Annotated in this window: 87 protein-coding genes (1 of these 87 running past the window's edge); 43 read left to right on the top strand and 44 right to left on the bottom strand. The window is 51.9% G+C overall.

The genetic code is table 11. The features are described 5' to 3' along the window. Positions 1 to 523 precede the first annotated feature (523 nt). Both ACFPMF_RS07345 and ACFPMF_RS07340 read left to right on the top strand, forming a co-directional pair. A complete protein-coding gene (locus tag ACFPMF_RS07345) occupies positions 524 to 1,759 on the top strand; it encodes a VapE domain-containing protein (RefSeq protein WP_379842729.1) in 1,236 nt (411 codons plus the stop codon). 293 nt (positions 1,760 to 2,052) lie between these two features. After that, the gene (locus tag ACFPMF_RS07340) at positions 2,053 to 2,925 is read left to right on the top strand and encodes a toprim domain-containing protein (RefSeq protein WP_379842728.1); all 873 of its coding nucleotides are present in this window, start codon (positions 2,053 to 2,055) and stop codon (positions 2,923 to 2,925) included. Positions 2,926 to 3,008: 83 nt separating this feature from the next. On the opposite strand, the gene ACFPMF_RS07335 is transcribed toward ACFPMF_RS07340, so the two are convergent. Beyond that, positions 3,009 to 4,367, bottom strand: a complete 1,359-nt coding sequence (locus tag ACFPMF_RS07335; protein WP_379842727.1) for an SIR2 family NAD-dependent protein deacylase — start codon at positions 4,365 to 4,367, stop codon at positions 3,009 to 3,011. A 460-nt stretch (positions 4,368 to 4,827) separates the two neighbouring features. On the opposite strand from ACFPMF_RS07335, the gene ACFPMF_RS07330 reads away from it, so the two are divergent. Then, entirely contained in the window at positions 4,828 to 6,006 is a 1,179-nt protein-coding gene (locus tag ACFPMF_RS07330; protein ID WP_379842726.1) for an ATP-grasp domain-containing protein, read from the top strand. 66 nt (positions 6,007 to 6,072) lie between these two features. Here the strand turns inward: ACFPMF_RS07330 and ACFPMF_RS07325 are convergent, their stop codons facing one another. The 4 genes from ACFPMF_RS07325 to ACFPMF_RS07310 form a co-directional block, all read right to left on the bottom strand. Further along, positions 6,073 to 6,369, bottom strand: coding sequence for a hypothetical protein (locus tag ACFPMF_RS07325; protein ID WP_379842725.1), 297 nt, complete (start codon positions 6,367 to 6,369; stop codon positions 6,073 to 6,075). 286 nt (positions 6,370 to 6,655) lie between these two features. Then, complete coding sequence (locus ACFPMF_RS07320; RefSeq protein WP_379842724.1) at positions 6,656 to 7,912, bottom strand: AAA family ATPase; 1,257 nt, start codon at positions 7,910 to 7,912, stop codon at positions 6,656 to 6,658. Positions 7,913 to 7,990: 78 nt separating this feature from the next. Next, a complete protein-coding gene (locus tag ACFPMF_RS07315; protein ID WP_379842723.1) occupies positions 7,991 to 9,418 on the bottom strand; it encodes a hypothetical protein in 1,428 nt (475 codons plus the stop codon). 350 nt (positions 9,419 to 9,768) lie between these two features. Next, on the bottom strand, positions 9,769 to 10,095 hold the full coding sequence (locus ACFPMF_RS07310) for a hypothetical protein (protein WP_379842722.1): 327 nt from the start codon (positions 10,093 to 10,095) through the stop codon (positions 9,769 to 9,771). A gap of 311 nt (positions 10,096 to 10,406) precedes the next feature. Between ACFPMF_RS07310 and ACFPMF_RS07305 the strand changes: the two genes are divergently transcribed. Then, positions 10,407 to 12,836 carry an ABC transporter permease gene (locus ACFPMF_RS07305; RefSeq protein ID WP_379842752.1) on the top strand — a complete coding sequence of 810 codons (2,430 nt, stop codon included), beginning with the start codon at positions 10,407 to 10,409 and terminating at the stop codon, positions 12,834 to 12,836. Positions 12,837 to 13,067: 231 nt separating this feature from the next. Here ACFPMF_RS07305 and ACFPMF_RS07300 read toward each other — a convergent pair whose 3' ends face one another. Further along, complete coding sequence (locus ACFPMF_RS07300) at positions 13,068 to 15,584, bottom strand: phosphocholine-specific phospholipase C (protein ID WP_379842721.1); 2,517 nt, start codon at positions 15,582 to 15,584, stop codon at positions 13,068 to 13,070. 575 nt (positions 15,585 to 16,159) lie between these two features. On the opposite strand from ACFPMF_RS07300, the gene ACFPMF_RS07295 reads away from it, so the two are divergent. Next, complete coding sequence (locus tag ACFPMF_RS07295) at positions 16,160 to 17,617, top strand: BNR-4 repeat-containing protein (RefSeq protein ID WP_379842720.1); 1,458 nt, start codon at positions 16,160 to 16,162, stop codon at positions 17,615 to 17,617. A 159-nt stretch (positions 17,618 to 17,776) separates the two neighbouring features. On the opposite strand, the gene ACFPMF_RS07290 is transcribed toward ACFPMF_RS07295, so the two are convergent. Both ACFPMF_RS07290 and ACFPMF_RS07285 read right to left on the bottom strand, forming a co-directional pair. Further along, positions 17,777 to 18,766 (bottom strand): aldo/keto reductase, encoded by a 990-nt coding sequence (locus ACFPMF_RS07290; RefSeq protein ID WP_379842719.1) that lies wholly within the window; start codon positions 18,764 to 18,766, stop codon positions 17,777 to 17,779. Between the two features lie 65 nt (positions 18,767 to 18,831). Next, entirely contained in the window at positions 18,832 to 19,689 is an 858-nt protein-coding gene (locus ACFPMF_RS07285; RefSeq protein ID WP_379842718.1) for a helix-turn-helix domain-containing protein, read from the bottom strand. Between the two features lie 415 nt (positions 19,690 to 20,104). Between ACFPMF_RS07285 and ACFPMF_RS07280 the strand changes: the two genes are divergently transcribed. Then, positions 20,105 to 21,721, top strand: a complete 1,617-nt coding sequence (locus ACFPMF_RS07280) for a carboxylesterase/lipase family protein (RefSeq protein WP_379842717.1) — start codon at positions 20,105 to 20,107, stop codon at positions 21,719 to 21,721. A 114-nt stretch (positions 21,722 to 21,835) separates the two neighbouring features. Then, positions 21,836 to 22,900 carry a carboxymuconolactone decarboxylase family protein gene (locus ACFPMF_RS07275; protein ID WP_379842715.1) on the top strand — a complete coding sequence of 355 codons (1,065 nt, stop codon included), beginning with the start codon at positions 21,836 to 21,838 and terminating at the stop codon, positions 22,898 to 22,900. 39 nt (positions 22,901 to 22,939) lie between these two features. On the opposite strand, the gene pfkA is transcribed toward ACFPMF_RS07275, so the two are convergent. Continuing rightward, complete coding sequence (pfkA, locus tag ACFPMF_RS07270) at positions 22,940 to 23,914, bottom strand: 6-phosphofructokinase (RefSeq protein WP_379842751.1); 975 nt, start codon at positions 23,912 to 23,914, stop codon at positions 22,940 to 22,942. A gap of 76 nt (positions 23,915 to 23,990) precedes the next feature. Then, positions 23,991 to 24,968, bottom strand: a complete 978-nt coding sequence (locus ACFPMF_RS07265; RefSeq protein ID WP_379842713.1) for a hypothetical protein — start codon at positions 24,966 to 24,968, stop codon at positions 23,991 to 23,993. A gap of 288 nt (positions 24,969 to 25,256) precedes the next feature. Here ACFPMF_RS07265 and ACFPMF_RS07260 point away from each other — a divergent pair, with 288 nt between their 5' ends. From ACFPMF_RS07260 to ACFPMF_RS07240, 5 genes are read left to right on the top strand one after another with little or no spacing between them, the layout of a single operon-like run. Further along, positions 25,257 to 25,616, top strand: a complete 360-nt coding sequence (locus ACFPMF_RS07260; protein WP_379842710.1) for a hypothetical protein — start codon at positions 25,257 to 25,259, stop codon at positions 25,614 to 25,616. Between the two features lie 21 nt (positions 25,617 to 25,637). Next, positions 25,638 to 25,988, top strand: coding sequence for a hypothetical protein (locus ACFPMF_RS07255; protein WP_379842754.1), 351 nt, complete (start codon positions 25,638 to 25,640; stop codon positions 25,986 to 25,988). Further along, the gene (locus ACFPMF_RS07250) at positions 25,891 to 26,568 is read left to right on the top strand and encodes an MCP four helix bundle domain-containing protein (protein WP_379842707.1); all 678 of its coding nucleotides are present in this window, start codon (positions 25,891 to 25,893) and stop codon (positions 26,566 to 26,568) included. Before ACFPMF_RS07255 ends, ACFPMF_RS07250 begins: the two co-directional genes overlap by 98 nt. Positions 26,569 to 26,620: 52 nt before the next feature. Beyond that, a complete protein-coding gene (locus ACFPMF_RS07245) occupies positions 26,621 to 27,031 on the top strand; it encodes a GreA/GreB family elongation factor (protein WP_379842704.1) in 411 nt (136 codons plus the stop codon). 57 nt (positions 27,032 to 27,088) lie between these two features. After that, on the top strand, positions 27,089 to 27,337 hold the full coding sequence (locus ACFPMF_RS07240) for a helix-turn-helix transcriptional regulator (protein WP_379842701.1): 249 nt from the start codon (positions 27,089 to 27,091) through the stop codon (positions 27,335 to 27,337). 140 nt (positions 27,338 to 27,477) lie between these two features. On the opposite strand, the gene ACFPMF_RS07235 is transcribed toward ACFPMF_RS07240, so the two are convergent. Beyond that, the gene (locus tag ACFPMF_RS07235) at positions 27,478 to 28,590 is read right to left on the bottom strand and encodes a hybrid sensor histidine kinase/response regulator (RefSeq protein WP_379842698.1); all 1,113 of its coding nucleotides are present in this window, start codon (positions 28,588 to 28,590) and stop codon (positions 27,478 to 27,480) included. A 52-nt stretch (positions 28,591 to 28,642) separates the two neighbouring features. Further along, positions 28,643 to 32,014: a PAS domain S-box protein gene (locus ACFPMF_RS07230; RefSeq protein ID WP_379842695.1), complete on the bottom strand. Its 3,372-nt coding sequence runs from the start codon at positions 32,012 to 32,014 to the stop codon at positions 28,643 to 28,645. A 781-nt stretch (positions 32,015 to 32,795) separates the two neighbouring features. Between ACFPMF_RS07230 and ACFPMF_RS07225 the strand changes: the two genes are divergently transcribed. Continuing rightward, positions 32,796 to 33,314, top strand: a complete 519-nt coding sequence (locus ACFPMF_RS07225; protein WP_379842692.1) for a helix-turn-helix transcriptional regulator — start codon at positions 32,796 to 32,798, stop codon at positions 33,312 to 33,314. A gap of 211 nt (positions 33,315 to 33,525) precedes the next feature. On the opposite strand, the gene ACFPMF_RS07220 is transcribed toward ACFPMF_RS07225, so the two are convergent. Further along, the gene (locus ACFPMF_RS07220; protein WP_379842690.1) at positions 33,526 to 34,554 is read right to left on the bottom strand and encodes a glycoside hydrolase family 130 protein; all 1,029 of its coding nucleotides are present in this window, start codon (positions 34,552 to 34,554) and stop codon (positions 33,526 to 33,528) included. Positions 34,555 to 34,556: 2 nt separating this feature from the next. Then, the gene (locus ACFPMF_RS07215; RefSeq protein ID WP_379842687.1) at positions 34,557 to 35,492 is read right to left on the bottom strand and encodes an alpha/beta fold hydrolase; all 936 of its coding nucleotides are present in this window, start codon (positions 35,490 to 35,492) and stop codon (positions 34,557 to 34,559) included. Positions 35,493 to 35,641: 149 nt separating this feature from the next. Between ACFPMF_RS07215 and ACFPMF_RS07210 the strand changes: the two genes are divergently transcribed. Then, positions 35,642 to 35,848 (top strand): hypothetical protein, encoded by a 207-nt coding sequence (locus ACFPMF_RS07210; protein ID WP_379842685.1) that lies wholly within the window; start codon positions 35,642 to 35,644, stop codon positions 35,846 to 35,848. Here the strand turns inward: ACFPMF_RS07210 and ACFPMF_RS07205 are convergent. From ACFPMF_RS07205 to ACFPMF_RS07195, 3 genes are all read right to left on the bottom strand, one after another. Next, positions 35,837 to 39,631, bottom strand: coding sequence for a family 78 glycoside hydrolase catalytic domain (locus tag ACFPMF_RS07205; protein WP_379842682.1), 3,795 nt, complete (start codon positions 39,629 to 39,631; stop codon positions 35,837 to 35,839). The two genes, ACFPMF_RS07210 and ACFPMF_RS07205, sit on opposite strands and share 12 nt — an antisense overlap. 66 nt (positions 39,632 to 39,697) lie before the next feature. Continuing rightward, positions 39,698 to 40,468: an alpha-L-rhamnosidase N-terminal domain-containing protein gene (locus tag ACFPMF_RS07200; protein WP_465262183.1), complete on the bottom strand. Its 771-nt coding sequence runs from the start codon at positions 40,466 to 40,468 to the stop codon at positions 39,698 to 39,700. Positions 40,469 to 40,478: 10 nt separating this feature from the next. Then, complete coding sequence (locus ACFPMF_RS07195; protein WP_379842677.1) at positions 40,479 to 40,706, bottom strand: glycoside hydrolase family 78 protein; 228 nt, start codon at positions 40,704 to 40,706, stop codon at positions 40,479 to 40,481. Between the two features lie 493 nt (positions 40,707 to 41,199). On the opposite strand from ACFPMF_RS07195, the gene ACFPMF_RS07190 reads away from it, so the two are divergent. The 4 genes from ACFPMF_RS07190 to ACFPMF_RS07175 all read left to right on the top strand — a co-directional run bounded on the left by ACFPMF_RS07190 (position 41,200) and on the right by ACFPMF_RS07175 (position 48,518). Beyond that, on the top strand, positions 41,200 to 43,056 hold the full coding sequence (locus ACFPMF_RS07190; protein ID WP_379842675.1) for a CHAT domain-containing protein: 1,857 nt from the start codon (positions 41,200 to 41,202) through the stop codon (positions 43,054 to 43,056). A gap of 3 nt (positions 43,057 to 43,059) precedes the next feature. Then, positions 43,060 to 46,716, top strand: a complete 3,657-nt coding sequence (locus tag ACFPMF_RS07185) for an NACHT and WD repeat domain-containing protein (RefSeq protein WP_379842672.1) — start codon at positions 43,060 to 43,062, stop codon at positions 46,714 to 46,716. Between the two features lie 84 nt (positions 46,717 to 46,800). Beyond that, entirely contained in the window at positions 46,801 to 48,096 is a 1,296-nt protein-coding gene (locus tag ACFPMF_RS07180) for a caspase family protein (protein ID WP_379842669.1), read from the top strand. After that, positions 48,093 to 48,518: a hypothetical protein gene (locus ACFPMF_RS07175; RefSeq protein ID WP_379842667.1), complete on the top strand. Its 426-nt coding sequence runs from the start codon at positions 48,093 to 48,095 to the stop codon at positions 48,516 to 48,518. The genes ACFPMF_RS07180 and ACFPMF_RS07175 overlap by 4 nt, the downstream gene beginning before the upstream one ends. 29 nt (positions 48,519 to 48,547) lie before the next feature. On the opposite strand, the gene ACFPMF_RS07170 is transcribed toward ACFPMF_RS07175, so the two are convergent. Together ACFPMF_RS07170 and ACFPMF_RS07165 are read right to left on the bottom strand one after the other, a co-directional pair. Further along, positions 48,548 to 49,189: an MBL fold metallo-hydrolase gene (locus ACFPMF_RS07170; protein WP_379842664.1), complete on the bottom strand. Its 642-nt coding sequence runs from the start codon at positions 49,187 to 49,189 to the stop codon at positions 48,548 to 48,550. Positions 49,190 to 49,202: 13 nt separating this feature from the next. Further along, entirely contained in the window at positions 49,203 to 49,904 is a 702-nt protein-coding gene (locus tag ACFPMF_RS07165) for an SAM-dependent methyltransferase (RefSeq protein WP_379842661.1), read from the bottom strand. A 194-nt stretch (positions 49,905 to 50,098) separates the two neighbouring features. Between ACFPMF_RS07165 and ACFPMF_RS07160 the strand changes: the two genes are divergently transcribed. Continuing rightward, positions 50,099 to 50,677 (top strand): nitroreductase family protein, encoded by a 579-nt coding sequence (locus ACFPMF_RS07160; RefSeq protein WP_379842659.1) that lies wholly within the window; start codon positions 50,099 to 50,101, stop codon positions 50,675 to 50,677. A 49-nt stretch (positions 50,678 to 50,726) separates the two neighbouring features. Here ACFPMF_RS07160 and ACFPMF_RS07155 read toward each other — a convergent pair whose 3' ends face one another. Both ACFPMF_RS07155 and selD read right to left on the bottom strand, forming a co-directional pair. Then, positions 50,727 to 51,506 (bottom strand): alpha/beta fold hydrolase, encoded by a 780-nt coding sequence (locus ACFPMF_RS07155; protein WP_379842656.1) that lies wholly within the window; start codon positions 51,504 to 51,506, stop codon positions 50,727 to 50,729. A 128-nt stretch (positions 51,507 to 51,634) separates the two neighbouring features. Continuing rightward, complete coding sequence (selD, locus tag ACFPMF_RS07150) at positions 51,635 to 52,654, bottom strand: selenide, water dikinase SelD (RefSeq protein ID WP_379842655.1); 1,020 nt, start codon at positions 52,652 to 52,654, stop codon at positions 51,635 to 51,637. 390 nt (positions 52,655 to 53,044) lie between these two features. Between selD and ACFPMF_RS07145 the strand changes: the two genes are divergently transcribed. The 4 genes from ACFPMF_RS07145 to ACFPMF_RS07130 all read left to right on the top strand — a co-directional run bounded on the left by ACFPMF_RS07145 (position 53,045) and on the right by ACFPMF_RS07130 (position 58,182). After that, the gene (locus tag ACFPMF_RS07145; RefSeq protein ID WP_379842654.1) at positions 53,045 to 56,437 is read left to right on the top strand and encodes a TonB-dependent receptor; all 3,393 of its coding nucleotides are present in this window, start codon (positions 53,045 to 53,047) and stop codon (positions 56,435 to 56,437) included. Between the two features lie 67 nt (positions 56,438 to 56,504). Further along, positions 56,505 to 57,368, top strand: coding sequence for a glycerophosphodiester phosphodiesterase family protein (locus tag ACFPMF_RS07140; RefSeq protein ID WP_379842653.1), 864 nt, complete (start codon positions 56,505 to 56,507; stop codon positions 57,366 to 57,368). A gap of 90 nt (positions 57,369 to 57,458) precedes the next feature. After that, a complete protein-coding gene (locus tag ACFPMF_RS07135; protein ID WP_379842652.1) occupies positions 57,459 to 57,842 on the top strand; it encodes a DUF4180 domain-containing protein in 384 nt (127 codons plus the stop codon). Beyond that, positions 57,814 to 58,182 (top strand): nuclear transport factor 2 family protein, encoded by a 369-nt coding sequence (locus ACFPMF_RS07130; protein ID WP_379842651.1) that lies wholly within the window; start codon positions 57,814 to 57,816, stop codon positions 58,180 to 58,182. The genes ACFPMF_RS07135 and ACFPMF_RS07130 overlap by 29 nt, the downstream gene beginning before the upstream one ends. Positions 58,183 to 58,210: 28 nt before the next feature. Here the strand turns inward: ACFPMF_RS07130 and ACFPMF_RS07125 are convergent, their stop codons facing one another. After that, positions 58,211 to 59,131 carry a patatin-like phospholipase family protein gene (locus ACFPMF_RS07125; RefSeq protein ID WP_379842650.1) on the bottom strand — a complete coding sequence of 307 codons (921 nt, stop codon included), beginning with the start codon at positions 59,129 to 59,131 and terminating at the stop codon, positions 58,211 to 58,213. A 178-nt stretch (positions 59,132 to 59,309) separates the two neighbouring features. Between ACFPMF_RS07125 and ACFPMF_RS07120 the strand changes: the two genes are divergently transcribed. After that, positions 59,310 to 60,284: a polyprenyl synthetase family protein gene (locus ACFPMF_RS07120; protein WP_379842649.1), complete on the top strand. Its 975-nt coding sequence runs from the start codon at positions 59,310 to 59,312 to the stop codon at positions 60,282 to 60,284. Between the two features lie 50 nt (positions 60,285 to 60,334). Here ACFPMF_RS07120 and ACFPMF_RS07115 read toward each other — a convergent pair whose 3' ends face one another. Continuing rightward, positions 60,335 to 61,075 carry a fatty acid desaturase gene (locus ACFPMF_RS07115; RefSeq protein WP_379842648.1) on the bottom strand — a complete coding sequence of 247 codons (741 nt, stop codon included), beginning with the start codon at positions 61,073 to 61,075 and terminating at the stop codon, positions 60,335 to 60,337. 91 nt (positions 61,076 to 61,166) lie between these two features. Between ACFPMF_RS07115 and pafA the strand changes: the two genes are divergently transcribed. Next, entirely contained in the window at positions 61,167 to 62,828 is a 1,662-nt protein-coding gene (gene pafA / locus ACFPMF_RS07110) for an alkaline phosphatase PafA (RefSeq protein ID WP_379842646.1), read from the top strand. Between the two features lie 24 nt (positions 62,829 to 62,852). On the opposite strand, the gene ACFPMF_RS07105 is transcribed toward pafA, so the two are convergent. From ACFPMF_RS07105 to ACFPMF_RS07080, 6 genes are all read right to left on the bottom strand, one after another. Further along, positions 62,853 to 63,626, bottom strand: a complete 774-nt coding sequence (locus ACFPMF_RS07105; protein ID WP_379842643.1) for a 3-hydroxybutyrate dehydrogenase — start codon at positions 63,624 to 63,626, stop codon at positions 62,853 to 62,855. Between the two features lie 88 nt (positions 63,627 to 63,714). Beyond that, the gene (malQ, locus tag ACFPMF_RS07100) at positions 63,715 to 65,247 is read right to left on the bottom strand and encodes a 4-alpha-glucanotransferase (protein ID WP_379842641.1); all 1,533 of its coding nucleotides are present in this window, start codon (positions 65,245 to 65,247) and stop codon (positions 63,715 to 63,717) included. A gap of 187 nt (positions 65,248 to 65,434) precedes the next feature. Further along, positions 65,435 to 65,890: an NfeD family protein gene (locus ACFPMF_RS07095; RefSeq protein ID WP_379842638.1), complete on the bottom strand. Its 456-nt coding sequence runs from the start codon at positions 65,888 to 65,890 to the stop codon at positions 65,435 to 65,437. A gap of 114 nt (positions 65,891 to 66,004) precedes the next feature. Next, complete coding sequence (locus ACFPMF_RS07090; protein ID WP_379842635.1) at positions 66,005 to 66,922, bottom strand: SPFH domain-containing protein; 918 nt, start codon at positions 66,920 to 66,922, stop codon at positions 66,005 to 66,007. Positions 66,923 to 67,279: 357 nt separating this feature from the next. Continuing rightward, positions 67,280 to 67,486, bottom strand: a complete 207-nt coding sequence (locus tag ACFPMF_RS07085) for a hypothetical protein (RefSeq protein ID WP_379842633.1) — start codon at positions 67,484 to 67,486, stop codon at positions 67,280 to 67,282. Continuing rightward, the gene (locus ACFPMF_RS07080) at positions 67,487 to 68,641 is read right to left on the bottom strand and encodes an acyl-CoA dehydrogenase family protein (RefSeq protein ID WP_379842630.1); all 1,155 of its coding nucleotides are present in this window, start codon (positions 68,639 to 68,641) and stop codon (positions 67,487 to 67,489) included. 318 nt (positions 68,642 to 68,959) lie between these two features. Between ACFPMF_RS07080 and ACFPMF_RS07075 the strand changes: the two genes are divergently transcribed. The 5 genes from ACFPMF_RS07075 to ACFPMF_RS07055 all read left to right on the top strand — a co-directional run bounded on the left by ACFPMF_RS07075 (position 68,960) and on the right by ACFPMF_RS07055 (position 76,677). Beyond that, positions 68,960 to 70,291, top strand: coding sequence for a UDP-glucose dehydrogenase family protein (locus tag ACFPMF_RS07075; protein ID WP_379842628.1), 1,332 nt, complete (start codon positions 68,960 to 68,962; stop codon positions 70,289 to 70,291). Positions 70,292 to 70,402: 111 nt separating this feature from the next. Next, complete coding sequence (locus ACFPMF_RS07070) at positions 70,403 to 71,383, top strand: UDP-glucuronic acid decarboxylase family protein (protein ID WP_379842626.1); 981 nt, start codon at positions 70,403 to 70,405, stop codon at positions 71,381 to 71,383. A gap of 335 nt (positions 71,384 to 71,718) precedes the next feature. Next, positions 71,719 to 74,463, top strand: coding sequence for a SusC/RagA family TonB-linked outer membrane protein (locus ACFPMF_RS07065; RefSeq protein ID WP_379842623.1), 2,745 nt, complete (start codon positions 71,719 to 71,721; stop codon positions 74,461 to 74,463). Between the two features lie 83 nt (positions 74,464 to 74,546). Then, entirely contained in the window at positions 74,547 to 76,046 is a 1,500-nt protein-coding gene (locus ACFPMF_RS07060; protein ID WP_379842620.1) for a RagB/SusD family nutrient uptake outer membrane protein, read from the top strand. A gap of 52 nt (positions 76,047 to 76,098) precedes the next feature. After that, a complete protein-coding gene (locus tag ACFPMF_RS07055) occupies positions 76,099 to 76,677 on the top strand; it encodes a hypothetical protein (RefSeq protein WP_379842617.1) in 579 nt (192 codons plus the stop codon). 191 nt (positions 76,678 to 76,868) lie between these two features. On the opposite strand, the gene frr is transcribed toward ACFPMF_RS07055, so the two are convergent. The 4 genes from frr to ACFPMF_RS07035 form a co-directional block, all read right to left on the bottom strand. Then, positions 76,869 to 77,429 (bottom strand): ribosome recycling factor, encoded by a 561-nt coding sequence (gene frr, locus ACFPMF_RS07050; RefSeq protein WP_379842614.1) that lies wholly within the window; start codon positions 77,427 to 77,429, stop codon positions 76,869 to 76,871. A gap of 89 nt (positions 77,430 to 77,518) precedes the next feature. Beyond that, the gene (pyrH, locus tag ACFPMF_RS07045) at positions 77,519 to 78,235 is read right to left on the bottom strand and encodes a UMP kinase (RefSeq protein WP_379842611.1); all 717 of its coding nucleotides are present in this window, start codon (positions 78,233 to 78,235) and stop codon (positions 77,519 to 77,521) included. Positions 78,236 to 78,385: 150 nt separating this feature from the next. Beyond that, on the bottom strand, positions 78,386 to 78,886 hold the full coding sequence (locus ACFPMF_RS07040; RefSeq protein ID WP_379842608.1) for an acyl-CoA carboxylase biotin carboxyl carrier protein subunit: 501 nt from the start codon (positions 78,884 to 78,886) through the stop codon (positions 78,386 to 78,388). 21 nt (positions 78,887 to 78,907) lie between these two features. After that, complete coding sequence (locus ACFPMF_RS07035) at positions 78,908 to 79,831, bottom strand: DMT family transporter (protein WP_379842606.1); 924 nt, start codon at positions 79,829 to 79,831, stop codon at positions 78,908 to 78,910. Between the two features lie 51 nt (positions 79,832 to 79,882). On the opposite strand from ACFPMF_RS07035, the gene ACFPMF_RS07030 reads away from it, so the two are divergent. The 3 genes from ACFPMF_RS07030 (at position 79,883) to ACFPMF_RS07020 (ending at position 81,955) form a co-directional block, all read left to right on the top strand. Further along, positions 79,883 to 80,035 (top strand): hypothetical protein, encoded by a 153-nt coding sequence (locus tag ACFPMF_RS07030; RefSeq protein ID WP_379842604.1) that lies wholly within the window; start codon positions 79,883 to 79,885, stop codon positions 80,033 to 80,035. Between the two features lie 121 nt (positions 80,036 to 80,156). Next, complete coding sequence (locus ACFPMF_RS07025; RefSeq protein WP_379842601.1) at positions 80,157 to 81,122, top strand: glycosyltransferase family 2 protein; 966 nt, start codon at positions 80,157 to 80,159, stop codon at positions 81,120 to 81,122. Further along, positions 81,119 to 81,955 carry a glycosyltransferase family 2 protein gene (locus ACFPMF_RS07020; protein ID WP_379842599.1) on the top strand — a complete coding sequence of 279 codons (837 nt, stop codon included), beginning with the start codon at positions 81,119 to 81,121 and terminating at the stop codon, positions 81,953 to 81,955. Before ACFPMF_RS07025 ends, ACFPMF_RS07020 begins: the two co-directional genes overlap by 4 nt. Here the strand turns inward: ACFPMF_RS07020 and dusB are convergent. Further along, entirely contained in the window at positions 81,952 to 82,941 is a 990-nt protein-coding gene (gene dusB / locus ACFPMF_RS07015; protein ID WP_379842597.1) for a tRNA dihydrouridine synthase DusB, read from the bottom strand. The genes ACFPMF_RS07020 and dusB overlap by 4 nt on opposite strands. A gap of 129 nt (positions 82,942 to 83,070) precedes the next feature. Between dusB and ACFPMF_RS07010 the strand changes: the two genes are divergently transcribed. Both ACFPMF_RS07010 and ACFPMF_RS07005 read left to right on the top strand, forming a co-directional pair. Continuing rightward, positions 83,071 to 84,027 (top strand): CPBP family intramembrane glutamic endopeptidase, encoded by a 957-nt coding sequence (locus ACFPMF_RS07010; RefSeq protein WP_379842594.1) that lies wholly within the window; start codon positions 83,071 to 83,073, stop codon positions 84,025 to 84,027. After that, entirely contained in the window at positions 84,020 to 84,229 is a 210-nt protein-coding gene (locus ACFPMF_RS07005) for a DUF2007 domain-containing protein (RefSeq protein WP_379842591.1), read from the top strand. Before ACFPMF_RS07010 ends, ACFPMF_RS07005 begins: the two co-directional genes overlap by 8 nt. Positions 84,230 to 84,259: 30 nt before the next feature. Here the strand turns inward: ACFPMF_RS07005 and ACFPMF_RS07000 are convergent, their stop codons facing one another. Then, complete coding sequence (locus tag ACFPMF_RS07000; RefSeq protein ID WP_379842588.1) at positions 84,260 to 84,790, bottom strand: hypothetical protein; 531 nt, start codon at positions 84,788 to 84,790, stop codon at positions 84,260 to 84,262. Between the two features lie 166 nt (positions 84,791 to 84,956). Here ACFPMF_RS07000 and ACFPMF_RS06995 point away from each other — a divergent pair, with 166 nt between their 5' ends. Further along, positions 84,957 to 85,790 carry a phosphatidate cytidylyltransferase gene (locus tag ACFPMF_RS06995; protein ID WP_379842586.1) on the top strand — a complete coding sequence of 278 codons (834 nt, stop codon included), beginning with the start codon at positions 84,957 to 84,959 and terminating at the stop codon, positions 85,788 to 85,790. An 86-nt stretch (positions 85,791 to 85,876) separates the two neighbouring features. Then, on the top strand, positions 85,877 to 86,608 hold the full coding sequence (locus ACFPMF_RS06990; RefSeq protein ID WP_379842583.1) for a carboxypeptidase-like regulatory domain-containing protein: 732 nt from the start codon (positions 85,877 to 85,879) through the stop codon (positions 86,606 to 86,608). A gap of 71 nt (positions 86,609 to 86,679) precedes the next feature. Here the strand turns inward: ACFPMF_RS06990 and ACFPMF_RS06985 are convergent, their stop codons facing one another. Then, on the bottom strand, positions 86,680 to 87,456 hold the full coding sequence (locus tag ACFPMF_RS06985) for a UDP-2,3-diacylglucosamine diphosphatase (protein WP_379842581.1): 777 nt from the start codon (positions 87,454 to 87,456) through the stop codon (positions 86,680 to 86,682). A gap of 113 nt (positions 87,457 to 87,569) precedes the next feature. Between ACFPMF_RS06985 and ACFPMF_RS06980 the strand changes: the two genes are divergently transcribed. After that, positions 87,570 to 88,340, top strand: a complete 771-nt coding sequence (locus tag ACFPMF_RS06980) for a hypothetical protein (RefSeq protein ID WP_379842579.1) — start codon at positions 87,570 to 87,572, stop codon at positions 88,338 to 88,340. 69 nt (positions 88,341 to 88,409) lie between these two features. Here the strand turns inward: ACFPMF_RS06980 and ftsH are convergent, their stop codons facing one another. Next, positions 88,410 to 90,440: an ATP-dependent zinc metalloprotease FtsH gene (gene ftsH, locus ACFPMF_RS06975; protein WP_379842576.1), complete on the bottom strand. Its 2,031-nt coding sequence runs from the start codon at positions 90,438 to 90,440 to the stop codon at positions 88,410 to 88,412. A gap of 189 nt (positions 90,441 to 90,629) precedes the next feature. Next, the gene (rsfS, locus tag ACFPMF_RS06970; protein ID WP_379842574.1) at positions 90,630 to 91,013 is read right to left on the bottom strand and encodes a ribosome silencing factor; all 384 of its coding nucleotides are present in this window, start codon (positions 91,011 to 91,013) and stop codon (positions 90,630 to 90,632) included. A gap of 103 nt (positions 91,014 to 91,116) precedes the next feature. Here rsfS and ACFPMF_RS06965 point away from each other — a divergent pair, with 103 nt between their 5' ends. Then, complete coding sequence (locus ACFPMF_RS06965; protein WP_379842571.1) at positions 91,117 to 91,884, top strand: biotin--[acetyl-CoA-carboxylase] ligase; 768 nt, start codon at positions 91,117 to 91,119, stop codon at positions 91,882 to 91,884. Between the two features lie 6 nt (positions 91,885 to 91,890). On the opposite strand, the gene ACFPMF_RS06960 is transcribed toward ACFPMF_RS06965, so the two are convergent. Further along, positions 91,891 to 92,148 (bottom strand): GlsB/YeaQ/YmgE family stress response membrane protein, encoded by a 258-nt coding sequence (locus tag ACFPMF_RS06960; protein WP_379842569.1) that lies wholly within the window; start codon positions 92,146 to 92,148, stop codon positions 91,891 to 91,893. Between the two features lie 98 nt (positions 92,149 to 92,246). Next, the gene (pgeF, locus tag ACFPMF_RS06955) at positions 92,247 to 93,020 is read right to left on the bottom strand and encodes a peptidoglycan editing factor PgeF (RefSeq protein WP_379842566.1); all 774 of its coding nucleotides are present in this window, start codon (positions 93,018 to 93,020) and stop codon (positions 92,247 to 92,249) included. Between the two features lie 311 nt (positions 93,021 to 93,331). Between pgeF and ACFPMF_RS06950 the strand changes: the two genes are divergently transcribed. Next, positions 93,332 to 93,718 carry a T9SS type A sorting domain-containing protein gene (locus tag ACFPMF_RS06950; protein WP_379842563.1) on the top strand — a complete coding sequence of 129 codons (387 nt, stop codon included), beginning with the start codon at positions 93,332 to 93,334 and terminating at the stop codon, positions 93,716 to 93,718. A 62-nt stretch (positions 93,719 to 93,780) separates the two neighbouring features. On the opposite strand, the gene ACFPMF_RS06945 is transcribed toward ACFPMF_RS06950, so the two are convergent. Continuing rightward, positions 93,781 to 94,629: a sugar phosphate isomerase/epimerase family protein gene (locus ACFPMF_RS06945; RefSeq protein WP_379842561.1), complete on the bottom strand. Its 849-nt coding sequence runs from the start codon at positions 94,627 to 94,629 to the stop codon at positions 93,781 to 93,783. A 172-nt stretch (positions 94,630 to 94,801) separates the two neighbouring features. Next, complete coding sequence (gene radA, locus ACFPMF_RS06940) at positions 94,802 to 96,175, bottom strand: DNA repair protein RadA (RefSeq protein WP_379842558.1); 1,374 nt, start codon at positions 96,173 to 96,175, stop codon at positions 94,802 to 94,804. A 197-nt stretch (positions 96,176 to 96,372) separates the two neighbouring features. Here radA and ACFPMF_RS06935 point away from each other — a divergent pair, with 197 nt between their 5' ends. Together ACFPMF_RS06935 and ACFPMF_RS06930 are read left to right on the top strand one after the other, a co-directional pair. After that, entirely contained in the window at positions 96,373 to 97,065 is a 693-nt protein-coding gene (locus ACFPMF_RS06935) for a porin family protein (protein ID WP_379842556.1), read from the top strand. A gap of 164 nt (positions 97,066 to 97,229) precedes the next feature. After that, the gene (locus ACFPMF_RS06930) at positions 97,230 to 97,919 is read left to right on the top strand and encodes a porin family protein (RefSeq protein WP_379842553.1); all 690 of its coding nucleotides are present in this window, start codon (positions 97,230 to 97,232) and stop codon (positions 97,917 to 97,919) included. Between the two features lie 105 nt (positions 97,920 to 98,024). Here ACFPMF_RS06930 and ACFPMF_RS06925 read toward each other — a convergent pair whose 3' ends face one another. Together ACFPMF_RS06925 and ACFPMF_RS06920 are read right to left on the bottom strand one after the other, a co-directional pair. After that, complete coding sequence (locus ACFPMF_RS06925) at positions 98,025 to 98,438, bottom strand: LytR/AlgR family response regulator transcription factor (protein WP_379842550.1); 414 nt, start codon at positions 98,436 to 98,438, stop codon at positions 98,025 to 98,027. 272 nt (positions 98,439 to 98,710) lie between these two features. Then, positions 98,711 to 99,136, bottom strand: a complete 426-nt coding sequence (locus ACFPMF_RS06920) for a LytR/AlgR family response regulator transcription factor (protein ID WP_379842547.1) — start codon at positions 99,134 to 99,136, stop codon at positions 98,711 to 98,713. A 218-nt stretch (positions 99,137 to 99,354) separates the two neighbouring features. Here ACFPMF_RS06920 and pheS point away from each other — a divergent pair, with 218 nt between their 5' ends. Further along, positions 99,355 to 99,504 carry the beginning of a phenylalanine--tRNA ligase subunit alpha gene (gene pheS, locus ACFPMF_RS06915; protein ID WP_379842544.1) on the top strand. 903 nt of this gene lie beyond the right edge of the window, so the window shows 150 of its 1,053 coding nt (coding positions 1–150); the start codon lies at positions 99,355 to 99,357; the stop codon falls past the right edge of the window.

Genomic DNA, 99,504 nt, shown 5'->3' with positions numbered 1-99,504 from the left:
CTTGGAAGAGCTAACCACAGCGGTTCTTAGTCAAATTAAACATTTGGCGGAAACCCCAGAACTGGTGCAGGCCTTCTTTCATAAAAAGGAGATAGGATTCATTACAAGTTAATTCACACCTCTATAAATACTCCGACTCAGAGAAAAACATCTAGCTTTTCAAGAAAAGAATTCTTTGAACCAACTAGACTATCTATTTGGATACAAGATCCTTACGGTAAACAATTCCTTAATGTTGAACCTTTATTCCGCTTCATTAATCAGCCACGCAACCCGTATGTTCAAAGCTATCCGACTGAGCGAGTTTGCGCAATATTGGATAATGTCCTCCTCCTCCTGAAGAATTATTGGGTGCTGAAAAATGAAGATGATTGCCCCTACTCCATCGAGCTTGGAAAGGATTTGGTAAGCCTGAAAAATGCCTTTGTGCAGATGGGCTTAAGAAAGAAAAGAGTTTAATATAAAAGCCGGTTACGATGGGACGTAACCGGCTTATTCTCATTTACTTAACAGCAACTTAACAATGACAAATTTACCAAAAGTAATGGACAATGGCAAGTGGAAAGGTCCTGAATCTGACGAAGAAAGCTTGCCTAAAATTACCCGCATCAAGAATTACCTTTCCGCTCGGTATGAATTCCGGTATAATAACGTAGCTAATGAAGTTGAATACAGAATCAAGGATAAAAATACCTTTATTCCTTTGAACCCCGATGATCTACATATAGAATTATACGAACATCGTTATTCTGGATTTGGCGATATGCTTCAATCTTTAATGAAATCCAAGTTTGTTCCAACTTATGATCCGTTTCAAACTTATTTTGAATCCTTACCATCTTGGACACCAGATCAGCCCGATTATATAACGGAACTAGCAAATTATGTACAAACAACAGATCAACCCCGGTTTATTCAACAGTTTAAAAAAGCCTTGGTTCGAACAGCCGCTTGCGCCTTAGGTTATTTACCTTTCAATAAACACTGTATAGTCCTAACGGGAGAACAACATGACGGAAAAACGTACTTTATTCGGTTTTTGGTCCCTCCTACCCTAAATGAATATATCAAAGAAAACCCCATCTTCGAAAGTAAAGATGCCTATATTGATTTGACCTGTAATTTCATAATTAACCTCGATGAGATGTCTAACTTTCCCAAAACGGACATCAATAAGATCAAGGCTTTTCTAACGGTTGATAAAGTCAAGATTCGTCGGCCCTATGATCGAAAAGACAGCGTAACCCAAAGGAGGGCTAGTTTCTTCGGTTCAACCAACCAACGCGAAATTCTGACCGATGATACGGGAAACGTGCGTTGGTTAGTCTTCCAGGTTCTAAGTGTCAACCATGACCAGGGAGGCCCTAACGGCTACCAGCAACGGATAAATATTGACCTTGTATGGGCGCAGGTATACTCCCTTTTAAAAAGCAAGTTTGACTGTCAATTAACCCGCGAAGAGATTGTCCAATCCGAGCGAAACAACAAACGTCATCAGAAGACCTTCGCTGAACTTGAATTGATTGAACGCTATTTCAGAGTCCCTACAGATGATCAAATCGAAGCCGAAGAACTAACAGCAACAGAGGTATTATTACGGCTACGGGAACTGACACAAGGTGGGTTGCGAATGAATGAAATAAACGTCGGTAAAGCACTACGCTTGCTGGGTTTTACACCATTCGATAAGCGTAAAGGCCAAGGCTATCCAGTACAAGTATACCGCATTATTCAGGCTGGAAAAGGTTATTTTATTTAAAACATCCTACTACCCTACTACACTGTCACATATTAGTCTGTTTATCAATATATTACACTGTAGTGAGATATTGTTTTCAGAACCTACTACAACCTACTACACTTACTACAGGAAGACCAAAATGGCCTTTTTAACCAACTACAACTTACTACAATCCTACTACACTTTTTATCTGTATACTATTGATAATAAGCATATTAATGAAGGGTGTAGTAGGATAGTAGGTTGTTTTCGAAAATTTAAAAGAGAGATTTTTTTGCCGCTAAGAGAAAAAGAAGAGACCGATTTTGACTATGATTTCTGCCCAACATCTCGATCAACTCAAGGCCATTTCAATAGCCGATTATTTAGCTAGCCAAGGTCATCAACCACTGTTCAGACGGGGATCAGAACTGTTATACCATTCGCCTTTGAGGGACGAAAAAACGCCTTCATTTTCGGTCAATGTCGCCAAGAATGTATTTGTCGATTTTGGTCAACCAGATTGCAATGGAGACGTTATACGATTGGTCCAACTACTTCATCTTTGCGGATTCACACAGGCAGTAGAGTATCTAGAACGCCTGAATGTTTGTCTTGTAAAAAACTCTTTTTCTCTTAGCGGCTTAACTCATTTTGAAGACAAGGCAGCCGAATTAATTGCCGTCAAACCACTGGCACATCCAGCCCTCATTCAATACGTCGAAAAGCGTGGGATTCCGTCAGCCGTAGCGGTTCGCTATTTGCAACAAGTGCATTACCAACACCAGAATAGACCGTTCTTTGCCCTAGGTTTTGCGAATGATGTAGGCGGTTTTGAATTACGGGCTAAAGTTGGACCAACGGAGGTTAAGCGGTCATTAGGCCGGAAATGGTTTACTACATTGGAAGTGCCGGGTTCAACTGTAGTAAATCTATTTGAAGGCTTCTTTGATTTCCTGTCGGCACTAGTATTTTATAGACAAACCGCACCTCGTTGTACAACGATAATACTAAATACCACTGCTAACTTGACAAAAGCATTACCGGCGTTGGCACAATACCGACAGATCAATGTTTATTTAGATCGCGACCATGCTGGGCAAAATACCTTAAATCTGCTAATCAAAGAAGGGTTACATACAATCGACCGTTCATCAATTTACCAAAATCATAAAGATTTCAATGAATTTCTAACCAAGCACTAATTGTTATTTGGCACCTATTTATTAATGAAGAGCTAGCTTTCTATATTACTAACCAGGCAAAATCCATAAAGACTAACGTAGTTTCATAGTACATTTCTAATACCTTCTATAATTGTGTCCATATCATTGCTATCAAGATCTTTACTTACTTTTATATGATGTTTGTTTTTCAGTTTCAGTGGAAGACTCACTTCACCAACAGTGACAATAATAACAGGGATATTAATTTCGATTTCTTTAAGTAGCAAAAAGTCTATATCACTTTCAAAATCCTTGAAAGACAAGCTTTGCTTCGTCAATAACAGCAATAACACATCTATATCATTATCATTTTTTAATTTACGTAGCTCCTCTAAATAATCATCGTCATTATCAGCATCACTATCAATAAATTCTTCATCGATATTAAATATTGAGTCCATACTTTGCCAAGAAACAAAGTTATAATTATTTGACTCCTTCAATACAGGCTCTATTTTATGTATTATTTCTATATCTTTATAAAGACTAACTAACATTATATTATATTTACTCTTTTTTCTGCTCTTCCTATATTGAAGCTTTTCTACAATTCTACTTAATCTTTGAACAAATAGATCAACTTCAGCATGATTATTTTCGGAGTTATATTCAATAACTTCAAGCCTTCTATCTAGAAGCAGTCTTCTTTTTTCCGTAAAATTAAATTTCTTTTCTGGCAATAAGATAAAATGTCTATTAAGTGTTTTAGAATATATAGTAGATAACCGATCTAACACAAAATCAAGATCGGGATCGCTCCCACCAAATCCCAAAAACAAAACTGTCTGAGTTGTAAATAATGTTTCAAGAAAGCCTAGATAACCGGGGTTATTATGCAGCAATTCATTATAACCTAAAGAACCAAGTACAACGGTCTTATGGCTATCTATATCTCCGTGCATTTTAAATATAAAATAGTCTTTTTTTCGCAGTAAATTAATTGCCGTATTTGTATCTAATTGCGTATATGTGTTCGGTATTATTCCTCCATTAGCTATTGCGTAGGCACCTTCCAAAAGGGCATCGTAATTAGTAGTCAATACTGCCCGGAAAGGTATCTTCGCTAGAGAGATGTGAGTTTGTGTTGGTTTTACATTTCTATCCCTAAAAATCGAATTCAGGAAACTAGTAAACTCTCCAGGGTTAATAATTTCCTGCAACTCCTGAGCAGCCATTAAAAAATTCCCTTTAGAAATCATATCTCCTATTTCATTTGGGTCGCTATTGAATACTGCACGGTTATCTTGGCACCAAGCTAATAGTTCTAACAAAAAGTTTTTCCAGCCTGGAATATTTTTGCCGTTTGTTCGAGTGATCATTGATGATAATCCAGATGCAACAAATAAAACACATTCTTGTTTCCTAATTGCTTCTATCAAATCTAATGGTATCAAGATATTTCTCTTTGACTTTGTTGACATATTAGTAAGGGATCGATTATTTGGAGTGTTTCAAAATTCGATTAACTGTTATTATTTAGAGTCCAAGAATAGTTACACCAAAATTGCTCTTATTGCCATCTATGAATTGAAAAACCTTCTGAATTTGGCCTTTTTTTGTCAAAAACAGTGCCTTTTCACATCTATTTTGATTGGTTTTGCAGTCTAAATTCTTATAACATACTGGAAAACAACGACTTAAGTTGTATTTTTTTCAAAAAAGTACTCATTCTGACACGCTAACGTAGCCCGCCCTTTACCGACAATGGCAATTGCCATTCTTTTTTAGGAATATAAATCCAGCGGTTGGCCTGAATCAGCATGTTTTTTTCTAGGCCTAATTGCCTAATCGATTGTAAAAAACAGTCCAAAAAACCTGTCCTACTCTGATAAAGGCCTCGGTTGTAGCATTGTGGCGTTTCACCAAACTCAATCAAACGCCATGAGTGACCAACTCAAGTTCCTTGTACTGGCAACGGGCCAGCCTAGTAAGCACCTTATTAAAGCCATTCAAAAGCGGGGCCATACGTATGAGCACCACCAACCCGACAACCTGTATATGTACGTCTCGGAGGTTGAGAGCGGGCATGACCGCATATACGACGGACGCATTGACTTAGAACAACCAGTTCGTTTAAAAGCTAAGACGTATGATGCTGTTATCAGCCGCCTTGGCAGTGGCTTAGATTACGGAGCTACAATCCTCCAACACTTGACTGAGAACCTAGACATTTACTGTCCGCAAACCGCCGATGGTTTACTGTTTGCGCGTAACAAGATGCGAACTAGCCAACGTCTAAGTAGTGAAGGTATTAAGGTCCCTTTAACTGTCTTTGCCAAGAATCCAGTTCACGTTCAATTCCTTATAGATAAGTTAGGAGGCTTGCCAGCGGTGGGTAAGTTACTATCTGGCTCTCAAGGCCAGGGAGTTATGATCTTTAAGGATGCCGAACAAACTAACACCAGTTTAGAAAGCTTCTGGAAACTACAGGTTGACATACTGCTGCAACGCTATATCGACAGCAACAAGACTGATGTACGGGCCATTGTGGTTGGTGATAAAATTTCTGTAGCGATGGAACGTACTGGCAATAAGGATTTTCGGGCCAACATTAGCCAAGGCGGTAGCGGTCGCAAGGTGACACTTTCAGACCAACAAAAAGACCTATGCATCCGGGCGGCAAAAGCACTAAGGCTTGAATTTGCCGGTGTTGATTTGATCAAAGACAAAGAAGGGAAAAGCTATATTGTTGAAGTAAATGGCAACCCAGGAACGAAGATAATTGACATTACAGGGCATAATTATTTTGACGACTTAGTTGCTCATATTGAAACAAAAGTTGGCCACCAAGACGAACAGAATGATGAGAAGCAGGAAGAAGCTAGTATAAAGCCTAAGCCATATCAATCTATGCAGGCACTAGAGCAGTCAATTAACGGCATAGCAACATCTCATCAAGTAGCTGAATTTAAAAGATTGCTTTCAAATCAAAATGGGAACAAGTTAGGTAATACCTCTAGCGAGGTGCACCAAGTTATCCAATTCATAAGTTCTTATAATAACCAACGCGCATTTCCTAAACTTGTATCTGTTTTAAATAAATGGAAATTTAAAAAATAATTATACCGGCATTTGGTAACTATCATGATAGTTACCAAATGCCGGTATAATTAAAAAACATCTAAACTAATTGTGCAATCCTTGCAATAAGTCTAAGATATCAACTGGAATTAAATTGGGCAGGTCATCAAACACTTTTTTAACTACCTCTTCTTTCAGCTTAGTATTAACGGATACTTCTTTTTCATCAATCATTATTAACTCGTCTTTACCCTTCATTTTGTACTTATTCAAAGCAGGGTAGGCCTTTATTACGGCTTCTTCAAGTTGATGGCCATGCATTTGTAAATACCAAGTTGGCAAATCGATTGAAAGACCATTTATGTAAAATACAGTCGTAATTGAGTTAACCGAAATATTCACAAAATTCGAAACATCGCTTATTAATTTATTTACTATAAATTGTATCTTCCCCAAATCAAAGCTACCAAATTGATAATAATGATCATCCTCTGATAGCCCAAAATAATCTCTTCCAACTATCTTCTCTCTTAAAAGGAAATTTGATAATATTATTGGATCATAAATATAGTTCTCTAAACTATATCGGACTGATAACCCCAGAATCGATATTTTTTCATTACCATAGTTCTTTCTATCCCAGTCAATAATCCCATATATAGTTTGATTACCGAAACTTGTTAAAGTATTAACAATTTTTTTTTTCTTGATCGCTATTCCCAGTATTACCTTTTATTAGACCGGATGATATAAAATACAAAGATTTATCACTTTGAATCCTCTTTTTTAATTTATCATATACTTTCGAATAAAAATATACATCGACGTCGCTTTCCACAAAAACTTGTCGTCTACTATCAGCATATACGCTAAAAGATGGAATACCTTCAGTTAATAGCTTCATTATTTGTTCCTTGGACTTTGGCAAAATCCTTGGCTCGCTTTTTTGCATAATATAAAGAGAGCCTTCTGGTGCCATTGCAACTGTTGAGGGGGAATGTGTTGTCATAATTACTTTTACCCCTTTTTCTTTAACAAAGACCTCTTCTATTACTCGTAAAAGTTGTTTTGCCATAGAAGGATGCAATGGAGCGTCAGGCTCGTCTAACATTAATACCTTTGGAAAGTCTATATCCATTTTAGAATTATAAATCGCTAATGTTAGCGACATCAAGACTTTTTCACCAGATGATAGGTCTTGAAAATTAACATATGCATTATTTGATTTATTTACAAGTTTAAAAAAGTATGGAAGGTCTCTTTCATCTTCAATCGGATCATTGATAGAATATCCAATATTGGCTTCTTCAAAAATCCTATTGACAAATTCCCAAGGAGGTGGACCATATTTAGCTAAAAATTCTTCTTCAGTTAAATATTTCTTCTTCTTCTTTTTAACTTTACTTAAATATTCATAATAAACGTTATCATCATATCTATCTGAGTACCGTTTAAATACAGCAGAAAAATTTTGATAAAATATATCCTGTACCAGATTCGAAAACAGAGGCATATGCTCTCTAATATCCTCTTGAGTAATTTCTTCTAATGGTTTTCCCGAACTAGTGACTAAATTTGGTATTACTCTTCCATACGCGGCATTATAACTATTAATAAATTTAAAGAAGTCAACATCAGGTTGGTTTCTTCTCTGGCCAATAAAAGCATTGATGGCATATTGTACATTATTGACCTCATTTATAAAGTGGTCCCTATTTACTTGAAATGAATCGTTTGGGGCTAGGGATGTAGAATTAACATATCTAATAGGATTCAACTCTTGCCCCGCTTCATCATATACTTTAGCAATCTTTTCTTCAATTGCTTTTAATAGATGACTTTTCCCTGCACCATTAACCCCAGATATTATTGTAAAGTCAGGCATAACAATATCTATTTGCCCCAATAAAGACTTATACTTCTCATTAAGAATAATTCTAACCATATTCAAAAGATGAGTTTAATATAAAATTTATAACAACTTATTATTCATCAAAACATATTATTTTTACTCTCTCCTAAATTATAGCTTTGAAGCACTTGGTTTTTCAGGAGTAGCATCTATTATTAAGGTTTTTATATCTATTTTAGCCTTTTCTTTAACATTTTCAACTACATTATTTATATCTGCAACCTTCTTCAAATCGTCATCGCTATAACATATCACAATAAAATATCCGTATTTAGCTTCTTCCGCTTCCATATACTTTGGGAGCTGCTTTTCTAACCCACTCCAAAATTTTGAATTCTTTGCTAACTTAAGCTCAATTATCACTTTATCGTGATAACCAGATGAAAATTTAAAGTCGACCGGTCCACGACCAATATTTGCTTCTCTAGTTAAATCAATATTATTTGCTCTACAGTATTGCTTCACTACACAAGTAAACATAATTTGTGCAGCTTCTTCTCTTTTTGGTTTATTATTATCATTCCATAATAGTTTATAACCACCATGATTTTCCATAAATGTGCTATATTGTTCAATAATAAAATCAACTACTTCATAAAACTCTTTTTCATCTTTTGCAGATAATGCTATTGGATTATCTTTTGCATATTTCGTTGACTCAAGCAATGGAATATAAACCCCTTGAGGGTCTTTTTGTAAATCATATGGAAAAAATCGAAGTTCTTCAATTATGTATTTCTCAAATTCTTCAACCCAGCCTCTTCTTTGCCTGGCGATTTGAATAATATCGCTTTTATTAATTTCTCCTTTTAACCAGAAGCTAAAAGAATCCGTTATCTCTTCGCCTTTCATTCTCCATATATAATCCAAAAAAGCGTCAGAGTTTATTGTATGAAAATAGACTAAGGAGTCTTTAGGAACTAAAATAATTGGCTTATTATTAATTGGGTTGATTGGTAAACTCGCAACTTCAGAATCCCATCTATTGCTATCAAAGTTGTATTTATAATTTCTGATTAAAACATTTTTGGTAGGTACATTATTTCTTATGCAAATGTCTTGAGTATAAGCGATTAAGTCTGCTTTTAAAATATTTGCGGTTGTATCACTTATTCTATCAGGGCCAATACCTTCATTGAAAATTCCTAATAATTCGAAATTGTCAATATTATCAATACCCATGTTGATCGAATCATAGATGGCTTGTGCAATCAGTCTTGAGAAGCCATTGGATGAACCCGACCCTTTAGTTCCGAAAGAAGCATAACCCAAACATATCTCTTCAACTTCTGGAAAAACTAACATTCTTAACAATATTCGGTATCTTATATCTCTAATATTTGGTTGCGACTCTGCAGCAATTTCAAATGCTTTTTTAAAAAAATGGGATATTTTTTCTTTAGCATCTTGTAAATGCACAACTCTGCTATTAGCTGCTAACAGTGGATCTATGAATAGCCTTGTATCCTGCTCTAAAATAGGATCGAACCAATCTTCATATCCTAACAATTGAATGTTAAAATGTTCAGCAAATGTCATTGGGGTATATAGATATTCCAGATTAATTTTTAGTAATAAATACTTATGGAAAGTAATCTAAATTAATACAAATATTTAGTGATTTTGATCAAATTTTGCTACAAAACTTAAAACTTCAAAATAAGTGACTGAATTTCAGCATATTAATTAATCCCTACGAGTGCACATTGATTAACAGCCACTTACATCACAGGTAGGTGGCTGTTTTGTATTTTATTGCAATGCATTTGGATCAGGTTCTGCGGGCCTGGGTTTGTGAAGCTGAAAGGCTTAATTAAATGGTTACTTGGAAATAGCCTTTTTCCAGGAGCTTGGCCCGGCCTGTAGCGTGTGTTGGCAACTATTCCCATTTACCACTTTATGTGGGCCTCCAGGAACCGGTCGCAAATGATCGAAATCTCTACCTGTTCCGTGGCCGAATAGGGTACGGCGCGCTTCGTCACTGGAAGGGACTGGTTATCAGTCTCAAACAGCCAGTTTAAATTGACGTCGTAGGCTTCCAGCCATTCGGCGAGCGTTTGCAGGTAGGTGTTCACCGACAATTCCCACTTTGGCGAGGGGTCAGAAGGGGTAGGGGTTCCATAGGTCGATTTCAGGTCGTTCAGACAACTGATTAAATGGGGTTGATAGGCGATCCACTCCCCGGGCTCCGTGAATACAGGAATCGGTTTTTTCATAAAAGGCTAGGGGCAAACTCCCTGTATGACGGAGCGCTCCTGCTGGAGTCACCCTTTTACATAGTATTTTTATTCAATTGGTTATATTTCCCAATCGTACCTGACACCTGGGAACGTCATCGTTTCTTCGTCCCATTTTTAGACCCATTCACCCCATTTTTTCATTTGGCTTGCGCTGATGCGGTATTCTTGGGGCAGGTTACTCGTCCATTCAACGCGAATGCGTGATGAGCTACCGGCTTGATGTCTTCAAGGCCATCAGCCGGTTTTTGGTACGAAACCCCAATTTTCTACCTTTTATCAACGGTGCTATGATCGGAAGCTACCTCAAAACAGCGCGACGTAATGTACTGCACAACAAGCTGTTCTCCTTCCTCAATGTGGCTGGCCTGGCCATTAGTATGTCCGTCGGGTTACTGCTGATTGCGTTCGTACTCGACCTGCGTTCGTACGACCGGTTCCACAAGCATGGCGACCGGATTTATCGTATCACTACCATCCTGACTTCCGGTCGTGAACAAACGAGCAAGTTTGCCTCCACCTCCATCAAAACCGGAAAGCTGATCCGGGAGAAAGTGACCGGTACGGAAGAAGTGGCCATTGTGCGCGACTTTTCACAGGATGCGCAGGTGGGAGACCATATTCTTCCCCTCAAGGGCTTCTGGGCGGAACCGTCGCTGCTGCGGATTTTCACCTTTCCGATGCAGGAAGGAAATCCCGACACAGCGCTGAAAGAACCTTACTCGGTCGTGCTCACGGAGACAGCTGCGAAAAAGCTGTTCGGCAACGAACCGGCGCTCGGCAAGGCCATCCGGTTCGATTCCCTTAATTACCGGGTCACCGGCATTATGAAGGATATTCCCTTCTTTTCGCACATCCATTTCGAAGCACTGGTATCACTTTCAACGGCCGAGCAGCTCAACCGGCACGATAAGGACTTCGAAAGCTGGACCAACATGTCCTTGAACTACGTGTACCTCCGGTTACCCGAAAAGGCTGAGAGGGCCGCCATCCAATCGCAGCTCGACGCCATTGCCCGGGAGGAAAACCGCGCCGAGGACAATTCGAAGATTCAACTCGAGCTTCTGCCGTTATACCAGATCGTGGTCGGCGAGAATCTCCGGGATATGCGTGGTTCGGTGGGCCCTCATATGCCTCCGGTGGTGCTGTGGATACTCGGCGGGCTGGCCTTCGTCGTGATTTTGTCGGCCTGCTTCAACTATACCAATCTATCGATGGCAAGAGCCATGCGTCGTTTTAAGGAAGTCGGTCTTCGCAAAGCAATCGGTGCCGGAAAGAGCCAGGTATGGCAGCAATTTCTGGTGGAAGCGATCCTGATCTCGCTGGCCGCCCTTTTTCTTTCCTTCGTCTTCTTTCTCGTCTTGCGGCCACAGCTGATCAACCTGGCTCCGGAGATGCAGCGCACGGTGAAGCTCGATCTTACCCCATACCGGGTCGTTGCCTTTATCGTCTTTTCGGTCACTGTCGGTGTAATAGCCGGTTTTATGCCGGCTCTGTTCTTTTCGCAAATCAGCGCGATTCGTGCGCTCAAGAATGGGGCGGCTCCGGCGTACCCGTCGGGAAACGGATTGAAAAACATACCCATCCGACGGGCGCTGGTGGTGATTCAATACACGTTCACCCTGATCTTTATCACCACTACCGCCATTGGCTATGTGCAGTATAAAAATATACTGGCCTTTGACCTGGGATTTAACACGGAAAATATCCTGAACATCCAGATGCAGGGGAACAAACCGGATGTGCTTCTCAAAGAACTGAGCGAGATGCCGGAAGTAACGGGACTGTCGCGGTCGTTCATCATCACCAGTGTGGGGAATGCCTGGGGCGGTTTTATGAAATACAACGATTCGCGCGACTCCGCGCTGGTGCTCACCAACCACGTCGACGAAAACTACCTGGAGCTGCATGAATACAAGCTCATTGCCGGGGGGAATTTCAGGGCACGACCCACGACCGCCAGCGCGGCCACCGAAGTGATCGTTAACCAGCAGGTCTTAAAACGATTGAACATTGCAGGCAATGATCCTCAGAAAGCCATCGGGGAGGAGGTTACATTCAGTAGTTTCCACGTAAACAGTCGCAGGATGACCATTGTTGGCGTCATGAAAGATTTTCACTATGGCAAGGTCGACAACCTCATCGAGCCGGTCGCCTTCATGCCGTGGACACCCGAAAACCGGGCTATCATCAATGTCAAACTACGAAGCAATGACATGCCGGCCACCCTGGCCAAGATCGAGTCGACCTGGAAAAAGATCGACCGGGCTCATCCCTTTCGGGCCCAATTCTATGACGAAGCCATCGAAGAGGCCTACAGCGAATTTTCCGTCCTGATCAGGATCATTGGCTTTCTTTCCTTCCTGGCCATTTCGATTGCATCGATGGGCTTGTTTGGTATGGTGGTGTTCACGACCGAAACCCGACGGAAGGAGATTGCCATCCGCAAAGTGATGGGCGCCAGCTCCGGCAACCTGGTCTACTTATTAAGCCGCGGTTTTCTTATCCTGCTGTCGATCTCGGCCCTCATCGCCCTCCCCATCACGTACTTGTTCTTCGAAAACGTGGTGCTCACCCGCTTCCCGTACCACACCCCCGTGCAGGTGGCCGAGTTGTTTGTTGGCCTGCTGGCGGTTTTGCTGATCGCCATCCTGCTGATCGGATCGCAGACGATCAAGGCCGCGCGGAGTAATCCGGCGAAAGTCCTGAAGAGCGAATAGAAGTTCCCGGCTCCCGGAGCTTGTTTCAGCATTACCCAAAACCGTAGCGTTGAATAAATCTGAAAAGGCGGTAATGTTATCCGTGCCCATCCTGACTCATTCAAGCGCAGCCGGTTTGTCAGACCCAAATTCCGTGATTGAGTTGATCAGAAAATACCCTTCCCGAATCCCTCAATAGGGTGAAACCAACGTGCCGTTCTCAGGTCCGGGAACGGCACGTTCGGTACGGGTTCAGGCGCGTCCCATAGCGGGATCAGTGGTGCTTTCTTTCCCGGTTTCGACATGACCGGCAAACCGTTTGACGGTTTGTGTTTGCCCAACTTTTACATTGAAATCATACCAGCCGTGACTGGGAGAAAGCCGGACTGTCGCCCGCGCCGATCCGTTGGCCGTCACCTTCAGTTCGATTGGTTTTTGCTGGTAAGCGTTGTCGATAATGTGTACGGTGTGAGCGGTTTTATCTCGGTTTTGAACCTCAACTTGCAAATCGCCGGTAGGTTTGCCGGTTTTATCCAGAACATAGGTACAGGCGGTCTGAATAGCCACATCGTTTCCGTCGCCGGCAAACTCCCTGAAAAAACCATTCGGTCCGTACACCCGGAGGTGGTATTTCCCTCCTTCAAAATCGGCCAGATCCCAGGTATCGGTCAGCTTGTCGCCCGCCCGCACCGCGTAATTCCGTACGTTCAACGGATCATTTTGGTAGGGATTCATCGCATAAATCAGGAAGGGCGAACCGGCGGCTTTTTTGCCAAATACCCGGTTGGCAGCCTTCAGACCGATAGTAAATGTCCGCCGATCTTCCGCCAATGCGCCTTCAACGTAGAGTTCATACGGAATCGCGCAGGACGGGCGGGAGCCCGGTTCCTGTTTGGGCAGGTTCGGAGAAGTGGCCGGATTTTGATTGATCGCTGTAATGTCGTTCGGACTAAGGGGTTTAAAATTGGCCGGGGCTTCTTTGAATTTCGCCTTGTGAATGGTGGTTACAATTTCGTCCCGGTTGACCGGTTTCGGTTTTTGGTAGGCAGAGGGGTCATACGGCTGAAAAACCGTACTGATATTCCCGCAAACCGTCCTCCGCCATTCGGTAATGTTGGTTTCTTTGATCGGCTTTTTAGCTTTGTGACTCGTAAATTCTTCCAAAAACTGAATGATGGAGGTATGGTCAAAAACCTGGGAATTCACTTTCCCCCCGCGCGACCAGGGCGAAGCCACGACCAGCGGCACCCGGAAACCAAGACCGATGGCCCCTTCCCGCGCATTAGCCTTCGGAACCTGGGATAAATCCTGTTCAAGCGTCACGTATTCGGCTTTGGTATCAATGCCAGCCGATACTTTTCCCGTATTTTCCTTCAAGGGATTGGGGATGGAAAACGGCGGAACGTGGTCGTAGTAGCCGTCGTTTTCGTCATAACAGAGGATAAAAATCGTCTTTTTCCAGACCTCCGGGTCCTTCGTCAGAATATCCAGAATCTCCGATACAAACCAGGCACCGTACCAGGGGGCGGAGGGGTGATCGGAAAAGTTCTGGGGCGCCGTCAGGTACGAAACCGTTGGCAGCTTGCCTTCGTTGACATCCTTCCGAAACTGGTAGAAAATATCACTTTTCGGCACATCGACCTTTTGCTGTTCCGCGCCATTCTGATAGGAAATGGTACTCAATTTGAGATAATCGGGATCTTTGACGTTGGTAACAAACGCCCGGTTATGAATGCCCTGCTCAATGGCGGACAACTTTTTAAAGTTCTCGGCACTATACTGAATCAGTTCGGCTTCGTATTTTTCCAGCATCGCCCGCTTACCCTCGTGCATTTTGGCGAGCTTCTCCTTCTCGTCGCCCGTGGCTGCGGCCAGTTGCTTCTCCGATTCAGGCAGTTGTTTTTTTAACTTTTCAATCTCAAGCTGAATAAAATGACGGTATTGCTGCGAGAATTTGACGTTATACTGGGCATGTCTTTCCAGCGGATTGCAGCCAAAATTTCCCAGCCAGGAACCCACGGCTGTATTAAACTGCATCACGGCGCTCACCTCATTCTGGTAAAAGGCCCAGGAAATACCGGCTTCTTCCAGCCGTTCCGGAAAGGTTTTCCACTTAACCGGCTTATTATACGAGAAATAGCTGTTGCGCACCACCGCCAGCGAATCCATGGTCGCCTGCTCCCGGATGGTGCCCGACCAGAGATAGTAGCGGTTCGGATGGGTGGGTGTCATGGAGGAGCAGAAATTCTGATCGCAAACCGTAAACGCATCCGCCAGGGCGTAATAGAACGGAATATCTTCCCGATCGTAGTGGCCGAGCGTCAGCGGCATGTCGGCATACTCCTTATGGCCAGACCGCTTCGAGGTGAGCCATTTATCGTATTTCCCGCCGTTATAGGCATCTACCTGCGACTCCCGGGAGTGCGGCAGATCGTGCATCCAGGTAGCCTTGGTGTCCTTGATATTCAACCGAAACGGCGCGTAAGTGTCCCCTTTGTTGTCGGTCTGTAACCAGACTTTATTTTTGTTCGGTAGTGAGATCGCCCGCGGATCGTTAAAACCGCGAACCCCTTGCAATTTTCCGTAGGTGTGGTCAAAAGAGCGGTTTTCCTGCATCAGAATTACCACGTGTTCCGCGTCCAGGTAGGTGGAATTAGCCGCCGGGTTGATGGCCATCGCCTTCTGGATCGATTCGGGGAACAAGCCCGCTATCCCAACCCCGCCCGACAATAAGGCCGCTTTTTTAAGAAACTCTCTTCTTGAATCCATTAGAATGAATGATTGTTTGGAACTGGTCGATCTCCTTCTTATAAGGCATTTTTTTTGAAACCTACTACTAAAAAATGCAATGAGTATGCACAGATCACCGCTCAGCCGTACCAGCGGGCGTCGGTGCGGTTTGAAAACACGGCCCGGGCTACACACCGAACCGTTTGCAAAGGCCGGTTTTACAAAGCTGACCCGGGCAGCAGGTCCGGGGGCATGACTTTGTCAGACGAGGTTTTATAAAAACTAGCTCATTGAATGTTAAAATTGATCAACTTCTGCCTTAAGGAAGATATTTGTCTGCCATGGCCGTTTTCAGAAGTACGCCCATTTCGTCGAAAGACAACCGCTCCTTCTCCCCACAGGCGATGGACCGGGAGGAATGGATCGCGGTGAAAAATGGCGCTAAGGATGCTTTTGCCCGGCTTATGCAGCAACATTACCGGCTTTTTTCTGCCTCACCAGAGAAACCATTCAGCCGTATCACGCTTTGTTTTCCATTCTGTTGACGGCCTTCGACGCCACGCCGGGCCTGAAACAGAATCCGAATGAGTAATCAGTTGGAATATTCCCCTTTTATGAAACAACGAATTTTCATCGGTCTGGCCGGCTGGTTGGGTCTGACGACGCTCATCCAGCCGGCGCATAGCCAAATCGGCCAGAAAGCCGACGGTTACAAGGGCATCTGGTACTACATCGGCCCCACGAAAAACGAATACGCTTACAAGTACAGTGGCGGTTTGGGGACGTATCCGGCCAATCACTATCCGTTTTCGGTGTATGCCCCGGCGGTTAACAGGACGTTTTTCTGCTACGGTGGGGTGACCGATTCGACTTCCCGCGAGCTTTGCCATATGGTTGGGGTGTTCGATCATAAAACCGGTATGGTTTCGAAACCGACGCTCTTGCTGAACAAGAAAACCGACGATGCCCACGACAATCCGGTCATTCAGATCGATGCACAGGGGTACATCTGGATTTTTTCGACCTCCCACGGCACCGAACGGCCGTCGTTCATTCACCGGAGCCGCCAGCCGTACAGCATCGATGCCTTCGAGAAAATCGAGGCCACGCGCCGGGACGAAAAAGGGCAGCAGGTGCCGTTCGACAACTTTTCCTATCTCCAGATCTATTACCAGAATGGCAGCGGTTTTCTGGGCCTGATGACCCATTACGACCGGGGGATGTTGCTCTACGGTGCCAAAAAGCCCCGGCGGACCACGGCGGCCATCACCAGTCCGGACGGCATTACGTGGTCGGCCTGGCAGGACATTGGCACCATCGAGGAAGGGCATTACCAGAGCAGTGCGCAGCGGGGGAACAAAATCGGCAGCGCCTTCAATTACCACCCGAACACGAAAGTGGGCGCGGGACTGGATTATCGCACGAATGTCTATTACGTTGAAACCGATGATTTTGGCAAAACCTGGCATACTGCCGATGGCAAAACCGTTCAGTTACCCTTTTCGGAAATCAGCAATCCGGCGCTGGTGAAAGAGTATAAAAGTCAGGGACTGAATGCGTACATCAGCGATGTGAATTACGACGAAGCCGGTCGCCCGGTTATTCTTTACGTCACCAGCAAAGGACCCGAGCCCGGCCCTAAAAACGGCCCGTACGTTTGGACTATCGCGCACTGGACCGGCAAAGAGTGGCGGGTTCAGCCGGTGACCGAATCGGATCACAATTACGACATGGGGTCGCTTTACCTGGAAGGAAATACCTGGCGCATTATTGGTCCGGCCGAAGCCGGGGCACAACCGTACGGAACCGGGGGCGATCTGGTGATGCTGGAAAGCCGCAATCAGGGCAAGAGCTGGAAGAAGGTGAAAGCCATTACGCACAACACGAACCGCAACCAGGCGTATCCGCGCCGTCCGGTGGCGGCCCATCCCGATTTTTACGCCTTCTGGGCGGATGGGAACGCCCGGCAGGCATCGGCTTCGTCCCTGTATTTCTGCAACCGGAAAGGACAGGTTTTCCAGTTGCCCACCCAGATGAAGGCCGATTTTGAGAAACCGGTTCCCGTGCGGTAACAGCGTAAAAACAGGCTTTAACGTAAACCGGTCGGGCTATTTCCTGGCGTTACGCTTTTGGCAAGTTGCTCGGGAGCCGACCAGTGGCCCGCTCATTCGGTGGCTTCCTGTCGCGGAGGGAAGGACACGCACTTCCCTCCGCGGCCGGGAAAGGATCGTTTACCGATTCAGGGCATTCATAAACCGTTCCGGGTAGCGGGCGCCCGAAACGATTCCGGCGGGCAGGATCGCTTCAATGCGTTGCAGGTCCTGCCGGGTGAGTTTCACCCGTTCGGCTGCCCGGTTTTCCTCCAGATACGTGATCCGTTTGGTACCGGGAATGGTAATGATATCATCCCCCTGCGCCAACACCCACGCAATCGCTAGCTGGGCGGGCGTACAGCCTTTTTCAGTGGCCAGCGTTTTAACGGCTTCGACCAGCGCCAGATTTTTGTAAAAATTCTCACCCTGGTAGCGGGGCATGTTGACGCGGCTGTCCTTGAGGTCGTCGGGCGTTTTGATTTCACCGCTTAGAAAACCCCGGCTTAGCGGAGCGTAGGCTACCAGCCCGATCCCCAGTTCGCGAATCGTTGGCAGTACTTCGGCTTCGATATCGCGGCTCCAGAGCGAATATTCGATCTGTAAGGCCGTGATGGGATGGACGGCAGCCGCCTTCCGGATCGAATCGGCCGATGCTTCCGAGAGGCCGATATACCGAATCACCCCTTTTTGCGCTAAGTCAGCCAGGGCACCGACCGTTTCTTCGATCGGAATGTTGGGATCAACCCGGGCCTGGGTGTAGAGGTCGATGTAGTCGGTTTTGAGACGGCGGAGGCTATACAAAACCGCATGGCGAAGGTAGTCAGGATGGCCGCTGACCGGGCCCGGTCCCACCGCTCCATTCGGGCCGGGGGCTACCAGCTGACCGGTTTTTACCGAAAGAAAAGCTTTGTCCCGTTTGCCTTTAATGGCCTGCGCAATGAGCTCCTCGTTATGGCCGATCCGGTAATAATCGGCCGTATCCAGAAAATTATGGCCCAGTTCGAGGGCTCTTTCGATGGTAGCGATGGATTCATTATCGTCGCTTTGCCCGTACGCCCCCGACATGCTCATGCAGCCTAATCCGATGGCCGATACCAGCGGGCCGTTTGTTCCTAGTTTCCTGTTCATCATCTTGTTTTTTAGTATGCGACAAAGGTCAGGAGAGCCGCCGGGAAGAAGCTGGACAAAACGGATTAGTTCCCGGACAAATCCTGAACGAAGGTGGCCACGGTTTGGCCCGTTACTTTTTTAAACAGACGGGAAAAGTAATCCGGGTCATTGAACCCCAGGTCGTAGGCCAGCTCCTTGATGGAACTTTCCGCATAGTAGAGACGGCGTTTGGCTTCCAGGATCAGCCGGTTGGTAATGAACGCTTTGGGAGAAAGACCGGAGTAGTGCTTTACGATGGCGTATAAACTATTGGTGTTGAGAGCCAGCGTATGGGCAATTTCTTGGATGGTCGTATGATCGGTCAGGTTGTCTTCGACGAAGAGTTTGAAGCGGATGTAGTGGGAGAGTTTGTCGTCGGCGGGACCTTTTTCGGTGGCAAAATAAGCCCGGTCGATTTCGGTTAACAGGCTATTGAGGTGGGCCAGGATCAGCTCCGGTTCCGTGTCGACGGTGCTTAATAAATTGAGCAGCAGTTCGAAGATCGCTTTGACCCGGGCTGCTGCCGATGCGGTAAATTGTATTTTTTGCTGGTTGAACGGGTTGACGAGGAAGGGGTATTGTTTGGGTAGGCGGGAAAGGCAGTCGGCATCAAAACCCAGCTTGAAATAGTCGGTTCCTTCTTTCGTGGCGGGAAGCCGGTGAATTTGGTGCGGCAGAATGAACAGGAGTTCATTGGCCCTGATGTCGAATTGCTGGAGATCGACGCCGTGCCGGGTGTGGCCAGCCAGCATAAAGAGAAAAAAATAGTGCGGTTTGCGGTGTGTAAGGCCAAACTGTTGGGCAATTGCAGGAGGGAGGTGCCCAAACGTAGGCGAAATAAGGCGGATGGAAAGTTTGTTGTTTTGCCGGTTGAGGTTGAGAAAGGATTCAAGGTTTTCCATAGTATAAAAGTAATGAAAAGCAGCTCACCAAGCCACGCTTTTGCGTTTCAGCCCGGTAGCGGATTTTTTTTCTCGGCTTTATCGTCTGTTCACTTTTTAGTCAGGGGGTCGTTGCCCAACCCAGACGAGTGCCCGTAGCGCCCGAATGAAGCCCGCTATCGAAAACCGACCGACAACACCTGGATGCCCATTTCGGAAAAGGGTTTCCGGGCCCGGAAGGGGAATTCAGAACGTGTGGGTAAGATCGGAATCGGACGGGTTATCCTGGGCATGATTTTGCAGCGCCCGTGGGAAAAGTGACCGGACCCGACTAGAGTATTTTTCTGGCTTTTTGCGCTTACGGTTATGCACAACTTCCTTACGTACATAAACGATGTCGCTGATTGGCAGACGGGATTTTTTAACCCAGTTATCATTGGCTACCGCAGCCGTTTCGGTGCCCGCTTATGCGTTTCCGTTCGGAGGCAGGCAGGATGAATTTGTCGAAACGGAAACGACGCACGGCCGAGTTCGAGGCCTCCGGAAAGACGGGGTAAATCTGTTTAAAGGCATTCCCTACGCGGGAAGGACGTCCGGCGACCGGCGGTTTCGGTGCCCGGCCCCGTTGGAGCCCTGGACCGGCACGCGGGATACCCTGCAAGTCGGCCCACCGGCGATTCAGCCCCCCCGCCGGAATGAGCCTGCGCCGTCGGAAGACTGTCTTTTTCTGAATGTCTGGACTCCGGCGAACGACAACCGCAAACGTCCGGTCATGTTTTACAGCCACGGGGGCGGTTTTGTCATTGGTTCGGGCGCTTCCGCCAGTCAGGACGGGTCCAACCTGGCCCGGAATTTTGATGTGGTGGTCGTGGAAACCAATCACCGCCTGGGTTTGCTGGGGTTTCTGTACCTGGATGAAATTGCCGGGCCTGAGTATGCCGGTTCTGGTAACATGGGGTTACTGGATATTGTGGCCGGTTTGAAATGGGTGAAGGAAAACATTGCCGGTTTTGGCGGGGATCCGGCCAATGTGATGATTTTTGGTGAATCGGGCGGAGGGGCCAAAACCTCCTGTTTGTATGCCATGCCGGAAGCGGCTCCGTATTTCAACAAGGCATCCATCGAAAGCGGCCCGGGGGTTCGGATGACGCCCCGGGAAACGGCCGCGCAGACCACGGCCATGCTGTTGAAAGAATTAGCCATTGCGCCGAAAGACTGGCGGAAATTGCTGGCGGTTCCAGCGGCTGATCTGTTGGCTATTCAAACCAAACTACCGTCGGTCGCTCCGTTTCTTGACAAAAACCGGAAAGCCGGTACCCAAGGGCGTATCGGCGGTTTTGGGCCAGTGGTCGATGGCAAGGTGCTGCCCCGGCACCCGTTTGATCCGGCGGCCCCGGACCTCTCCCGGAACAAACCGCTGCTGGTCGGCTGGAATGAGGATGAGTATACATTCTTCGCCTGGGAACGGAAAGATACGGAATCGTTTAAGCTTGATTTTGAGGGTCTTTTCAAAAAACTGGAGCCGCAGTACGGCAACGATACACCCCGCATTATCGCAGCCTACCGAAACGCCAATCCTACGGCTTCGGCCCCGGAGATTTTTGTCGCTATTTCCTCCATTACCATGATGGGCCTGGGATCGGTGGATATTGCGGAGAAAAAGGCACGCCAGGGGGGCGCCCCGGTTTACCTCTATAATTTTGGCTACAAGTCCGAGAAAAAAATCCCGGGTACCGATTATCCAATGGGTACTCCGCACGCCATGGATATTTCGTTCAAGTTTAATAATGAGATTCCGCCCCGCGACGGTTCCGAGCCGAAGGAGAGCTTTTTTGGCGGCAACCGGCCCGAACGGTTTGTGGCCTCTCATCATTTCGCCGAGTTATGGACGACCTTCGCCCGGACTGGCAAACCGGCAGCGAAAGACACCCCTACCTGGCCCGCCTACAACCTCAACGACCGGCCGACCCTGCGAATTGATACGCAATGCGAGGTCCTTAACAACCGGTTCAGCGAGGAACTAGCCATATGGCGAGCCATCGGCAAGTTATAACCCCCGGGTTCGGGTAGTCTGGTGAAGCTGTTGGCGCCCGGTTTGTTTCTTGCAAAACCAGTGCATGAATGACCGGCTTCGGGTCTGTCATCCGGCCCTAAACGAATACCCACGATGAGCAAAATCAAATGGCTGCCCGGAATACCGCTTGGGCTTCTCCTCCTGGCGACAACCGCCATGAATGCCCAGTCCGTGCCCGTTGCCCTTCCGGACTTAACCCCTCAACAGCAACGCCTGGTCGCCATTGCGGCCTTAACCGCCACCGGTGAGCTGGAAAGGTTGAACGGGCAATTGGGCGCAGGGCTTGATGCGGGGCTTACGGTCAACGAAATCAAGGAAGTCTTGGTGCACTTATACGCCTATTGCGGTTTTCCCCGAAGCCTGAACGGTATCAATACGTTTATGGCGGTATTGGAAGAACGCAAAGCGAAGGGCATTCAGGATCCAGCGGGCAGGGAAGCCCGCTGGAACGCCGACCGATCCGACCCTTACGAACGGGGAAGGAAAGTGCTGGAAGCCCTGACTAAAACGCCACAACCCAAACCGGCCCCCGGTTTTGGTGAATTTGCCCCGCGAATTGATGCCTTCTTAAAGGAACATCTTTTTGCCGACGTATTCGACAGCGATGTGCTGACCTACCAGCAGCGGGAGTTGGTCACCCTGTCCGCCTTAGCCGCCATGCCGGGCGTGGATTCCCAATTGCAGTCGCATCTGAAAATAGGACTGACGACCGGGCTTACCGAAAACCAGTTGGGGCAGGTGGCCGGGTTAATCGAACAGTTTGTCAGCCGCACCCAGGCAAATGCACTCCGGAAATTGCTGGGCCGGCCGATTGCCCCGCTCATCGAACCGGATATGATGGTGCGCATCGCTGAACTGGAGATTGCGCCCCAGCATTTGGAAGACTATAAAGCCATCCTTACCACGGAAGCGGCCGCATCGGTCAAACTGGAACCAGGGGTGCTTGCTATTTTTCCGATGTATCAGAAGGAAAATCCCACCCAAATCCGGCTGGTTGAAATTTACGCCAGCCAGGCTGCCTACCAGGCCCATTTAAAAACACCGCACTTTCAGGAGTACAAGACGTCGACCCTCAACATGGTCAAGTCATTAACGCTGATTGAAATGGCCAGCCTTGACCCTGAAACGATGCAGGAAATTTTTAAAAAACTACAATGATACCGCGTTCGTCGCCGGAAGCCGACCCTAAACGCTTGCCTATACCCTTAATATCTCGATCATTCGCAGCAAATCGCGGTGGATCGGTTTTTTCTGTTCAATCGCTTCCTTCAGCGGGGTATAGGTGAGCTGGTGGTTGACAAGGCCGACCATGACATTCTTTTTGCCCATCAGCAGGCCTTCCAGGGCACCTAAGCCCAACCGACTGCCCAGGAGTCGGTCTTGCGCACTGGGACTCCCACCGCGCTGGATATGGCCCAGCGTGGTGACGCGGATATCAAACTCAAAATCAATCTGATGACGAATCTGATCGGCCAGCCGGGCGGCCGTATTTTTCTGTTCGCCTTCCGCCACGATAATGATGGAAGAGGATTTGGACCCTGTTTTGCGCTGTTTCAGCGTCTGGATGATTTCGCTCGTGGACAGCATGATTTCGGGTACCATGATCATCTCGGCTCCTCCGGCCAGGCCCGATTGCAGGGCAATATAGCCTGAGTCGCGGCCCATCACCTCGATTAAAAAGATGCGCTCGTGCGAATCCGCCGTGTCGCGGATTTTATCAATGGCTTCCAGGGCGGTGTTGACGGCGGTATCGTAGCCAATGGTATAATCGGTTCCCGATAAATCATTGTCGATGGTGCCCGGTACGCCAATGACCGGAAACTGGTGTTCCTCGAAGAAGTGCAGAGCACCCTGGAAGGTTCCGTTGCCACCAATGACAATCAGGGCCTGGGCGCCGATCTCAATGAGTTGCTCATAGGCTTTTTTCCGGCCTTCCGCCGTTAAAAATTCCGGGCTGCGGGCCGATTTCAGCATCGTGCCACCGCGTTGAATGCTATTGCTCACCGAGTGCGAACTCAGGGAGAAAACATCGCCGGCAACCAGCCCGCTATAGCCCCGACGGACGCCGATAACCTCCAGGCCATGATAGATGCCTCCCCGGACAACCGCCCGAATGCAGGCATTCATTCCCGGTGCGTCTCCTCCGGAAGTCAGCACGGCAATTCGATTTATTTTAAAAGGATTCATACGGTAGAAAAATAAGCCCGGGCAAACGGTTGCCTGACCGGGCAGTTGGATCACAGCCTGGTCAGGCAAAAGCCCGGGCTGCCAGTTGATGAAAAACCCGCTCATCGAGCCGGTAACGATCATTGAGGGTCAGGCTGCTCCGGCTGGTAAACAGCGCGTAGTTGACCGCGTTATAGAGTAACCAGTACGTAGGATCGACGTCCAGCAGCTGTTCTTCCATCCGTAACCGCTCCCGGGCCTGTTTGGCCAGTTGGGCCGGGACCGACAACTGCCGCAGCAGATCCTGGTCACGGCGGCCCAGCTTAGCCTGCTGGAGCCGGCGGTAGATGGAAGGCGTCAGTGTCGGCTCCGGCTTGAGGTGTTCGCCCAGCAAATCGTGCAGGTGCTGGCGGAAGACCTCGATGGTCAGCTCGCTATGGTGAATGGTGCGAATGCCCGGACTGGGGCGGCTGGTTTTACCGGGGGTCGGGCGGTTTTTGGGAATACGCGGCTTTTGACTGGAAGCATCCCAGTCTTTCAGCCAGGACTGGTAAGCGGACATATCGTCAAAATGATCCGCCCATCCTAAGAGCCCATTCTGGCAAATGGTCCGGTACATGCTGCTGCGCAGCATTGCATCCGGATTGAGCAGCGTAATCAGCGACTGCCCCTGAATGCTGAAAGGGGTCTTGCCGTTATAACTATTCGTCAGAATCAGGCTACGGTGCAAGGCTTCCTGACCCACGCGGAATTCTTCCGGCAGCACAATATTAATACTAAACTCCCCGGTCGTCGTATATTGCACCAGCAGAGTATACTGAGGAATCAGCTCATCGACCACTTCCCGGATGACCGCATTGGGAATAATGGCATAATCGGCACTCTGAATACCAAAGATGGTATTCCGCCCTCCATTGATCTGCCCAACAATTAATTGCTGCCGATCCGTGGCCACAATATCATAGTCCGGTAATAAATCGGTCAGCCAGACGGACTGAACCGGATAACAAATATCGTCCCAGGAATCGGTTAGGCGCGGTTGAGCACTGATATACGTCATTTTATTTGCTTCTTTGATTTTACAGTTGTAAATTTACAATTGCAAAATCTAATAAACAACTTTTGCGATAAAAGAGCAGAAAGAAGTGCCCCTAACCCGCAAGCGAATGCCCGTAGTAGGCCGGGTGACTATCCCGCTGCTGGCCAGTGCTTTGGTGGGAACGGGCTATTGGTTCTATCAAAAATGGTTCTTAAAACAGGATCACGCTCTGATGCCCAATCGCCAGCCCCTGTGGTTAGGCATTTGAATAAGGAAGACGGTTCTTATAAACGAATAAATGGACTCGCTATGCAACCACAAATCTGGAAATTCGAGCCCTACCAACGGATTGGGCCCCTAATTGCCTTTTATTTTTTAGCCGCGCCCTGGCCGTTTGAACCTACCACCACGGACTACCGGGACTGGTTGGGGACCCGCCCGCCGGGCGAGCGGGAGTTTTACGAAGAACTGGGATTTGAGGCCTGTCGGGCGGTCAACGCCTTTCGACAATATTGGCTGGAAAAGCGCGATTATCGCCTGAAGGATTATTTGCGGATGCATTTACAACCTTCGGATTACGCGATGTATGAGCAAATGGCAACGTACGGAAGCGTATACCCCACTTGCGAAGAAAGACGTTTCGGCCTGCAGCTGGCCGATTCTCATTGATAAACCTAACCCTATGCAATCATGTCCTGGTTTGAATACAGTCAATTGGTTTTGGGAAAGGTCGGATTCGACCGTAAACTTTTCCGGAAGGAACTCCGCAAACTGCTGGGTTTTCTGTCCCGCCCTGAGCGGGTGCAACTCTTGCGATGGTGCCGGTTTCAAAAACCGTTTGCGGACGGTAATGCGGCCGCTCCCCCGCCAAAGCGGGTGCTTTCCGGGGTTCAATGTGATCAGTTATTAACCGCCGGTGGAAACCTGGCTAAACATTTTAACGATGAAACTATCAGGAATAGCTCAGCAAAAACTCAAAGCGGCTCTGCTGCTTTTGCCCGTTATGGTCGCGGTCATACTCACATCGCTGAGTATGCGTAGTACGATGCAGGAAGTGGATCAGGCGTTGGGATCGGTGTATACCGACCGGCTGGAACCCGCCGTCGAAATGGTGTATCTGAGTGAAAAATTTCACGCCAAGAGGCACCTCCTGGAAACCTGGCTGATGGCCCCCAATAAAAGCAGTGCGCGAATCACGGAAGCCCGGCTGAAAGAATATGATGCCGGGATTGAACAAAGCATCGGCCAATTCGAAAAAACGAAGCTGGTGGCGGAGGAGCAAAAAAGCCTGCTGGCGATCAAAACCGTCCTGGCCGACTATCGGAAACTGGAAAAAACCGTTTTACAGCAAGGAAGCTCCGACCAAATCGAAGCGGCCAGTCACACCTTCAAGGGACCCGGGGCGGTTCTCTTTCAGCAGGGCGTGACCCATCTTCATGATCTGGCCCGGATTCAGTCGGTGGTAGGAGAGGAGTTCCGGAAGAAATCGCATACGGACGCACTCCACTTTTATGCGAACTCTACCTTGCAGATTGCCATTGCGGTCATCATGGGCCTGATCATTCTGAATATTATTCATAACCTCAACCGAACGGAGGCTGAGGCCTTCCACCTTAATTAGCTGCGTGCTGAGAAAGGTCTGAAACACGTTCATCAATTTAAACCGCATGAAAATGACAAATTTAATCATTAATAAACTGGATTATCAACGACTTATCGATCGGGTGACGAAAGCCAAAGCCGATCCCAATGCCTCCTTCAAACACATCAGGACCTTACTGATGGGGGTGAGCCAGGCCACGCTGCTGGAGCCTACCGACATACCGGCGGATGTGGTGACGATGAATTCACTGGTGAAAATCCGGTATCTCGACGACCAGAAAACGCTGAATGTTCGCCTGGTCTATCCCGAGCAGGCGAACATTGCCCAGCGCCAGATTTCGATCTTCGCCCCCCTGGCTACGGCTTTACTGGGTTGTAAAAAGGGCGATCAGGTTAGTCTGAGCACCCCGGCCCGAACGGTGAAAATTCAGATTGATGCTATTCTGTATCAACCCGAGGCCGCCGGTGATCTAGCCCTTTAATGATCCGGGTAGTGGTGAAAGCTACCATAAAAATGACTGTCGAATTCAAACGATGCCATGGTTCATTCAACGTCCATTCTGGTAAAAGCATCCGACCCGGAGCTGTCGTTGCAACAAGTCGGTAACCTGATCCGCGAAGCCCGCTTAAAAGCCGATCTCACGCAGAAAGATCTGGCGCTGAAACTGGGCGTATCAACCCCAACCGTCAATAAATTCGAAAAGAATGGGCATCAGCTCACCATTGGCACCTTATCGAAGATTGCCCGGGTTCTGGAAGTGGATCTGGTGGTGGGCTTTCTGACCTGATTGGTCGATCCACCGGATTCCATTTGATGTCGTCTTGATGGAATGTGCCCATCTTAGTTCGTGCCGAGGCCGCGAAGCCACAGGCGATAAACGCTGCTGTTTCGCGGCCTCGGCACGATACGGTTTTTTCGGGCGGGCGATCAGGAGGCCTCCTGATCAATAAGGCGGTGAAAAAGCACCGTGACTTCCGTTAGGCCGTGCGGCCGACTTTCGATTGCCAGCGTCCCTTGATTCAGGTCCAGCAGTTTTTTGACGATTGCCAGCCCCAGTCCAAAACCTTGTTGTTCATACTGCTGGCGGTCGAACTGGATAAACGGGTTGATGCGGGCAATGTCGTCGTGTTTAAAGGGTTGCCCCTGGTTCAAAAAAGTCAGTTTGTACTTCGTTCCTTCCCGGCAACCGGTAATCTCAATGGGTCGGGATCCGTCCGAGAATTTATAGGCATTGTCGATGAGTTCTTCCAGAATGATCCCCAGGCTCCCGGTCGAAAGGGCCAGCTGGTCACTGGCCAACGCCAGTTGAACCCGCCCTTCCTGATCGTACCGCTCATTGATCTGGTCGAGACACTGTTTAACAAACGGGGCATCCAGTCGAGCCGTTCCGGATGTATAAAAAGAGCGCACGGAATGCCCGGGTTCCAGGTTGCGCAACGTGTCGATCAGCCGCAGGTTATCCAACGACCGTTTCAGGCGTAAACCGCTGGTTTTAATCAGCCTCAGCATGGCTAAACGGTCTTCCGGCTTATACTCGTCATAATGATCGATCAACAGCGTAGCGAACCCCAGAATCCCGTTGAGGGGGGTGTTGTATTCATGATTCGTGACCGTGGTGGCCGTCTGTCGAATCTCTTCCAGACGATTCTGCAAGTCGGTTTTTCGCTGGGCTTCCCGCTGCAACCGGCTCTTGATCGTTTGCAACAGGCTTTCTATGGCAAAAGGCTTTTTCAGGTAATCATCCGCCCCTGCGACCATGCCCCGGCGTATATCCAGTTCTTCCGTCCGGGCCGTCAGAAAAATAAAGGGAATCATGGTCAGTGACCGGTTCGAACGAATAGCTTCCAGCACCTGGTAACCATCCATTTCCGGCATGCGAATATCGCAGAGAATCAGATCCGGAGGGGTTATCATCGCCTGACGGATGCCTTCCTGGCCATTGGCGACCGTTGCTACCTCGTAACCGTATGCCCTTAAGATGTCTGCTATATTGTCCCGAATGTGGATCTCGTCCTCAATATATAAGATTTTGGGAGCCATACGATCAAATAGGAGTTGAATTGAATTTCAGAAAAGGGAAACCATCCTGTATTTAGTCCCGTAGATCACGGGCTAACGTGATGGTAAAAGTGGATCCTTGGTTTTCCTGGCTCTGCACCGTCAGCGTACCGCCGTGCAGCTCGACATACTGGCGGGCAATGGCCAGCCCCAACCCGGTACCTTGAATGGCGGTGGAATTGCGGGCCCGGAAAAACGGCTCAAACAAATCCGGAAGGTCACCGGCCGGTATGCCCATGCCCGTATCGATGACGTCAATGATCACCGTTTCCGGTTCAAACCGGATCGCCAGCCGGGGTTCTTCCTGGGCGAATTTAAAGGCATTCGCCAGCAGATTGACCAGTACCTGACCGATCAGCTTCTCGTCCAGGTAAGCGGAATAGGGCTGGCCCGCAAACGACGTCCGAACGGTTCGCCCATCGGGCTGGTGGCTGAAATGGTTGGCAATGATCTGTTGACACAGGGCCAGCACATCGACCCAGAGCGGCTGGAAAGCGACTTTCCCCGCTTCCAGGGCACCGATACTAAGCAGGTCCGAAAGTAGTTCGTTCACGTTCTGGGCCTGTTGGTCAATCAAATTCAGGTGCTTCTCCATCGTGGGGCGGGCTATTTCCGGCGGTTTTCCCAGATACAGCTTCATCAGGTAGACGCTGGTGACGATCGTCGTCAGGGGTGTCCGGAATTCGTGGGAAGCAATGGAAACGAATTGCGACTTGAGCTGATTCAATTCCTGTTCCCGTTGCAGCGATTGCTGCAACACCAATTCTTTTTCGATCTGGCTCGTAATATCACTGCTAATGCCAATACTACGGACCGGAATACCGGCACTATCTTTTAGGATAAAGGTCCGAACATTCAGCCAGCTGGTCCGACCATCGGCCTTCCGAACCCGGTATTGTATCGAAACGTCTTCGCCTTGCTGGTACCGCTGATAAGCCGCTATAACTGTTGCGTGGTCTTCCGGCCAGACCAAATCCAGGAATGAATACGGATCATCATAAATGCGTTGAGCCGAGAAACCGTAGATCCGTTCAAAGGCGGGGTTGACATAGAGCAACTCGAACGGGTCAATGGAATGAATCCAGAAAACTTCATCCACGTTTTCGGCCATCTGGCGAAACCGCTCCTCACTTTCCCGGAGTGCTTCTTCGGCCAGTTTTCGCGCCGTAACATCCCAGGCCACACCGATGACCCGAATCGGACGCCCCTGCTGGTTTCGGACCACCAGGGCCCGGTGTTCGACGTAGATGATCGTACCATCTGGTCGAATCACCCGGCTGACATTGGCAAGCCGATCATCTGGCGAGATCTGGTGCGTGTCGGCCAGAAAAGCCGCCCGATCGTCCGGATGAACCATTTTTAAATATTCCTGGAAGTTCCAGTTCTGCCCGCGGGGTTCGATGCCGTGCAATTCCCACAGCCGCTCGTCCCAGATCAATTCACCCTTCTCCAGATCATCCTCCCAGATTCCCTGCCCCACGGCCTGGGTGGCCAACTGGAACCGCTGATTCAGACTCCGTAGCTGGGTTTCAGCCGCTTTCAGCTCGGAAATGTCCGTACCGATGGCTACATACCCAATCAGCGTTCCACTGAGATCCTTCAGGGAACTGATGACCAGCAGAATCGGTACCTGCCGCCCCTCTTTACTGATGACCAGGCATTCCTGATTCCAATACGGCAGGTTGGCTAAGGCAAGGTCAAAAACCGCGGAAGGCAGGTTGTCGGAGCCAGGGTGTTCCAACGAAATGAAAGGCAGGGGCTGGTCGGAAGATCCCTGGTAAACCCCGGGAACGCGGCCGAGCAGTTCGTCGGTGCGGTAACCAAATAGTTTTTCAGCGGCCGGATTGGCGGTCTGGATGGCCCCGTGGATGTCGGTCGAAAGAATGGCCTGACCGGCATGCTCCAGAATGGCCTGGTGCAGGGCCAATAATTCCCCAATTTCCCGGGTACGGGCTTCCACGCGTCGCTCCAGAATCTCATTTTGTTGTTTCAGTTCCTGATTCTGCTGCTGCTGATTCAGGACAAAGGCCAGCTGGCTGGCCACTTCCTGGACAATCTGCAGGTGCTCCTCGGTAAAGAAATCAGGAACTTTGGACAGGAGGGTAAACGCGCCAATACACTCCTGCCAACGGTATAGCGGAATGATGACGAGCGAACGGAAGCCTTGGTCGAAAAGATTGGCTCCGGGCGGAAAATCAACAGTATCGGCTTTTAAATCAGACATGTACCGAGCCCGGTTGTCCGGTGGTAGCTGATCCGTCAGGTAGTGGGATGGAAAAGCCAGGCCGGGTTTTACCTCCAGGACGCCTTCGGCTAAGCGGTATTCGGCCGTTGCGATGTCCGTTCCTTCGTCGATCCGGAAGATCGTCAACCGGTTACAAGGCACCAGCGCATGAATGTGCCGCAAGGCGGTCAGCAGGGGTGAATGACCGCCTGAATGCGGGCTTAATAAAGCCTGATCGATGGTACGCAGACCCGCCAGGCGTTGGTTCGCCCGCTGGATGGCGGCCTGTTGCTGCTGGCGATACTGCGCACTGCTAATCAGGGTGCTAAAGGTCTGTAGCAGATATACGTCCTTTTCATCCCAGGCTTTAGGGCGGCCAATGGCATAAAATCCGATAAAGCCCTGGGGAAGGCCATTCCGAATCAGGGGGACCACAATGAGTGAGCGAACCGCAATGGAATCGAAAATGGCTTTTTCGGGGGCGGCCTCGGCAGGCATATTTTCGGTATCGAGCTGAATAAGCTGCTGTTTTCCGAGTTGCCGATTCAGCCAGGTGAAGAGGGTTGCCGGTAAATTTTGAAATTTATAACTGCTGGACGTAATGCCGGGTGCGCACCACTCGTGGGTGCAGCTACCCCGTTGCTGATCGTCCGAGTAGCTGAAAATGGCGGCCCGGTCAGCGCCGGTAAAGGCGCCGATCTGCGCGAGCGCTTCCCTGATACCCATATTCAATTCGCTGCTCTCCAGGGTCAGTAACCGGACGGAGAGGTTCGATACGATGGACTCCATCGCCAGCCGTCGCTGAAGCTGGTGGTCAGCGGTTTTTTGCTGGGTAATATCCTGAATTTCCACCAGTACCTGGTCGTCCATTGCGCTCAGACTCAGGTTAAACCAGGCGCCCTCGTGTCCGTGTTGATAGTGCTCCTCGATCTGCTGCGGTTTTCCGGTCTGTAGAACCGCAATGAGGGGCTCAATGACCCGCTGCAGATGCTCAGGCGGAACGAAGTCACTGAGGAGCTTTCCAGTAAGTTCATCAACGGTTTGGCGGATCATCCGGGCGCAGGCGGTATTGACCAGCTGGCAACGAAAATCGGTAACGTTATTCTGGGGATTACGGATCGGTTTTAAAAAGGCGACTCCTTGTCGCGAACGGTCAAACCAATTTTCTAAAAGCTTTACCATGTACGATAGGATTCATAGTTTCTCACGTTGCAAACAGTATAACCATCAAATAGTCTTTCGGCAATAATCGTATGGTAAAGTTAAGTGGGGAACGGCCCGCATTTGATAGTCACTTCCATAGAAAAGAGCTAGTTAACCAAACGGCCGGAGCAACCCGGTTTTCGCTATTCAAGTAAGTGGACAGGCTTCGATTGAAATTACACCGTTAAAGATAGTTTATTTTAAGAATTTATATAATTTTTTAAGACTGACCGGTCTTTGTCCAATAAAGTGAACCACAAGGCAGGATTAGGCCTGATGCCGGAAGAAATAGGCCGGGGAAAGGCCGGGTTGCGGCCGGCGGGCTACACGGAGACTGGTCTGGGGGACCCGATCGAAAAAAGCCGTCCTCAAAATGCATCCGCGTCCTTCATCATCCAGATGTGCCGTTCAAGTCCACAGACAGTGGTCTCCGGCCGGCAAAACTGTTTTTGTCGGCCGGAGGCCGGTCCGATGTCCCCAATTTAACGATCAATGTCCCCGATCTGACAGGGACTAAACGCATAAACAGGCATTTTTGGGCGGTTGAAACCGGTATCTGGTCGCATCATCCGCAAAGCCCGGTACAGATAAATTCAGAAGAAATTCGGCCCAACCCCCGGTTTGGGTTCCCCCTTCTGCACGCACTACCACCAGTCGGGCGAAGAAATAGGGCGGGTGTGCCCTGGATAAAACCGAAAACTAGAAATAAGTTAAAATACTCAGTTTATTTTTATAATTAGCATTAGTAAGTATTTATGGCATGACCGAGCAGCAGAAACTTTTACGCGTCTTTAAATTGATTCGTCTCCTCAAACAGCGGCCGGGTAAAACGGTCGATCAATTAGCCCAGTCGCTGGAAATTGATAAACGGACGGTTTACCGCTATTTCAAGCTTCTGGAGGAGGTTGGCTACGAAGTAGACCGAAAAGGAGAGCCTGTCCGGTATTTTCTGTTCGAGGATGAAACCCGTCAGCAACCACGGTTTACGGAGGAGGAAGCCCAACTGCTGCGGCACGCACTGGCGGGAGTTTCGCCAACGCATCCGTTGCTGACCAGCATCCGGCAGAAACTGTTTCTGTCGTCCACCCTGTTGCCGCTGGCCGACGGACTGGTCGATCTTCAACAGGGACAACTGATTGAGCGGCTGTCCGAAGCCCTGCGCGAGGGCCGGCAGGTTCGTTTGATCGGCTACCAGTCGCCCAACTCGAATACGGTTGCGGATCGGGTGGTGGAGCCGTTGTCATTTACAGAAGATTTCAGTGTGTTAAACAAGGGGTAGCTAACGCCTTGCTGAGCATCATCCAGTTGAAGAAGGATTGAAACTATCATAAAACTTGACATTGTGGTTACAGTTGTGCTACTTGCTGAGCATCATCCATTTGGAGAAGGATTGAAACAAGTCATTAAATTGGAAATAACAGAAGATCTCTGAAGGCTGAACGGGATCGATTGGCGGAAACGTTAAAAGCGGGCGGGGAATAACCCCGGCTTCATCCGCGCACCAGTTCCGCCACTCCCACGCAGTAATCAGCGGCTCCGTAATACACCAGGATCCGGCCATCCGGTAGCTGAACCCAACCGTTCGAGAAGACGACTTCGGGGAAAAATCCAACTTTTTCCCAGGGTAGTTCGGGCATCAACAGAGGTGTCGCTGACCGGTCGAGGACGCGGGTCGGATCGTCACGGTCCAGGAGGGCCAGCGCCAGCGAATATTCGTGATTGACGCTCGTGCCGTGGTAACATACCAGCCAGCCGTCGTCCGTTAGCAGCGGCTCCGGACCCGTGCCGATTTTCAAATGTTCCCAGACCGTTCCGGTCGCTCCGAACAAAAACCGGTGATCGCTCCAGTGAACACCGTCCGGTGAGCGAGCCAGCCAGACCGCCGGTTTGCCGATATCCGACACCATGGGCCGGTGCAACAGGTAATAAAAACCGTTGATTTTCTGCGGAAACAAACAGGCATCCTTGTTGGGAGGAGGAACGATCATCCCTTTCCGGTCGAAGTGGACGAAATCGGTCGTGGTGATTAAGCCAACGCCCGGCCCGTTTTCCGAAACCGCCGTATAGGTAATCCAGTAGTGCCCGTCCAGGTAGGTAATCCGGGCATCTTCCACACCAAATGACTCGTCGGCCCGATCGGGGAAGATGAACGGCTTCTCGTCAACGGTGAAGTGAAGGCCGTCGCGGCTCCGCGCCAGTCGCAGGTGACTCAGCGACGTCAGGTAGGCTTGATCACCAAGCTGGACGATCCGCGGGTCGTAAGGGCCTTCCGGTTCCGGGAATGTCTTGATAACGAGTTGAAAGTGACCGCCTAATTCCTGGACGATGGGAACCTGAATCGTGCCGGGCCTGGGCTCCACGGCCTCCGCCACGCGCAGCAACAACAGAATTTCGTCACCGAATCGGCAGGCCGCCGGGTTGAATGCCCCCAGCACCTGAAAGTGCGGATGTGACGGTTTTACATCCGTAGCCGTTACAATCGGTTGATCAGACAGTCGTCGGAGCTGGTAATTTTTCATGATCAATGGGTGGTGGTCAGGTACTCCGGCGTCGGACTATTCCGGGGGTTCACGGAATGAGCGTACGTATTCAGAATGTTGACAATAATTTCCGTCATGTATTCCCGCTTGTTGAAAACGATGTCGTGGCGGTTTTCGGGCAGCAAAAATTCCTTGGAATTGGCATTGACCAGGTGCGTGCGGCCAAAAGCCACGTTGGTCGGATAAACCAGCTCGTCGCGTTGACCGTGTAAAAACGTTACGGCGGCTTTGATTTTGGGCCAGTCGGGCAGGATTTCCGTCAGGGCACGGTGGTGGGCCAGCTTCTCGTCGTTGGCCAGACGCAGCAAGGGTGGGATGAGCCAGCGCAAAGGCGGCCGGTCGATCCAGTAACTAATCGGATACGTGTGCTCCAGCCCCGGCCCCAGGGCCGAAGAGACAAACACCACGTGGTCGACCAGATTCGGATTGTTCATGGCAATTCGGGCCGAAACCGAGCCGCCGTACGACGAGCCGACGATCATGAAAAACCGGGCTTTGCGATACCGGTCGATCAGCGGCTGGAGCAAGCGGGCCTGTTTGACAATCGAGGTTTCGACCCGGCCGTAGTCCGAATATCCGTAACCGGGCCGGTCCACCGCCACCAGCCGGGCCCGGCGGAGGAGGGTCGTATCCTTAAAAAACTTGGAAAAAAACGACGAAGAACTGGGAGCGCCGTGCACGAACAGCACCACCGGCAGCGTATCCTGACCCGGTTCGTCGGTTTCCATGTAGCGAATGGTCCGATCATTTACCCTGTATCGATGCACCACCGGACGAACCGGCGCGTCACGAAAATCTTCGGCAATTTCTTCGTCGCTATCCCGCGACTCAACCCAATGGGCTGCAACAAGCAACCCGGTGGCGACGACAACAATAACAACAATAGCCCAGCGGAGGATGCGCAAAAACAACTTCATACTGGTGATAACGACAAACGCCGGGCCGGGGTTTTGCCAGAACGGGATTCAAGCCGAATTGGAGGCATAAAAAACCGGAAAACGGCTGGAAATCAAAACCGGGTAAACAATCCGAAACGCCTGCGGTTAGACTGAAAACGCTCAGAACGATGAACCTACAACCAGAAACCGAGGAAGAAAGACACCAGGATGCGATTGGTCAGGAAACAAAACCCGAATGGCTGAATCCCCCCGATGCGCCCAGGGAAGATAAAGACGATTCGCTGGAACCCGACGAAGGCACCGATGGCGATAATACCGAACCCGGAACCGGCGTATCGATCGGGTACGCCGGTTCCCACGCTTCAGCGGTGTAAAAGCACCCGCCCACTCTGCGTTTGCTGGTCGGTTCGGAGGTGGATAAAGTGCAGGCCGTCCGCGCCCTGGCTGAGGTCGAGGGTTTCTTCCTGCGGCTGGCCTGTTCCCCAGATTTCCCGTTGCCGGAGGGTACGCCCGACCAGATCGGTGACGCTTAAGCGGGCTTTTTGGTTTTTGGCCAGCCGGAAACGAACGGTTACGCGGCCATTCGTTGGATTGGGTGTCAGTGAGAATTGGGCCGTCAGGTCGTCAGCCGGCGATGCGCCTACGCGTTGCTGTCCGGGAGCGCAGGTTACGGTTTTCGGCGACCACATCAGCACATAACTGTTGCCCAGCACCCGGCTCCAGATCGTTCGCGGTTGATTGTTTTTCAGGCTGGCCGGAACATTGAACTGATATCCGTGGGCCCCGTTCCCTTTCCCGGCGTTCAGCAAATCCTGCCGGAAAATATGGGCCGAAGTCGTGCCGACCGATTGAGCCGTCGCCAGGGTGGGGCCTTCCAGAAACTCGATGGTTACGGCCGCATTGGGCTGATTCCGGTCCCAGACCCAGCCGGAGAAAATGCCGCAGTTGACAACATCCAGAAATCCTTCATAATTACCAGCAATACCGATCGTCAATGAGAGCGAAAGGGTGGTTTTCGCGCCTTTGTTATCGGTGGCCGAATAGGTTAGGGTGTGGGTGCCGGCGGCCGTCGGTGTTCCGCTCAACACCCGGTTTCCGGCAGTAAAGCTCAGTCCGCTCGGAAGACCGCTCAGGGTGTGGGTCAACGGTCCGTTTTCGGGATCGGAGAAGGGGGGTAGGGTCGTGGAGAAGGCTTGTCCGATGGTGGCCGACAGGGGTAGAGTCGCCGGGGCCGTGGGCGGCTGGTTGACCGGCTCCGGATTGGATACCGTAATTGCAACCGGTGCCGGAACGGTTACTTTGCCATCGCTGGCGGCATACGTAAGGGTGAAGGAACCGGCCTGAGTGGGCGTTCCGCTTAAAACCCGGTTTAAGGTATTGAAGGACAAACCGGGAACCTCGCCGGTTATCGTGTAGGTCAAGGGATCAGCATCGGTGAAAACCGCCAGCGTGGTCGAGAAGGGCTGGCCGGTTGTTGCGGTCAGGGAAGTCATCGCCGGGGCCACCGGCGGCTGGTTGACAACCGGCGGTTCCGCTACGGTCAGGCTGATCACAATCGGAACCGAAACCGTACCGTCATGGGCCGCATACGTGAGGCTAAAGGTACCAGTGGTGGTTGGCGTACCGCTCAGAATGCGGGTATCGATGTTAAAATTTAATCCCGATACCGAACCGGTCAGGCTGTAAGTCAGTAGATCACTGGTATCCGGATCGGTAAAAACCGGCAGGGTGGTGGCGAAGGATTCACCGGAAATGGCAGTCAGCGAAGCGACTGCCGGGGCCACCGGCGGCTGGTTAACCGGCGCTGGCGTTCCCACACAGGTGAGGGTTTTCGGCGACCATTTCAGGACGAAGAGACCGTCGGCCCGTCCCCAGATGGTGTGCGTTTGGTTGTCCTTAATGCGCTCCGGTACCTTGAAACGATACCCGTGGGCACCGTTCCCTTTCCCGGCATTTTTCAGGTCCTGCCGGTAAATATCGGCCGAAGTCGTGCCGATCAGGCTGGCGGTTTCAAGGGTGGGGCCTGCCAGAAAGTCAACGGGAATGGCCAGATTGGGTTTGTCGCGGTTCCAGGCCCAACCCGTAATGCTGTCGCAGCGTACCTGGTCCAGGTAACCATCGTAAACACTCAGGTTATGGGTGATCACCACCGTCATGACCGCCGTGGTGGAAGCGCCCCCGGTATCGGTTCCGCGCACCACAAGCGGGTACGAGCCGGCCTGGGTAGGCGTACCACTCAGCACGCGGGTGGACGGATTGAAACTCAGACCGGCAATCGTGCCGCTGAGGGCATGCGCGACGGGGCTGCCTTCGGGGTCCGTAAAGGCCGGAATGGTGTAGGTATAGGCTTTGTTGACCAGGCCGGAAGGCGGGCTAAAACCGGGTGCGAGGGGCGGGCGGTTTCCGTAGGCCGTTGGCGTCGAAAGAAATTCGTAGGAACCTGATGCCACCTGAAAAAGGGCCCGTCCGTCTTCCATCCGCAGAAAGGTGACTCCAGTAGCTTCCTCGGCGGGTTGGTTGCTTTCCAGCACGGAGGCCAGGTTGTCCGCCGGAATTGCGACCAGTGCCGTCGTATTCCCCGGGATGGTCACGTTCCAGCGAAACTGCTGATTCTTAACCGCCCAATTGCTGGTGATGGGGCCATAGGCCGAAACGAAGGTCGAACTGAGGGTGTTCAGGTTGCCAACAGGGGTCGGTTTCATCACAATGGATTTAAAACCGGCCTCACCGGATTTGATACCCGCCAGATTTTCGTACAACCAGATGGGCATATCGCCCAGCAGCATCACGTGGTTGCCGGAGTTCATGAACGATGGGGCTTTGTTGCCGTTCCACAATTCCCAGGTGGTGGTGGCCCCGTTCTGGACCATGTACCCCCAGCTCGGATAGCCGGTGTTGGTCGCAATCCGGTACGCCAGATCGGCTCGTCCATGATCGGTTAACGTCCGCATCAGCCACTGGGTACCCACAACACCCGTGCTCAGGTGTCCGTTGTATTTCCCTTCGATGACGCTGGTGATCTGGCTAAAAACCGCATCCCGGCGGTCGTCGGGAACCAGCTCGCAAGCCAGGGCTACCAGGTTGGCGGTTACGGTATTATTGCTGTACTGGTTGGTGGCGGTATTGAGAAAACGCTGGTTGAAAGCTGATCGGACCAAAGCCGCCCGGCTGTTGAAAGCTGCCCGATCGGACTCGTTGCCGGTCAGGGTCGCAAACCGTTCCATCAGCTTCAGAACGTAGTGGTAATACGCCGTATTCAGCAGCTTCCCGTCGGTTTTTCGGGCAGGATCCTCCGATTTGGTCATTGTCATCGATTCCGGAGGAAGCGCCCAATCGGCGTATTCGTCTTCTTCCTGAATGTAATTGGTGCTGTATTTTTCAAGGGACGTTACCCATTTTTTCATGGATGCATAATGCTTCCGAATGGGTTCGTCTTCGCCGAACTGTTCGTACAACATATTTGCAATCAGGACGTAAGCCGACGGCCAGGTAACGCTCGGTGTCAGGTATTTCCAGTAAGAGGGAACAATGTCCGGGAGGCTGCCGTCCGGTTTCTGGGCACTTTCGATATCGTCCAGCCATTTGGCATACAGGCTCTGATTGCCGAACATGAAACTCTCTCCGGTCGAAACCATGGTCCGATCTCCGAGCCAGCCATGCCGTTCGTCGCGCTGCGGGCAGTCCGTCGGCATGCCCCGGTAATTACCCCGAACCGACCAGACCGCGTTGTGGTAGATCCGGTTTAGCAAGTCGTTGGAGGTTGTCAGCGAACCGGTCTGGGGCAAATCGTCGTGTACAATGCGGCCTTCCAGCGTCTGCGTTGTTGGCGTACCGGGAAAACCGGTTATTTCTACGTAGCGAAAGCCATGATAGGTAAACCGGGGTTCCCAGGTTTCTTCACTGCCGCCTTTCAGGGTATAGATGTCCTTGTTTTCAGCCGTGCGCAGGTTATCCGTAAGCAGCGAACCGTCGCTCTTGAGGTTTTCGGCGAACCGCAGGGTCACCTGGGTTCCGCGTGGTCCCTGCACCTTCAGCCGGGCCCAGCCCACGATGTTCTGGCCCAGGTCGAAAATGTATCTGCCCGCTTCCAGTTGCCGGACCGAAACCGGTGTCAGCGTCTGGGTGACCCGGATGGGGGGATTGGTTTGCGACTCCACGCGACTGGCCGGGGCACTCACCACCTGAGCCGGGAGCCAGCCGGATTCATCATAACCGGTTTTGTCTCAGTTGGTTAATTCGCGGGTGGCATCGTATTCTTCACCGTCGTATTCGTTATTAGTCCGGATGGGGCCATCGGCGGTCACTTTCCAGGTGTTGTCACTGACAATGCGTTCGGTGGTGCCGTCGGTATAGGTTACTTCGATCTGTAGCCGCATTTTCGGATAGCCGTAATGGGTCGTGGCCGGCACCTTCGGCTGGCCCACACGGACGGCAAAATACCGGCCATTGCCGAGCGTTACGCCAAAGGCATTGTTCCCGGTTTGCAGGTAATTTGTGACATCGTAGGTGTTGTACAGCACCCGTTTATCAAACTCCGTGGGGCCGGGAGCCAGCACGGCATCGCCCACTTTCTGCCCATTCAGCGATAATTCGTACAAACCGACCCCACTGATGTAAACCGTTGCCTGTTTAACCGTTTTCGAAAGACTGGCTTCTTTGCGGAAATACCGGGCTGATAACCGGGTGTTTACGGCTCGGGGTGCATCCCAGGCAAAGGCCTGTTCCAGCCCGATCCACTGCGCCGACCAGTCCGACGACTGGAGCAATCCCATCGTCCACCGGGCGGGTTCGCTCCAGCCCGATTCGGCGCCGTCCTTGCTCTTTACTTTCACTTTCCAGTAACAAACCTGGCGACTGGTCAGCGCCGGTCCGCCGTACGGAACCCACTGCGACCGGTCGCTGGTGACTTCCCCCGAATGCCACAGATCGCCCTGGTTCTGATTCAGTTTGTCGAGGGAGGAGGCCACCAGAACCTGGTAGGTATCCTGTTTCAGATTGCGCTGATTACTGGTCAGAACCCACCCTGCTCGAAGATGACGCCAAAATGCTCATTGAATCCTGTTTCAGATTGCGCTGATTACTGGTCAGAACCCAGCCTAACCGGGGCGTCGTCTTCGTAATCCCATCGGGATTGGTCAGATTTTCCGTGTGAAGATCACGAATCGTAATGCTTCGTTGCGCCAGCGAGGAAAAGGAAAGGCAGAGTGTTAAGCCGTAAAGAATCCAAGTCATAAGGGATCGGTTTGAGGTCGTAGCTGCGATTGAACAGGTAGGGGATAGGTCAGTAACGTGCCCTCTCAACTGGTGACGTTAGGATGGCTGGAATAATAATCAGACAAAGGGCTAAAAAGTTGATCCGTAAGGAGTTGCCGCAATAGTTATTCCAAATTCGGACGCCTGTCGGCAAGAAACCGAAAAATGACCGGAGAAGGCGTACTGGAAAGCGGTTTTTGATCCAAAAAACACAATTATATGCCGAAAAATAAATATACGAAATAAGGCAATCGTTGAGCGAAAAAAAGCGTGGGCGGTTATTTCTGCGTCTAAATTATCAGACGGTCAAAAAGAGGGATTTTCGGTTGGTAAACGGCTGGTTTTGAATCTATCCCTGAATTACCTACCTTCCAATTTCCGGAAACGGTTTCGGGCTTTGGTTTTATGCCGGTCTGGCCGGATTCGGCGCTATTCGCTCCCGATGGTGAGCCGCGCGTAGATGTAACCACCGATGGATACCCTGCTTTTTTGTTTTGCCAACGACCGTGATCATCCACTGCCATCCCTGCGTGACGAAGATGACGGCATCGACCGGTTGCTGGATTTACGGAGTAGTAAAGGTCATTTTCAGAAGGTCCGCGAATCGTTTGCTACGACCGATTCCGTGGCCGGTAAATTACTGACCTACCAGAATACGCTCAGTCTGTTTCATTTCAGCGGGCATGCGGGCCGTACGGTTTTGCAACTGGAAGACACGGTTGCCCGCGGAGCCGGGATGGCCCAACTGCTCGGCCGCTGCCCGAATCTGCGTCTGATTTTTCTGAACGGTTGTTCGACCTTGGAGCATATCCGTCTGCTGGCCGCCCAGAACGTTCGTGCCGCCATCATTGCCACCAGCACTCCCATTGAAGATAAGGCCGCATCGGCCTTTGCGCTTACGTTTTACCGGGCGCTGGTCAATCAGCATTCGGTGGAAGAAGCCCTGGAAATGGCCCGGCTGACGTTGCAGGTGAGCGAAGCGACCCGCATTCAGGTGATAGACCGCGCGATGGTTGACCTGGAAGCGGAAGAAGTCAGCCGGAACCTCTGGTATTTTCACCGGGCTTCCGACGAGATGGCCCGCTGGGAACTGCCGACCGCTGCCGAACCGACCGTCGCGGACTACAAGCCCAATACCCTGCTGCGGAATGCGCTGTTCAATGCCCTCCACAAAGTTGAACCCGGTTTACGGGAGAAATTCCTGCAGATCAGCAAGCAGGCCCCCGAGTCGCAGATTCTCTGGATCAACGATGCCATTCTGAGCCGCTTGCCGTACCCGCTTGCGGAACCCCTTCGTCGCTTATTTACCCCCCCCTTCACCCCCGAAGGCAAAAAACTGCCGATTCCGGCCACCCGTGAACGGCTGCTGAACTACAGTTCCTTGTTTGAATCGACGGTTGATTTACTGGTCATTACGATGCTGGCGCAGGTGTTCGACCGGCTGATTCAGTGCCGGAAGGAGGGAATCGATCCCAGGTTGTCGGCGGATACGCTGGCCTTGCTGCAACGCCTGCTGACCGAGGGATGGGCGAACCGGGCAGGCAGCCAGCTGGAGCAGGTCCTGAGAAGTCTGAATCAGTTTCTGGTCGGGAGTAACAGTTCGCTTTTTATTCCTGAAATGCAGGAACTGGCCCACCAATTCAGCGAACACGAGGCTTTTTACGAATGCGTGCTGTTTTTTGAGGACTTGCGTCGGCGGCTCAACGATCCGGCGGGCGTTCCCAACATTCCGTCGCTCTGCCAGGTTGGGGAAGATCAACTCGCCGAATTGTGTAAACGGCTGGGATTCTGGGCGAACTACCAACTCGAGTCGTACAAGAACATCCGGGTCGTGCGGTTTTTTTACCGGCCGGAAGAGTACAAACACGAAAAGGCGGTTTTGCGAACCACCCAGAATCCGTACGAAGACAAATCGTTTCAGGAAATTAACCTGTCGCATCCCTGGGCGTCGCAGTCGGTTTTGCTGGTCAGGGTACAGCGGGAAAGCCAGGTGCCGGAAACGGCTGATTTTCTGAATCTTTCGCCCCTGTTGATCGATCGAAACGTCTACATCAAAAGCAACGTCTTCGACCCCTACAGTTTTCATTCCGCACCAGTTGGAACCCTACAGTTCAAGCACATCGCCCGCCCCGAAGATGCACTGCTGAGTGTGCCGTTCAAACCCAATGAAACCGAACTGTTGCAGCAGCAGGACTTCACCGCCCTGCGGGAGCAGTTTAGGACGGTGCGATCACTCCTGTCGCTGCCGGACCCACTGGCCACCGCCGAAACCGAATTAAGGATCGAAAATACCGATACCAACATTGATCTGCTCTCTCTGTCTGATTAAACCATGATCGCCCAACCACCCGTCAGCAGTCCGTTTAAATTTCTTGACGCCTACACCGCCGCCGACCAAAGCCGGTTTTTCGGACGGAGTGCGGAACAGAAGCGATTGGTCGAACTCCTGTTCCGGTCGCGGCTGGTGCTGGTCTACGGGCCGTCGGGCACCGGGAAAACCAGCCTGGTGCAGTGTGGTTTGGCGCAGGCTATTCCGGCGTCTGACTATTTTGCAATTCCGATCCGTCGCCGGGGTGATTTGCGGCAAACGCTGGTAACGACCCTGACCAACATCCTGGAGGAAACCGCCCGGACCGAACCCATCGAACTCATTGTGGACTGCATTCGCTACACCCTTCGTCCAGTATACCTGATTTTCGACCAACTGGAGGAGTTGTTCATCAGCGGGTCGCCCGAGGAGCAGAACTGGCTGGCCGGTTTTCTGAAAACCGTCGCGCAGTCGTCGCTGGCCTGTAAAATCATTCTGGTGATTCGGGAAGACTTTCTGGCGTATCTCTACGGGTATGAAGACGCTTTACCCGGTTTGTTCGACTTTCGAATGCGGGTCGAACCGATGAGCGGGCGGAATTTGCAGGAAGTCATTATCGGGACGTTTAGCCAGATTGAAGACGTTCGGCTGGTGGATGAACCCAAAACCGTCGGGCTGATTATTGAAAATAACCGGAGTTCGACCAATACCTTTCAGTTGCCGTATTTGCAGGTATACCTCGACCGGTTGTGGCGGCTGGAAAACGAAAAAGCCCCGGAGCCGCCAGTCTGGATTACCCCGGAACTGGTGGAAGAAGTGGGCCGGATCGACGACGTGCTGGAGGTTTTTCTGGCGGAACAGAAGAAATTCATCACCGATCAGCTTCAACCGGATGAACAACCGGCGGTGGCCCGGGTGCTCGAAACCTTTGTGACCTACGAAGGCACCCGCCGGGAACACCGGCTGGGGTCGCTCGAAGAAGCAACCCGGCTGCCGGTTGCGCTGCTCGTCCGGATTCTGACGGAACTGGAGCGAACCCGGCTGGTCCGGCGGGAAGACGATACCTACGAACTGGCCCACGACAGCCTGGCCCGGGTGATCGACAAAGGGCGTTCGGCGGAACAGCGGCAGATCAATGAAATTATTCGGCAACTCAAAGACGCGTACCGGGAATACACCGAGAAAGGGCAGGCCGAGGATTTGCTGCTTTCGTTGCGCCGGCTGTCGGAAATTCAGTTGCACGAAAAAGCCGTCCGGGAAGAGCTGAACCGCAGCCTGAACCCGGCCGAGAGCCGGGCCAACTGGCAGTTTATCGAGGCTAGCCGGGCGTTTCATGAGCGCGAACAACGGCGCGAACTGGAAGAACAGCGGCAGAAAAATGCCCGGCTGAAACGCACGGTAGCGTTCGTGTCGGTTTTGCTGGCGGTGGCCCTGGGGGCGGTCTGGCTGGCGGTCAGCCAGTGGGACAAAACCAACCGGACCCGTATTGTTTTGCAGGCCGACCAGATGGACCCCCTGCAGGCGCTGGTGACGGTGGCCCTGGCCTATGAACAGGACCCGAACGACCTGAACCGGAAAGCCCTTTTCGAGCATTTTTATAACCACCGGCTTTATGCGTCCAAAATAGAACTGGACAGCACAACGATTCGGACAGTGGGTTTTTCCAACGATGGACGCCACATTCTGCTGGTGGCCGAAGACAACGGCGTTTATCGGTGGAACCCGGACCAGCCGGAGCCACCCCAAAAAGAATTTTATATTCCCGGGCGGTATTTATGGGTGGAGCTGTCCGATGACCAGCGGCATGTGGTTGCGCTGGTAGAACCGGGCAAGTTGTATTTTGGCGATCTGGAAACCCGGCAGATTAAACAGATTGGTACGGATTCGACCATCACTACGGTTTCGATTTCGCCGGACGGCCAATCCGTTCTGACGACGAACGAGGAAGGGCGCGTGGCAATCTGGAATGCGGCTGGCAGCAAGTCCGAACGACTGGAGGCTCTTTCACCCGTTGCGCTGGCCGGTTTTTCCCCCGATGGGCGTCTGTTGCTGACGGTTCCGGCCGGAGTGGAGAAAAAAATTACGATCTGGGACCAGCGCGGTAAAACGCAGCTGGACTCGCTGATGATGCCCGATGCGGTTCTGGCCGCCGAAATGAGTCCGGATGGCTCCATTCTGATCATTGCCACAAAAAACGGTCGGGTGTTTCGCTGGGATCGGAACACCCGGATTTTGCATCCCTTGCAGCTTCTGAACAAGAATTTTCTTTTTCCGGAAATGACCATTTCCAACGATGGGAAACGCATGGCCGCCGGCGTGGGAAAAGTGATCTATTGGTGGGATGCCACCGGAAAGCTGGTGGATACGATGGCCTATGAGCGCCGGATCAGGACGGTTGAACTGGCCCCGGATGGCCAGACAACCCTGGTATTGGTCGATATGGATGTCGAACTCTGGGATTCCCACAACCATTTTAAGGGGAAACTGTCGCATTCGGCTGCGGTTTCGTCGGCGGTTTTTTCGCCCGATGGCAAAGCCATTCTGACCCATACGGAGGACGGCAGAGGGTTTCTCTGGAAACTGGAGGACGAACGACTGGTGGAGCTGATCCACCCGGAAACGATCCGGGATTTCGACGTTTCGCCGGACGAAACATGGATGGCAACCCTCACGGATGCGAGTCGGGTATTGGTCTGGGACCGGGCTGGAAAACCGGTCGACTCCTTGAACGCTCCCCCCAATCTAAGTCGAATTCTGGTGGCCGATGGGGCACGCACGATCTTCCTGAGCGACTGGAAGCGGGCCGTGTCGGCCTGGGACCGGACGAACCGGAGGCTGGTGACGCTGGCGGGCGAATTCATGGCTTTTTCGGCGGATCGTCGAACCTTGCTGACCCGAACGGAAACCGGGGGCGGGATTTTCTGGGATGCCAACGGTCGGCGCATGGACAGTCTGCCAATTCATCTTACGGAGAAACGGGCCTTTTTATCGGACGATGGAAACGGCGTTCTGCTGTTCTCGCGGGATGGCCTGGTGTCGTTCTGGAGCCGGAAAGACCGAAAGGAAATCGAACTGCCGGGAAAACAGGCGGCAGCCGCTCTGGGGCCGGATGGAGCATCGATCATCGGTCTGACGGCGGGGGCCAACGACGTGTTGTCAGTCTGGAGCCAGCAGGGCCAGCCCGTGGCCTCCTATCCGTTAAAAACCGGTCGGTTATCCGAAGGATACCGCCTGTCGGCTTTTGGCGTTTCTCCCTCGGGCGATCAGGTTCTCATGGTGCAGGGCGGAGAAAACCAGGTGTTTGTCTGGAGCCGGAAAACCGGCACATTCCGTTTGCTCAATCACAATCGGCCCGTTGAACGGGCCGAGTTTGCGCCGGATGGTTCGTTCATCACCACCCTGCAATCCGAAGGGCAATCCATCTGGTGGAGCCCGGATGGGCAACGGTTGCTGGAGTGGATCGGGCCGGTTGGAAAGTACGCCGTCCTGAAGGATGGGTCGGCCTACTGCACCGTTCAGGGGAACCGGGTATCGATCTATCCGGGACCGAACGCCATTCTTGCGTGGCTGAACCGGCACATTCCGGCGGCCAGGCGTCGGCGTATTCTGGCCGAGGTGCGGCAGGAGTACGGCTTGCAAACGTCATTCTGGGAAGCGATCTGGCACCCTTTCCGGGAATAAGGAGCGAAACCGGCCCGTAATTGAAAAACTCTTTGTATCCGAAGGCGCGATTATGTACCTTAATTCACGAAAATCTGTTCTGCTATGAAACCGGCTTTTGGTTTGTTCCTGATGGGGTGCTGGTTAGGGAGTTGGCCCTTGTTCGGTCAGTCGGTGGTGGAACCGATTGTGCAGTTCAAAAGCGACTCGATTCCGGCGATGGCGTTCAGTGTGACGGGTTCCGGGCGGCATTTCAACCGGTTTTATCCACTCGACGCCGATCAGGTTAAACTCCGTATCGGTGATACCGTGCTGGTGAAGGTTACACCCATCCAGTCAAACCGGAACCTGATCATTTCGATCCGAAACTGTTACGGCGACTGCACGATTGACGAAAAAGCGTCGAGCGGGTCGAAAACGAACGCTTACTCGGTTTTGTCCGCCAACGTCGATACCCTCAGGGATTTAACCCTGAAAGTGCCCATTACGCCAACGGTAAGTTTTACCGACCCGACGGGCCGGAAACTCACCCTCGACAATTCGGGCCTGAAGTTCATGTTTGTCTATATTTCCAACCCGAACATGGCGTTGGCGCAGTATGACCTGCAATTGTCGGTCATTCGCCGAACGGCTGGGAATCAGGAGTATCCGCTACCGGCCAAACTCAAACGGCCGTCGATGGCGACGGCCCGCTACCATGCTGTGCTGATCGGTATCAACGACTACAGCGATACGCGTATTAAACTGAACCGCCCCCGCAGCGACATCGCCCGGCTGGACAGCGTGCTCCGGCAGCAGTACGATTTTGCGTCGATTATCCGCCTGCCGAATGCGACCAAAAAGATGGTGAAAGACACCCTGACGGCCTTATCATATCGTTTGCTGAGTGACGATAATCTCCTGATCTTTTTTGCCGGACACAGCGTCAGTACCGACGAAAATAACGGGTTCTGGGCGTTGCAGGATACCCGGCAGGAAGACCTCGACAGCTACCTTTCCAACGCGGCTCTGGTATCGATCCTGAACGAGATGCGCACACAGCACCTCCTGCTGGTGGTCGATGCCTGTTACGGCGCGACGATCGTGACCTACCAGGTGATGACCAACCAGAAGTTGCAGACCTGGGAGGAGAAATACAACCAGAAAAGCCGGAAAGCCATGAGTGGCAGTTCGCTGGAGGAAGTGCCCGACAACAGCGTGTTTCTGGAGTATTTTATCAAGAAGCTGGCGACCAATGACGAAGAATATCTTTCTTCGGAAGAACTCTTCGATAGCATCAAAAACGGGGTGCATAACAAAACGCAGATCCGCCAGAAACCGACGTACGGCCATATCAAGGGCGCCACGCCGGGGGCGGGGGATTTTCTGTTCAAACGAAAACCGGGTCTTGCCATCAAATGAAACTGCTGCTGATCGCTTTGCTGGGGTGGGGACTTCGGGCGCTGGGCAGTCCGGTGGTGGCGGATTCCAGCCGGGCGAAAGGAGATACGCTGGAGGTTAGTTACATCAAGGTATTTTTTATCGATGCGCCCGTGCCGGATTCGAGCCGGAAAGTGACGATCAGCTACAGCCAGAAAAGCGTTATTCTGGTGAATGACTTTAACAAAACCGCCCAGCTCGAGATCAGCAAGGACCTGAAGCAATGGACCAGATTCACCATTCAGGCCAGCAATGTAAGCATTTATCCCACCAATACTGCCCAGCTCTACCTTCGGCTGAAAACCGACCCCGTCCGGTACAACAAGTACACGGTGCGACGGGGCTCCCGCTACCGCATTTACCTCGGGGCCGACGGTAAACTCGCCCTCAATCCGGAAGACTAAGGGGAATCAGCAAATCCCGAAAAGCGGTTTTACATCCTCACAAATGGATTCGTTTTTTTCTCGCGGCCAATGGTGGTCGGGTCCATGTGACCGGCATACACAGTGTAATCGTCGGGAAGGGTGTAAAGTTGGGTTCGAATACTGTTCATGAGGGTGTTATGATCGGATAGGGGGAAGTCGGTACGGCCCACACTGCCCCGAAATAGCACATCGCCCCCGATCACGAAACGGTCGGCGTGGTTAACAAAAGCCACGTGTCCGGGGGCATGCCCCGGCACAAACCGAACCTCCAACTGCGCCTTTCCGAAGTCGATGATTTGCCCGGCTTCCAGCCAATGATCGACTTCGGCTTCTTCGTAGGCCCTAAAACCGTAGTGGGGAGCCAGAATCTGGTTCGATTTAAGCACGGGCAGATCGCTGGGGTGCAGGTACAGCTCGATGCCGTAGGTCCGCTTGACGAAGGCATTCCCCAGCACGTGGTCGATATGCGCGTGGGTGTTGAGCAGCTTGACCGGTTTCAGTTCATTTTGCCCGATAAAACCGGTCAGTGCCTCTTTTTCATGCGGTTCATAACAACCGGGGTCGATGATGACGGCTTCGCCAGTTTCGTCGTACAGAACGTACGTATTTTCCTGGAGTGGGCTAAAAACAAATGACTGGAGTTGAACCATGGGAAGATCGAAGTTAGAGAATCAGAAACAGGCTGGGTTTTTTGTGTAAATCCGGGCTTTGGGCTTTCCACTCGCGGATTGTCCGCGTCCGGACCAGTTCGTCGGGAGCTGTGAGGTTACAGGCGATGCACAGGCGGGTTTCGGGATGGCAGGTAGCCAGCAGATCGGCCAGCAGCTGGTTGTTGCGGTACGGGGTTTCCATGAAAATCTGCGTTTGCTGCCGTTTGCGGGCCTCCTGCTCCAACTGCCGGATCTCGTGGAGCCGGGCCGGTTTTTCGATGGGTAAATACCCGTGAAACGCAAACGACTGCCCGCTCATGCCCGACGCCATCAGGGCCAGCAGAATCGAGGAGGGACCGACCAGCGGCCGCACCTGCCAGCCCGACTGATGAGCCAGCCGCACCGCCACCGCGCCGGGATCCGCCACGCCGGGGCAACCCGCTTCGGACAAAATGCCAGCATCCCGGTTTTGTTGCTTCAGCGCCTGAAGCTGCTGCCGGGTGTCGGTTTCGGGCGTGTCTTTGTGGAGGTCATAAAACGTTAGTTCGTCGATGACGACCCCGGTTTTCAGGCTGCTGATGAATCGGCGGGCCGTGCGGACGTTCTCGACAAAAAATACCGTTGTCTGACTAATCACGTCGCGGATTTGCGGGGACAAAACCTGATCGGCCGTGTTTTCGGCCAGAATTGTGGGAATCAAGTATAAAACCGGCATGGTAAAGCAAAGAAACACCAACCGAAACAAACCAGAGGGCCTGTCGGTTTGCGAAGGATAGTTTCGCAAGTTAGTCGGGCGAGCGTTCCCGTAGCGAATCGGCGTGAAATATTCTCGGACCGGAGGGTAGAATACGGGCTTGCAAATACGGCCGATTGGTTAGTTTTGCGGTTTCATTTTAATCGTTTTTGATTATGCAGGATACTTTTGATACGATAAACGAGATCATTCGGACCCGGCGGAGCTATTTCCCGCCCGAATACATTGATAAAGAAATTCCCCGTGAGGTGGTGGAGACCATTGTGGCCAACGCCAATTTCGCGCCGACCCACCGCCTGACGCAGCCGTGGCGGTTTACGATTTTCCGGGGGAACGGCCTGACCAAACTGGCGGATTTTCTGGGCGAGCAATACCGGCAGAATACACCACCGGCGATGTATTCGGAAGCCAAGTTTGAGGTGACGCGCACCAAAATTCTGCGGGCGTCCTGCGTGCTGGCCATCAACATGCAGCTGCATTCCGACAAAGTGCCGGAATGGGAAGAACTGGCTTCGGTTGCCTGCGCGGTGCAAAACATGTGGCTGACGGCCACCGCCCTGAACGTCGGCGCCTACTGGAGTACACCGGGCAATCTGGACGCCCTGGGCGACTTCCTGAACCTGAGTCCGACCCAGAAGTGCGTCGGGCTTTTCTACATGGGCTACCACGACGACCGGGAAAAACCGGCGGTCCGGAAGCCCATCGAAGACAAACTGACGTGGGTGGAAGAATGATGAGTTAAGAGGTATGAGTTAATGCGTTAGCCAACTCTTAATTCTTAACTCATACCTCATCATTCTTCAGAAACCGCATCAGCACGTCGACAAACTCGGCGGGTTTTTCGGCCTGGACCCAGTGGCCGGCTCCTTCGATGGTTTCGAGCGTGCTGTTAGGGAAAAGGCGTTTGATTTCGGCCTGGTCTTCCTCCCGGATGTAGCGGGAGTCGCCCCCGCGGATAAACAGGGTCGGCTCGGTGACAATCCGGACGTTGCGCAATTCGCCCCCGATACCGTGTAGTTCCTGCTCGATGACGGGCAGGTTCAATCGCCAGTCGAACCGGCCCTCTTCAGTCCGGTACAGGTTTTTGAGCAAAAACTGCCGGACGTAGGTGAGCGGTTCGTAGCGACTTAAAATTTCATCGGCCTCGTTACGACTTTTGAGCGTGGCGAGGTCGATGGCTTTTAAGCCCCGGATGAGTTCGGCATGGTGAATGGGGTAAAACTTCGGTGCGATATCGACCACAACCAGTCGGCTGAACTGGCCCGGATAGTCCATGGCGAATTGCATGACGGTTTTTCCCCCCATCGAATGCCCTACCACAATGGGGCTTTCCAGTCCGTGGTCGGTGATAAATTCCTGCAAATCAGCGGCCATGGAGTCATAATCCAGCACCTCGCTGCGCGGGGATCGACCGTGGTTCCGCTGATCGACCAGAAACACGCGGTGGTTGTGTTCGGCAATGGATTTCGAAACCGTCAGCCAGTTATCGGACGAGCCGAAAATACCGTGCAGGATGATAATGGGTGTACCGGTTTCGCCGGTTTGGCGATAATATAGTTTCATACGGCGTACTCACGAGCTTAATGCCCGGGAACAAAAGTAGAAAAGATTCCGTACCCACGGACTTGATTCCGTGAAATCTGGCCACAAGTCGAGCCTGGGGTTCTCGGGTTTAAGCCCGTGGACATGGCTTAGCGTACATATACCACCTTCTCCTGCTGCTCGATCAACTGCCCGAACGCCTTCAGGTACAGTTTATGCTCGAACGCCACCTGTTCAAATTCTGTCGCACTCCGCGAATCGACGGCAATCAGCAACCCTCCGTTGGGTTGCGGATCGGCCAGAATCCGTTGCTGCTCGTCCGGTACCTCATTGATTTTAGTGGCCAGGCTATTCCAGGTGCTTTGCGCCCTGGACGAAAGGGCTGCCGGGGATAGATACGAATCCAGATCCGGCCAAACCGGAACGTTGTGAAAATCGATGTCGGCACTCAGGCCACTGCTTTCGGCAAGGTGGGTCAGCGCACCCAGTAAACCGGTGCTGCCGACCGGGGCAACGGCTTTGACGTAGGGTAATTTCCCCAGAAAAATACCAAAGGTATTTAGGTGTGTCAGGTGCTCCAGAGCCAGCTCCGTTTGTTCCGGGCTCAGTAAATCCTGCTGCATGGCTGTGGTCAGGATGCCAAGGCCCAGCGGTTTGGTCAGATACAGGCAACACCCTTCGGTAGCCGTGCTGGTCTGCTTCAGGTGATGGAGCCGTACTTTGCCCGTCACGGTTAGTCCGAAATAGATTTCGGGGCTTTTAATCCGGTGGATGCTGGCCAGCAGAACACCGGCTTCGGCGCAAAGCGAGCGACTACCTTCCGCGACCTGTTCGGCGGCTTCGGTGGGTAGCTGGTCGGACGGCCAGCCCAGGGTGGCGGTGGCCAAAACCGGCTCTCCGCCCAGCGCATAGATGCGATTGAGCGAGTGGGCCGAGGCAATCCGGCCATAGTTGAATGGCTCATCCACAAAGGGAGTGGCGAAATGCGTCACACTCAGGAGAGCTTCGCCATGACCCAGTTCCAGCACAACGGCATCGGTGGCGGCACCGGTCAGCAGATGAGGAAAGGCAAAACCGGGATGATGGCCCGTTTCAGGGCCCATTTTTTGAATAAAACCGGTAGATAGGCCCATCTGGGCCAGTTTGTATATTTCCGTTTGTTGAATCATGTCGATGAAAGGCTAAACCGTAAACTAAGTTTTCCAATTTGTATTACTTAAAGATAGCCGGAAAGGTTCTGGAAACCAGGTTCGAGGCCAAAGGAGAGGAGGGGATTATTTGTGTTAATTATCTGAATAATAGAATATTATATAGGATTTTTACAAAAAGGCAGAACACCCGGATGGTTTCTTAATAAAAAAATAATGGGCTGAAATTGAACGATAAAAACAGATTTGTGGAGTTTTTGTAGAATGCTTGTTGGTTAAACGGTTATTATAGTACTTTACTAAGAACGGGTACTTGAGTCACAAAAAAAAATGTCGTTTCTTTGTGAGGAACTGTACTTAAATAGTTAAGGATACGCTTCATAACCAAATTTAACCAAATCGAACATTTGTATGAACAGAAAATTACTGTCTGTCTGGCTTATTGCATTCGCATGGGGGCTGATGCTGACTGTCCTCAGTGGTAGTAAGGTTCAGGCACAGGTAACCTCCTCTTCCATTGCGGGGTTGGTCAAAGATCAGAAAGGCGATGGACTTCCCGGTGCTACGGTAATTGCAGTGCATACCCCGTCGGGGACGCGCTACGGAACTGTCACCAATAATGAAGGTCGGTATACCTTCCCGAATGTTCGCGTTGGGGGGCCGTATACGGTAACTACTACGTTTATCGGCTTTAAAGAACAAGCGAAACAAGGCATTGAAGCCAGCCTGGGTACGGCGGCCAACGTCGATTTTTCGATGGTGGACGAAAGCACCCAGTTATCAGAAATCGTGGTTTCTGGCAACCGGAGCGATATTTTTAGCTCCGACCGGACCGGGGCTGCCGCTTCGTTCGGACGGGAAACCATCAATTCCATCCCGACCATTGGCCGGACGCTGACGGACGTTACGAAATACAATGCGTACGGAAACGGGCAGTCTTTTGCCGGTCAGGATCCGCGTTTCAACAACTTCACTATTGATGGTTCGGTTTTTAACAACGGATTTGGTCTGGGGAGCTCGGCGCTGGCCGGCGGCCGGACCGGGACAACCGCCGTTTCGCTCGATGCCATTGACCAGCTTCAGGTAAACGTGGCGCCCTTCGATATTCGCCAATCCGGTTTTACGGGGGCAGGGATCAACGCCGTAACCCGCTCCGGGACCAACGAATTCCAGGGATCGGTTTACCACCTGTTCCGGAACAACAGCCTGGTGGGTAAAACGGCCGATGGCGATGAAATTACGCCGAAACCCAACATTAACGAGAAAACGTACGGTTTCCGGTTGGGTGGCCCGATCATCAAAAACAAACTGTTTTTCTTCGTCAACGGCGAGATGTATAAAAGCAGTACCCCGGCTATGCTCTGGAGCCTCGATCGTGGACAGGGTGCCAGTGGCCAGGTTTCCCGCGTAACGCTGGCCGATATGCAGGATCTGTCGCAGTTCATGCAAACCAACTTTGGCCGGAGCCTGGGGGCTCTCGACGGTTTCAACAACGATGTGAACAGCTTCAAAGGGTTGATTCGTCTGGACTATAACATCAACGACCAGCACAAACTGTCGGTCCGATATTCACACCACAATTCAGATTCCGGATCGCTCATCAGCAACAGCAACAGTAGCAACACCGCCGGAAATGGAAACCGGACGAACAGCGCCCTGGCGATTTCACCGGAAAACTCCGGGTATATCATTGCCGATAACACCCGTTCGCTGGCCGCCGAATTGACCTCGAACTTCGGGGGTAAATTCGCCAATAACCTGATTGTTACGTACAACAAACAGCTGGAAGACCGGACCTACAAGACGGGTATCTTCCCGTCTATCGATATTCTGAAAGACGGTAGTACCTACACCTCGATTGGGTTCGATCCGTTTACCCCGAATAACCAGCTGAATTATTCGACGATGAACGTCACGAATAACTTCAGTTATTTCGCCGGTAAGCACACCCTCACCGCTGGTGTGGTATACGAATATTATACCTCAGACAACGTATTTTTCCCGTCGTCGAACGGGGTTTATGTCTATAACTCCATCGACGATTTCAAGCAGGCGGCTTTAGCGTCGATCAACAATCCGAACGCAACGACTTCACCCGTACCGGTCGCTCGTTATAACCTGCGCTATTCGCTCATTCCGGGCGGGGGCGAACCGCTGCAAACGTTGAAACGGAGCCTGTACAGTGCCTACATTCAGGACGAGTTCCAGGCCACGCCGAACTTCAAGCTGACGCTGGGTCTGCGGGGTGATGTTTTTCACTACAACAACAGCACGGCTGAAAACTTCAACAACCCGATCGTGGCCGGTCTGACGTTCAAGAACGAAAATGGTGAGAATTACAAAATCACCACCGGATCGTTCCCGAAACCGCGCCTGCTGCTGTCACCGCGTGTGGGCTTCAACTGGGATGTGAAAGGGGATAAAACGACGCAAATCCGGGGTGGTAGCGGGATTTTCGTATCCCGTATTCCGGAAGTACTCGTGTCCAATCAGTTAGGCAATAACGGGGTGAATACGGCGGTCATCAACCTGACCAACACGACGGCTGTTCCGTTTGTGACGGACCCGAGCAAACTGCCGGAAGCCATTCGGCCCAATCCGGCCAACGTGGATATTTCCAAACTGGCTCCCTACGTGATCAACGCATCGGATCAGAATCTGAAATACCCGCAAATCTGGAAAACCAACGTAGCCATCGATCAGAAACTGCCCGGGGGCCTGATCGGAACGCTGGAGTTTGTGTATAACAAAAATATTCAGGCCCTGCGTTATATCGATGCGAACCTGAAAGCGCCCGAAGCCGGCAAAACCCTGAGCGGGCCGGACAACCGCCCGGTGTTTCCGGCCTATGGGGTGGCAAGCTCTGGTCTGGCAGCCGCCCGTTACTACAATCCGCAGATTGCCAACGCGTTTGTGTTGAGAAATACCAATAAGGGGAACTCGTATATTGTCACAGCGAAACTGGAAAAACCGGCCGTTCGGGGTTTCGGCGGGTCGCTGGCCTATACGTACGGCAAAGCCCGCGACCTGGCCGTTGTGGGTAGTACGGTGGTTGGAAACGTTCCGTCCGTGCTGGGACAGAACTACCTGACCACGGCGTATTCGGATCAGGATATGCGGCACCGGGTTGTTGGGTACGCAACGTACCGTCTGAACTACGGCGGTAAATTCGGTGGTTCGACGGCCATTACCCTGGGTCTCCTCGGCAACAGCGGGGGCAAAATCTCCTACGTTTACAACCAGGATGTCAACTTCGACGGTCAGAACTCGAATGACCTGCTTTACGTACCGAAAACGGCCTCTGAGCTGACGTTCACGCCGTTGACGGTTGGTTCGGGAGCAACGGCCGTGACCTACTCACCGGAACAACAGGCCGCTGCGTTCGAAGCGTATATCGAGAATAACAAGTACCTGAAAACCCGTCGCGGGCAGTATGCCGAACGGAACGGTGGAGAATACCCCTGGCTGACCCGGTTCGATCTGTCGTTGGTGCAGGAGTTTTACGTGGCGGTTGGCGTGAAAGGCAAACGGAATACGATCCAGCTCCGGGCCGACATTCTGAACTTCGCCAACCTGCTGAACGATAGCTGGGGCCTGGGGAACGCCCTGACGGCTTCGACGGGGACCTCTACGTCCAGCCCGCTGACGGCGACGGTCAACACCACGACGGGACAAACAACCTACCGGTTGGCGACCCAATCGTTCAAAGGTCAGACCACGCTGTTGAAAGACTCGTTCTTGCCGGCTCAAAACCTGAATGCGGTTTACCAGGCACAAATTGGTATTCGGTATATCTTTAACTAATTGATTGGAAAGTAAGGATTTGCCCCCGCCGGATTCGTTCGGCGGGGGCAATTTTTTGGGAATGGCAATGAAAAAACTACTGATTTGGAGTTTCGTGCTGCTGAAGTATTCGCTGTTGTACGCGCAGAGCGGTTCGGGGTTTTCGACCGCGCAGGCACTGGAACAGGTTCTGGCGTATCGGCCGGATCGGAACGTGCCGCTGATCCTGGCGCATCGGGGTGGGCCCACACCTTCTGAAACGGAAAATAGCCTGGAAACCTTCCGGCATCTGAATGAGCAGGTACCGGAGGCCATTCTCGAAATGGATGTCCGGATGACGCGGGATAGCGTGCTGGTCCTGCTGCACGACGACGAAATTGAGCGGACGACCACGGGCACCGGTTCGCTGAAAGCGCAGACCTGGGCCGACTTAAAGGCGGTTTTTCTGCGCGATTTGCGGGGCAACCCCACCCGCCAGCGTATCGCGCGGTTTGATGACGTCTTGCAGTGGGGCGCTGGCAGGGTCGTGATGGCGATCGATGCCAAACCGGGTGTCGATTTGGAAAAAGTCATGAAGACCATCGTCGATCGGGGTGCGTTGCACAGCGTTTTTATCATTTGTTATTCGGTGGACGATGCGGTTTTGCTGCGGAAAAACTACCCCAATCTCTGGATTGCCCTGGGGTTCAACCAGGCCGATCACGGCGATGCGCTGCGGAAAGCCGGGCTGTCGCTGCACCACCTGATTGCGCTGGCGTCGCGTCAGAAAAAGGAGTTCTATGAACGGGTTCACCAAGATGGGATTCCCTGTACCGCCGGAACGTATGGCCCGGGTAATCCGGACGAAAAACCGATTCGGGAGGTGGCCGGTGAATACCGGGCGATTTTTAAAACGGGTGCGGATATCCTGACAACGGATCGACCGGCAGACGTGAGGGCGCTGTTTAACTAATAACCGCATTGCCTGTATCCGGTTTGGGAAGGAAATGCGTTGGCCAACGTATACCTTTGTTGTTAGGAGCCTTTATTCAAAACGAGACCGATGGAAATACATCTCATGAACGTCAATGGCGTTGACCTGGCGGAGCTGAGATCCGATCAGTTTGTCATTCAGCAGGTGCAGGATGCCCTGGATTTGCTCGCCAACTGCGCGTATCAGGGGGCGGAGAAAATCATTGTTCAGGAGAAACACCTGACGCCTGGTTTCTTCGATCTGAAAACCGGGTTGGCAGGAGACATTCTTCAGAAATTCTCGACGTACCGGATTCAACTGGCGGTGGTTGGGGATTTTTCGAAGTTTACCAGTCAAAGTCTGCGCGATTTCATGTACGAAAGCAACCAGGTGGGTCGGATTAATTTTGTGGCGTCCGTGGACGAAGCAATCGCTAAACTAACGCATGGAAGACTTAATTCGGGCGTATCTTGAAGCCTACAACACCAAGAATGTTCCGGCCATGCTGGCGCTGGTCGATGAGCAGATCGTTTTCGAAAATGTTTCCAACGTTTCGGGCGTGATCCGAACCACCACCCGGCAGGCGTTCGAAGACCTGGCCAATCAGTCGTTGGCGTATTTCAGCGAGCGGCAGCAGACCATCCGGTTTTTGGTCATCAGCGCGGAATCAGCCGCGGTCGAGATCGATTACCGGGCAACCCTGGCCATCGACCTGCCCAACGGTTTGAAAGCCGGCGATACGATGGCGCTTCGGGGGGTCAGTATTTTTGAACAGAAAAACGGCAAATTGACGCGAATCAGCGATTATAGTTAGCCTCCCGGGCGAGCCGGTTTGTTCGGCATTAGTCGACTTGCCGCCCAATGCCTGCCGTCCGTAACACCTCGGTCGCGTTTTCATATCCCTGTACGATGAGCCGGCCAATATCTTCGGAGGAGAATTTCATCAGATTCAGGTAGAGGGGTTCCTGGGGCCGGACGAGCGTCAGGTGCATTTCCTTTCCCCGGAGCTTTTCCCGCTCGACCCAGCGTTCGGCCCAGGCAATGTCGTTGTTGACGATCTGATTGACCGTAATATCCTTCACCCGTTCGACCAGGTTCAGCAGGTTGCGGTAATTGAACTTCTCCGTAAAAATCCGTTTGGCATGACAGGCCACACAAACCAGCTCGTTAGCACCGTCGTCGATGGCTTCCCTGAGGGGCGCAACCTCCCGCAAACCGCCATCCAGAAACATTTTTTCGCGATCACCGCCGATGCAGACGGCGGGCATCAGAAAGGGTAGCGAACTGCTGGCAATGACATAATCCAGAATCGCTGGATCTTCGTTGTCCACATACACCATATCGCCATGAATGATGTCGACGGCGCCGACCTTCAGCCGGATCGGACTGTTGACGAGCGTCGGAAGTTTGATGGCCTCTTTAATCAGATTTTGCAGGGGGGTATTGTCCAGCAACCCGTCGAAGCGGCTCATTACCGTGTTATAGCCCATCAGCAACCGCGAGCGGATTTCGGCCACATCTTCGGGTCGGGTGATGTTGCGAATCCAGAATTCGATCAGGTGCCGACCGACTTTCGGCCAATTGATGGTCCCGTGTTCAGCGAATTGTTTACCGGCTTCGTGCACCAGAAAAACCGCATTGAGACTCCCGACCGATATTCCGTAAATAGCTTCCGGCTCAAAACCGGCTTCCAGAACCGCCTGAATGGCACCCGCCTGAAACGCCCCTTTGAGTGAACCGCCCCCTAAGACCAGTGCACGCATGAATCGAATGATAATGATGGATGATGAATGATGAATCCAACGCTTAATTAACAGCTTTCCGGGCATCGTTCATACTTCAGTATCCATAATTTTTTAAAGTTTTGCCCCGAAGTTCACGTTTGAGTGGTATACTTGCGCCCTGAATACGGTTCGTCTGACCAACGAACTGATCGTACTGATGCCACTATCGATCCGGAACATACAAGCGCCGATTGCTGCCGAAATGGAAACGTTTGAGCACAAATTCCGGCAGTTTATGAAAAGTGAAGTGATGTTGCTGGACCAGATCATGACCTATATTGTGCGCCGGAAAGGCAAGCAATTGCGGCCCATGTTTGTGTTTCTGACGGCGGGGGTATGCGGCACCATCAACGATTCGACCTACCGGGGAGCCGCCCTGATCGAGCTGGTTCATACGGCCACGCTGGTCCACGACGACGTGGTGGACGACTCCAACTACCGGCGCGGTTTCTTCTCCGTCAATGCGTTGTGGAAGAATAAGATTGCAGTTTTGGTGGGCGATTACTTGCTTTCCCGGAGTCTTTTTCTGGCCGTCGATCACGAAGATTTTGAGTTTCTCAAACTCATCAACCGGGCGGTTAAGGAAATTTCGGAAGGAGAACTGCTCCAGATCGAAAAAGCCCGGCGGCTCGACATTACCGAATCCATTTACTTCGAAATTATCCGGCAGAAAACCGCCACGCTGATTGCGGCCTGCTGCGCGGTAGGTGCCCGATCGGTGGGGGCCATACCGGAAGTGGTGGAAGCCGCCCGGCTGTTCGGCGAAAAAGTCGGAATTGCGTTCCAGATCAAAGACGATCTGTTCGATTACGGCGAAGTGGAAGTAGGCAAACCGCTCGGCATCGATATCAAGGAGAAGAAGATGACACTGCCGCTGATCTATGCGCTTAACAACGCTGGCTGGACCGAAAAACGGCGGATGATCAACATCGTCAAGAACGAAAGCGAGAACCCGAAACGGGTGGCCGAAGTGATCGATTTCGTGAAAAAGTCGGGCGGAATCGAATACGCCACAACGGTCATGGCCCGCTACGTCGATGAAGCGCAGGCACTGCTGGCCACCTTCCCCCAATCCCCCTACCGCACGTCCCTCGAACAACTGGTGCAGTATACCATCGAACGCAGCAAATAGAATTATGGGTTAAGAGTGATGAGTTAAGAGTTGGCTGATGCATTTAACTCTTAACTCATAATTCTTAACTCATCACTCCTAACACTCTCTCGTGCTTCCGGCAGTTTCCACCACGGCAGGTAGGGCCAGGCATGGTGTTCGGCGTGGTAGCCAAAAAAATAACAGCTCAGAAAAGCCCAGACGTGGTTGAGCGGCTGGCTCCGGGCGTTGTGGGGCGGGTTTTGGTGTTCTCCGCGGTGGGGTAAGTAGGTACCGAAGAAAAAAAGCTGGAACGTACTCAACACCGCCGGAACCATCCAGTACAGAATCAGATTCTCCATCGGGAGCCAGATTTTCAGGATGTTATAGGTTATGGCCATCAGCAGAATCTGTCCAATCGATATGTATTCCTTCAGAAAGCTGTAATACCAGGCCAGAAAGGCAGGATTGCCATCGTGGAAATCCGGGTCGTCGTGGGTGGCGGAGTGCCGGTGGTGGAGGTGGTGTTTGCGGCTCAGTCGGTTGAAATTATTGAAGGCAAACAAGGTGGCACACACAAAACCAACCCAGTAATTCAGTCGTCGGTTTTGAGGAACCACGACACCATGAATGGCATCGTGGGCGGTAATAAAAACGCCCGTATAGAGGTGCATTTGAACCAGCACAAAGAAGTAGGTCAGCGGATTTTGCCAGTTAATGGGATACCGGAGCAAAAACGCCAGCATACTGCCCCATCCCAATAGAATGGCTGCGGCAAAATACAGGCCCCGGTTGCCTATGTGGGAAGGCTTAAATGCAAGGGTTGATGGCATCTTTCACAATTCATTTACCGGCTAACGACTCGTGTACGGGAAATGTTCATTACTTTTGGAGTACAGTAACCCAATCCCTTTTTTATTTGGCATGAAATTACTTCGTTTTGCTTCCTTTTTATTGCTTCCCGTCCTGACTTTTGCGCAGTCGGCCCCGAAAAAACCGGCTACAACCTCGTCGACCCTGAGCCGCCCGAAACTGGTGGTTGGCATCATTGTGGATCAGATGCGTTACGACTACCTGTATCGGTATTACAACAAGTACAGTGAGGGCGGTTTTAAGCGGATGATGCGCGACGGTTTCAACGCCCGCAACAACCATTACCATTATGCCGCCACGATCACGGCACCCGGCCACGCCCACGTTTATACGGGTTCAGCACCGGCCATCTCCGGGATTGTCGGCAACGACTGGTACGACCGGCGGCTGGATCGGGATATGTATTGCGTGGAGGATTCGACGGTTACGGCGGTTACGGCGAGTGGGAACACCACCTCGGCCGGGAAAATGTCACCGCGTAATCTGCTGGTAAGCACCGTCACGGATCAGCTGAAAATAGCCACCCAGGGTCGCTCGAAAATCATTGGGGTGGCGATGAAGGATCGGGGGGCCATTCTGCCAGCCGGTCACGCGGCCAACGCGGCTTACTGGTACGATTCAAAAGACGGGAGCTGGATTTCGAGTACGTTTTATATGAAAGAACAACCGCAGTGGGCGAAAGATTTTAATGCCCGAAAACTGTCGGACAAATACCTGACCCAGGCCTGGGAAACCGTCCTGCCAATCAATCAGTACGTGGAAAGCACGGTCGATGATACCCCGTTTGAAAACCCGCTGGCGGGCGAACCGAAGGCGGTTTTTCCGCACCAGGCGGTGGCTTCGCTGGGGAGTAAATACGAAGCCCTGCGCACCAGCCCGTTCGGCGATATTCTGACGAAAGAAATGGCGGTTGCGGCCCTGAAAGGCGAGAACATGGGCAAAGGCCCGGAAACGGATTTTCTCTGCGTAAGTTTTTCTTCCCCCGACGCCATTGGGCACCGGTTTAGCCCGTCGTCCATTGAGGTGCAGGACGAGTACCTGCGGCTCGATAAAGTAATTGCGGAGTTGCTGACGACGCTGGACGAACAGGTCGGGAAGGGCAATTACTTCACCTTCCTGTCGGCCGACCACGGAGCCGCCGATAACCCGGCGTATTCGCAAAGCATGAACGTGCCGGGCGGTTTTCTGGATGGCAATAAAATCGGGGCGGCAACGACCAAGGCCATCACCGATGCCTTCGGTCCGGGTAAATGGATCGTGGGAGACGCAAACGGGCAGGTTTACCTGAACCACGATCTGCTGCGGGAGAAAAAAGTAAAAATTTCGGAGGTTGCGGAAGTGGTTAAAATCGCCCTGCTGAAAGAGCCGGGTATCCAAAATGTAATCAATCTGCACGATATCGGTAACACGTCGGTGCCGGAATACTGGATGCCCCTGCTGCGCAATGTGTATAACGCAAAACGGAGTGGTGACCTGTACATTGTAACGCAGCCTGGCTGGTTGCAGGGTTACCAGAAGGGCGGAACCTCCCACGGAACGCTTTTCAATTACGATACGCACGTTCCGCTGCTGTTCTACGGCTGGGGCATCAAACCGGGCGAAACGACCCGCCGGACGCACATTGCCGATATTGCCTCCACGGTTTCGGCCCTGCTGCACATTCTGGAACCGAGCGGAAACATCGGCAACCCGGTTTTTGAAGCGATCAAGTAAAACGTCAGGTGGCTGGTTTTCCGGTTATTGGGCCGACCAGCCCCCGTCGATGGAAAGGGCCGCACCCGTCAGGGTTGCGGCCTTTTCTGTTGCCAGAAACAGGCACATCGCTGCGATGGATTCGGTCGGAATAAATTGTTTAATGGCCTGTTTGGCCAGCAGAACTTTCTCGGCAACCTCGTCTTCCGAAAGATGGTGGGTCGCGGCCTGGTCGGCAAGTTGCTTATCAACCAGGGCGGTTCGGACGTAGCCGGGGCAAATTGCGTTGGCGGTGATGCCGTACGGCGCTCCTTCCAGGGCAATGGTTTTGGTAAAACCGACTACCCCATGTTTGGCCGCCACATAGGCGCTTTTAAACTCGGACGCCACCAGCCCGTGGGCGGAAGCAATGGTAATAATCCGGCCAAACCGTTGCTGCTTCATGGCGGGCCAGACGGCTTTGGTCAGGTGAAAGGCCGAGCTTAGATTGACGCCCAGAATCGCATCCCATTTTTCTTCCGGAAAATCCTCGATGGGCGAAACATGCTGAATCCCCGCGTTGTTGATCAGAATGTCGATGCAGCCAAAGCGTTGTTCGGCGCGCATCACCAGCGTCCGCAGAGCTTCGGGATGGAGCATATTGGCCGGATCGAACAGGTGCGCGATCTGGTATTCTTCCGCTACGGCCGCTGCGGTTTGGGCGCCGTCCGTTTCCAGCCCGTTGAAAATCAGGTTATAACCTTCCTGTGCAAATGCTTTGGCAATCGCCAGCCCGATGCCGCTGGTGCTGCCGGTAATCAATACGGTTCTTTTCTGCATAACCTGTACGCCTGGACTCTAGTCCGTGATATTTTTTACAAGATTCACGGACTAAAGTCGGTAGGTACGGAAACATACCGTTCCGGGTCTACCAGCGGTTGTATAACGTTACCCATTCCCGCAACTGATGGGCGGCATCCTCCGTCAATTGTTCCGGCAGTAACCGCCAGAGCCAGTTGTTTTGAGCAGCGGCCGGGGTGTTGATCCGGGCGGTTTCGTCGAGCCCAAGCACGTCCTGAACGGGCAGAATAACCGTCCGGGCCACCGAGGCATACACCAGTTGCGATAGCACCAGGTGGACATTGCGTTCGGAAACCGGTTTTCCGGCGTAGTGCCGGACTTTTTTGCGATCCGCAGGCGACAGGTCCTGGCGGAACCAGCCCCGCGTCGTGTTGTTGTCGTGCGTTCCCGTATAGGCGATGAAATTGGGCGTATAATTGTGCGGACTGTGCGGAGACTGGGGCAAATCGTTGTGAAAAGCAAACTGAATCACCTTCATGCCCGGTAAACCGTATGCGTCGCGGAGCTGATAGACCTCCTCGCTGATGTCGCCCAAATCTTCGGCAACGAACGGTAATTCGCCCAGTTCGTTGGCCAGAGTTCGGAAAAAATCATGCCCTGGCCCCGGTTTCCATTCGCCCCGGATCGCCGTCGTTTCTTCAGCCGGAATTTCCCAGTATTCGGATAAGGCCCGGAAATGGTCAATGCGAACCAGATCGAACAGCTTGGCATTTTTACGGATGCGCTGCACCCACCAGTCGTATTTTCGTTCCTTTAATCGGTTCCACCGAAAAACCGGCATGCCCCAGCGTTGTCCTTCGGCGTTGAAATAATCGGGCGGAACCCCGGCGACGGCGTTCAGTTGCCCGTTCGCGTCCAGGCCGAAAATGTCGGGATGAGCCCAAACGTCGGCGGAATCATAACTGACGTAAAATGGCAAATCGCCCAGCAACTGAATGCCCGATTGATGACAGTAGGTCCGCAGTTGCTGCCATTGGCGGTCGAAGAGAAACTGCAACCACTTGATTGGTTGCAGGTCATCGGCCTGCTGCACCGAAAACGCCTGGAGGGCTTCCGGTTTCCGTAACCGGAATTCGGTGGGCCATTGATGCCAGGGGGTATCGTTAAAAGTCCGTTTTAAACCACAGTAGAGCGCAAAATCGTCGAGCCAGGCCGCTTCCTGCTGGCAAAATTCCTGAAAATCAGCAGCGAGGGTGGGGTTTGGTTTTTGACAGAAGGATCGATAGGCCCGTTCAAAGCACTTCTCCCGGACCTGGGCCGCGCCCGAATAATCGACCTGGCTGGTCGCCGGAAGACGCCATTGGGCCAGCTCCGCAGCCTTCAGGAGGCCATCCTGCACCAGCAGTTCAGGACTCAGCAACCCCGTATTCCCCGCCATGCTGGAATACGTACTGTACGGCGAATAACCCGAGCCGGGTTCAATGGGGTTGAGCGGCAGGATTTGCCAGTATTTCTGGCGACTTCGGATCAGAAAATCCACAAAATTCCGGGCTTCCGGCCCCAGATCACCAATGCCGAAGGCCGATGGCAGGGAGGTGACCGGGAGTAATAAACCGGCACTACGTTCACTAACAGGTTGTTGTGATTTTGGAATCACCATGAGCAGATCGTTAGGTCATTGACATTAGGTTGCTGGTTAGGTTAATCCGGTTTTTAGAAAAAAGTTGGAAAATTTGCGGATGAGCGAGGGATCGGCCCGTACACAAATCGCTTCTTAGAGCTTCTAAAACAAAAAACCGGCTTTGCCGGGCCGGTTTTCAAAAGAAGAAGGAAATAGCCGCTGGCAATCAATCCGTCCGTTCAAGGACGGCGCTGGCGGAGGTTACAATCGCCCGGATGCCATCCATGCGTTTGATGACCACCGGCTTTCCGGCCAGAATCGATTCATCGGTGTCCGAAACCGCAATCCACTCGGTGCCCCGGTAGAAAATCCGGCCTTCCCCGTGCGCCGGAATCGTTTGGACAACGGTCGCGCGGTCGCCGACGTATTCGCGGTATTCCTGCTTTTTCGTCCGGGACTCAAACCAGCGCCGGAGCGGTTTTCGACCCGCTACCAGGGTAATGATCGTGACGACGGAAAAACAAAGCAACTGGGCGCTGATGTCAGGGGTCAGGCCCATCCAGGTACACAGCGCCGTTGTCAGGGCGCCAACACCCAGAAAGGCAAACACGAACGAAATGCTGACTAATTCAGCAACCAGAAACAAAAGGCCCAGAATGGCCCATATTTGCAGAAGTGTCATGGTGTTTACGGATTGAAGTGACCGTTTACGGGGTTGGGAATACGGTTTTGGGTGGGTTCACCGGAACAATCGGCGCGTCAGGTACCGAAAACGGAATACCCCAAACCGGAAACGTTAATGCGTTTTTTCCTGTTGCCTGACCACCGTCATCGCACTGGCAATGATGGAGGAGAGGTCGCCGAAATTGGCGGGTAGAATCAGCGTGTTGTTGGTGCGGGCCAGGTTGCCAAACTGGGCGACGACCTGTTCGGCCACCCGGAGCTGAACCGCACTCATGCCATTTTCTTCCTGCATGGCGATTGCAATTTTGCGGATGCTTTCGGCGGTCGCGTCGGCGATGGACTTGATGGCTTCGGCCTGCCCGGACGCTTCGTTGATCTGCCGCAGTCGCAAGCCTTCCGATTCCAGCACCACTTTTTGTTTCTGCCCTTCGGCGATGTTGATCGAGGATTGTTTCTGTCCTTCCGATTCCAGAATGACGGCCCGTTTTTCGCGCTCGGCCTGCATCTGTTTCTCCATCGCATTCAGCACGGTTTGCGGGGGCGTAATGTTCTTGATTTCGTAACGCAGGACCTTGACACCCCAGCCGATGGCGGCTTCGTCGATGGCGTGAACCACCGCCTGGTTGATCGTGGTGCGTTCCTCAAAGGTTTTATCGAGTTCGATTTTCCCCATTTCGCTCCGCATCGTGGTCTGCGACAACTGACTGACGGCAAACCGGTAGTCACTGATGCCGTACGAGGCCTTCATCGGATCGATGATCTGGATAAAAATAACGCCGTCGACGCGCACCTGCACGTTGTCGCGCGTGATGCAAATCTGCTCCGGAATATCCAGGGCGGTTTCTTTTAGACTGTGTTTATACGCAACGCGGTCAAAAAACGGAATGATAAAATTAACCCCCGGTTGCAGTACGGCGAAAAACTTCCCGAGCCGTTCAACGACGTAGGCGGTTTGTTGCGGAACCACTTTGACCGTGGCAAAGACTACGACCAGGGCAAGAAAAGCAAGCGTAAGAAAGACATATCCCATGAGTGGCGTACGGTTAAGATGATTTCAATATACGGTAAATCTCGGAGAATTTACTGGATACATCCAAGATCGATCAGGATAGGTAGAAAAAAACATCAATGAATGGTTAGAGCGCGGGATGGCCCTGCAAAGAGGAGGGCGCTCCTTGGCCGGAAAATGTTCAAGTATCGAAGCCGCAGAACGCTTACTGGCCGGAAGAAGAAACCGCCTTTACCGGTTTTTAGGAGCAATCAAGCAGCAGAACCGCCCTGCGAAAAGCTTTAATCTTCTTTTAAAGCCAGATTAATAGCATTTTAATTCAAAAAAAAGACCTTTCTGACTGAAAATCGAAATGGTTGGAAAAACGTTAAAAGCGGTTCAGATGATGAAAACGTTCGGGCTGGCTGCCGTATGCCCGGCAGCCATTGCGTAGAAAAAACCGGCTATATCCACTGCCACCACGACCGTCGTAGAAGGTAACACCAGGCGATGGTCAAAAAATGCGACAAGAAAGCGGAAAAGAAAAGTAGGTTGGTTGAACTGTGAAAAGGCAGAAAAAGCGGGAAGGCTTTCCCGCTTTTTCATTTAAGAGAGCAGCAATCGCGAAATCACCACCCGCTGAATTTCACTGGTTCCTTCGCCGATGGTGCAGAGTTTGGCGTCGCGGTAATATTTCTCAACCGGAAAATCTTTGGTGTAGCCGTAGCCACCGAAAATCTGCACGGCTTCGTCGGCGGTTTTGACGGCTACTTCCGACGCGTAGAGTTTGGCCATGGCCGACTCTTTGGTGACCGGTTTGCCGGCATCTTTCAAATCCGCAGCCTGGTAGGTGAGGAGTTTGGCCGCTTCGATGGTGGTGGCCATATCGGCCAGTTTAAAACCGATGGCCTGAAACCGGGCAATCGGCTGCCCGAATTGCTGGCGTTCCTGAGCGTATTTCAGCGCGTGTTCATACGCCCCCAGCGCAATGCCGAGGCTCAGGGCGGCAATCGAAATCCGGCCACCATCCAGAATTTTGAGCGCCTGCACAAAACCGTCGCCGACTTCGCCCAGCCGCTGGCTGTCGGGAATCCGGCAATCCTGAAACAGCATTTCGGTGGTTTCCGACGCCCGCATCCCCAGCTTGTCTTCTTTTCGGCCTCCCGAAAAACCGGCTGTGCCGCGTTCTACAATGAAGGCAGTAGCGTTGTGGGGTGTGTTGGGTTCGCCCGTTCGGGCAATGACCACGGCCACGTGGCCACTTTTTCCGTGGGTAATAAAATTCTTCGATCCGTTCAGCACCCAGTGATCACCGTCCCGGACGGCGACGGTCCGCATGTTGCCCGCGTCGGAACCGGTATTGGGTTCGGTCAGCCCCCAGGCCCCAATCCATTCGCCGGTAGCGAGCTGGGGGAGGTAGTGCTGCTTTTGAGCGGGCGATCCAAAGGTCAGAATATGATTCGTACAGAGGGAGTTATGGGCCGCCATCGACAGACCAATCGCGCCGTCGACTTTCGAGACTTCAACCAGTGCGCTGACGTAGGCTCGGTAATTGAGTCCGGCACCGCCGAATTCTTCGGGAACCAATACGCCCAACAGCCCCAGTTCGCCCAACTGGCGCATGGTTTCCAGCGGAAAGTGCTGCGTTTCGTCCCATTCCCGAACGTGAGGCAGAATCTGGCGCGCGGCAAAATCCCTGACGGTCTGGACAATGAGCTGACTTATATCCTCTACTTGGTTTTCTACAATTTCTGATGTCATAACAGTGTGGTAGTTTTGAGAATTTACAGGCTGATTTTAGGAATAATCTACGACATATTAACGTGAGCGCCAAGTGGATCGTCCAAATGGGGGAATCCGGTTTGGAGCAATTTATTTTACGGGACTTACGGGGTGTTGGTTCTGCGTTGGGCCGCTCGCTTTCCGGACGAACAGGACCTGTCACTCACAAATTCAGCAAGAAAGAGTCAGAATTAGGTAAAAAAAACTATTTTTGTTGGCTGCAAGCAACGTATATAAAAAGTACAAATCAGTTGCCTTCCAACCAACCATCTTCTCAAATAAATCTATCTTACTGCTATGAAATTAGCCGTTATTGGAACCGGATACGTCGGACTTGTGACGGGGACGTGTTTTGCCGAAACCGGAAACCAGGTTACCTGCGTTGATATCGACGAGCGAAAAGTTGAAAAGCTCAACAACGGCATTATTCCGATTTATGAACCGGGTCTGGACGTCTTGTTCAACCGCAATACCGCCGAAGGCCGTCTGAAATTTACGACCAACCTGGCCGAAGGGATTGAGGGTGCGGAAGTTATTTTTCTGGCCCTGCCGACTCCTCCGGGCGAAGACGGCTCGGCCGACTTGAAGTATATTTTGAAAGTAGCCGACGACCTGGGGCCGTTGCTGAAACAATACGCCGTCATCGTCGACAAGAGTACGGTGCCGGTTGGCACCGCCGAAAAAGTGTGGGTGCATATTTCGCGGGGTGCGAAAATCGACTTCGACGTGGTTTCGAACCCCGAATTCCTGCGGGAAGGCGTTGCCGTTGACGATTTCATGAAACCCGACCGCGTGGTGATCGGGACAAAATCGGAGAAGGCCAAGGCCGTCATGAACAAGCTGTATGCTCCGCTGGTTCGGCAGGGCAACCCGGTAATTTTCATGGATGAACGTTCGGCTGAAATGACTAAATATGCCGCCAACGCTTTCCTGGCCGTCAAAATTTCGTTCATGAACGAGATCGCGAACCTGTGCGAAAAAGCCGGGGCCAATGTCGACGACATTCGGCGGGGGATTGGAACCGACAGCCGGATTGGCAAGCGGTTTTTGTTCGCCGGCATCGGCTACGGCGGAAGCTGTTTCCCGAAGGATGTGCAGGCGCTGGCGAAAACTGCGCAGGAATATGAGTACGATTTCAAGATTCTGAAGTCGGTCATGGACGTGAACGCCCGACAGAAAGGCAAACTGCTGCCCATGATCAAAGCCCATTTCGACGGGGATCTGAAAGGGAAAATCATTGCGGTCTGGGGCCTGGCGTTCAAACCGTATACGGACGATATCCGGGAAGCCCCGGCGCTGGAGAACATCAGAGCGTTGCTGAATGAAGGAGCCAGGGTGACGGTGTATGATCCCGAAGCGATGGACAACGTCCGGAATGTGTTGGGCAACCAGATTACGTACGCCCACACCTCCTATGCGGCTCTGGACGACGCCGATGCGCTGGTGATCATGACCGAGTGGCCGCTGTTCCGGACGCCGGACTTCAACAAAATGAATCTGTTGCTGAAAAATAAACTGATTTTTGACGGTCGGAACGTTTACGAACTCGATCAGATGAAAGAAGTGGGATATACCTATTACAGCATTGGCCGCGAAACCGTTACGCCGGAAGTCGCCCAACAGGCCTAAATCAATCAGTTAACCAAAAACAAATCAGACCATCAGTTTGCCGTTCAGGGTTTATACCCGCCATGGGCGTTTTTACGTATAAACAAGGAACGAAAGACTGATCATTTATCTATGAAACGCGTACTCATCACGGGCGGAGCCGGTTTTCTGGGGTCACACCTTTGCGATCGCTTCATTAAGGAAGGCTATCATGTCATTGCGATGGATAACCTCATTACGGGCGATATCCGCAACATCGAACACCTGTTCCATCTCCCCAATTTCGAGTTCTACCACCACGACGTATCGAAATTCATTCACGTGCCGGGTGAACTGGATTACATTCTCCATTTTGCGTCGCCCGCCAGTCCGATCGATTACCTCAAAATCCCCATTCAAACGCTGAAAGTGGGGTCGCTGGGTATTCACAACTGCCTGGGTCTGGCGCGGGTCAAAAAGGCCCGGGTGCTGATTGCCTCGACGTCGGAAGTATACGGTGACCCGACGGTGCACCCGCAGAATGAAGATTACTGGGGAAATGTCAACCCGGTTGGCCCCCGCGGTGTATACGACGAAGCCAAGCGGTTCCAGGAGGCCATGACGATGGCCTACCACACCTACCACGGCCTGGAAACCCGGATTGTCCGGATTTTCAACACTTACGGCCCCCGGATGCGACTCAATGACGGACGGGTTTTGCCGGCTTTCATCGGGCAGGCGCTGCGCGGAGAAGACCTCACGGTTTTTGGCGACGGGAGCCAGACGCGCTCATTCTGCTACGTCGATGACCTGATTGAGGGCATTTATCGCCTGCTGCTGAGTGATTATCCGTATCCGGTCAACATCGGGAATCCCGGCGAAATCACGATCAAGGAATTTGGGGAAGAGATTATCAAGCTGACGGGTACGAAGCAGAAGCTGATTCTGAAACCATTGCCGACCGACGATCCAAAGCAACGCAAACCGGACATCACCCGGGCGCAGGAAATTCTGGGCTGGGAGCCGAAAGTGTCGCGGGAAGAAGGGCTGCGGATTACGTACGAATATTTCAAGAGTCTGCCGGAAGAAGAACTCTACAAAGCGGCTTACCACCGGGAGTTTGTAAAGAAATAACAGACACTGGTTCGTCAGCGAAAGCCCGGGCCTGTCCATAAAAAATCGGGTCATGGCAAAATGGTAACCCGCACGGACTAAAGTCCATACGTGTAAATAACCGGTTTAATCTTCTGGTAACAGAGATTAAACCGGTTATTTGCTTTTGATTGGTATTATTCTTGTTACAGTTCGGGTAGTTCTTTTTCGGGAAGTTCTTCCTCTAACCCGTTTCAGGTATGATAGAGTCACCGCCTTTTCGGTGTTACGCAACGTTATTGAAAATAACAAACCGGTTTATTACCACCCATTTAGCTGTTTTATTAACCACTCAAATCCCCCTTGTTGCGGCCATCTTGCCGCCATCCGATGATTCGCTTTCGCTCCGGTCGGGCCGCCTAACCGCCTTTCAGCACACCAGTGCAACCGACACCGTTTCCAGTAAGCGCCTGAACCGGATCAGTACCGCAAATACCATGCAGGCCCTGCAGGGACAGGTCGCGGGTTTACTGGTTCGGTCGAACTCCGGCGAACCCGGCGGGGCGGCTTTCGGGCAGATTCACGGCCCCGGCCGGTTGGGCGATTCCAGTCCGTTGGTGGTGGTGGATGGGCTGATTGTCGGACAAACGGATAACCTGAACTGGCTCGCACCGAATGCCATTGAAACCGTTGAAGTGCTGAAAGACGCCACCGCAACGGGCCTGTACGGCATGCGGGGTGCCAATGGTGTGCTGCTCATCACAACAAAAAAAGGCAGGACGGGTGGCCCACGGGTTTCGGCCGATTTTTATACGGGCGTCCAGCGTGTTACCCAGCGTCCGCAGTTGCTCAACACCCGGCAATACATCGATTTTATCAACGACAGCCGTTCGAACGGTGGGCTGATTCCGGCGTTCAAGCTGACAAATCAGTCCTCGCTCGATACGCTTCTGAAGACCAGTACCGACTGGTTGGGGGCCTTGCTGCGTCCGGCCCCCGTTCGGAGTGCCTATCTGTCGGTTTCGGGCGGAACCGAAGCGGCCCGGTATCTGGTAGCGGCTGATTATTTCAAGCAGGACGGGGTGATTCTAGCCTCTGATTTTGAGCGGCTGTCCCTGCGGCTGAATACGGAGTTTGATTTGTTGGACAATCTGAAAATTGGCCAGAATATGACGGTCGGCCAGACCGTTCAACACGCCAATGAGGGAAGCAGTGGCCGCAGCCCGATCGAACAGGCCCTGAAAAGTGCTCCGTATCTAACGATTACCAATCCGCGCCTGATCGGCGGCTATAACGGAACCACCTACCTCGATGCCGGTAACGACGCGCTTAACCCGATTGGAATGGCAATTCTGGGTAACGACCGGCGAAGTTCCTTGAACCTGATCGGAGATGTGTTCGGCGAATGGACGGTTTTCGATGGTCTGACCTACCGGGCCACGCTGGGGTTCGATCTGCGGAATTTCGACCGCGTGTATTCCCTGCCTGCCTATAACATGGGTGAATACAACATTAATCTCACGGCGTCGCTCGCCCGGGCCAAGCAAACCGCCTACAACACTCTGCTGCACCACCAGTTGAGTTACAACCGTTCGTTCGATGCGCATTCCCTGACGGTTTTGCTGGCGGGGAGCCGACAGACTTACCGGAACGACGATATCATGGCCTTTGCCGACGATTTGCCCGGCAATGGGATTTTGTCGCTTACGGCGGGGGAGTCTTCCCGAAACCGCCGGCTTGGCGGCCAGTACGGTTTTTACCGGATTGTTAGCCTGCTGGGCCAGTTGTCGTATGACTATGACAAGAAATATTGGCTGACTGCCACCATCCGGCGCGATGGATCGTCGCGGTTTGGGCCGGGGCACCGGTTCGGGGCTTTTCCGTCAGTGGGGGCGGCCTGGTATCTGAACAAGGAGTCGTTCATGGAGTCCGTGCCGTACCTGAATACGGTCAAACTACGGGCGAGCTGGGGCAAAACCGGAAACGATAATGTGGGCGATTTTCAGTATGCGTCCCTGATTGCCCAAAACTACAATTATCCCTTCGGCCCGACCAACTCATTTCTTGGGGTAGGGGCTTTTCCGAGTACGCTGCCGAACCCGGGCGTTCGTTGGGAAACCACGACGATGAGCAATGTGGGTCTGGACATCAGTGCGTTGGAAGATGTCGTCAGGCTTCGGGCTGACTATTTCCGGAAGCGGACGACGGATTTGCTCGTGGAAGTTCCGTTGCCCGCGTCGGTGGGCGCTGCGGCTCCCTATACCAACGCCGGGGTGGTTGATAATTCCGGGATCGATCTGAGTCTGACGGCGGAACAACGCCACGAATGGATTTCCTATAGTCTCAGCGGTTTTGCGAGCTGGCAGAAAAACAAGGTCGTCTCGCTCGGTGCCCGGCCGGGGCCGATTTTTGGCGATAAGGTGCATGACGAAGCCGTAACGGCTACGGCGGTGGGGCAGCCTGTGGGAAGTTACTACGGTTTTCAACGCGTGGGTATTTTCCAGAACCGGTCCGAAATCGTCAATAATCCCAGCCTGACGGGGACGGAACCGGGTGATATTCGGTACGCGGACCTGAATAAGGACGGTAAAATTACCGATGCCGATAAAACCTTTCTGGGGAGTCCCGTTCCGACGTTTTACTACGGTTTTTCGGCTTCCGTCAGCGTGATGGGGTTTGATGTGTCGGCTTTGTTGCAGGGCGCTTCGGGCTACCAGTTGTACAACGCGAATGCGTACTGGTTGTACGGGTATCTCGGTCGGTATAACGCCGGAACGCAGGTCCTGAATCGCTGGACGCGCGAAAAACCGTCGACGACCGAACCGCGCGTCGATGCCTCCGGTACGCGAAACTTTCGGGCCTCCGACCGTTTTGTGGAAGAGGGCGGTTATTTCCGTCTGAAATCCCTGCAAATCGGGTATACGTTGCCCGAATCGCTGACGTCGGGTTTTGGGGCAAGCCGGTTGCGGATTTATGTCGGAGGGCAAAATCTGTTTACGAGGACCCGGTATTCCGGTTTCGACCCGGAGTTGGCCACCAACCAGGCCCTGACCGAAGGCATTGACCTGGCGCAGCAGCCCCAGTCGCGGATGTTTCTGGGGGGCATTCAGCTTTATTTTTAAAACCGTTTTCGGAGACTGGTCGGAATTTCGGTAGACCGTTCCCGATCAGCTGCCGAAAACCGCATACCGAATACAATTCACGTATGAAAAAGATACTTCCCTTTCTGCTCGTGGGGGCCCTGGTGATGGGGTGTAGCGAAAAAGCACTGGATGCGCAGAACGTCAATGAACTGACGACGGATAATTACTATAAAACCGAAGAGGACGCGCTCAAAGCGGTCAACGCAGCCTACGCGACGCTGGCATCGCCGGACCTGTATTCACAGATTATTCACCTGACGCAGGAACTGATGTCGGACGAGACGGACGCAACGGTTTCGACCAGCCCGAGTCTGATTGCCATGCGGGAGGCCGAAGCCGATGCATCGAATGAGGTGTTTAACTTTCTCTGGTCGGGCTGTTACCAGGGCGTTTACCGGGCCAATCTCGCGATCACCCGTATTCCGGGTGTCCCGATGAATGAAGCCAAAAAGAGCCGTTTGCTGGGAGAAGCGTATTTCCTGCGGGCGATGTATTACTTCATTCTGGTGACGAATTTCGGCGATGTGCCGCTGATCCTGAAAGTGGTGGACGTAAGTAATCCGGCGGAGAAACAGCCCGCGCGCAGCCCGGTCGCGAGTGTATATGCAGCCATCCTGAAAGACTTTGAAGAAGCCGAAAAACGGCTGCCGGTTTCGTACGGAGACGATGACATTGGCCGGGTAACGCACGGGGCTGCCAAGGGATTTCGGGCCAAAGCGCTTTTGTATCGAGCCAACCTGACCAACAGCCAGGCTGATTATACGGCTTCGGCCAAACTCTTCAAGGAGATCATCGACTCGAACGTCTACGATCTGGTAGCGAATTACCGGGATAACCACACGAATACCAACGAAAATAACCGCGAATCGCTGTTTGAAGTCCAGTTTTCGACCACGGTCAATCCCGGGGCGTCTTGTGACGAATGCGGCACGGGCGGTTTGCGTCCCCTTGAAATGGGCGTCCGGGGCCGGGCCTACAACAACGTGATTCCGTCGGAATGGTACGTCAAGCAGTTTGAGCCCGGTGACGAGCGTTTGCTGGCGTCGGTTTTTGGACCACAGGGCAGCCGGTTTGACGGGCTGGAGTACTACAAAATCCTCGAATACAAGGCCTGGTCCGACATTCTGCCGGTCGATTATGCCGTGCGGAAGTATCAGAAAGATGCCGGAAACGAGTTCGACTGGACGACCGGTTCGGACGTAAACATCCGGTTGCTGCGGTTTGCGGATGTGTTGCTCATGTACGCCGAAGCCATCAATTCGGCGCAGGGGCCAACGGCCGATGCCTATGCGGCCGTTAACCGGGTCCGGGCGCGGGCCGGACTGGACCCCCTGCCCACCGGTTTGTCAAAAACCGGCTTCATGGACTGGCTTATGCACGAGCGGGTGGTTGAGTTGGGGCTGGAAGGCCACCGCTGGCGGGATCTGGTGCGGTGGAAAAAAGCGTACATGGAACTTACGTCCAAAGGTCGCCCGTTTGACGAAAAGAAGCATTACCTGTTCCCGATTCCGGCCAAGGAACGCCAACTGAACCCGAACCTGACCCAGAATCCGGGGTGGTAAAACGGGGTATGAAAGCTAACACGGCCTGTCGGGTTGCATATTGTTAGAAACGATGAAACGGTTTTGGGCAATACTTGGGTTTTGGGTGATGGGTGTTTCGGCTGCGCTGGCACAGAAAATCGATTACAAAAACGCCATCCGTGTGGGTGTTGACTACCTGAGTCTGGATGCACCCGACAGCGGAGGTAATCGGTATCTGGTTCGCTATGCTCGTCACCTTGGAAATGATAGGATTGTATTGGAAGCTAGTTTGGGATACCTCAAAGTGTCGAATAGCCAACTGTTACCCAGTCAGTTCGTATTTGAAGGTCGCCCCCGTAAACGCATCACCACGGATGTCATGGCCTCGTTTGATTTTGTCCGGAATCCGCAGCACGCGTTACGGCTGGGGATCGGGCCTTCGGTCTGGTATCGGGAAGATGATGTTGTCCGAAGTGCCCGGTATGAAGGCACTACAGTGACAATCGAAAACCGGAAGATTGATGAAGTCAATATCGGCGGAAACGTCGCCGTTGAATACGAAATTGTGGTTTTTGACCGAATCAATCTCGGAGTTCGTGCCGGTTTAACGAATTTCAAAACCGCCGGAATCAGCTCGATGGTTGGTTTGAATGGCGGCTTTACATTCTGATGGATTCTGTAATAGGAGGAATCCAGGAGCGTGCTGGCCAAAGTCAACGTGCGCAACATCCGCGAATACCAAAAAGCTGGGAGCCGAACGGGTAAGTGCCGGTTCTAATAGCATGAAAATTGCCGCCTGATTGGACCATCGGGCGGCAATTTTCGGCTGTAAAGCGGGGCCGTTTGGCGGGATACCGGCGTTTAAACCGCCATAATATCCTGTTCCTTCGCGGCAAAAATGCTGTCGATTTTAGCCACAAAACCGTCCGTTAATTTCTGAACACGCTCTTCCCCTTTTTTCACTTCGTCTTCCGAAACACCTTCTTTGGTCAGCTTCCGGATGCCGTCGTTGGTATCTTTGCGGATGTTGCGCACGTTGACTTTTGCCACCTCGATTTCCTGTTTCACCTTTTTCACCAGTTCCCGACGGCGTTCTTCGGTCAGGGGCGGAATGTTCAACCGGATGTTTTCGCCATCATTCGTCGGTGACAGGCCCAGGTTGCTGTTGCGGATGGCCTTCTCGATTTCACCGATCATTTTCTTTTCAAAGGGCTTGATGGCGATAGTCCGGGCGTCGGGTGTCGTGATCGAAGCCACGTTGTTGATGGGCGAATTCATCCCGTAGTATTCCACCTGAAGCCCGTCCAGCATGCCGGCTGAGGCTTTCCCGGCCCGGATCTTCGATAGTTCAATGTTGAGGTGTTTTAACGCCTTTTCCATCGTATCCCGGGCGTCCTCCAGGTATAGCTCAATTTCTTCCATAGTCGTTAAATAAAGGATGAATCAGGAACGAGGGTCGATCGTCGCCCCATCGCCCTGCTTCATCGTTTATCATTCATCGTTAATAAAAATTATCCTGCGATCAGCGTCCCGATGTCTTCGCCTTCGACCAGTCGGACCAGGTTATTGGGCCGATTCATGTCGAAAACGATGATCGGGAGGTTATTTTCCTTGCATAAGGTAAAGGCCGTCAGGTCCATCACGTTCAATTTCTTTTCGTAAACGTCCTGAAAGGAAATGGTGGTATACCGGGTAGCGGTTTTATCCTTGAACGGATCGGCGGTATAAACACCATCGACTTTGGTGCCTTTCAGCACCACATCGGCTTCCACCTCGATGGCGCGCAGGCTGGCTGTGGTGTCGGTCGTGAAATAAGGGTTCCCGGTTCCGGCGCCGAAAATCACCACCCGGCCTTTTTCCAGATGACGAACGGCCCGACGGCGGACGTACGGTTCGCAAACCTGCTCCATTTTAATGGCCGACATCACCCGCGTGTATAAACCGTGCTGTTCGAGGGAACTTTGGATGGCCATCGCGTTGATCACCGTGGCCAGCATGCCCATGTAATCCCCCTGAACGCGGTCCATACCGCTGCGTTCGCCCTGGATGCCCCGGAAAATGTTGCCTCCGCCGATGACGATGGCAACCTCGACACCCATTTCGACGACCTGCTTGATTTCCAGACTATACTGCTCTAAAATCGTCGGATCGATACCGTACCCTTTTTCTCCGCTTAAAGCTTCTCCGCTTAGCTTAAGCAGAATGCGTTTATATTTTAGTTGAGTCATGAAGGAAAGTTTGGCGACAAATATAGTAAAAGTGCGGAGTTAAGAATGAAGAGTTGGGAATGAAGCGTTAAGAATTAAGGGGTATGCGTTAAAAAGCCCGGCCAGGCTAGCGTGCGTCCGCTACTTCAAAACTGTCCTTCTAGCCTTTTTTTACATGAATTCGACCAGCACCTGGTTCTTTTCGACGGTCTGACCGCGGCTGATCCGAACGGTTTTGATCGTGCCGTCGGCGGGGGATTTGATGACATTTTCCATTTTCATCGCTTCCAGAATTAAAACCGTATCGCCTTTTTGGACCGTATCACCTGCCTGAACGCTGAGACTCAGGATTAAACCGGGCATGGGCGCTTTGATGTCATTGACCCGGGTTCGGCTGGCCGCACTCATCCCCATTTGTTCCAGCAGCAGATCGAACCGATCTTTCAAGGCCACGCGGTGAATAGTCTGGTTGATTTTGAGGATTGCGGTTTTTTCCGCAGCATCCAGCGCCAGAATTTCGGCGGTATACGACCGGTTCTGGTGCAGGATATGAAACATCCGGTCGTTGAGCCGAACCAGATCCCACGCCAGTGGCTGGCCGTTTAAAACCGGCTGATCGCCGGAAAAGTCGATTTCAAACGATTCCTGATCGTTGACGGAAGCACGAAACATGAAGACGGGATTTGGGTGTTGTTATTTTTTGTTGATCAAATATACACCCAGCAGACAAATTCCCATACCGGCTACCTGCGGCCAGTGCAGCGGCTCCCCGTCGAACAGCCCCCAGAGCACGGCTACAACCGGAATCAGGTAGGTTACGGTGGAGGCAAAAACACCGGAGGTTAGCTGAATAATCCGATTGAACAGAATGGTGGCAAAACCGGAACCGATCATGCCGAGCGTAAGGAGCATCAACAGGGCGGGCGTCGAACCGGGGGCGGTGATGCGGGCCGGTAAGTCGCCGGGAATCAGGCCAAGTAGCGCAATGGGGCCGACCAGCGCAAAGGTCGATGCGGTGGATAACAGGGCGGGGAGGTCGGAGAGATACCGGGCAACAATGTTGATGTTGAAACCGTAGCAAAGCGTGGCCAGAACCACCAGAAAGGCGTAGCCGTTGAATTCGAAGGAACCGGTTGCGCTGAAAAAAACGAGAAAAACCGATCCGAAGAAGCCGAGCAGAATGCCGCCGACCTGGAGAACCCGGGCTTTTCGGCCGAACAGCACAAGGCCGATCAGAAAGGTAAACAACGGACTGAGGGCGTTTAATGTGCCGGCCAGCGAACTGTTCAGGTGCTGCCCGGCCGTGGCAAACAATACCGCCGGAATCAGGTAGCCAAGCAGGCCCGACCCCAGCAACGGTAACCAGCGACGGCGGGGCAGTTGTTTCCAGCTCAGCAACAAATAGGGCAGGAAAAACACGAAGGCCAGAAAAATCCGGCCGGTGCCGACCTGCATCGCCGTGAAAGACGTCAGGCTGTGTTTAATGAGAATGAAGGAAGTACCCCAGATCAGGGCAACCAGAATGAGCAACAACCAGGCCTGAAGCAGCCGCTTCGACGGCGTAGTCGAAACCGGATCGGACGTTGGGATGGAATTTTCGGTAAATGGTTTCGCCATGACACAAAAACCATAAATAAACAAAAGTTGGTTCTGCCGGTTACTAAAAAGTTGCCAGGTAACTCTGGAGCACCCAACGAACCCGTTTACGTGGCCGGTTTTTTAACCGCTTGTGTAACGGTTTTTACGGGTGATTCGACGTTCCGGGTGGGCCTTTCCGGCTACCCGATTCGGTTTCTGCTCTTCCACGCAACGCTGGGGTGAGAATTCACGTACTTACGTGCAACGGTACTGGTTCGATTCCTGTCTTGGTAGTTAGCGTTCCATCATTTAATGCCTTGAAATAGATTGCCTTACTCCACACGTCACCTGCTATCGATTAGGTATGAAACTGTCGATTATTATTCTGAATTATAACTCCAGCGGTTTTACGCTGGACTGTGTGGAATCCATTCGAAAACAAACCCAGCGGATCGATTACGAGGTGGTGGTAGTGGATAACGGTTCGCGGCCGGATGATTTTGAGCGCCTGCTGATTTTAACCGAACTGCCGTGTTTGAATGTGGTCCGGAGCCAGGTAAACCTCGGTTTTGCCGGAGGCAACATGCTCGGGTTACAGGTCGCCGATCCGGCCTCGGACTATTACTTTTTCCTGAACAACGATTGTGTCCTGCTCGACGATGTGGGCAGTCGGTTAGTGGCGTTTATGGAAGATAATCGTTCCGTGGGCGTTTGTACGGGGCAGGCCGTAAACCGGGATGGCCAGCACGAACCCTCTTTCAATTACTACCCGACCCTGAGCGGAAAATGGCTGGGCCACGGCTTGAAACGGTGGTTTAACCCCACGGATTACCGCCCCCGCTGGCAACCCTATTCGGAACCGGTTGAGGTGCCGGTGGTGACCGGCAGCGCTCTTTTTGTGCGGGCGACGGCTTTTTGGCAGGTGGGCGGTTTTGATCCGGCTTTTTTTCTGTATTGTGAAGAAGAAGACCTGTGTCGGCGGCTGCGGGAACGTGGCTGGAAAGCCATGCTGGTCCCGGATGTGCGGTTTCGGCACCTGGGCGGTGGCAGCACCCGGCGAAGTCTCCAGACCGAAAAGGAATATTACATCTCGCTGTTTTACTATTTCCGGAAGAACGAGAATGGCTTTAAACTGCTTTTACTCCAACTGTTTTACACCCTGAAAGTGGGCCGCAAGGCATTCACCAGCCGGCATTTTGCGCACCTGGCCTGGTTCATCTTACGGGGTGCCCCCGGACGTGAAAGCCTGCGGTATTGGCAGGGGCTGCCAGTCATCGCCCGGCCCTTAGGCGCTCGTTTTCAATCCACTCACTCTTTCCAGACCCTATGAAACAACCTGTAAAAATACCGGTTTCCGTTGTGATGATTACGCTGAATGCCGAGCGAACGCTGAAACAGGTGCTGGAATCGGTGGTGGACTGGGCGGATGAGATTGTCATAGTCGATTCGGGGAGCGCCGACCAGACCGTGGCGATTGCTGAGCGGTTCGACTGCCGGATTTTCGACCGGAAGTTTACCGGATTTGGGGCGCAGAAGCAGTTTGCCATCGACCAGGCGCACAACCCGTGGGTGCTGATCCTCGATGCCGACGAACTGGTAACGGAGCCGCTGGCCGACGAAATCGTAACCCTCTTTTCCAACGGTTTGCCGGACTGCTCCGGCTATACACTACCCCGCAACCTCATCTTTCTGGGGCGGGTGCTGCGCCATAGTGGCCAAAACCGGCAACCGGTTTTGCGGTTGTTCGACCGGCGGCAGGGGGGGATGACGCTCGTGCCGGTTCACGAATCCGTGCGGGTGGAAGGAGCCGTCGGACACCTTTCGGGCATTCTGGTTCACTACAGCTACGGATCGCTGCACGATTATGTTCTGAAAATGAATCAGTACACCACCCTGAGTGCGGAGGAAATGGCCCAGCGGCACAAAAAGGCCACGGTTGCCCTCCAGGGGGTACGGTTTTTATTTACGTTTGCTAAAATTTACGTTCTGAAAGGCGGTTTTCTGGATGGGTATCCCGGTTTTGTATGGGCTTTATTGTCAGCGGTTTATCCGGTTATTAAATACTCAAAACTCCAGGAGATCCAGGACGGGGCGGAAAAGCCGCAAACCCAACCGCTCCTGGTTGTTGAAAAGGGCGTACATTCTTTAAACGGTACCCACTAGAGTAGGGCTTCTTCGTAGACTTCCGTAATTTCGTTGAGAATGCCGGCGATTTCGGGAAAGGTATCCGCCTGAACCAGGCGTAACCGGAACGGTTTAAAGTTCTCCAGCCCTTTAAAATAATTGGTATAGTGCCGACGCATTTCAAAAATACCGGTTTTTTCGCCTTTCCAGCGAATGGAGAACTCCAGGTGCTGCTGGCAGACTGCCACCCGATCGGCAAGCGTCGGAGCCGCCAGGTATTCGCCCGTGCGTAAAAAATGCTTGATTTCGTTAAAAATCCAGGGATAGCCGATGCTGGCACGGCCAATCATGATGCCATCGACTCCGAAGCGGTTTTTATATTCCAGCGCTTTTTCGGGACTTTCGATATCCCCGTTGCCAAAAATAGGAATCCGGATGCGCGGATTTTCTTTCACCCGACCGATGAGTGTCCAGTCGGCCTCGCCTTTGTACATCTGCACCCGCGTCCGTCCGTGAACCGTTAGCGCCTGAATGCCGATGTCCTGCAAACGCTCGGCTACTTCCAGAATATTTTTGGTGCTTTCGTCCCAACCCAGCCGGGTTTTGACCGTCACGGGCAAATGGGTGGCTTTCACGACAGCTTCTGTCATTTTCACCATTTTCGGAATATCCTGCAACAAAGCCGCCCCGGCACCCCGACAGGCCACATTTTTCACTGGACAACCGTAGTTGATATCGATCAAATCCGGATTCACGCGGGTGGCAATTTCAGCGCAGGACCGCATCGTTTCGATATCCGAACCAAACAGTTGAATGCCAATCGGGCGTTCATACTCAAAAATATCCAATTTCTGGACGCTTTTGGCCGCGTCGCGAATGAGTCCTTCCGACGAAATAAATTCGGTATACATCAAATCCGCCCCGTTGGCTTTGCAAACCGCCCGAAACGGCGGATCACTCACATCCTCCATTGGCGCCAGCAATAGCGGGAAATCGCCCAGTTCAATTGTTCCAATTTTAACCATATATCGCTAACAATACGATTTCCAAAGATGTTCGGAAGCCGCCCGGTTTTGAAAGTCTCCCGGTTTTTGTGCCGAAAAAAACAGCGCGGTTTTTTAATCGCCCGGTTTGGGCGTAAATTTACATCAATTATGGAAGACTTCCGCTCTACATCGCCCCCGGCGAATTCGTTGCATCCTTTTCGTAGCCTGCTGGTCCTGTTGGGGTTTGTGTTATTGGGCATGTCCCTGGGCGGTTTGCTGGCCGGTTTATTCGTGGCTGGCTGGCTGGGGGTGGGCGGGAGTCGCGATATGGGCAATATCACCGACATCCTGACCAATCCGGCCGGTTATCCGGGTAGCTGGTATCTGCTGATGCTGATTCAGGCGGTAAGTCATTTGTGTACGTTTTTGATACCCAGTATATTATACCTCCGCTGGGTCGAGCACCGGGGCTGGTCCGATTTCAACAGCCGCCCGCTGACCATGGTTCGTTCGGTGGGGCTGGTGGCACTGCTGACCATTACGTTCATGCCAGTCAATGGACTGATTATTGAATGGAATCAGCAGCTTACTTTGCCCGACTCCCTCCGGGACCTGGAAGAATGGATGAAAGCGAAGGAGGAGCAAATGAGCGGTTTAACGACCTTCCTGACCACGTTTACCTCACCCCTTGATTTGCTGATTGCCCTGCTGGTCATCGGACTTATTCCGGGGATCGGGGAGGAGGTTCTGTTCCGGGGGCTTTTGCAACGGAAACTGACGCAATGGACGGGCAGCGTACACGTCGCCATCTGGGTATCGGCGTTGATTTTTAGTGCGATTCACGTCCAGTTCTACGGTTTTGTTCCGAGAGCGTTGCTCGGGGCGCTGTTTGGGTATCTCTATGTGTGGTCCGGTAACTTGTGGGTGCCCATTCTGGCGCACGCCGTCAACAACGGTTTTACGGTTTTGATGGTGTGGCTGTATCACCGGAAACTGATTACGGTCGATATCGAAAATACGGAATCGGTTCCTTGGACCGGCGCGGTAATTTCCTTACTTTTAACGATAGGTTTTTTAACCTTTTTCCGAAAATCGAATCAATTACCGTCCCAGCCGTATGTCTGATCAGTGGGAGAAAGTCCTGGTGACGCCTGCCATCCACCGCGCCGAACTGGCCAAATCGCTGTTAGCCGAACACAAAATCAATGCGGTCGTCGTTAACAAAAAAGATAGCAATTATCTTTTAGGAAACTGTGAAGTATACGTCCAGGCCGAAGACGCAGCGCTGGCCAAAATTCATTTAATTTCGGCAGATCTGGAATACTGAGCGGTGAAAACCGGGTCAGGTACGTCGGCGTTATTTTTTCTCACCGGGCTTTTTTGCGTACGAAATAACCGTGTAAATGCCTTCCAACGGTTTGCCGGACATTTCCAGCGTGATCACCGTGCGGGCGGTTTCCCAGACGCTCGACCGGCTCAGGTGACTCAGCAGAACGGCATCACCGTAGTGATCGGGGCGCTCTTTGTACAGCGGCACGTTCCAGGTCCAGTAATCGCCGGATGGCGGGCCATACCGCTCCGACAAGAGTTTGACCAGGCTCTGGTAGTCATCCCAATGCTGCTGGGCGCGGATGTGCCGGTCGGTGAAAATATAAAGGGCTCCGGCCAGCTGGTCTTTCACAAACGCAAATTTCACGGAAGCCGGGAAGTTATAAAACCAGCGCTGGCGGTACAAAAGTGTCGAATCGGTGGTTTGGTAGGGCGAAGACTGTTCGGTGGCCTGAACCTCCTTGCGGCTCATTCCCCAGCGAAGTGACCGGAGGTCGTTCTCCGGTTGCTGGCAGGTTCCAATAAAATGGAAAAACAGACCGACCAGCATGAACAGCATACGGGTCAGGGAAGGTGAGTAGATCGCTGACAAATAGAACTCTATTAATTATGAACCGTAAATAAAGTTAAAAATAAACGGAAAGTGAAGTCAACTTATGAATGTCATGTTCGTATTTTGTTATTTTCGCCGGATTAACGACCGTGATTGGTAGTAGCCTTCCTGCATGAAAGAACGTTTAGATCGAATGACGAACCTGCAACAGCGCGTGATTACGGCGGTGTTTGGTGTCTTCATTATCTTATTTGGAATCTGGTATAGTGACTGGACCTTTGCCTTATTATTTTGCATCATCAGCGCGCTGACCCAGCTGGAGTTTTATAAGCTGCTCGGTCTGGATGGGAACCAACCGCTGACCTATTACGGTACGGCTGTCGGTTGTTTAATTTGTTTGCTGACGTATCTGATTGAAAAGCAGCTTGTTGATTACGATAGTTATTTTCTGATCTGTCCGGCAGCGTCCATGATTTTTTTAATCAAGCTGTACAAAAAAAGAGATTTAAAACCTTTTACGAATATCGGGTTTACCTTTTTAGGACTGATTTATGTCGCCGTGCCGTTTGCGCTGTTAAATGTGCTGGCGTTACGGGGAGGGACCTATCACCCCGGTTTGATGTTGGGTTGTCTGGTCCTGCTTTGGGCGAGTGATATCGGGGCCTATTTTGCCGGGACCAAATTTGGCCGGCGGAAATTATTTGAACGGGTTTCGCCCAAAAAATCCTGGGAAGGAGCCGTCGGTGGGGCGCTGGCCGCGTCGCTGATTGCCTTTTTTCTGACTATTTTTGTAGATGATCTGCGGCCCTGGGAATGGTATTGTGTGGGCGCGATCATCGTCGTAACCGGCACCTATGGCGATCTGGTCGAATCGCTTTTCAAGCGGAGTATTGCCATCAAGGATTCCGGATCGACCATACCGGGGCATGGCGGTTTTCTGGACCGTTTCGACGGTTTGTTGCTGGCCGCTCCGTTTATTATAACGTTTTTAAAATTATTCGCCTGACTGGGCGAAACCGCCCCAACGGCGGGATTTACGGACAGCCGGACTGAAACAATACCCTGTTGAGTCGGGCGTTTTTAAGGGAAGAGATGATGAATGCATTGATAAAAATCGTAACGGTGCTGGCCCTGGCTTTGGGATTGCTGCTGGCGGTTAATCGAACTGCTCAGGCGCAGGGACAGGAGAAACTGATCATGTTTACCGGGATTATCACCGCCGGGAAAACCTCAGAACCGCTGCCGGAAGCTTATATTTCAATTCCGAGAGCTGGACGCGGGGTGTTGTCCAATACGATCGGGTATTTCGCCATTCCGGTTTTACCCGGCGATAGCGTGGTGTTCAGTTATGTCGGGTTTAAGAAACAATACCACATCATTCCGCGCCGGTTGACCGAAACGTCCTATTCGGCGGTGGTCGCCATGCAGGAAGATGTGCAGATGCTGACGGAAGTCAAGGTGTATCCGTACCCGACGGAGGAGCTTTTCAAACAGGCGTTTGTCAATATGAAACTTCCCGACGAGAGAGAGCGGGCGAATCTGGCCCGCAACACTAGCGCCGAATCCATGCAGCGTTTAGCCGCCCTGACACCCATGAGTGCGGCCGCCAACTACCGGTATTACCTCAATCAGCAATGGTTCGGCCGCGAATCCATGACGGGCCGTTCGCAAATGACGACCATTCCGTTCCTGAACCCGTTTGCCTGGGCGAGCTTTATCAAGTCCGTTAAAAACGGTGATCTAAAAAAGAAAGACTTCCGGCAGGAGCTGAATGCGGCCCCCAAAGAAGGGTTATCAAGGCAGGATATTCTCAAAAACAACTGACGGCTTACAGTGGCTGATCAGGATTTCAAATCCTGATCAGCCACTGTAAGCCGTCTACTGAAAACGAACTTTTACCCCTCAAACGTCAGTAACTGGGTTGTCTGGCCATCAAACCGGGCGTAGGTAGTGTGGTTCATCCATTCGCCCAGGTTGATGTAGCGACTGTTTTCGGACACTTTCAAATCCAGCGGCAGATGCCGATGTCCGAAAATGTAATAATCGTGGTGCTGGTGGGCTTCGACTTCCCGGCAGTACTGGAAAATCCATTCGTTTTCCTCCCCCTTGAATTCCTCCGGTTTATATTGTTCCGACGCCTTCCGCTGCTGGGACCATTGGTTGCCAAACCAGACGCCAATGTCGGGATGGAGCCAGCGAAACAGCCAGCGGGCCGGGCGGTTTTCGAAAAGTTTTTTGAGTTGTTTATAGGTGAAATCGCCCGGCCCCAAACCGTCACCGTGACCAATGAGAAATCGTTTGCTGCCAATTTCGTACGTACGCGGTAATCGGTAAACCGGAATCCCCATCTCTTCGGTGAAATAATCCGCCATCCACATGTCGTGGTTGCCGGCAAAGAGGACTATTTTCAAACCGAAATCTGCCAGCTCCGCTAATTTTCCCTGTAAGCGGCTGAAGCCTTTCGGAATGACCTGCCGGTATTCAAACCAGAAATCAAAGACATCGCCGACCAGAAAGATGGCCTCCGCGTCGTTTTTAACGGCGTCGAGCCAACGGATCACCCGGCGTTCCCGTTCGCGGCTGCTGGCGGGATTGGGCATACCTAAATGAAAATCGGAGGCAAAGTAGACGGCGCGATTGGGCGGGAGAGGGAGTCGGTCGGTGGAATGCATGAAACTTTTTTCAGGAATACAAAGGTAATATATTGCTTCATTACCTCCGAAACTCGCATATTGCATTCTCAAAATCGAACACTTTTACTTATAAACTTGTACACTGCGGGATTATGAAAAAACGGTTTATTGCCTTGGTTGGCCTGGTGGGTTGGATGGGTTTAGCGAGCGGGGAGCAACCAGTGTGGGCACAGTCGCCGTTGGCAATGGTCACCAAAAAAACAGCAGCACCGGCCGAAAAACTGGTTTTTGACCGGATACTCGCCTACGAGCAAACGGATTATAACGGCTCTGTGGTACGGTATCAGGTGTTGTTAAATTCCAAAACCGGTCAATTTGGCTTCGATCGGAAACTGGCCAATCTGAGTTTCCCGGGCGTCGTGGGGGGGTATACGTTTGTCACCGGCGAGCCGGATGGGACGTACCGGGTTTACGTCGCCGACAAGTACGAAGGCAAGGTGATCATGCGCTATAGCGTCGGAAAATCGTACTACGCAGCCAACCGGGCGGAAGCCTGCCACAGTCGTTTTCAGAAACGATACCGTCCTACCGGGCGGGAGGGGAGCCAGTACGGTTTAACGGCCACCGAGTACCAGGCCAGCCTGGGCCGAAACGATACCGAATGGTTGTGGGTGGCCGAGGTCCCTTTCAACTCGTATCCGCTTTATCTATTCAACGAAATCGCGCTGGAGGCCAAACTACCCGACGCACACAGCATCAATTTCTCTTCGTCGCTGGGGCCCAACGAATTGCTGGTGCAATCCAAAAAAGAATATTATTCCGAAAAGGTAAATGGAAAACCGGCAACAAGTACGCTGAGACTGGTCTATTTTGGGCCGACCAATCATACGTTTGATGTTTCGGGGTATCGCTTTCGGCAATAAATGGATGGACGCAGCTTAAAATCAAAAAAGCCGACACAGTGTCGGCTTTTTTGATAAAGATAGTCCACTTTACGACAGGGCCGGTAAATCCGGCGTCGGCAGTGGTTTGGTTTGCTCCGGTTTGCTTTCGGGGCCAATTTCTTCCTCAACCACCTCGCCGGAATTTTTGTAGGCCTGGTACGTCGTTTCTTTCTGGAACGGACGTTTGCCAAGAATCCGGACGAGGTCTTTCTGGAACAGAATTTCCTTTTCGAGCAACTCTTTGGCTACGGCTTCCAGTCCTTCCCGGTTTTTCTCCAGCAGATCCCGGGTCCGGCTGTAGGCGGCCTCGATGATCTTCCGAACTTCATCGTCGATGGCTTCCGCGGTGGCTTCCGAATACGGTTTGTTGAACTGGTATTCGCTCTGTTTCGAGTCGTAGAACGACACGTTACCAATCTTGTCGTTCATGCCGTACATCGTAACCATGCTGTAGGCCAGTTTGGTAATCCGTTCGAGATCACTCAGGGCACCGGTCGAAATCTTGCCGAATACATTTTCTTCGGCCGCCCGGCCACCCAGCGTCATGCACATTTCGTCAAGCAGTTGCTCCGTCCGGTACAGATACTGTTCCCGGGGCAGGTATTGGGCGTACCCCAGAGCTGCCACCCCGCGCGGTACGATCGTTACTTTGACCAGCGGGTCGGCATGTTCGAGGAACCAGCCCGTAACGGCATGACCCGCTTCGTGGTAGGCCACGATTTCTTTTTCTTCCGGCGAAATGAGCTTGTTTTTCTTCTCCAAACCACCAATTACGCGGTCCATCGCGTACTGGAAGTCCTGCATATCGACCGATTCCTTGTTCCGACGGGCGGCAATCAGGGCGGCTTCGTTACAGACGTTGGCAATATCGGCCCCGGCAAAACCGGGCGTTTGGGCCGCCAGTTCTTTCGGATCCACATCGAGCGCCAGTTTGATCGGTTTCAGGTGAACCCGGAAAATGGCTTCCCGACCCACAATATCCGGTTTGTCAATGCTGATCTGACGGTCGAACCGGCCGGGGCGCAGCAGCGCCGAATCCAGTACATCCGGGCGGTTGGTAGCGGCCAGAATAATAATACCGGAGTCGGTGGCAAAACCGTCCATTTCGACCAGCAATGAATTCAGGGTATTCTCCCGTTCGTCGTTGGCACCGGGCATCGAACCACGGCCCCGTGAGCGGCCGACGGCGTCGATTTCATCGATAAAGATGATACAGGGTGCTTTTTCTTTGGCTTGTTTGAAGAGGTCACGAACGCGCGCAGCCCCTACACCCACAAACATTTCCACAAAGTCGGAACCCGACAGCGAGAAGAACGGGACGCCGGCTTCTCCCGCAACGGCTTTTGCCAGCAGGGTTTTACCCGTACCCGGAGGGCCGACCAGCAGGGCACCTTTCGGGATTTTTGCCCCGAGTTTGGTGAACTTCGTTGGATTTTTCAGGTAATCAACGATTTCCTTGATTTCCTCCTTGGCTTCGTCCAGACCGGCTACATCGTTAAACGTGATCTTGACCCGGTTTTCGGCGTCGAAAAGAGCGGCTTTGGATTTACCAATGTTGAAAATCTGGCCTCCCGGACCGGCTCCGCCCGACATCCGGCCGAGCAGAAAGTACATGGCGAGAATCATGACAATGAAGAAACCCCAGGTGGACAGAAAACCGGTCCAGTCGCTGCGTTGTTCAATTTTATAGTCAATTCTCTCGTTATCCGGAACGCCTTCCTGAATCCGGTCCAAATCCTTTTTAAACGATTCAGCCGAGGAAACCCGGAAGTGAAAATGCGGACCGGACTCGGAATTGAAGTAGGATTTATCCTGAAACTGCGTACGGTATTTTTGTTGTAATGCCTGCTGCGTCAGGGTTATTTCAACGTCGTCGTTATTGACAATGACAACTTTTTCAACTTCCTTATTTTTAACCATTTTTTCAAACCCGCGGATGGTCGTCTCGCGAACGGCACTACTGCGGTTGAAAAAGGTTATCCCGAGGATCGCTGCAATCAGGATCGCTACAATCCAGCCCTGGAAGTTTGGCCGTCGGGGCGTTCTGGATGAAAGTGGATTTCTATTATTATCAGGCATTTTGGCAATAGAATTACGGCTTAATAGACAAAAAAGGAAACACCAATTACAAATGGATTGTTTCTGTTGGGTTAGAGTTTCGACAAACGGAGAGGAGCCGGGTTAGGTGGTCGTATGAGCGGATAAACACTCGTTCAATTGCCAGTTTCCGGGTCAGCCGGGTTGACTGACCAGCTTCCGTTTCAATGCTCAGGCAAATGTTTCCTCCACCGTGTGGATTTCGGCATCTCCCCAAAGTTGCTCGAGGTCATAAAAAACCCGGCGATCTTTTTTGAAGATATGGACCACAACGTCCACATAATCAAGTAAAATCCACTCCCGATTCATTTTGCCTTCTTCGTGCCAGGGATTGCTTTGGCTGGCTTTGAATACTTCCTCCTCTACGGAGTCGGCAATGGCGTCGATCTGCGTATCGGAATTTCCGGAACAGATGACAAAATAGTCAGAAATGGCGTTCTTAACGTCGCGAAGGTCCATGACAACAATGTCAACGGCTTTTTTCTCCTGCATCCCCTTCACGACAAGTTTGCACAATTCTTCGGATGATAACTCTTTCGATTTGTTAATTCTCATGCTACTGGTTTAAATTGCAACGGGCCGAAATCAGCGGGTACAGGCTACAAATCTAGGTTTTGTACCATAATTCGGCATTCATCCAACTAAATGTATTAAAATTTTGTACAAGTTTCGACCCAAAACCTTATTTCTTGGTCAAAAAATTAATTATCTGCCATCTTGTCAGTCTACTAACGACGTTGCCGCCAACCTCATTGCCACCGACAACGCGCTGGATGGAACGGTCGTCTATACGGAACATCAAACGGCGGGCCGGGGCCAGCGTGGCAATCAATGGGAGGCACAACCGGGTCAAAATTTTACCTTCTCGGTCATTCTGCAACCCTCGTTTCTGCAGGCCAATGAGCAGTTCTGGCTCAACATTGCGGTTTCGCTGGGCATTAGCGACTGGTTATCCACCCAGGTCGGTGACCGACTGAAAATCAAATGGCCGAACGATCTTTATGTTCAGGAACGTAAAATTGGGGGTATTCTGATCGAAAACACGCTGTATGGGTATTCACTGGCCTGGTCAATCGTCGGAATTGGTTTAAATATTAATCAGACCCGCTTTCAAACACCAACCGCAACCTCACTTAGCAATGAAACACCAAATGACCACGATTTTGTTCTGTCCGATCTTTTTCCGGCTCTTTTAGAGTCGCTCGAACGGCGGTATCTTGCCCTCAGGGCCGGTCAACGCGATGTTTTGAAAACGAATTACTTGCAGAAATTATTCCGTTACCAGGAAGAAAACGAGTTTATCGCCGATGGCGAACGCTTTTGGGGGACCATTATCGGTGTGGAAGAAACCGGTCGACTGGCCATTCAGGTAGGAGACCGGTTACGCACTTTTGCGTTTAAAGAGGTTGAGTTCGTCCTGAACTGACCCCGATCAAGTGGTTTTTCGGGAGCCTTTGATCAGAGCCGCAAGGCCCAGAATAAGAACCGCCCCCACAAAAGCCGTTAGAATCCGGTCGAGCAATCCCCCCGCACCTGTCGCAAAGGTGTTGCCAAAAATCCAGCCGCCGACGAAGGCCCCGGCAATTCCCAGCAGGATTTCCATAAACAGGGAAAACGAAAAGCGTTTAAACACAATATCGGCCAGCCACCCGGCGATGGCACCCACGAGAATTGTCATCAAGAGTTCCATGTCTTGCTAGTTTTGGAGTACTAGCAGTAGAACCCGGAAAGGGCTGCTTTGTTTTGGCCGGACGGACCGGCGGAAAGGCGGGCAGATAAACGGTTTGGTTACCTGGCTGTGCCGGGGGAGCGAATACCGATCAGGGCCAGCATGCGGCCTGTCTTGCCGTTCTCGATGCGGTACGAAAAATAATCCTGATTGTGCAAAACCGTCGAATAGGGGGAAACGCCGATCTGGTGGCCTGGAATCCCGGCAGCGGCCAGTTGGGCCGCGTTGGCGGTTTTTAAATTGATGAAGTACTTCTGACGACCGGCGTCAAATCGTTTATCGGCATCGCCAAACTGGTCGGCCACTTCGGGCCCTACTTCAAATGAACATTCATCAATACACGTTCCCACGTAGGCAAAGCAGTCGGCGGGCCGGGTGCCAAATTCGGCCTGCATGGCCCGTACGGTTTTTTCCACAATCCGGGCGACGGTGCCGCGCCAGCCCGCATGAATGGCGGCTACCGCCTGTTGGCCGCTATCGTAAAGCAAAATGGGCGTACAATCGGCCACCGTCACCGTCAGAAACTGATCGGGCCGGTTGGTTATCAGGGCATCAAAACCGTCAAACCGCCCCGGGTTGGTAACCGTCAGAATCCGGTCGCCATGCACCTGGTATGACGAGGCCACCCGTGCCGGGTCAATGCGGAGGCTGGAAAAAAAGCGCCGTCGGTTTTCTTCCACGTGTTCGGGAAGGTCGTCGGTATTGATCCCCACATTTAATGAAGTAAACGGAAACGGACTGACACCGCCGTGGCGGGTGCTTTCTGCCGCTACCAGCGCCGGAAATGATTCAAAAACCGTTGGAGTCCGGTAAAGCGATAGGGATTCTGTCATTTTAGAATTTTATTCTGCCTTCTTTGAATTTAGTTTCATTCCCTTTGGTGCTGCTGCCGTGAGGACGCACTGAATTCAGGTAAAACATTGAAACTGTAAAATTTGCTTTTGTATAAATGTGTGATAATCTGTTAGTTGGGAAAGATTTTTTACTAGTTACCGTTTAATTGCTCATCAAGAGTACAAACCGTTCGGCCAGGCCCTTTGACCACTGGCGTACTATCCCTCGTTTGCTGCTGAAAAGGGCTGCTATCTTTGAATCGTCAATCACGACAAACACAACAACAAATCAGAACAACTTTAAACACACCATGAAAACATTCATTTCATCCGTACTCGTTGCGCTGGCTGTCAGCGCGTCTACTGTAACGTTTGCTAACGCTGACAAAGAAAAAAAAGCCGCTACCTACCAGGTTGGCATGTATCCTTCGGCCGAAGCGGCTAAAGTAAATGTAATGGTTGCCAAAGAAAAAGGCACAGCCCTCGATGTGTTACTGATCGACACTAACGGCACGATTCTGGCCACACAACGTCTGGGCAAAAACGAAACGACGACCCGCACTCGCTTCGATCTGAGCGATTTGCAGGACGGTAGCTATAAAGTAGTGGTAAGCGACGGGGCTTCTAAAATTGTGAAAGAAGTTAACCTGCAAACCAAAAAACCGGTACAGGCTGAGCGTTCCATATCACTGCGCTGATACTCCGGCATTTCCACACCTGAAAAAAGGCCCCGATCATTCGACCGGGGCCTTTTCAGTTTTTACTGTACTTTGTTGTAGGCACTTCGGAAGTATTTGACACTCTCGGCAATTTCAGGGCCGTTGTTCTCCCAGTGGTATTCATATTCCACCGAAATCGGGCCTTTGAACTTCTGGCGTTTCAATTCGGCAATCACCGCATCGACTTTGCAATCGCCGGTTCCCCAGATTACGTCGTGGTATTTGCCATCGGGCGTATCTTTCTTCACGTCCTTGAAGTGCATGCCCAGGATGTGACCTTGGAGTTTCTTCAGGCAATCGACCGGGTCCAGACCGGAGCGGACCCAGTGACCGATGTCGGCGCAGGAACCGACATATTTGCTGGTACCGATTACGGCCAGGACCGAATCCGGGTGCCAGTAATGCGACGGTTTCGGGTGGTTGTGCAGGGCGACATTGATTTTGTATTCGTCGGCCAGCCGGGCGATATACGGGATCTGTTCCACCTTCGGCTCCGTATTGATGTTCCGGATGCCCATGTCCTTGGCAAATTCAAAGAGGGCTTTCCAGTCTCCTTCGCTGGGTGCGTTCACAACCCCGAACGCCACAAGCGTTAAGCCTTTGTCTTTCAGTAGCTTCTTGACGGCCTGCCGGGTTGCTGCGTCCATTTTGAAATCCATTTTGCCTTCGATGCCGCCACCAAGGGTTTGGCCCGGGAACGCTTCGACATATTTCAGGCCGCAACTGTCAATTTTGCGAATTGCTTCGGCGAACGTAAACAGGCGAAAGGAGTACGACTGTGAACCCAGTTTCCAGCCGGCTTTGTCTTCCGGATTGCGCTGGGCAACCGATGGGAGGGTGCTGAAAGCCCATAAACCGGCCATCAGTAGAAGATATTTTATACGTTTCATTGGTAAGAATTTAGTAAACCGTGGCAAAAGTAAACAATAATTACCGGATGGTTTAGATGGTTAGAAGGTGGATTGGCGTACAGGGCAGGCTGGCTTTATGGGTTAGATGGCCCGCCAGCCTCCAACCCTTTAAACCACCCCGCCTTTTAACCAGGTAGCCGTTTTAGTCGGGTTACATCAGAACGCCCTGAAAGACTTCATCCAGTTTGCTGACGGGACGGATTTTGATTTTGTAGGCATCCAGATCCAGCCCTTTGGTGTTGTATTTCGAAATAAAGATCTGCTTGAAGCCTAGTTTTTCGGCCTCCGAAATCCGGGAGTCGACGCGGTGAACCGCCCGCACTTCGCCCCCCAGGCCCACTTCGGCCGCAAAGGCCACCGACGACGGAATGGCAATGTCTTCGTAGCTCGACACAATGGCCGCACAAACCGATAAATCGATGGCCGGATCTTCCACTTTCAGGCCACCCGCCACGTTGAGGAAAACGTCCTGCTGACCCAGCCGAAAACCGCCCCTTTTTTCAAGGACCGCCAGTAACATCTGCAGGCGTTTGGCATCGAAACCCGTGCTGCTGCGTTGCGGAGTTCCATAATTGGCGACGCTGACCAGCGCCTGAATTTCAATCAGTAAGGGCCGGTTTCCCTCCAGCATGGAGCCAATGGAAATACCGCTGAGAGCCTCGTCGCGCTGCGAAATCAGAATTTCCGATGGGTTGGTAACCTGCCGCAAACCGGTGCCCTGCATCTCGTAGATACCCAGTTCGGACGTACTGCCGAAGCGGTTTTTGGTCGTTCGCAGAATCCGGTAGGTGGTGTGCCGATCGCCCTCAAAAGTCAGCACCGTATCGACCATGTGCTCGAGCACTTTGGGGCCGGCCAGCGAACCGTCTTTCGTAATATGACCGACAATAAAAACCGGAACCCCGCTCTCTTTGGCGTATTTCATAAATTCCGCCGTGCATTCGCGCACCTGCGAAACACTGCCCGCACCCGATTCCACCAGCGACGAATGCATGGTCTGGATGGAGTCGATGATCAGGATTTCGGGCTCAAAATGTTCCACCGTTCGGAAAATGTTCTGCGTGGAGGTTTCGGCCATGATGTAACACTCGCTGATCGGAGCAGGCAGTCGTTCGGCCCGCATCTTGATCTGCTGTTCGCTTTCCTCACCCGTGACGTACAAAACCCGCATATCTTTCAGCCCCAGCGCAATCTGGAGCAAGAGGGTGGATTTGCCAATGCCGGGTTCGCCCCCAATCAGCACCAGGGAGCCCGGCACGATGCCCCCGCCCAGCACCCGGTTTAGCTCCGTATCGGGCGTGACGACCCGCTCCTGGGCTTCGTACTGGATGGCGTGAATGGCTTTGGGTTTGGCTGCGGTTTTGGTCGCCGATGCCGGACGCCAGTTACCGGCCACGGGTTCTTCTTTCACGATGACTTCTTCGACGAAGGTATTCCATTCACCGCAAGCCGGGCAGCGACCCAGCCATTTGGGGGCCTGGTGGCCACAATTCTGACAGAAATAAGTTGTTTTTGTTTTTGCCATTAAACCTTTGGTTACAATCGCGCTTCTAAGCAGGGTGCATTGACCGGATAGGGGTAAGTCGTCCGTTGCGGGTCTTCCCGGAAACGCGTCGCTGCACGGTACGTCATGCGCTGGTAAATGAACAATATACTAAAAAAAACCGGTTTGGCATAGCACATTCGTTCTCATTCCCGTTATTCATTCAAACTTCTCTTCAAATGAAAAAAATCCTGTTTTTGGGTCTGGTGATGATGCTCCCCGGCCTGACGTACGCCCAATTCAGTATTGGTATCAAGGGTGGGGTGAACCTGTCGAAATTTTCGATGGGCGACTTCGTGACGACCCGCCTGAATGCCAACGGCACCCCCCAGGTCAATGTCAGCGGGCAGGTGGTTCGGGATAATCTAAAAGAAAGTTTCGACAGCAAGACCGGCTGGGCCTACGGGATTTACACCCGGTTCGGTAAAAATATTTATATCCAGCCGGAGCTGCTGGTGTCCTCCAAAACGGGTTCTTTCGAGATTGTGCGCGACATCAACGGGCAGTCCTCAACCGAGACGGTTTCCATCAAAACGACCAATTTTGATGTACCAATTTTGCTCGGCCTGAAAGGGGGGCCGATCCGGGTCGTTGCCGGACCGATTGTTTCCTTCCGGATCAGCGATGATCAGAGCATGCGGGATGCCTTACGGGACTATACTTCCGGCAGTCTGAATAACGCCCTGGCCAAAGCAACCTACGGATATCAACTGGGTGTGGGGCTGGATCTGGGGCGGTTTGGCATTGATGTCCGGCGGGAAGGCGGGTTATCAGACGTGTCGGCGGTCAACCTCGGCACGGATGGCAAATCGGATAAATTCAGCCAGCGGCTGAAGTCCTGGCAGGTGACGCTGGCCATGCGGTTATTCTAAGGCGGCATTCATAACGGGTTAAAAATCCCTCCGGTTTCCAGACAGGAAAACCGGAGGGATTTTTTATGATGATCGCTGCGGTTGCCGTTTGCTCAGTCGATGGAAAAAAAACGGGGGCTTTCTGCTAACTTACTCCCGGTCTTTCACCTTCAAACGCAACGCTAATGAAACGGTTTCTATGGATTCTGCTCTTTTTGCCTGCGCTTTCGCACGCCCAGTTCGGGGGCGGTAAATTTCTGACGTTTGGGCTTAAAATCGGGGCGAACTTCTCCCAACTGAAAACGCTTGAGCTGAAAACGCCCCGGCTGACGGCGGGCGGGGTGCCGGTTACATCCGGGGGCGCCATTGTGTACGATTTTTTTCGGAACAACGACGACCGAACGACGGGGATCGTCGGGGGCGCCTTTTTCCGGTTTGGCCGGAAGTTGTTTCTGCAGCCCGAACTGCTCGTGTCGTCGAAAGGCGGAAAATTTGATCTGGTGCAAACCGGTTTGGCAACGCAGACGGTGAACGTCACGTTCACGACCTTCGACGTGCCGGTTTTGGTCGGCTTCAAGCTGGGGCCGTTGCGACTGAATGCCGGGCCCATCCTGTCGCTGACGATTTCGGAGGATAAGAACCTGAAAGAGTCCTTCAGGCAATACACGACGCAATCCCTGGACGAGACGTTTAAAAAGGCAGTTTTTGGGTATCAGGCCGGAGCCGGCCTGACGGTGGGCGGTTTTGACCTGGATGTACGGTACGAAGGCAATCTGTCGGATTTATCCCGGATCGGGATTAAAACACCCAGCAACGATGACCGGTTCACGACGAAAGCGGCTCTCTGGCAGCTAACGGCCGGTTTTGGGTTCTGAGCCTGATAAAAAAAACATGCCGTCGTCACGTCCCGAGGGAGCCGACAACGGCTGTTCTGCTCAACTAACCCAAAATAAACCGTATAAGTAGTGTATGACAGGCAATCAGTTAAAGAGCGATTGCATAAAATAGTTCAACCGTTGATTGATTTCTTTCATCCGGCGCCGGGAGATGGTCACTTCCTGGCCGTCGGTCAGGCGAACGATCCGCTCCGTCGCAAAAACGCTGAACTGAACATACGCCAGGTTAATGATCGTCGATTTGTGAATCCGCAGGAACATCGACTGATCCAGCATGTGTTCGAACGCTTTCAGCGTTTTGGAAACCAGGTAACGTTTTTTGTCGCGCGTCGTAATGAACGTATAGTTCCCTTCGCCGTGCAGACTAACTACGTCATCGACCGAGATCATGATGTTGCGATTCAGATAGGGCAGCGCGATTCGGTTGGCGTTGCGCTGGTGCATCCGGGGAAACAACGGCTGTAATGTCGAAGAAGAGGGGAATACTAACGTTTCCATAGTGATGTGCGATTAAAGTTTATGTTTCTGCCTTGTTGTTACTGACATGACAAAACTACTTTAATTCGCCGTTCCCTAAGAAAGAAGGCTTGATATTTAGCGGTTGTCCTTTCGGGGTAAACGGCTAAATATCAAGCCTTTATGCTGGTAATTGCAAAAATAGTTTCCGTAAATCTCCTTGACCGATTACGTATTTCTACGTATCACTTGCGTACGTATACTTCACGTCACATTACGGGCAAAAAACGGTTACAAAATGGGTGAAAAAGCCATTACAGTTTCGGCAGGAAGTTCCGGATCCGGTCCACGAAGTTTTGGGCCCGACGGCGTGAGATTTTCACTTGCTGACCATCATTCAGTTCCAGTTCGCCTTCTTTCTTAACGTAAAACCGGCGGACGTAACCAAGGTTTACGATGCAGGATTTATGAACCCGGACAAAGGCTTCGCCTTCCAGCAGTTCCTCGTATTCTTTTAAGGTGCGGGACACCAGCATCCGGGTGCCATCTTTGAGAAAAAAATTCGTGTAATTTCCTGAGCCTTCCAGCCGGACAATTTCTTCCAGCGAGATGGTGCGTTTCCGGTCGTAAAAGGGGATGAGCAGTTTCTGAGCAATTGAGGAGGTGGACTTTTTTTCCACACTTTTGGGGAATTTTGTGGACACTTGGTCGAAAAGATTTTCTTTCAGGATTGATTCCATAATAGATCGAGTAAGAGAGTGTAACAATGGATTCGTACTGATTATGAACAGGTTACCTCTGAATAAATGGATGTTTCAGCCGTTTTCCCCAGTTACCTGTTGTCATTTCAATGCCCAACAACCGTACCGGGACTTTCAGCGACCGGCCGATTGGCTTTTTTAATGGAGCCGAGATTTTTGGTTATCTTTGCCAGAACCGGATTGAATACGATTTGTATATGCTGGATAGAGTTAAAGAAATATATCAGGAGATTGAACAAGGCCAGATTCAATCCAAAGAGGAGTTGGAACAGTTCCGACTGCGGTACATCGGGCGGAAAGGCGTCATAACGGATCTGTTCGAACAGTTGAAACAGGTGCCGCAGGAA

The sequence above is a fragment of the Larkinella bovis genome, assembly GCF_042655385.1.
Taxonomy (GTDB): domain Bacteria; phylum Bacteroidota; class Bacteroidia; order Cytophagales; family Spirosomataceae; genus Larkinella; species Larkinella bovis.
The sequence above is the reverse complement of the archived record's forward strand: the minus strand, read 5'-3'. Positions and strand labels throughout refer to the sequence as shown.

What these genes read in the sequence shown, in the direction of transcription:
- ACFPMF_RS07345 (WP_379842729.1), top strand. Translation starts at nt 524, where the DNA reads ATGACAAATTTACCAAAAGTAATGGACAATGGCAAGTGGAAAGGTCCT.
- ACFPMF_RS07340 (WP_379842728.1), top strand. Translation starts at nt 2,053, where the DNA reads ATGATTTCTGCCCAACATCTCGATCAACTCAAGGCCATTTCAATAGCC.
- ACFPMF_RS07335 (WP_379842727.1), bottom strand. Translation starts at nt 4,367, where the DNA reads ATGTCAACAAAGTCAAAGAGAAATATCTTGATACCATTAGATTTGATA.
- ACFPMF_RS07330 (WP_379842726.1), top strand. Translation starts at nt 4,828, where the DNA reads ATGAGTGACCAACTCAAGTTCCTTGTACTGGCAACGGGCCAGCCTAGT.
- ACFPMF_RS07320 (WP_379842724.1), bottom strand. Translation starts at nt 7,912, where the DNA reads ATGGTTAGAATTATTCTTAATGAGAAGTATAAGTCTTTATTGGGGCAA.
- ACFPMF_RS07315 (WP_379842723.1), bottom strand. Translation starts at nt 9,418, where the DNA reads ATGACATTTGCTGAACATTTTAACATTCAATTGTTAGGATATGAAGAT.
- ACFPMF_RS07310 (WP_379842722.1), bottom strand. Translation starts at nt 10,095, where the DNA reads ATGAAAAAACCGATTCCTGTATTCACGGAGCCCGGGGAGTGGATCGCC.
- ACFPMF_RS07305 (WP_379842752.1), top strand. Translation starts at nt 10,407, where the DNA reads ATGATCGGAAGCTACCTCAAAACAGCGCGACGTAATGTACTGCACAAC.
- ACFPMF_RS07300 (WP_379842721.1), bottom strand. Translation starts at nt 15,584, where the DNA reads ATGGATTCAAGAAGAGAGTTTCTTAAAAAAGCGGCCTTATTGTCGGGC.
- ACFPMF_RS07295 (WP_379842720.1), top strand. Translation starts at nt 16,160, where the DNA reads ATGAAACAACGAATTTTCATCGGTCTGGCCGGCTGGTTGGGTCTGACG.
- ACFPMF_RS07290 (WP_379842719.1), bottom strand. Translation starts at nt 18,766, where the DNA reads ATGAACAGGAAACTAGGAACAAACGGCCCGCTGGTATCGGCCATCGGA.
- ACFPMF_RS07285 (WP_379842718.1), bottom strand. Translation starts at nt 19,689, where the DNA reads ATGGAAAACCTTGAATCCTTTCTCAACCTCAACCGGCAAAACAACAAA.
- ACFPMF_RS07275 (WP_379842715.1), top strand. Translation starts at nt 21,836, where the DNA reads ATGAGCAAAATCAAATGGCTGCCCGGAATACCGCTTGGGCTTCTCCTC.
- ACFPMF_RS07265 (WP_379842713.1), bottom strand. Translation starts at nt 24,968, where the DNA reads ATGACGTATATCAGTGCTCAACCGCGCCTAACCGATTCCTGGGACGAT.
- ACFPMF_RS07260 (WP_379842710.1), top strand. Translation starts at nt 25,257, where the DNA reads ATGCAACCACAAATCTGGAAATTCGAGCCCTACCAACGGATTGGGCCC.
- ACFPMF_RS07255 (WP_379842754.1), top strand. Translation starts at nt 25,638, where the DNA reads ATGTCCTGGTTTGAATACAGTCAATTGGTTTTGGGAAAGGTCGGATTC.
- ACFPMF_RS07250 (WP_379842707.1), top strand. Translation starts at nt 25,891, where the DNA reads ATGAAACTATCAGGAATAGCTCAGCAAAAACTCAAAGCGGCTCTGCTG.
- ACFPMF_RS07245 (WP_379842704.1), top strand. Translation starts at nt 26,621, where the DNA reads ATGACAAATTTAATCATTAATAAACTGGATTATCAACGACTTATCGAT.
- ACFPMF_RS07240 (WP_379842701.1), top strand. Translation starts at nt 27,089, where the DNA reads ATGGTTCATTCAACGTCCATTCTGGTAAAAGCATCCGACCCGGAGCTG.
- ACFPMF_RS07235 (WP_379842698.1), bottom strand. Translation starts at nt 28,590, where the DNA reads ATGGCTCCCAAAATCTTATATATTGAGGACGAGATCCACATTCGGGAC.
- ACFPMF_RS07230 (WP_379842695.1), bottom strand. Translation starts at nt 32,014, where the DNA reads ATGGTAAAGCTTTTAGAAAATTGGTTTGACCGTTCGCGACAAGGAGTC.
- ACFPMF_RS07225 (WP_379842692.1), top strand. Translation starts at nt 32,796, where the DNA reads ATGACCGAGCAGCAGAAACTTTTACGCGTCTTTAAATTGATTCGTCTC.
- ACFPMF_RS07220 (WP_379842690.1), bottom strand. Translation starts at nt 34,554, where the DNA reads ATGAAAAATTACCAGCTCCGACGACTGTCTGATCAACCGATTGTAACG.
- ACFPMF_RS07215 (WP_379842687.1), bottom strand. Translation starts at nt 35,492, where the DNA reads ATGAAGTTGTTTTTGCGCATCCTCCGCTGGGCTATTGTTGTTATTGTT.
- ACFPMF_RS07210 (WP_379842685.1), top strand. Translation starts at nt 35,642, where the DNA reads ATGAACCTACAACCAGAAACCGAGGAAGAAAGACACCAGGATGCGATT.
- ACFPMF_RS07195 (WP_379842677.1), bottom strand. Translation starts at nt 40,706, where the DNA reads ATGACTTGGATTCTTTACGGCTTAACACTCTGCCTTTCCTTTTCCTCG.
- ACFPMF_RS07190 (WP_379842675.1), top strand. Translation starts at nt 41,200, where the DNA reads ATGGATACCCTGCTTTTTTGTTTTGCCAACGACCGTGATCATCCACTG.
- ACFPMF_RS07185 (WP_379842672.1), top strand. Translation starts at nt 43,060, where the DNA reads ATGATCGCCCAACCACCCGTCAGCAGTCCGTTTAAATTTCTTGACGCC.
- ACFPMF_RS07180 (WP_379842669.1), top strand. Translation starts at nt 46,801, where the DNA reads ATGAAACCGGCTTTTGGTTTGTTCCTGATGGGGTGCTGGTTAGGGAGT.
- ACFPMF_RS07175 (WP_379842667.1), top strand. Translation starts at nt 48,093, where the DNA reads ATGAAACTGCTGCTGATCGCTTTGCTGGGGTGGGGACTTCGGGCGCTG.
- ACFPMF_RS07170 (WP_379842664.1), bottom strand. Translation starts at nt 49,189, where the DNA reads ATGGTTCAACTCCAGTCATTTGTTTTTAGCCCACTCCAGGAAAATACG.
- ACFPMF_RS07165 (WP_379842661.1), bottom strand. Translation starts at nt 49,904, where the DNA reads ATGCCGGTTTTATACTTGATTCCCACAATTCTGGCCGAAAACACGGCC.
- ACFPMF_RS07160 (WP_379842659.1), top strand. Translation starts at nt 50,099, where the DNA reads ATGCAGGATACTTTTGATACGATAAACGAGATCATTCGGACCCGGCGG.
- ACFPMF_RS07155 (WP_379842656.1), bottom strand. Translation starts at nt 51,506, where the DNA reads ATGAAACTATATTATCGCCAAACCGGCGAAACCGGTACACCCATTATC.
- selD (WP_379842655.1), bottom strand. Translation starts at nt 52,654, where the DNA reads ATGATTCAACAAACGGAAATATACAAACTGGCCCAGATGGGCCTATCT.
- ACFPMF_RS07145 (WP_379842654.1), top strand. Translation starts at nt 53,045, where the DNA reads ATGAACAGAAAATTACTGTCTGTCTGGCTTATTGCATTCGCATGGGGG.
- ACFPMF_RS07140 (WP_379842653.1), top strand. Translation starts at nt 56,505, where the DNA reads ATGAAAAAACTACTGATTTGGAGTTTCGTGCTGCTGAAGTATTCGCTG.
- ACFPMF_RS07135 (WP_379842652.1), top strand. Translation starts at nt 57,459, where the DNA reads ATGGAAATACATCTCATGAACGTCAATGGCGTTGACCTGGCGGAGCTG.
- ACFPMF_RS07130 (WP_379842651.1), top strand. Translation starts at nt 57,814, where the DNA reads ATGGAAGACTTAATTCGGGCGTATCTTGAAGCCTACAACACCAAGAAT.
- ACFPMF_RS07125 (WP_379842650.1), bottom strand. Translation starts at nt 59,131, where the DNA reads ATGCGTGCACTGGTCTTAGGGGGCGGTTCACTCAAAGGGGCGTTTCAG.
- ACFPMF_RS07120 (WP_379842649.1), top strand. Translation starts at nt 59,310, where the DNA reads ATGCCACTATCGATCCGGAACATACAAGCGCCGATTGCTGCCGAAATG.
- ACFPMF_RS07115 (WP_379842648.1), bottom strand. Translation starts at nt 61,075, where the DNA reads ATGCCATCAACCCTTGCATTTAAGCCTTCCCACATAGGCAACCGGGGC.
- pafA (WP_379842646.1), top strand. Translation starts at nt 61,167, where the DNA reads ATGAAATTACTTCGTTTTGCTTCCTTTTTATTGCTTCCCGTCCTGACT.
- ACFPMF_RS07105 (WP_379842643.1), bottom strand. Translation starts at nt 63,626, where the DNA reads ATGCAGAAAAGAACCGTATTGATTACCGGCAGCACCAGCGGCATCGGG.
- malQ (WP_379842641.1), bottom strand. Translation starts at nt 65,247, where the DNA reads ATGGTGATTCCAAAATCACAACAACCTGTTAGTGAACGTAGTGCCGGT.
- ACFPMF_RS07095 (WP_379842638.1), bottom strand. Translation starts at nt 65,890, where the DNA reads ATGACACTTCTGCAAATATGGGCCATTCTGGGCCTTTTGTTTCTGGTT.
- ACFPMF_RS07090 (WP_379842635.1), bottom strand. Translation starts at nt 66,922, where the DNA reads ATGGGATATGTCTTTCTTACGCTTGCTTTTCTTGCCCTGGTCGTAGTC.
- ACFPMF_RS07085 (WP_379842633.1), bottom strand. Translation starts at nt 67,486, where the DNA reads ATGAAAAAGCGGGAAAGCCTTCCCGCTTTTTCTGCCTTTTCACAGTTC.
- ACFPMF_RS07080 (WP_379842630.1), bottom strand. Translation starts at nt 68,641, where the DNA reads ATGACATCAGAAATTGTAGAAAACCAAGTAGAGGATATAAGTCAGCTC.
- ACFPMF_RS07075 (WP_379842628.1), top strand. Translation starts at nt 68,960, where the DNA reads ATGAAATTAGCCGTTATTGGAACCGGATACGTCGGACTTGTGACGGGG.
- ACFPMF_RS07070 (WP_379842626.1), top strand. Translation starts at nt 70,403, where the DNA reads ATGAAACGCGTACTCATCACGGGCGGAGCCGGTTTTCTGGGGTCACAC.
- ACFPMF_RS07060 (WP_379842620.1), top strand. Translation starts at nt 74,547, where the DNA reads ATGAAAAAGATACTTCCCTTTCTGCTCGTGGGGGCCCTGGTGATGGGG.
- ACFPMF_RS07055 (WP_379842617.1), top strand. Translation starts at nt 76,099, where the DNA reads ATGAAACGGTTTTGGGCAATACTTGGGTTTTGGGTGATGGGTGTTTCG.
- frr (WP_379842614.1), bottom strand. Translation starts at nt 77,429, where the DNA reads ATGGAAGAAATTGAGCTATACCTGGAGGACGCCCGGGATACGATGGAA.
- pyrH (WP_379842611.1), bottom strand. Translation starts at nt 78,235, where the DNA reads ATGACTCAACTAAAATATAAACGCATTCTGCTTAAGCTAAGCGGAGAA.
- ACFPMF_RS07040 (WP_379842608.1), bottom strand. Translation starts at nt 78,886, where the DNA reads ATGTTTCGTGCTTCCGTCAACGATCAGGAATCGTTTGAAATCGACTTT.
- ACFPMF_RS07035 (WP_379842606.1), bottom strand. Translation starts at nt 79,831, where the DNA reads ATGGCGAAACCATTTACCGAAAATTCCATCCCAACGTCCGATCCGGTT.
- ACFPMF_RS07025 (WP_379842601.1), top strand. Translation starts at nt 80,157, where the DNA reads ATGAAACTGTCGATTATTATTCTGAATTATAACTCCAGCGGTTTTACG.
- ACFPMF_RS07020 (WP_379842599.1), top strand. Translation starts at nt 81,119, where the DNA reads ATGAAACAACCTGTAAAAATACCGGTTTCCGTTGTGATGATTACGCTG.
- dusB (WP_379842597.1), bottom strand. Translation starts at nt 82,941, where the DNA reads ATGGTTAAAATTGGAACAATTGAACTGGGCGATTTCCCGCTATTGCTG.
- ACFPMF_RS07010 (WP_379842594.1), top strand. Translation starts at nt 83,071, where the DNA reads ATGGAAGACTTCCGCTCTACATCGCCCCCGGCGAATTCGTTGCATCCT.
- ACFPMF_RS07005 (WP_379842591.1), top strand. Translation starts at nt 84,020, where the DNA reads ATGTCTGATCAGTGGGAGAAAGTCCTGGTGACGCCTGCCATCCACCGC.
- ACFPMF_RS07000 (WP_379842588.1), bottom strand. Translation starts at nt 84,790, where the DNA reads ATGCTGTTCATGCTGGTCGGTCTGTTTTTCCATTTTATTGGAACCTGC.
- ACFPMF_RS06995 (WP_379842586.1), top strand. Translation starts at nt 84,957, where the DNA reads ATGAAAGAACGTTTAGATCGAATGACGAACCTGCAACAGCGCGTGATT.
- ACFPMF_RS06990 (WP_379842583.1), top strand. Translation starts at nt 85,877, where the DNA reads ATGATGAATGCATTGATAAAAATCGTAACGGTGCTGGCCCTGGCTTTG.
- ACFPMF_RS06985 (WP_379842581.1), bottom strand. Translation starts at nt 87,456, where the DNA reads ATGCATTCCACCGACCGACTCCCTCTCCCGCCCAATCGCGCCGTCTAC.
- ACFPMF_RS06980 (WP_379842579.1), top strand. Translation starts at nt 87,570, where the DNA reads ATGAAAAAACGGTTTATTGCCTTGGTTGGCCTGGTGGGTTGGATGGGT.
- ftsH (WP_379842576.1), bottom strand. Translation starts at nt 90,440, where the DNA reads ATGCCTGATAATAATAGAAATCCACTTTCATCCAGAACGCCCCGACGG.
- rsfS (WP_379842574.1), bottom strand. Translation starts at nt 91,013, where the DNA reads ATGAGAATTAACAAATCGAAAGAGTTATCATCCGAAGAATTGTGCAAA.
- ACFPMF_RS06960 (WP_379842569.1), bottom strand. Translation starts at nt 92,148, where the DNA reads ATGGAACTCTTGATGACAATTCTCGTGGGTGCCATCGCCGGGTGGCTG.
- pgeF (WP_379842566.1), bottom strand. Translation starts at nt 93,020, where the DNA reads ATGACAGAATCCCTATCGCTTTACCGGACTCCAACGGTTTTTGAATCA.
- ACFPMF_RS06950 (WP_379842563.1), top strand. Translation starts at nt 93,332, where the DNA reads ATGAAAACATTCATTTCATCCGTACTCGTTGCGCTGGCTGTCAGCGCG.
- ACFPMF_RS06945 (WP_379842561.1), bottom strand. Translation starts at nt 94,629, where the DNA reads ATGAAACGTATAAAATATCTTCTACTGATGGCCGGTTTATGGGCTTTC.
- radA (WP_379842558.1), bottom strand. Translation starts at nt 96,175, where the DNA reads ATGGCAAAAACAAAAACAACTTATTTCTGTCAGAATTGTGGCCACCAG.
- ACFPMF_RS06935 (WP_379842556.1), top strand. Translation starts at nt 96,373, where the DNA reads ATGAAAAAAATCCTGTTTTTGGGTCTGGTGATGATGCTCCCCGGCCTG.
- ACFPMF_RS06930 (WP_379842553.1), top strand. Translation starts at nt 97,230, where the DNA reads ATGAAACGGTTTCTATGGATTCTGCTCTTTTTGCCTGCGCTTTCGCAC.
- ACFPMF_RS06925 (WP_379842550.1), bottom strand. Translation starts at nt 98,438, where the DNA reads ATGGAAACGTTAGTATTCCCCTCTTCTTCGACATTACAGCCGTTGTTT.
- ACFPMF_RS06920 (WP_379842547.1), bottom strand. Translation starts at nt 99,136, where the DNA reads ATGGAATCAATCCTGAAAGAAAATCTTTTCGACCAAGTGTCCACAAAA.